Raw genomic sequence first — 114239 nt, 5'->3', positions numbered from 1 at the left:
GCGCGTGCTCGGTGGCTATGGCGTCGTCAGCGACAGGGTTCGCGAGCAGGTGCTTGCCGCGGCGACGGCACTCGAATATCGACCGAACGAACTCGCCCGAAGCATGACCACAGGCAAATCCGGCATCATCGGGGTTGTGGTCGGCGATATAGAGAATGCTTTCTTCAGCCTCGCCGTCAGAGGGATCAGCGATGTCGCACGCATGGCTGGTTTCAACGTCATCATCGCCAATTCCGGCGAGGAGATCGAGGCGGAGAAATCAGCGGTCGACCTGCTGATCGGCAAGCGTGTCGATGGATTGATCGTGACACCGGCACGATGCGATCGGATGGAGCATCTCCAGGATATACGCCGCGTCGGCGTGCCACTCGTTCTGTTTGACAGAACCATTCCGGAGCTAGGCGTCGATGCGGTCACCGGTGATGATTTTGACGCCGCCGCGAGCGCGACCCGCCATCTTATCGACATGGGGCATCGGCGGATCGCCTATATATCGGCGATGGATGCTGAGAGCGAATTCCTTGACGATATCAGCAGCATTTCCAATTCCGCGGTGCGCGAACGCGTGGAGGGGGCTCTGAGGGAGCAAGCCGACGCCGGCATAGAGGAGGCTCGGCATTACGTGCGTCTCGGCGCCACGGACCAGCCGAAAACGGATGGCGTCGTCAAGCGTCTGTTGCAAGACGTAGCCCCCCCAACCGCCCTCATCGCTTCGGACAGTCTCGTCGGCCTTAGAGTTTTCAAGTCTCTGCAGACCCTCGGATTATCGATACCGCGCGACATCTCGATGATTTCGTTTCTGGACGCCGATTGGACAACCGTCACGACACCGCCGATCACCGTCATCGACCAGCCTGTCTACGAGATGGGCAAGGAGGCGGCCGAACGGCTGATTTCGCGCCTGAGCGGCAAGGACATTCCTGTCGGACGCGCTACCATAAAAACAAGTCTGATCCCGCGCGGATCGGTCGCCTTGCTGTCTCGCAGCGACCATTAGCGCTGAGCTGACGCAACTCGACCAACTCGGCCCCCGCGCCGGTATTAATCATTGCGTGCTCCTTTCGTTATATTCCATGCTCGAAGGAACTTTTAGCTCGCCGATCGAGTTGCTTGGATCGGAGTTAGGAGGATCATCAGATATGGAAATACAACGGTCTTTCGAACGGCGCCGGCCGACAAGAGGCGTCCCCTATAGTCTGGCGGATTTCCAGAAGAAATACGGACTCGATGACGCGACGGCCGAAGACCTGTTCGTTCGGTTCGGCCCTTCTTCGATCGAGCTTGATCTGCTCATGGCGGCGAAGCGCAAAACACTTTCCTTCGATGACCTGACGAACGAGATGCCCTTACAATCGGCTTGTCCGAAGGAAACCAATCCGTCTTCAGGAACGATGAGAAATTTCAACGGCCGGCAACGAAGAACGAAATGACGAAAAGCACCGCGAGCGCGCCTGCAGGATTTGGGAGGAAGAGGGGAGGCCAGAGAGCTGCCATCTCGACCACTGGCAATGGCGAGGAACCGCACTGACCACGACCCTTAGTCTAATTGCGAGCGGGCTCCTTCTCCAAGGCAAGTAGCAAGCCGGAATCCGGCGGCCGCAATCATTGTCCTCCATACCGATAGCGCTCATCGCATCGACGCCGCGTTTGCGATCGATCCGCATGAGCTGGCATGTTTACTGACTACCCAGTGTAAGAGAGCACTGGCTAGCTGGAGGGACTATCGCTTTTACCGCGCGAACGTCGATAATGCCGCTGCGCCTTTGCACGGTTCCCGCAATCTCCCATCGAACACCAGCGCCTGTTCATCGCCCTGCTCTCGTCGACGAACAGCCATCCACAGCCGCGGTCATCCTGGCATTGGCGGATACGATGCGCTTTAGGACCGGTCATGAGGTTGGCCGCGGATATGATGATGGGTTTGAGCAGATCTGAATCGCTGGCTTCGTCGATACACCAGGCCAGTTCACCCGCCATCGACCCCAGCCTTATTCCATCCGCGTGGCGAACCAAAAGAGCGTTGAAATACTCGAGGGCCTCGATCGGCGGGGCGACGTCGGCGATGCGAGCGACGAGGAGTTCATAGATAGTTTCGCGCAGTGCAATCGCCGCCTCGTAGACTTTTGCGCCATCTTGTTGATGTGTGCGCCAGCGTGCACTGATCGGTGCCAACTGCTGTTCACTCCGAGCTAGGTTGGCTGCCAGCCACTGCAAGAATGCCTGGGCGTCAGGAAGCCGTTCCTCACGAGACGAGCGCAAACGCCAAGCTGCCGTATTCACAAACCGGATCGCCAATTCTTCTTTGGGGTCGCCGTCGGCGCTTGAATGTCGATATTCTTTGGAACTCATGATCTTGATCCTGGTTTTGTCTCTAACCCTATAAAAGGTTAGGACTAGCCATGATGCTTTCAAGGACGCATATCACGTTTGGCGCGGCCTTTGCCGCGATCTATATCATTTGGGGATCGACCTATCTTGCCTTAGCTTTGGGTCTGCAAACGCTGCCGCCCTTTCTTCTGATGGGCATACGCTGTTTGATCGGGGGCACTATTCTCTATGCCTATGCGAGGGTAAGGGGTTCCGAAGCTCCATCCGTTAGGATGTGGGGGATCGCGGCAGTTTGTGGCTTGCTGTTCTTCGTCGGATGCCACGGCGTTCTGGCATATGCGCAGCAACGCGTTCCATCCGGCGTGGCCGCTCTGCTCCTGGCAACGATCCCGTTCTGGATCGTGCTCCTGCAGGCTTTCATTCCCGGAGGTGAGCGGCCGACCGGGATAAGAGCGGCACTCCTCGTTCCCGGCATCGCAGGCGTAGCTCTCATCGCATGGCAGGAAATATCTTCCGGCGCGAGCGCGGTGCACCCCGTCGATTTGATTCTCCTGTTGGGGGCCTCCTTCTCATGGGCGGTCGGAACAGTCATATCGGAGCGCCATTCCGCAAAATTTGCCTCGGCGGGGCTCGCCGGGATCGAACTGCTCGCCGGCGGCGTTGCGTTGGCCGCAATCAGCGCGCTGTCGGGCGAGTTGGACGCTGTGCAGCCGACCCGGATCTCCGCCGTTTCGCTAGGTGGCTTGGCCTACCTGATTCTGTTCGGCACCGTGATAGCCTTTGCCGCATATACCTGGCTGCTACGGCGAATATCGCCTTCGTTGGTCGCTACTTACACATTCATAAATCCGATCATCGCCGTCGCCATTGGCTACACATTCCTTGGAGAAAGCGTAACGACGCCGATCCTCATTGGCGCAGCCATGATCATTGTTTCGGTTGCCGGGATGCTGCTGCTCCAATACAAATCGACCAGGAAGGACGGAACACCCCATTTTCGCGAGACTCCAGTATCTCAGCGGCGTCTCTGAAGGAGGTTCCCTGATTTCTCGCCTGTCGCCATCGGACTTTATCGACCCGAAGAAGTTCCACTACATCGTCGTGGTCGGCGGACTTCTGAACGCCGACATCACTATCGACCATCAGATCTGAAGAAGGCTGCGTCTGAGAAAATCCCGCTGATTGGGGTTTGCACCGGCACGTTCATTCTAGCGCGCCTCGGCTTGATGAAAACACACCAGACCTGCGTCAGCTGGCTGCATTATCAGGCCTACCGGGAGCAATTCCCCGAAAACCCCGTTCGCTCCGATCGCCTGTTCAATCTCGACCGGAGCCGCGGATCATGTGCTGGCGGAAGTAGCGCTGCCGATATGGCTGCCTTTCTCGTCAGACGGCACATCAGCCGGGATGCCGAACGAAACGCGCTTGAAGTGCTGCAGATCGAGCGCGCCCGATCCGGGCTGGATATTCAGCCGCGCAAGCCGCTGGCGATCGAATGCCAGGACCCACGCCTCAAGGCCGTGTTGATTACCATGGAGAGCCATATCGAGGATGTGGTGCCGACCGAAGATCTTGCCGCATCGGTCGGGCTGTCCCGGCGGCAGCTCGAACGTCTGTTCACCGAGGAAATGAAAACATCTCCTGGAGCAATTTACACGCGCATCCGCATGGAACGTGCAAGGCAACTGGTTCTCCAGACGAAGGCATCACTCATCGACATCGCTCTCGAGATCGGGTTTGACAGCGCTTCTCATTTTGCCAGGCTGTTTCGCAGGCAATTTGGGCAATCACCGACGGAGTTGCGCCGTTCACGTATCGCAAATGCAATGCCCGTGATTGTGGACGATTGTTCGGATGAAACTCAGCGAAGGTGATTCCGATGACAGGGTAACCCGCCGACAGGTAGCGGTGGTGTCGGCGACCGCAAGCGATATCCACTATCCGATTGGACCAGCGGTGAACCGGTGCATTAGTCAAATGACGCGTGAACTCTTAGTGGGTCTGTCACCGAAATCGGCATTCACCTCGCCTCTCTTGCCGCCTTAGCGATCAAATCCGCGACAAAATAAGGATGGGAGATCATAGACACGTGGCTCGACTTGATAGTCGCAGTCTTGGCACCGATGTGTTTAGCAATCCATTCCTGCACAGGGGTCGGCAGAGCATTGTCTCCCTGCGTCACCAGATACCAGGTGGGCTTGTCTAGCCACGCGGCGTGAGTGATGCTTTCGCCGAATGCTTTTGCGGCCATCGGCTGTTGGGTCGCAGCAAGGACCGCAGCGCGTTTGCTGGAAACATCCCCTGCCATGACGTGAGCAAATACGGCTGGATCATCGAGCCAAATGAGACCATTCGCGTCCGGCAGGAGACCTTCCATGGGCGCGTCGCGCTTCTTTAGTAATTCCGCGACGGATTCATTGCTATCCGGAGCGAGGGCCGAGAGATAAACGATACCCTTCACATTGGCAGCGTTCCCGGCTTCGGTCACGACCGCGCCTGCCCAAGAATGCCCCACCAGCAGAACATCGCCTTTCTGCCTTGCGAGAACCCGGCGCGTTGCCTCTACGTCGTCTGCCAGCGACGTCAAGGGATTCTGAACGGCCGTAACGTGGTAACCTCGAGCCTGCAGCAGTCGGATGACATCGGACCAGATCCCCCCATCGGCGAAGGCTCCATGCACGAGGACAATGCTCTTCACTCCCGGCGCCCTGTCAGCCGCCCATGCCGAAGTGGCAAGCAGCGTCGCGGTCGCGGTGAACGACAATGCCAAAAGCCGCGCGAGAACTGCAATTCGTCGCGATGGGAAGAAATTGAACATAGATAATACTCCGTAGCGATATCAATATTGAGGGGGAGTGCGCCTTCGAAGACGGAGCTAGGCCACCTGCGTTTTCATGTGCCGGCCAGCGTCATTGGCTCCGAGTCACGACCTCACGCCGCTTACAATGATGCCAATTCCAGGTGAGAGAACGTGCCGAAACCCTACCCTGTTTTCTGATGACCTTCGGGCGTGCTTGGACCATAATCAAAGCAGTCACTTTCATCTCCTGAATGAAGGCTCTATGTCCGTCTTGCCGCACGAATATTGTATTTCGATTGTTTTGTCCATATATGTACAAAACTAATAAGTGAGATCGAAAATTGGCACGACCAAGTAAGTTTGACCGCAATGAAGCTTTGGATATCGCCACGGAAATCATCCGACGAGGTGGCTACGAGCAAGCGTCCGTGAAGTCTCTATCCGAGCGACTGGGCATTCCGCGATCAAGTTTCTACAACGCCTTCGGTTCGCGCGATGAGCTGTTTGCTGAAATCATCTCCCGATATGCAGCCACTGCGCCGGATGCACCACTATATCAGGAGGTGGAAGGACCTATCCTCCCTCTCCTTCATCGTGTCCTGCGAAACATTTGCCGTATTCGTGCTGCTGATCCGGAGGGGAAAGGCTGCATCATCGTGAATTCGATTGCCGAGCTCTGCCCATCAGAGGAGGGACCGGCGCCAATGCTGACCAGCTTGGCTACGAATTCAACGAAGCGCATAGCAGAGCTATTGGCAATAGCGCGGGAACAAGGCGAAATTGACAGCCGTGCAGATGTTCAAGCTCTGGCGCTTGCTCTGCAAAATCTAATGGTCGGGCTCAATGTCCTCTCTAAAGTCGTGCGGGACGAAAGCGACCTGTGGTTGCTGACGGAGACCACATTGCGGGGTTTAGGCCTGATTAGGACGTAGCCGTCTAGCAAATAGCTCGACACAGTCGGCGGTTGGTGAAACTCGCCGGAAGAGCCCCGCCTGAGAGCCACCGGATATAGCATCAATCACCTTGCCAGTTTTGTTCATGATTGAGATGGACCGTCAGCATGTCCACGAAGGCGGTCACCTTCGGTGGGCGAAACCGAGCGGCTGGATAAACCGTATGAATGCCGCCCGATGGCAAAGACCACTCGGGCAAGATTTGGACGAGAGCGCCATCTTGCAGTGAGGCAGCCACTAGGAACTCAGGCAGTACCGAAAGTCCACCTCCGGCTGCGGTCGCCGCAAGCACGGCGGGTGTTGCATTAATGGTCATTGATGGTCGCATACGGACGGTGCGGCGATCGAAGCCGGCTCGCGAGAAATGCCAGACCAACGGCTCGCGCAGGGCGCCGTTGGCGATAAACGGCTGCTGGGCAAGATCCTCGGGGACATCGACCGAGAGCGTGCGAGCGAAGTTCGGCGAAGCAACGAGAAATTGTCGGAATGTGCCGATACGGCGCGCCTGCTGACTGGAATCCTCGAGCCAGCCGACCCGGATAGAAAGATCCATCTGGTGGGTGATTAGGTCGATCCTGGCGTCCGACAAGACGAGGTCGACTGCGCATGCTGGATAGGTCCGGCAGAACTTCGCCACCAGCGGCGCAATGGTCGATGTGCCGAAGTCGTTCGGCGCGGCGATCCGCAATTTCCCCAGAGGGGTTGCCGTGACCTCCGCGACTTCGCCGAAAGCATCCTCGGCTTCGCTCAAGATCAGGACGGCCCGCGCGTGCAGCAACCGCCCTGCTTCGGTCGGCTCAACTCGTCTGGTCGTCCGGAGCAGCAGACTGGTCCGCAAGTCTGCCTCCAGCCGAGCCACCTGTTGGCTGACAACGGTCTTGGTGATGCCCAGCCGCTCGGCGGCACGCGTGAAGGAGCCCGCGTCGACCACGGCGGCAAAATAGGCAAGTCGATTGAGATTGATCGTTCCCATGCTGCGGGCCGCTATTGTTAGCCTTTGGTGCACAGCCTGTATAATTAGTCGCTATATTCAGCGCAATCCCGATCGCGTATCTCTGTTGCCAGCCACCCACGGGAAAATGGATATGCAGATCACCTACCTGTACGACCCCCTCTGCGGCTGGTGCTATGGTGCCGGCCCGACGCTGGAGAAGCTGTCGCAACTCGACGGCCTGACGCTTACACTGGCACCGACCGGGCTGTTCGCCGGCGAGAGCTCGCGTCCGATGGACAAGCACTTTGCCGCCTATGCGTGGCAGAACGACCAGCGGATCGCCCAGTTGACCGGCCAACCTTTTTCAGACGCTTATCGCGAGCATGTGCTCGGCGCTGTTGGAAGTCTGTTCGACTCCGCGCCGGCCACACTCGGTCTAATTGCCGTTGGCATTACCGAGCCGGCGCGCGAGTTCGAAGCGCTGAAGGCCCTACAGCGCGTCCGCTATCAAGACGGCCGCAACAACGCCGACCTCAACGTCGTCGCTGAAACCTTAGCCGCGGCTGGCTTTATCGAGGCAGCCGAGCGGATTAAAGCTCCGGACGAAGCACTTCTTGCTTCCTACCGGAGCCGGATTTCGGCGGCGCGCGCCGAAATGGCACGCTTCGACGCCGACGGCGTCCCCGCCCTGATCGTCGACGGTGATGCGGGTCGGCGCCTGCTGCGCGCCAATGCGCTATTCGGTGCTTTCGACCTGCTGGCTGCGCAGTTGCGCGCTGCCTGACACGCGCAAAAGCGGCTCGGCCTTTATCAGCCCAACAGAGTGACACTCGCTTCGCCACAGAGGAGATCGAAATGACCACGAAGACCTCATCCAAACTGAGCTGGAAGCATTTCCCCGCAGGCCAGGCAGGTTTCTTCCGTGCCCCCGTGCTGATCACTGGCCCGACCGAAGCGCTGCTGATCGACGGCGGTTTCACCTATTCGGATGGCCGCGCGCTAGCCGACGCGATCAAAGCGACGGGCAAGACGCTGACCACGATCTATGTGAGCCAATCCGACCCGGACTACTATTTCAGCCTCAAGCCGGTGCGCGAAGCCTTCCCAAACGCCAAGGTGATCGCCGCCTCCGACACGATTGCCGGCATCAACGGCAACGTTGAGAAAAAACTCGCCGTCTGGGGGCCGCAGTTGAAGGAGAACGGCCCGCAGACGCTGGCTGACGTCGTGTTGCCCGAGGCCTTCGACGGTCCGGCATTAACAGTCGACGGAGAAACAGTTGAGGTCATCACCGCCGAAGGGCTGGCCAACCGGCGCTATCTGCACGTTGCCGCGCTCGACGCTGTGTTTGGCGGCGTGCTGATCTTTTCTGGCGTTCATGTCTGGACGGCCGACACGCAGACGAAGGAAGCCTTTGCCGCCTGGCTCGCCAACCTCGACAGGATCGCCGCGCTGAAGCCGTCGGTCGTCGTGCCCGGCCATCTCGATCCGCAGGCGGCGACCGACCTCTCCGCCGTCGCTTACACCCGAGCTTATCTCCTCGCCTTCGAAGAGGAACTGGCCAAAGCCGCCGATGCCAACGCGCTGAAGACCGCGATGGAAGCACGTTTCCCCGGACTAGGCATGGGGGTTGCACTCGATATCGGCTCAAAAGTGGCCAAGGGCGAGATGAAGTGGGGCTGACATGGTCAGCAATCTCGGCCTGATCCGCGCTATTGACGAAGGCTTCCCGAGCAGAACGGTCCCATCTCATGGCAGCCCTCCGGACGTGGAGTATATCGAGCCCGAGGATTTGGCACATGCAGGAACCTATGCTGGGGTCCATGCGCTTATGGCGACAGTGCCGCTATCTTCGGCGTCTAGTCCGGAACCTGCAAGGAAAGCCACAAGTCGATGAGTGCTCCTTCGCGGCATGTCTGCGAGGCCCAGAATAACAGCGTCCAGGGCAGGACCTAGTTTGTCGACGCCATTATGGTGCAGGAAGCCATTTCCTGAGAAAAGAAGAAACCGAGGGAGAAAGGTATGCTAAAGATGAAGATGATCGCCGTGGCAATATTGATATCCACGCTTGCGGTCTCCAGTGCAGTCGCCGGCAGCGCGAAGCTGGACAAGAAGGCAATCCTGCAGCAATACGAACTCTCCCAAATCAACAAGACGCTGGTCCTGAAGGCCTATCAGGAACTGTTCGGCGACCACGACCTGACGGCGCTTGATCGCTACTGGACGCCCAACTACATCCAACACAATCCGACGATGACCGACGGACGCGACTCCGTACGCCAGCTACTCGAGAAGATGGGGATCACCCATTGGCCGAAGCAGAAGGTAGAGTTCAAGCGCGTAATCGCCGAGGGCGCACTTGTCATGATCGAGGTCGTGCAGCCGAAGACCGAGGCTACGCCGGAGACCGCCATCGTCGACATGTTCCGCGTCGAGAACGGCAAGATTGCCGAACACTGGGACGTTATCCAGGCGGTTCCGGACAATGCGGTCAACAAGCGTTCGATGTACTAAAGCGATTGCGCTATCGGCCGGTCGACAATGCCCGATGGTAGTGCGTTAAAATTTCAACGACCATCGCTTCGTCGGGGATGATGATAAGACGACAATAGCGATGTCAGGCGACGACCGGACTGACAACCCGCCGTGCCAAACCTGGAGTAGGTACTGCCTTGACCCAAATTGGGAGATCGAAATGCCCTTCCTTTTATCGCGCCGCGCCGTATTCGGCGCCGGCATGGCTTCGGTGCTCGCCTTGACGCTTCGCCCTACCACCTCGATGGCCGCCATCGGCCAGCCCGTGGTCACGCTCCGCTCCGGTCGCATACGCGGAACGAGTATGGACGGCGTATCATCGTTCAAGCGAATTCCGTATGCCGCCAATCCGTTCCTGGCGGCGACCCGCTTTCAAGCACCGAGGCCGGTCGTGCCCTGGGATGGCATCCACGATGCTTCCGCCTTTGGCCCGCCGCCGCCGCAGCCGAGCCGCGATCCGAAGCCCGTGCTGTTTGGCGGTCTGGACGACCTGACGCTGAACATATGGACGCCGGACCCGAATGCCAAGAAGTTGCCGGTCATGGTGTGGATCCCCGGCGGCGCCTTCGTCCGCGCCGATGCCGGCGAACCTGTCTATGACGGCACGCGCTTTGCGAAAGATGGGATTGTCGTTGTAACGGTCAATTATCGCGTGGGCGTCGACGGCTTCATGGCGATAGAGGGCGCGCCGGCAAACCGAGGTCTTCTCGACCAGATAGCGGCACTAAACTGGGTGCGAGACAACATTGCGGCCTTTGGCGGCGATGCAGCCAACGTCACTTTGTTCGGCCAGTCGGCTGGCGCGGAAAGTGTTGCCATCCTTCTTGCCTCACCGAAGACCGAGGGACTTTTCAGCCGCGCTATTCTGCAGAGCCCGCCCATGCAGTCGATGACCGGCGACGATGCCGCGCGATTGGCTGAGGTCTTCGCCAAAGGGCTCGGCGTCGCACCCACGGTCGCCGGGCTCGCCGGAGTGCCATTTGACACACTGATCGCGGCTGGCCCCGGCCTGGAGGAGGAACTCAAGGACCGCGCCAAATGGGGTAGGTTGTCGCTCGGTGGCACTGCCTTTCTGCCCGTGATCGACGGAGACGTACTCAGCGCCTCGCCGATCGACATGCTGGCGCTTGGGCCGAAGCCGGATTGCCCTATCATCGTCGGCAGCACCGACGAGGAAGCTCGCATTTACATGGTCCCTGGCGGCGCCGTCGACCATATCACCCAAGAGGTGGTCGATCAGTTCGTGGCAGATCTGAATCTTCCTCCCAATACGATCGACGTCTACCGAGCTGCCTCGTCGAACCCCAGTCCGGGTGAAGTTTATACAGCCCTCCAATCTGACTATACCTTCCGGATGGCTGCACTTCGAATTGCCGAGCTGAGGAGTGGTAACCGAAAGACTTGGCACTATAATTTCTCTTGGAAGTCGCCTGGATTTGGTGGTCGTCTGGGTGCTGCGCATTTTGTCGATGTGCCATTCAGCTTCAACGCTCTCACCTCAGGTCAAGCCAAGACATTCATCGGTGATGCGCCACCCTTGTCTCTGGCTGAAGCGATGCATAGTGCATGGGTTTCTTTCGCCAAGACGGGTGATCCCGGCTGGCCGGTATACGACCTTACGACCAGGGAGACGAGGCGCTTTGACGCGACATCTTCTTTGGTTGCCGATCCGGAGAAAGCGACACGCACCCTGTGGAAGGATGTTGTGCTCTGACGTCAAGCTGTCGATCGGTCCGGAAGCAACGCTTCGTCAAGAGGCAACCCTATCAAGGCGATCGAAGTAAACGTCCCCGGGCTGATCGTCGGTCGGACGGCGTTGGAACCTTCGCATCCATTATCCGCTGGAACACCGAGCGAAAGCTTGCCGAATGGCTGGAAGCTGCCAGGGACAACCAGATCATTCGGCGGGAGCGTTGAAAGAGACCTCGACGTGCCAGAACCGGATGTTATGGCTTTAGTCCATCAACCGAGGTATGGAGCTCCAGGTTGTCCTCGCGCAAGGCTCCTTCGCCCTCTTGCCGGATACTTCGTAAGACTTCCAATGCTGCATCCCGCAGCTCGGGCGCGAAAAGGCGAAGAAATCGCGCCTCATGCGCGTCGATGATGGCATGTACCGTCTCCACCCTCTCCATACCGATCCTGGTGAGGCGAAGAGCCTGCGAGCGGCCACCTAGCGGAACCCGATCGACAAGCCCGGCTTTGGTCAGCCCGAACATCAAGGGAACCATGTTGGCGCGCTGAATGCCGAGACTACGTCCGAGATCGCTCTGGGTGCAGCCGGGATTGGCATCGATCAGCGTCAGAATGGAAGCTTCGACCGGCCTGAGTTCGATTGCCTGAAGCCTTGAGCCCAGGTCGGCCATCATCACATTGGACGCCCTCCTCAGCTGATAGCCAAGCAAGGTCTCTAACGGGTCGCTCAACTTCGATGTACGGGCGTCGATATCCATAATCCGGCTATAATGCTATTGCGCATAACAATCAAATGATGCTATGAGACATAACATTACCGGCGAGGAGGCCACATGCCGGTATTGGAGGAACTTCTTTTAGATATCTGCAGATACGCCGCGATCCGTCGATCAATGATCGCAACAGCTTTCTGCACATTCGCACCAGCCGGCGCAAAGCGCCTCATCTTGGATTTCACCGCGGCTCGCCAGGCTCTGGTGAGGCTTTACCCAATTCAACGCAGGTCACGACTTTGCGGCCGGTTCCCCTTTTGAGGTGCAGGCCCAAACGGCAAGAAGGACAACATAATGACAACAGAACATCCCGAAAAAGATACCGTCGCCTTTGTCGTTGAAGCCGGAATCGCCTGGGTCAGCTTCAACCGCCCGGAGAAACGCAATGCCATGAGCCCCACGCTCAATCGACGCATGATGGAGGTTCTGGACGAACTCGAGTTTCGGGCCGATGTCGGTGTGCTGGTTCTGTCCGGTGAGGGTACGGCCTGGTCAGCAGGTATGGATCTCAAGGAGTATTTCCGCGAGACCGAGGCTCACGGTCTACAGGGTACGCGAAAGGCACAGCGTGAGAGCTATGGCTGGTGGCGCCGGTTGCGCTGGTATCAAAAACCGACCATCGCCATGGTGAACGGCTGGTGCTTCGGCGGGGGTTATGGACCTCTTTTCGCCTGCGACATCGCCTTTGCCGCCGATGAAGCCAAATTCGGACTGAGCGAAATCAACTGGGGCATCCTGCCCGGCGGTGGCGCCGCCAAGGTGGCGACCGAACTCACATCCTTCCGCAACGCCATGTACCACGCGCTGACCGGCGAGAACATCGGCGGCAGAAAGGCGGCCGAATGGGGCTTCGTCAACGAGTCCCTGCCGCTTGCGCAGTTGAAGGCGCGCGTGACCGATGTCGCCAACATCCTGCTGCAGAAGAACCCGGTCGCGCTCAAAGCCACCAAGGATGCCATTCGCCGCGTGCGGGAGATGACTTACGACAATGCGGAGGATTACCTCGTCCGCGCCCAGGAAGCGGCCAACAGCTATGATAACGAGGGACGCAAGGAAGGTATCAAGCAGTTCATCGACGACAAGACCTACAAGCCTGGGCTTGGTGCCTATGACAAATCCAAGCACCAGGCCTGAGGAGCGCCCCACCATGACGGTCGAGACCACCAGTACACCCCCATCGGCTCTTCCCAGCGGTTCGATGGAACGGCTGCTGCGTCCGAGATCGGTGGCGATCGTCGGCGCCTCCGACAAGCCCGGCGCGCTTGGCGCTTCGGTATTGTCCAATCTCGACCGCAGCGGTTATGCCGGTGCCATTCATCTGATCAACCCCAAACGAACCGAGATCGGCGACCGGCCCTGTCTCGCCTCGATAGATGACTTGCCGGACGGGGTGGACGCGGCCGTTCTTGCAGTGCCGCGGGCTGCCGTGCTTCCCTCAATCGAGGCGCTTGCCCGCCGACGTGTCGGTGCGGCGGTGATCTTTTCGGCGGGCTTTGCCGAGGGCGGTGAGGAAGGATTGGCTGATCAACGTGAGATCACCCGCATAGCGACCGAAGTGGGAATGGTGATCGAGGGGCCGAACTGCCTCGGCATGGTCAACCATGTTGATCGCATCCCCCTCACCTTCATCGAAACCGCCTCAGAGGCACTAGGCGCCAGGGCGGGCATTGCGATCGTGTCGCAGAGTGGTGCCATGGCTGCCGTCCTCGGCGTCACCTTCGCCAGCCGCGATCTCGGCCTCTCCTATTCCATTTCGACCGGCAACGAAGCCGCAAGTGGCGTCGAAGACTATGTGGAGTTTCTGGTGGAGGATACCTCCACGAGGGTCATCGCGATGATCGTCGAGCAGTTTCGCAAGCCCGCCCGTTTCCTTGCCGCGGCGCACAAAGCACATGCGAAGGGAAAGCGTATCGTCCTTCTTCATCCCGGACGGAGCAGTGCGGCGCGTGAATCCGCCGCAACCCACACCGGCGCCATGGCCGGTGACTATCAGGTCATGCGCACCAAAGTCGCAAGTGCCGGCGTTATTCTGGTCGAGACGCTTGAGGAACTTGGTGACGTCGCCGAGATCGCTCTGCGATGCCCGGTACTCCCGGCCGGAGGCCCGGCAGTGCTTGGCGAATCCGGCGCGTTCAAGGCGCTGACGCTCGATCTGTGTGAGGAGCTTGGGCTGGATCTTCTTCCCATTAACGATCAGACCGCGCCAGCGCTGCGCACCGTCCTGCCGCCCTTCGTCGCCGTAAGCAATCCGCTGGATCTAACCGCACAGGGCCTCGTGGAGCCGGACCTTTACCACCGAACGCTCACCGCCCTCTTCGACGATACCCGTTTCGCCAGCATTGTCGCCTGCATTATCCAGACCGACCCTGTCACCTCGGCCATCAAGCTGCCGCCGATCCTGAAAGCAGTGCAAGAGCACAAGCCGGCGAAACCGCTGATCTTTGCCGGACTCGACGAGGGTGCCCCTATCCCGGCCGATTATATCGCGCAGTTGCGCGCGCTCGGCATCGTGTATTTCCCGTCGACCGAACGGGCCTTCCGGGCGCTGAAACGCATAGACGCATTCGCGGCTCGCGACATTGCCACCCGCACGGCAGCTCCGGTCGCGATTACCGGCCTCCCCTCGCAGGGAGGTCTCATTCCCGAATATCGAGCCAAGCAAATCCTGGCGCCACTCGGAATTCCCTTTCCTGAAGGCCGCCTGGTGACAACCCTTGAGCAAGCTCTCGCGGCAGCTGACGCGATCGGGTATCCGGTGGTGCTGAAGGCGCAATCCCCCGATCTCAGCCACAAGAGCGATGCGGGTGGCGTCGTTATCGGATTGGCGGACGCAACCAGCCTCAAGGAGGGCTGGGCCAAGCTGCATGCCGATGTCGCGCGCCATCGCCCGGGTCTCACTCTGGACGGCGTGCTAATCGAAGCCATGGGCAAACGCAGCATCGAGCTGATCATCGGCGCCCGCAACGATCCGGATTGGGGACCTGTGATCCTCGCGGGCTTCGGCGGCATTACGGCGGAGATTCTCGGGGACGTCCGCATTCTGACACCCGATCTGCCCGATGACGCTATCGTTCGGGAGCTATATCGGCTGAAGAATGCGCCGTTGCTGCGCGGATTTCGTGGCTCGCCGCCGCTCGACGTGAATGCCGCCGCCCGCATCATCGCCACACTCGGCGAGCTGTTGCTGGCCGAACCGACGATCCGGGAAATAGACCTCAATCCGGTCGTGATCTATCCCGACGGCGAAGGTGTTGTGGCGCTGGATGCCTTGATGCTGACGGCATTCAGGCCCACCCACGCCTCAGCTGCAGGGCCTGCCTGGCCGAAATCTCATCACGGCCAGTCCGAATAGCCCGACGAAAGCATGTCGCTGCGCGCGATTTCCGCCTTCCTGGCAAAATCGCGGTAGCTTGCGGGTGAAAATCCAGTCTTTCTCTTGAAGAAATGACTGAAATAGGTGGGGTCCCGAAATCCAAGACTGTCCGAAATCTCCTGGACGGTTCTGGCTGAGCGTTCCAGCCTCAGCTTCGCCTCCTGGACGACGCGTTCATGCAGGAGCTGTACGGGAGAGCGTGAGAGCGCATTGCTGCATATGGAATGCAAGCGATCGGTGGTGACGCCGAGCTCCTGCGCATAATCGCTGATCGGCCGGTGCTGCCGGAACCAGATCTCCACCAATTGCCGGTACCGCTGCAGGATCGAGGCGCCGCCGCCACGGCCGCGCTGCTCGGCCGCCTCACTGCCGCCGGTGCGCCACAGCGTCATGAGGATCAGCCGCAAATAGGCGGAGATGACCATCCAAGAGGCGCGAGAGGGATCGCCAAGCTCCCGCACGAAGCCGGCTACTAGCGGCTGCGTCTCTTCGACGGCATGCGGCTTCGGTTCGTCCGTCAGCCAGGGCCGCTCGCTGAAGGTCCGCAGCGCATAGGATTCCGCCTGGTCGCCGATCGCGTCCACCATGATCTGTGGCGACGCGCCGATCAGGAAGCCTGCGGCGCCCGCAGCCATTTGGAGCTCGCACCGTGCCTGCGGTGGCAGATAAGCGAGCGCCGGTCCTTGTAGTGATCGTTGCTCCTCCGGCTCGAACAACAAGGCAGCCCTTCCAGACTGCAGCAAAAACAGATGATGAAAATCGGCATAAATGCCTTTTTGGAAACGAATCGTCCGGTGCGACAGCGATGGCTCTCGCCACTCGCCGTGTGCATGGTGATGGATACCACCATCGGAAACCATGAAGCTCTCCTCCTGCCGGCATCGCGATATTGTCGCCGGGAATGCCAAATAATTACAACATTAACCCAGAAAAACACATTCCTTCCCAATTGCAATGGCGTAGTCTCATCTCATGAGCCTCTGGGAGGAGGACTCCACACAACAGATGCCGATTGCGAGGCTCTATCCTGGCCGCGCGTGTCTGTGCGCGCCTTCTCCCGTTGATGTGCTTGAGGGAAGACCGGTGAAGGACTGGACGATCGCGATGTTTATGGCAAAGCTTCTGATCAATGACGAGACCGTCGATGCGTCAGATGCATCCACCTTCGAATGCCTTGATCCGGCGACCGGAGATGTCGCGACCATCGCGCCGGCGGCTTCGGTATCGGACGCAGCGCGGGCGGCCAATGCCGCGGCTGCTGCCTTTCCCGCATGGTCGGAACTGAGACCGGGTGAACGCCGCGCCATGCTCAATCGGGCAGCAGACGTTCTACTTGCGCGATCGGCGGATTTCGTAGCGGCGATGATTGCAGAGACCGGGGCAACCGCCCTCTGGGCCAGGATCAATTGCGATCTTGCCGTCGACATATTGCGCGAGGCGGCCTCGATGACCACGCAGATCTCCGGTGAGATCATCCCCTCGGGCATTCCCGGCAACGTCTCCATGGCGATGCGCCAGCCCGCCGGCGTCTGCGTCGGCATCGCACCCTGGAACGCGCCGATCATTCTTGGCGTGCGGGCGATCGCCATGCCGCTTGCCTGCGGCAACACGGTCGTGCTCAAGGCTTCCGAACTCTGCCCGAAGACCCATTGCCTGATCGGCGAGGTCATGCGCGAGGCGGGCTTTCCGCCGGGTGTGATCAATGTCGTCACCAATGCTCCCAAGGATGCCGCCACCGTCGTCGAGGCCCTGATCGCCCATCCAGCGGTGCGGCGGATCAACTTCACCGGCTCGACGCGCGTCGGGCGGATCATTGCCGAGACATCGGCGAGATATCTGAAGCGCTGCCTGCTCGAGCTCGGCGGAAAGGCGCCCTTCATCGTGCTTGCCGATGCGGATATCGACGAGGCGGTCCGCGCCGCCGCGTTCGGCGCCTTCATGAACCAAGGCCAGATCTGCATGTCGACGGAACGCATCATCCTGCTCGAGGAGATCGCTGACGAATTCGTCGAGAAATTCAAGGCGAAGGCCGCAACGCTCGTGGCCGGAGATCCAAGTCAAGGAAACACGCCGCTTGGAACCATGATCAACGCCGAAGCGGTGCGGCGGATCAGGGCGCTCGTTGACGATGCCCTGCAGAAAGGAGCGGTCGTCGTCTGCGGTGGGCATGCGAACGGCATGCTGGTGGATGCGACCGTTGTCGATCACGTGACGCCCGCCATGCGTCTCTACCGGGAGGAAAGCTTTGGACCGCTGGCGGCGATCATCCGCGTCGACAGTGTCGAGGAGGCCATCACTATCGCCAACGACAACGAGTACGGACTGTCCTCGGCGGTGTTCGGCCGCGACATCAATCAGGCGCTGGCGGTTGCAAAACGTGTCGAGGCCGGCATCTGCCACATCAACGAGGCGACGGTTTCCGATGAGCCGCAAATGCCCTTCGGCGGAGTCAAGTCGAGCGGTTATGGCCGGTTCGGCGGCAAGGCGGCAATCGACGAATTCATGGAACTGCGCTGGATCACGCTTGCTTCGGGCAGGCGTGACTATCCGATCTGAGTTTTGGATCGGCAAAACACAAGGGAACACGGAGTTAAGAGGGCTCCGCAAAAGAGGGAGGGAATTGCATGACTGGTTTCAAGGGAAGGATTTCGGGCGCGGGACTGACACGGCGCGATTTTATGGCCGCCGCTGCGGCCGGGACGAGCGCATTGGCCTTCGGCGGACGCAAGGCTTTTGCCGCCGATGACACGCTGAAGGTCGGTTTCATCAGTCCGCGCACCGGGCCGCTCGGTGGCTTCGGCGAAACCGATGGCTATGTGCTCGATCTCGCGCGCAAGGCGCTGGCCAATGGATTGCAGGCCGGCGGCAAGACCTGGAAGGTCGAAATTCTCGACCGCGACACGCAGTCCGATCCGTCGCGCGCCGGCCAGTTGGCAAAGGACCTGATCAACAACCAGGCGGTCGACCTGATGCTGGCGGTCTCGACGCCTGAAACCATCAATCCTGTCGCCGATGCCTGCGAGGCGGCGGGCGTGCCGTGCCTGTCGACGGTCATGCCATGGGAGGCCTGGTATTTCGGGCGCGGTGCCAAGCCCGGCGCGCCTTCGCCGTTCAAATGGACCTATCACTTCGGCTTCGGTGTTGGCGAGTTCCTGAAGACCTATATCTCGCAATGGAATCTGATCGAGACCAACAAGAAGGTCGGGGTCATGTATCCGAACGATGCCGATGGCAATGCCATCCGCGCCAATCTCGCGCCGGCGCTTGCCAAGGCCGGCTTTACCATCGTCGATCCCGGCGCCTATGAGACGGGAACTACGGATTTCTCGTCCCAGATCGCGCTCTTCCGTCAGGAAGGCGTCGAGATCTTCAACAGCTTCCCGATTCCGCCGGATTTTGCCGCCTTCTGGCGTCAGGCGGCGCAGCAGGGCCTTATCCAGCAGATCAAGATCTGCCAGGTCGCCAAGACCGGGCTGTTTCCGTCCGATATCGAGGCGCTTGGCGACCTCGGCGTCAATATCGCCAGCGCCGCCTATTGGCACAAGGCCTTCCCTTACAAGTCGTCGCTGACGGGTATTTCCGGGATCGAGCTTGCTGATGGCTACGAGGCGGCAAGCGGCAAGCAATGGACGCAGCAGCTTGGCGCTAGCCTGGCGCTTATCGACGCGGGGTTCGATGCGCTCAAAGCCGCCCCGGATGCGAAGAGCAAGGAAGCCGTTGCCAAGGCGCTGAGCGCGCTGAAAACGACGACCATCGCCGGCAAGGTGGATTTTACCAGCGGTCCTGTCGCCAATGTCTCTCCAGGGCCAATCATCGGCACGCAATGGGTCAAGGCGCCGGCCGGATCGAAATTCGCGCTTGACTATGTCGTAACCGAACACGCCACCGATCCGAACGTGCCCGTTGCGGCCAAGCTCATCGCCTACAATGGGTAATGCTATCGTGCGGGGACAAGAAGGACATCGGCCGGGAGGCGAGTTTCTCTCGGCCAAGGGGATTCACAAGCGCTTCGGGGCGCTTGTGGTCCTCGAAAACCTCGATTTTTCCATGGGAGACGGCGACGCCGTCGGTATCGTCGGCCCGAACGGCGCCGGCAAGACAACCTTGCTGAGCGCGCTGGCAGGCGCCTTTCCGCTGAACGAGGGAACGATCACCTTCGATGGCCGGAATGTGACGGCTTTGACGGCGGCCGATCGTTGCCGGGCGGGTCTTGTCAGGACGCATCAGATTCCAAAACCGTTCAGCGGCATGACGACATTCGAGAATGTCTTTGTTGCCGCCGCGCACGGCAAGGCGTCGAGCCGCGAAGAGGCCTACGAGCGCGTTGTCGATTCTTTGCGGCTCTGTGGCATGCTCGGCGTCGCCAATCGCCGCGCCGACACTCTCGGCCTGCTCGATCGCAAGCGGCTTGAGCTGGCCCGCGCGCTTGCGACCGGTCCGCGCCTGCTGCTGCTCGACGAGATCGGTGGCGGGCTGACGGACGGCGAGGCAAGCGAACTCGTCGGCACCATTCTCGAACTGCGGCGGCGCGGCATCGGCATCGTCTGGATCGAGCATATCGTTCACATTCTCCTGCAGGTCGTCGAAAGGCTGATCTGCATGGATGCGGGCAAGATCATCGCCGACGGCGATCCGAAGGCGGTCATGAGCGATGCCGAAGTGGTGCGCGCCTATCTTGGAGGAACGCCCGCATGAGCATTCTTTCCATTCGCAATCTCGATGTCCGACATGGCCTTTTGCAGGCGGTGCGTGGCATCAGTTTCGATCTCGCCAAGGGCGAGGTGCTGGCGCTCGTCGGCGCCAATGGCGCGGGCAAGACGACGCTGCTGCGTTCCATCGCCGGTGCGCATCTACCCGATTCCGGCCAGATCCTGCTCGACGGCGAAGATGTCACGGCGGTTCCCTCGCACAAGCGCATCGCCAGGGGCATTGCGCTCGTTCCGGAAGGACGACGACTGTTCTCACAGATGACGGTCGAGGAAAATCTGTTGCTCGGCACCAGCGCCGGCCGTAAGGGTGAGTGGACGGTCGAGCGGGTCTTCGATGCCTTTCCGAACCTGAAGCCGCGGCGGCACGCCAAAACCAGCCATCTGTCGGGTGGTGAGCAGCAGGCAACGGCTATCGGGCGGGCGCTGATGAGCAATCCCGACATCCTGCTTCTCGACGAGGTCTCCCTCGGCCTGTCGCCGCTCGTCGTCGATCGGGTCTACCAGCAACTGCAAGGGCTATTGTCGTCGGGTACGACCATCGTGCTCGTCGAACAGGATTTGGCACGCGCTATGAGCGTCGCAACCCGTGTCATTTGCATGCTGGAGGGCGGTATCGTGCTCGACAGGCCGGCGAGTGGCGTAACGCGCGAGGAGGTGACCCGGGCCTATTTCGGCCTGCATCGGACGACAGCCGAGAGGAGCGTCTCGTGACCAACACCCTCATCCAAGGCATTCTGCTCGGCGGTTACTATGCCGTCATCGCCTGCGGCCTGTCCTTCATGTTCTCCGTCATGCGCATCATCAATCTCGCGCATGGCAGCCTTGCCGTTGCCGCCGCCTATGGCCTCTGGCTGCTGGCGGCGAAACTCGGCATTCCGCCCTTCGTCGGCCTGCTGATCGTGTTGCCTGTCATGGCAATCATCGGCTGGCTTCTGCAGCGCTTCGTGCTGGAGCGCAGCGCGCGCGGCGGAACATTGCTGCCGATCCTGACGACCTTCGGCCTGTCGATCGTTATCGATAATCTGCTGTTCGAACAATTCGGGGCGGATACGCGCTCGCTCGCGCCCTTCATCGGCAATCTCTCCTACGCGTCCTGGCAGCTGCCGGGTCACGTTTTCGTCGGCAAGCTTGCCGTCCTGATGATGGTGACAGCAATCGTGGTCATCGGCGGGCTGCAGTTCTTCTTGAGCCGCTTTGCACTCGGCCGTTCGATCCGCGCCACGGCGGAGGATCCAGATACAGCCGGCCTCGTCGGCATCGATGCGCGCCGCGTCAACGCTGTCGCGACTGCGATCACTATGGTCACGGTCGGTATTGCCGGTGCGTTTCTGGCCATGCGGGCGACCTTCAATCCCTATTCAGGCGGACCACAGCTGCTGTTTGCCTTCGAGGCAGCCGTTATCGGCGGCGCCGGTTCGCTCTGGGGAACTTTGCTAGGCGGCATCGTGCTTGGGCTGGCGCAGTCGATCGGTGCCCAGATCCATCCACAGGGCTTTCTGATCGGCGGCCATATCGCCTTCCTTCTCGTTCTTTTCGTGCGGCTGCACCAGTTCGGCCTCCTGAGCCTCGGTAAAATCCGCCCACGTCTTCGGAGTCAATCATGAGTACGATCGAGCCTGGAATTTCAGTCGAGCGCTGGACTGCGTCCTCGCGAATGACCCTGGCTGCCATGATGCTGGCAATCGGCCTTCTTGCCGCTGTGCCCACCATCGCCAGCGCTGGCGTCACCGATCGCATGACCGCCCTCTTCATTTACGTGATCCTGGCGGCCATGTGGAATGCGCTCGCAGGCTTCGGTGGCCTTGTCTCCGTTGGCCAGCAGGTCTTCTTCGGGCTTGGCGCCTATTTTACCATCCGTCTGGCAGATGCGGGGCTCGATCCGTTCGTTTCGCTCGTCGCCGCGGCAGTCGTCACCGGCGTCATATCGCTACCGCTCTCGTGGCTGATGTTGCGGCTGAAGGGCGGTGAGTTTGCCATCGGCATGTGGGTGCTTGCCGAGCTTGCGCATCTACTCGTCAATCTTGATCGGCTCATTCAGGGCGAAACCGGAACCTCGCTGATTTCCCTGAACGCCTATGACAGCAGCACACGGCGCGTAGCGATCTATTGGCTGGCGCTGACGGCCATGATCGCCCTCCTGGGCGCGCTCTTTGCTTTGATGCGGAGCAGAGCTGGGGCGGCCATGCAGGCGATCCGCGATAATGAGGATGCGGCAACCTCCGTGGGCGTTCGCGTCGCGGCAACAAAGCGCCTGCTCTTCGTTCTTGCCGCTTTCGGCATTGCTGTTGCCGGTGGCCTGTGGCTGGCAACGGCGGTCACCTTCCAGCCCAAGACCTATTTCAGCGTGCAGTGGACCGCCTACATGATTTTCATGGTGCTGGTCGGCGGCATCGGCAAGTTCGAGGGCGCGATCCTCGGCGCTATCCTCTTCTTCATCGTCGAGACCGTCTTCGGCGGAACGGGAGTTTGGTATCTGGTCGGCCTCGGCGCGACGGCGGTGCTCTTCTCCCTCTATTTACCGCGCGGCCTCTGGGGCGAAATCGAACGCCGCTTCGATCTGCAGCTTTTACCCGTAGGCTATCGACTGACGATTTCGGATCTCTTCAAGGCCAAACAATAGCGGCAGCATTCGCTGCATTTCATGGGAAAGGTAAAATCATGCTTTTCGGCAAGACCATCCTCATTACCGGCGTTGCCTCGGGCATCGGCGCGCGTGCTGCGGAGCTTGCGGGGCAGCTGGGGGCAGATGTCATCGGCGTGGATGTCCGGGAACCGTCATCGGGCATCAGCTCCTTCATCAAAGGGGATCTTTCGACCGCCGCTGGCGTCGAGGAAATAGTCAATCAACTGCCGAACCGCATCGATGCCTTGGCCAATGTCGCCGGCCTCTCCGGAAGCACCGGCGTCGCGGCGACACTGGCCGTCAACTTCTATGGTCTGCGCGCTCTTTCGGAAACTGTCGCACCTCGGCTGCGCGAGGGTGGAGCGATCGTCAACGTCGCGTCGATCGCCGGCTATGGCTGGCGCGCCAATCTGGAACGGGCAAAGACGTTGACTGCCATCCAGGGCTTTCCGGATGTGGCCTCTCTGGTCAGCGAGCATGGACTGAAGGACGAAGCGGGCTATCCGCTTTCCAAGGAACTGTTGCTGCTCTGGACGATGCGCGCAGCGCATCAGCCTCTCTTCAAGGCGCGCGGCATTCGCGTCAACGCCGTAAGCCCCGGTCCAGTGGAGACGCCGATTTTGAAACAGTTCCGCGCCGTGCTCGGCGATGCCCGCGTCGACAGCGATATCACCCGTGTCGGCCGCGCCGGCACATCGGCTGATATCGCGCCCGCCATTCTGTTCCTTTGCTCGGACGGCGCGCACTGGATCAACGGCGCCAACCTGCCGGTTGATGGCGGGTTGGAAGCCTCCATTAACGCCGAAGTGCTTGGTTTTTGAAATACCATCCTCATCAGGAGACAAGAGATGAACATTTCCCTTCTCATCAACGGCGTCGACAAGCCGGCCGCCAGTGGCCGCACCTACGACCGTCGTGATCCTTTCACCGGAGAGCTGGCAAGCACGGCGCCGGCGGCAGGACCCGAGGATGTCGCCGCCGCGATTGACGCTGCCTCCAGTGCCTTTTCCGCATGGTCGAGCACAGGCCCCGGACAGCGCCGCACGATCCTGGCCAAGGCTGCCGATATCATGGATGCCAAGGTCGGCGAGTTTACCAAGCTGATGATGGAGGAGACGGGCGCGACGGCGCCGTGGGCCGGTTTCAACGTCATGCTCGCGGCCAATATCCTGCGTGAGGCGGCCGCCATGACGACACAGATCGGCGGCGAGATCATTCCGTCCGATAAGCCCGGTACGCTCGCCATGGGCGTGCGTCAGGCCGCCGGCGTCTGCCTTGCCATCGCACCCTGGAATGCGCCTGTGATCCTGGCAACGCGCGCCATTGCGATGCCGATCGCCTGCGGCAACACCGTGATCCTCAAGGCCTCCGAGCAATGCCCCGGCACGCAGCGGCTGATCGCGACGGCGCTGACGGAGGCGGGTCTGCCTGCCGGCGTCATCAATGTCATCACCAATGCGCCGGAAGACGCGCCCGGTATCGTCGAGGCGCTGATTGCCCATCCCACCGTTCGCCGTGTCAATTTCACCGGCTCGACGAAGGTCGGCAAGATCATCGCCGAGCTGAGCGGCAAGCACCTGAAGCCCGCTCTTCTGGAACTCGGTGGCAAGGCACCTCTGGTCGTGCTTGAGGATGCAGATATCGACGGTGCCGTCAACGCGGCGATCTTCGGCGCCTTCATGCACCAGGGCCAGATTTGCATGTCGACCGAACGCATCATCGTGCATCAGGCGATCGCGGATGCTTTCGTCGCCAAGCTTGCGGCGCGTGCCGCCGTTCTGCCCGCCGGCGATCCGCGCGGCCACGTTGTCCTCGGCTCGCTGATCAGCTTGGACGCAGCCAAGAAGATGGAGGAGTTGATCGCCGATGCGCAGGCGAAGGGTGCCAAGCTGGTGGCCGGCGGCAAGCGTAACGGCACCGTGGTCGAAGCAACTTTGCTCGATTTTGTCACACCTGACATGCGGGTCTATTCGGAGGAATCCTTCGGTCCGGTAAAACCGATCATCCGCGTCGCAAACGAGGATGAGGCGGTGCGTGTTGCCAACGATACGGAATATGGCCTGTCGTCCGCCGTCTTCTGCCGCGACGTGCAGCGCGCGCTTGCGGTCGCGGGCCGCATCCAGTCCGGCATCTGCCACATCAATGGTCCGACCCTGCATGACGAAGCGCAAATGCCCTTCGGCGGCGTCAAAGGCAGCGGCTATGGCCGCTTCGGCGGCAGGGCGGCAATTGCCGAATTCACCGATCTCCGGTGGATTACCATCGAGGATCCGGCCCAGCATTATCCCTTCTGAGGGTCACGGCAGCTCTTCATGATCGCTGATATACGAGAGGAGTTTGACATCAGGCGGAGGCGGCGACACCAGCAGCCTCACGGATAGCGGCTGCAATCTCGTCTTCGCTGCGTCCCCCGTTGATGGCGATGCGTCCGCCGAAGACGAAGTGAGGAACTGACCCGACTCCGGCCGCCATCGACCGGGCCGCCTCCTGCTCGACACGTCTATGTTGTTCGGGATCGAGCGCTATCGCGCGGGCTTCTTCGCGTTCGAACCCATAGGCAACGGCGATATCCGCGAGGACATCGGCGTCCGAGATGTTCTTTGCTTCCAGAAAGTAAGCATCGGTGATCGCGACGGCGAGCTGATGCTGCGTGCCTCGCGCTGCAAGGATCAATCCGTGCGCTGCCTGTGTCCTGTAAGTCCAGGGCTGGCGGCTCAGGTCGAGGTCAAAGCCGGATATCCGCGCTTCGGCCTCCGGCCGACTGAATGCAGCCTTCGGATCCGTCACGCCATAGCGCGAGAGGAGAAGATCGGGGATGTAGAGGCCCTCCGCTGGCGCATCGGGAAGCAGAAGGACCGGGTGCTGACGGATATCCACGTCCAGCTCAGGGAAGCGTTCGGCCAGAACCTTATCGAGACGGTGGTGCCCGATGATGCACCACGGGCAGCTGATCTCGGTGTAAAGATCGATTTGCAGCATTATGTCATCCTTCTGATTGTTGAGCCGACGGTCTTGGATTTAGGCGACCTTCTCCAAGACCGTACGAACCTGGGCTTCGGCGGCTGCGATGGCGGCCTTGGCCGCTTCAGGGCCGAAGACGGTGCCTTCCACGCGGACGATTTCGACGTCGGTCAGGCCGATGAAGCCCAGGAGGTGGCGCAGATAGGCGGTCTGGAAATCAAAAGGGGCCCACTCGCCTTCCGCGAAGACGCCGCCTGCGGCAGCGACGAGATAGACCTTCTTGCCCCTCAGCAATCCCTGCGGCCTGCCGGCTTCGCTGTAACCAAAAGTCACGCCCGGCCAAGTGATATGATCGAACCAGGCCTTGAGCTGCGACGACAGGCCGAAATTGATCATGCCCGAACCCAAGACGATCACGTCAGCAGCCTTCACCTCGTCGACGAGCTCCTCGGCGAGGCCGACCGCCTTGACCTGCTCTGGCGTGCGCGTCTCGGGAGCCGCGACGCGGCCGTTAATATAGGCTTGCGCGATATGCGGCAGTGGGTTGGCCGCCAGATCGCGAGTCATAAGCGTGCCGCCCAAGCGAGCCTTTAAGCCTTCGGCGATTTCGGTCGCGAAACGGGTGGATAGGCCCTCGGCGCCACGAGGGCTCGAGGTAACGAGGAGGATGTTGGCCATGGTTGCTCCGACGTGAACAGGGTAGTAAACTCTTGTTACCGACACTATTAAGGTAACCGCCACATCCCTCGCAAGAAGGCACTCCTATGACACTTGGTGACATTGATTTTCCTACCCCGAGCGAAGGTGACGACTGCCGGATGGTTCGGGAAATCCTCGATCTCGTCGGCGACAAATGGACCCTGTACATCATCGCAACGCTCAAGGATGGACCAGTTCGCTTCAATGAACTGCGGCGTCGGATCGACGGCATCTCACAACGGATGCTGACGATTAACTTGCGCGGCCTCGAGCGCGACGGGTTGGTCAAGCGGACATTGTTTCCCACTATTCCGCCGCGCGTGGATTATGAATTGACGGATGTTGGACGCACACTTCTTGCGCCAGTCATGGGTCTCGTGACGTGGGCGAACACCAATCAGGAGAATATCCAGGACGCTCGCGTCCGATATGATGCGAGCTGAGGCGCGTGGGGACAGCTTTGAGCCAGTATCTTGCGGTGGCGAGATGGACCATGCCGAGAAAGCTGTTAGGTAATTGGTCGACTCACAGTCAACAAAACCGGATCCGTATGATGGGAAAGGTACGAATCGAGGACCGTCAACTTTCCAGTAGCTTAACAGGCTGAATATATACGATATATGTCATTTTCCATACATCGGAACTGGGTTGAATGAGCACAACCGCACGCCAACGTCAGCAATCTAGAGGAACGCGCTCGCGATCATCCGATCTGTATGCAAATCCCTTTGGCGCCATTGAGCAGCCGCCTCAAATGATAGCTGGCGAGCGGATCATCCGCATGTGCCCCAACTAGCGCAGCGAAGGCTGGCATGGCAGCGTCGTGATCTAGCTCGAGCTTTGTAAAGGCTTCCGTATACTGCGCCACGTCCAGGCCATCGAACTTCGCCACCGATAAAGGCTCGAAGGCGCGCAACGACTGGCTTCGTCCACGAAGCACAAGATCGCCAATCGGTCGTCCTCGGAAGTCCTCTGCCGCGTTCGCTACACTTTCACTGACGCAAATCCGCGTGCCCAGCGTCTTGTTCGCGGCCTCCAACCTCGCAGCCGTGTTGACCGTGTCGCCGTAGGCAGTGAAATCGAAAAATCGATCGCCGCCGAAATTCCCGACAAGCGCCGGGCCTGCATGAACACCGATGCGCGTCGCACCGAAATCGACGCCTTTCTGCTTCCAGCGCTTGCGAAACGCCTCAGCCCAGTGGTCGAGTGCTTGTGCGCAGGCGATCGCGCGGGTGGCGTAATCGGCCTGATCGCCCGGCGCATTGAACAGCACCTGAATGGCATCACCAATCACTTTAGCCACCGTTCCTTCATGCGCGAAGACGACATCCGTGAGACCACCGACATACTCATTGAGCAACTCGGCCAGCACCTCGGGAGCGGCCGTCTCGACGAGTGCGGTAAAGCTCGTGATGTCCGTAAAGATCACGGCGATGTCGCGCCAGCGTACCTGCATGTCATCATCATTCCCGCCTGTAGAGAGACGCTTGGCAAGTTCGGGCGAAAAATAACGGGATAACGACGCATGGGCGCGCTCCGCTTCCGCTTGGCGACGGCGTGCTTCGCGCAAGGTTTCGACGTGACGGATGGTCTTCAGGATGGTTGCTTCCAGATCGACGAAGTCGATTGGTTTAGTCAGAAAGTCGAACGCACCGCGATTCATTGCGGTTCGTATATTACTCATATCCCCATAGGCGGACACGATGATGGCCGACTTCCTGTCCTCCCGCTCCTGCAGTCTCGCCAGCAGTGAGAGACCATCCATGCGCGGCATGTTGATGTCCATGAGTACGAGATCGACATGGGGATGCTGCTCGATCGCCTGAAGTGCATCGACACCGTCATGCGCGAACACGAAACTGATGCGCCCGTCTCTGATTTGCCTCCGGAATTTCCGCAGAATAAGCGTCTCTAGGTCCGGCTCGTCGTCGACCACGAGAATGGTCGTGGTCATGGGGCCAGTCCAAATCTCGCCTCGCTGAATTGCTGTAACTTGCTGAAGTCGATCGGTTTCGTCACCAGACCCTCCGCACCCCCGATTCAGCACACCGCTCATCCCAGGCATGTCAATGTCGGAAGTCATGGCTTACTTCTCCTCGTCTCCAAAAAAATACTCCTCCGTGGCAACCGGACTATGAACTCGGTAAACGCGCCCGGTTCGGTCTCGACATCGATGCTGCCGCCGTGTTGTTTCACGATGATGTCGTGGCTCATGGAAAGCCCCAGACCAGTGCCTTCGCCGGGTGGTTTGGTCGTGAAGAATGGATTGAATATCTTCTCCCTGACATCTGCCGAGATGCCAATGCCGTTGTCGCGAATGCGGATTTCGACATGGTCTCCGCGGTTGTGCGTGCTGGCGCAGAGCTCGGCCTCAAAGCCCGGGACTTTTTTCCCGCTTCGCTCGGCAACGGCATCGAAGCCATTGGACATCAGGTTCAACAACACGCGCGCAATCTCCTGGGGGAATACTTCGGCAGAGCCGGCATCGCGATCGAACTTGCGCCTGAGCGTGACGTTGAACTGCGGCTTCTCGGCGCGCGCTCCGTGAAAAGCGAGGTTGAGACTGTCTTCGACCAATGCATTCACGTCCGTGAGCCGGTGTTCGCCGCCACCTCCCCGCGAGTGCAAGAGCATGTTCTTGACGATGGAATCGGCGCGCTTGCCGTGCAGCTCGATCTTTTGCAGATTGTCCTTCAACAGCCCGACCAATTCCTCGAGCTCATCGCGGACATTGTCGGAGAACGCGAGCGGCTCGATTGTATTGCTCAACTCATCCATCAGTTCGGCTGAGAGGGCGGCGAAATTATTGACGAAGTTGAGGGGGTTCTTGATCTCGTGCGCGATGCCGGCAGTAAGCTGACCAAGCGAGGCCAGTTTTTCGGTCTGCACAAGACGGTCCTGCGCGGCGCTGAGATCGTCGAGAGACTTAGCTAGCTGGCTCGTCCGCTCCTGCAGCTCTTCGAACAGCCGCGCGTTCTCGATCGCGATCACGGCCTGATCGGCAAACGTTTCGAGAAGATCGATCTGGCTGTCGCCGAATGTCCCAGGCTCGGCACGCGAAACGCCGATGGTGCCGATCGCGACGCCGTCGCAAAGCATCGGTACCACGATAATACTCCGGTATCCCCGAATGCGCGCCATATCCTTGACGGCCTGGGAGATGCCGGGTTCGGTTTCGATATCGGAGCGGAATGCCATGGCCGAGCTGAGTGCAACTCGGCTGTGAATCCCCGACGAAGTCAAGTGAGCCGGAAATGAAGATCGGATCTCGCCGTGGCTAGCCGGGCTTCCCGCCGTGCAGGCAGCCAGATGGAGCATGCCATCCATGACGCGCGTCACAAGCGCCGTTTGACCGCCAAGCAGCCGTCGCGAGCTCTCGGAAATAACGTCGAAAACCGGCTGTACGTCGGTTCGCGACATGGAAATGACATTGAGAATCTGCGCGGTAACCGCCTGGCGTTCCAGTGCAATTCCAAGCTCCGATCGTAGATCGGCGTTCTCGGCCGTCATAGAGCCTAGTTGCTGTTCAAGTTCGTCAATCCTGCGTCGAAGCTCGGCGTCCATGGCTAAGCCCTGCTGGACGAGAGCGGTCTGCTGATGGCTGGCGGTTCACCGCTGGCGACGGCCGTCACCCAGGACAGGCTCTCCGGCGGCATCGCCAATGAGAGGCCGTTCGTCTTGCAATGCCGATAGACGAGATCAATGACCTCATTTTTGGCGGACATCCTGCTCGCCGGGCTTGCCACGCAAAACTGCAGCTCAACCTCGATAGCCATTGCATCGATCGCTTTGAGCGCGACGGACGGCGGCGGAGTTTTAACGATACGCTCGCAGCTCCGCAGAACGCCCAGCATGAGGTCTTCAACGACAGACGGCGGCTGGGTGGCCGCAACGTGCATGGAAAGTGAAATCCAGTGCGTTTCGTCAGGACGGCTGAGATTGGTCATTCCCTGTTTCGCAAGCACGCTGTTGGGCAGAACGACGACATTGTGCCCGCCGGTCAAAAGATTGGTCGAGCGCCAGTTGGTTTCGGCGACGCGCCCTTCCGTCCCGTCGCCCAGCTGGATCCAGTCGCCGATGACGTAAGCACGACCGAGCGTGAGGGCGATCCCGGAAAAGACATCGGCAAGAGTGTTCTGCAGCGCCAGGCCGATGATGATGGCGACTACGCCGGAGGTGGCCACCAAAGGGCCGATCGGCGCTCCGAAGACGAAGCCGATGACTGCCAGAGCGACGCCGAGATAGACAACACCGACGATCAGATCCTGCAGCAGATGTGCTTCCCGCGGCTTGTGGTTGAGGGTGATATAGATCTGTACGAAACCAATCATCGTCCAAGCCAGATGGAGCCACCAGAGAACCCTTGCGGATTTGGCCAGCAGGATGCCGGCCTCCTGAAGCTCAAGATCGTCGAGGCGATAGGGCGAAATTCCACCCAGGCCGAGCACAAGACTCATGGTGCCGAAGAACAGGATTTGCACGATCAGGCGCCCGGTCGGACGGCTGCGTCCCTGGATATGCCAAATGACAATGCCAGCCAGCCCCAGCAGATTGATCAGGACGAGTGGCAGGAAATGATGTTCGCCAAACATGACGGGCTCACCGATGATGATTTTCTACAGGCGGTGCGGGCGAGTGCCGACGGCACCCGCCCCAATGCAGCTATTTCTTGATCGGGAAGGTCAGTTCCTTCTGGCTGCTGTCAACGACGAAGACGGCCAGCAGCTTCGCCGGCTTGGTCTTGCTGGCATTCTCGCTGACGCCATGGCGGTCGCCCGGCATTTCGGAGAAGTTCTCGCCGGCCTTGAAAACCTTGACGGGACCGTCATTGACCTGGCTTCGGATCGCCCCCTCCAGGACCGTCGCGTAGATGAAGGCCGAGGTAGGATGCGTGTGGCCTGGAGAGAAGCCGCCAGGGCCGTACTCGACCAGAATACCCTTGATGCTCTTGCCTGGAACATTCGGCAATTCATGTTCGTAGACGAGGGTAACCTTGGCATTTTTTTCGCCGGTCTCATTGGCGGCCGCGACCGTGGCAGACAAGAGAGCCGTCATGGCAAGGGTCAGGATTGATTTCATCATCTCGAATTTCCTTTCTTGAGAGCTAAGCAGTGCGCCGGCTGCTGCGGGACGTCGTCATCCGCTTATGTTTGTGGGCGTTCATTTCCGCGCGGAGGTTGCGAACCATTGTTCGAAGGTGATGTGACCGAGGCGGGGATTTTTGTCGGAGACAAGCGAGCCGTCCTCCAGCTTTGTGCCGAAATAGCGGGCTTCGGGGTCCCCTTCGACTTGGCGGGCATCGCCCATGGCCTTCAGATAGCGGGCGACGAGCTCATTTATCCGGACGCGTTCCGGACCCGAGATCTCGACAACGCCGTTGATGGGGGCCGCCAATGCAACGGCGGCCATGGCGTCGGCGACGTCATCGGAGGCGATCGGCTGCACGTAGGCCGTCGGCAGCCGCACAACGTTCCCGACTGTACCGGACTGGGCGATACCGCTTAAGAATTCCATGAACTGCGTCGAATGGACGATCGTATAGGGAATACCGGATTCGCGGATGATCTTTTCCTGGGCAACCTTGGCACGCATGTAGCCGCTTTCCGGCAGACGATCGACGCCGACGATGGAAAGAGCGATATGGTGCTTCACCCCGGCCTTCTTTTCCGCTGCCGCCAGATTGCGGCCTGCCGTCTCGAAGAATTCGAGCACGGCTTTGTCCTCGAAGGAGGGCGAGTTTGCGAGGTCCATGACGACGGAGGCGCCGGCAAGTGCCTCGGCCAATCCTTCACCGGTGATCGTATTGACGCCCGTATTGGGGGAGGCGGCGATGACTTCATGGCCCTGCTTGCGAAGGCGGTCGGCTGTCTTTGAACCGATGAGGCCGGTTCCGCCTATGATAACGATTTTCACGAGCTTCTCCTTTGCGGCCGCTTCGCGCACCGCATTGTTCATTCGTTTCTGAATGATTGGTCCGAGGATCGGGCCGGCCTTGCCGGTTCCGCAGATCCACTCGATTGAGCCGGGACGTGGCCTCAAAGGCCGCGTGCCGGCTCGGCTCCATTGCATTAGGCGGTCAGTAGTCCCAGAAGACCGGCACCCAGCGGAAGCGATCGCCGTCGGCTGCCACGTGGCCGACGGAGGGGAACGGCATATGAGTGGCCACCAGAAGCTCGCCGGTCTCCACCAACTCCCGCAGAAGACGAACGCGGACGCGGGCAGCTTCTTCTGGATCGTGTTCGAAGCCGTTGAACCAGTCGGGGTGATCGAAGCCGACGGCGAACACCGCATCGCCGGCAAACATCAGCCGGTCCTTGCCCGATGTCACGCGGACCACGCTATGGCCAGGTGTGTGGCCGCCGGTTCGAGAGACGACCACACCGGGCGCCACCTCGTGCTCATCATCGAACAATCTGAGGTGACTGTCGTATTCCTTCCTGAACTGCTTGGCGGCGGCCCGCAGCGCGTCCGGGAAGCCGGGCGGCATGGACACATGCGAGAAATCGGGCGCTTCCCAGAATTTGACCTCTGCCGTTGCCACATGGATCCGCAGGTCTCGACGCAACCGCTCCTTCACTCCGTCGACGAGCAGCCCGCCAACGTGGTCCATATGCATATGGGTCAGTACCACGTCGGTCACGGATCCAAGGTCGATGCCGGCAGCTTCCAGTCGCTTGATCAATTGTCCGGCCCGCGGCAGGTTCAATTCCGGATCCAGCCCCAAACCGGCGTCGATGAGGATCGTCTGCTTGCCGCTGCGCACCACGACCACGTTCAGCGCCCAGTCGAAAGCGTCGGGCGGCAGGAACATGTCGTTCAGCCAGGCCGCGCGATCGGCCGGGTCGGCATTGTATCCCAGCATCTTGGTCGGCAGCGGCAGCACGCCGTCGCTGATCACCAGCACCTCGATATCGCCGATCTGCACCGCGTAGCGCGACGGGACCAGTTCGTCGGCGCCTGTTCTCCCGACGCGTGAGTTGTTCTCCAAGCTCATGTTAGTCTCCTGTTGAGCAATCGTGTGAGGCTTTGTTTCTGTCTGCGACATGATGCGCTCCTGTTTTGCGTGATCTAAACGGTCACAAGCCACGGCCCGGATCTTATGTTGCGGGGCGTTTGGCGGTCGATCCGGCCAAGGGAGAGGAAAAGCCATACCGGAGGATAGGGCAGCCCATGCTCTCGGGGGGGCCGCGGCGGGACACTTGGCAGCAAAGAGGCTGACATGAATTCTGGCCGGCCGAACGATGTCCTGCCGCTCGGTCCTGCTCGTGGATGGCGCGTCACCTGTCAAAGGTTGTGGATTGGATATTGCCGGGCGGATGCATCCGCCCGACCCACTCGCATCTGGTCAGCGATCAGGCAGCACGCCTGTGATCCGCCGGATGCTGCAGCCGGAAGCCGATCGCCAGCCGGTTCCAGGCATTGATCATGGCGATGCCGATAGACAATGCCAGAAGTTCGTCCTCCGAAAAGACGCTATGTACAGTTTCATAGTCGGCATCCGGCGCATGGCTCTCGGCGACATTGGTCAGGGACTCGGCCCATGCCAGCGCCGCACGCTCGCGATCCGTGTAAAGCTGGGATTCATGCCAGGCATCCAGCAAGAGCATACGCTCTTCCGTCTCGCCCAGCTTGAGCGCATCCTGACGATGCATGTGCAGGCAATGGGCGCAGCCGTTGATCTGCGACACGCGCACCTTGACGAGCTCCATCAGTTTGGGATCGAAACTTTTGGCAATCCAGGCCTCGACGGCGACGAGGCCATCGATCCCGTCATTCTTCCTGGCCAATATGTTCAAACGCTTGGTCATCCTGTTCTCCGTTGATTGATTACGATCGGAACGCTGGGCTTGTCGCCCGGATCACCAGCTATCCCCGGCGCCGTGGATCAACCATCTGGCCGGAAGGTGCGTCTGGCTGCTCTCTGATGTAGCGGTGCCCCGCCGATCGATCAGATTTCTCGCCGGCTGCGCCACATCATCCTATCCCTTAGCATTGGATGGGTGCATCTCACGTAGAATGGTTTGCGGCCGCAAACCCACGCATTCTCCCGGCATAGGCAACCGCTACGTTAGGAGAAAGCAGATGCTCAAAATCATAAAGGTCTTGGCGCTTGGCGCCGCGATCGCCACGCTGACGGTCGCCAGCGCACAGTCCCAGGATCGCGATCTTAAACCGACAATCATTCTGGTTCATGGCGCCTTTGCTGAATCGTCGGGCTGGGATGCCGTGATTACCCGCCTGACGAAGGATGGCTATGTGGCGATCGCAGTGGCCAACCCGCTTCGCGGCGTTGCATCGGATGCCGCATCCGTCGCATCCGTTGTCCATTCGGTCCGCGGCCCGGTAATCCTGGTGGGCCATTCCTATGGCGGACCGGTCATCACCGAAGCCGCGAACGGCAGTCCGAACGTGAAAGCTCTCGTTTACGTTGCTGGTTTCATGCCGGATACCGGTGAATCCAGCGTCACCCTATCGGCAAAATTCCCAGGCAGCACACTTGCCGACACACTCGCGCCCGTGACGCTGCCTGATGGCAAGCAGGACCTCTATATCCAACCATCCAAGTTTCGTCTCCAGTTCGCTGCCGACGTTTCGGACGACAAGGCCGCGCTGATGGCTTTAACGCAGCGACCCGTCGCCCAAGCCGCGCTTGCCGAACCCTCCGGCGTCGCGTCATGGAAGCTGCTGCCCTCCTACATGATCTACGGGTCTTCCGACCGCAGCATTCCGCCAGCGGTCATGCAATTCATGGCCGAGCGGGCACATGCCGTGAAGACTGTCGTGATCAACGGAGCCTCGCACGCACTCATGGTCTCGCATCCCGGCGAGGTCACCGCTCTCATCGAAGAGGCGGCATCCGCCCAATGATTGGCCGCTACTCCACTTTAATCATCGGGAAAGATAGAAATATGCGGGACATTCCAAACCCATCGGCCGTTAGCCTCTCACGCCGCGACGCCCTGCTCGGCAGCCTCATTGCCGGTATCGCAGCCGGCTTGCCCGCGGTTGCCGCCGCAAAGACTCCGAAGCAGCCTCTCTCCGTCAGCAGCAACCACGGAAAACAAACAACGAGCACGCTCACCACCAAGGACGGCACGGAAATCTATTACAAGGACTGGGGAACCGGCCCGGTTGTCACCTTCTCCCACGGCTGGCCGCTGAATTCCGATGCTTGGGACGGTCAGATGCTCTTCCTCGCCCAACGCGGCTTCCGCGTCGTGGCGCACGATCGCCGCGGTCATGGACGCTCCAGTCAGCCGACGTCGGGCAACGACATGGACGGATACGCCGACGATCTGGCCGCCGTTATCGAGACGCTGGACCTGAGGGACGCAACGCTGGTCGGCCACTCTACCGGCGGCGGCGAGGTCGCGCGCTATATCGGCCGGCATGGCACGAAGCGCGTCGCCAAGGCCGTCCTTATCGGCGCCGTGCCGCCGATCATGGTCAAATCGGCGACCAATCCTGAAGGTCTGCCGATCGAGGCCTTCGATGCGATCCGCGCCGGTCTTGCCAAGGATCGTTCACAGTTCTACCGAGACTTCGCCCTGCCATTCTACGGTGCAAATCGATCGGGCTCGGGTGTCTCCCAAGGCACCCTCGATCAGTTCTGGCGCTTGAGTATGCAGGCCGGCCTGCTCAACGCCTATGAATGCGTCAAGGCATTCTCCGAAACCGACTTTACGGAAGACTTGCGGAAGTTCGACGTGCCAACACTCGTCCTGCATGGCGAAGACGACCAGATCGTTCCGATCCAGGATTCCGCCGTCAAATCCGCGCGGCTGATCAAGGGTGCCAAGGAGATCTACTATCCCGGCGCGCCCCACGGCCTCACCGCCACCCATCAAGACCAGGTCAACGCCGACCTGCTCGCCTTCCTCAAGGCTTGAGCTGGCACGGCTCGCGGGGCAAGCCGCCGTCCTCCGCGAGCCGTCCTGAACTGGCGCGGCTTTGCCGCGCCAGTTCTTCAATCCCTTTCCATCATCGTTCTCTCGGAGCTCGTCCAACACGCAGCAGACTTGGCCCATAACCACCTGCGGCTTTTGGCTGAGACAGGAAGCATCCGAGTGGATCCCGGATACCACTGAGGCTTGACAGTTTTCCACCAGCGCGGCGATGGCGCCGCCAATAGATGGATTTCCATAAGTTGCCGCCGCGTAATGGCGCGAATAGTGTACGAGTCTGGATCACTGATGCGGCTATCGAGACTGGCCATTCGATATGCTGGCGCAGCCCAAACTTTATGTTTCCTGCAGGAGCCGCCGATGACGCGCGTCTGGTCGTACCGCCCCCAACTCCTGCATCTAGGTCAATTTTTTGCGACCTACATTCTGGGATGCGGCTTCGCACAGACACTTGCAATCGTACCCGGAACAGGCATTTCCATATGGCCCCCGAGCGGGCTTTTCATCGCAATCCTTATGCTCGCGCCCAAGCGGAGTTGGCCGTGGTGGGTATCGGTCGGCTGCCTCGGGGAGCTATTTAGCAATATCCTGTGGTTCCACAGCCCGCTGCCCGCCGCCGTTCTGATTTATGCCGGCAACGCGCTCGAAGCCATGGTCGGCGCGTGGCTCGTAAACCGGGCTTTAGGTCGGCCGGTTCGACTGGAAACCCTGCGGGAAGTTCTTGTATTCGTCGCGTTAGGCGCTGGAGTTGCTCCCGTGGTGAGCGCGACGGTCGGAAGCGCGACGCTTGCTTGGTTCGGCATATTTTCACAAACCTTTTCAGGCGCCTGGCCGCTCTGGTGGATCGGAGATGCCACTGGGGTCCTGATCGTCGGACCGCTCGCGTTGGTCGTGATCCAGAACTGGAACAGCAAGGCAGAGCTATCAGTTGCGCGGTGGCTTGAAGCATGCGCGGTGGGACTGATCCTTCTCGGTGTCGCGGCCCTTTCGCTCGGCAGCTACCTGCCCTTCGCCTATATCATCATGCCGCCACTGCTTTGGGCCGCCGTGCGATTCGAATTCAAGGGCGCTGTCGTCACTCTCGCCCTTCTCGCGCTAATTACCGCGATCGTCACGATATCCGGTGCCAGCCAGTTTGCCGGAAATGCCGAGAGCCAGCGCCACAACCAGATCATGCTTCAACTCTTTCTGGCGATTTCGGCATTTTCAGCTCTGGTTGTGGCCGCCATATCCCGGCAGCATCAGCTCGCCTTACAGACATTGCGTCAGAGTGTGGACGCTTTGCGTGACCGAGAGCGGGAGCTCGAGCAGATCGTAAACATGGTTCCCGTCCAAATTAGGCGTCTCACTCCGGCAGGTGAGCCAACCTTCTTCAATAAACGGCTGCTCGACTATTTCGGCCTGGATGACGTCGGGCAGTTGGACAACCGGGATAGCAGTCGTTTGGTGACCGCGATGCGGACTTTTGTTCACCCGGACGATTCCGACAGGCTCTTGAACGCGGTTCGACGCTCGATCGCGACCGGCGAGCCCTACGCAATGAAATATCGCATGCGTCGCGCGGATGGCGTCTATCGCTGGTTCGACGGTCGATGGGAGCCATTGCTCGACGATGACGGCGGGATCGTTGAGTGGTTTGCAATCTCCATCGACATCGATGATGAAGTGCGCGCGCAGGCGGCCTTGCGCGATCGGGAGCGAGAGCTCTCGCAGCTTGTGGACGCTCTGCCGGTCCACATCTGGAGCTGGACGCCTGCTGGAGAGCTGGCCTATGTCAACAAGCGGTCTTTGGAAGATCTCGGCCTATCTGGGGCGAACTTCGAAGATAGCACCCGCGTGGCGCAAGAACTGGTTCATCCCGAAGATGCTCCCAAGGTGCTGCATGCGTCAGTCAAGTCCCTCAGATCCGGCGACCCCTTCATGATGCGGTATCGCCGGCGTTGGAAAGATGGCAGCTACCGATGGATGGAGGCGCGCGCGCAGCCTCTTCGTGATCGAGATGGAGCGATCGTGCAATGGTATCAGGTATCCATCGACATCGACGATCAGGTGCAGGCCGAAGAAGCGCTGAAAACCAGTAAGCGGCAATTGGAGCAGATGATCGACACCTTGCCAATCAATATCCTGAGCTTCGCTCCATCGCGCAGGATGACCTATACGAGCAGACGATATCTGGACAATGTCGGTGCACCAACACCCGACATCGAGAACTTCGATTCGCTGGCGCGAGATTTGGCTCACCCTGAAGACTTTCCGATCATGTTTCAGAGAGCAATGAATGGCTTCGCGACCGGCCAACCTTTCGTAAACCGGTTTCGTCGGCGTACCAGGGATGGAACCTATCGGTGGATCGAGGCCCGCGCGCAGCCGCTGCTGGATGCCGATGGTGCCATCGTACAATGGTATATCATCTCGATCGATATCGAAGATGAGATGCTCGCGCAGGAGGCGCTGCGGGAAAGAGAACGCTTTCTCTGGCAATTGGTGGAAACACTGCCCGCGATGATCGATTGCGCTGCGCCCAATGGCGAACCGGTCTATCGCAGCCAGCAGCTTCGGGAATTTCTTGGCTACGAACTGGAAGAATTGGACGGCACGAAGAAGTCACGGCTGAATGGCACGCTCGATGCCGGGGTGCACCCAGAGGATCTTGCCGGGGTCAAGGAACAGTACGCCCGTTGCCTGTCGACCGGCGAACCCTATGCACGCAGGCATCGCTTGCGCCGTTCCGATGGCGAATATCGCTGGGTCGAGACGCGAGCCGCGCCGATGCGCGACAGCGAAGGCGCCATAGTGCAATGGAATGTGATCTGCCTGGATATCGATGGTGAGGTTCGGATGCAGGAGGAGTTGCGCATGGCGCACGAGCGGCTGGCGCGCGCCAGCCAGGCGGCGAGCCTCGCCGAGCTTTCCGCCTCCATCGCACACGAGGTGAACCAGCCTCTGGCGGCGATCGTCGCCAATTCGCATGCATGCTACCGCTGGCTTTCAGCTGAGCCCGTCAATGTCGAACGAGCGAAGATTACAACTGAACGTGTCATTCGTGATGCCAATTCAGCGGCGGAAGTCGTCAGTCGCATCCGGGCGCTGTTCAAGCAATCCGTGGACAATAGGGTCAGCCTGTCGACCGCAGGCGTTATCGCCGAGGCATGTAGCCTGGTGGCTGGCGAGGCTTTGCGTCGCCGCATCCGAATCGACATCGATGTGGAAGACAAGCTTCTGCCTGTCGCGGTCGATCGCATCCAGATTCAACAGGTCCTGGTCAATCTTATCCGCAATGGCATGGAGGCAATGGACGTCGTTGCAGGGGAAAAAACTATCGACGTGCGCGCCCATCGCTTGGGTAGCGAAGTGCAGATCGAAATAGGCGACCGGGGAAACGGCATCGAGTTCCCGGATCAGATCTTCGAACCTTTCTTCACGACGAAAGAGAGCGGAATGGGCATGGGTCTCGCCATCTGCCGTTCGATCGTGGAAGCGCATGGCGGGCGTCTATGGGCCGAGAAAAATGAACCGCGTGGCGCGCGGTTCATTTTCACCTTACCAAGCGTGGGGAAAGCGGCGCCATGACACCGGACAACCATGTTGTTTTCATCGTCGACGATGACGAACGCATCAGGGAGGCACTCGGCGAGCTCCTGGAGACCCACGGCATGCGCGCCATCGCGTTCGGTTCGGCGGGTGACTATGTAGACGCCGAGAAACCGGATCTACCTGCTTGTCTGATACTCGACATTGAATTGCCCGATATCAACGGCCTCGAACTGCAGCGGCAGATCGCCGAGGGCGATCATCCGCCGATCGTCTTCATCACCGGTCATGGCGACATCCCTTCCTCGGTGCGGGCGATCAAGCACGGCGCGGTGGATTTTCTCACCAAACCATTCAGCGATGCGGACCTCATGGCCGCGGTTCATACGGCAATTTCCGAAGATCGGCGAAAGCGATCGGAACGGGCCGAACTAAGCTTGTTGAAGCGGCGTTATCTCGAACTGACGCCACGCGAACGCGACGTGCTGCCGCTCGTGGTTAGCGGCCTGCTCAACAAGCAGGCGGCATCGCAACTCGGAATCAGCGAAGTGACGCTGCAAGTCCATCGACGGAATGTGATGCAGAAGATGGCGGCGGCATCGCTCGCTGATCTCGTGCGCATAGCGGAACGATTGGGAATACAGATCATCCATTCGCGCCGCATGGGAGGAAATTGAGCATGGAGAAGACAAAACCGATCGTTGCGGTTGTCGATGACGATGCGAGGCTGCTCGAATCCCTGGACGAGCTGCTGGAATCCGCCGGCTATTCAGCCTGCTGTTTCCGGTCGGCTGAACATCTGCTTGCCTGCGGTCTGTCGGATCTGGATTTGTTGATCACCGACATCGGAATGCCAGGCACAAACGGCTTTGAACTTCGTGACATGGTCAACAAGGCGCGTCCGGAACTGCCGGTATTCCTGGTTACAGGCCGCCACGAGATTGCCGATCAGGGCCGCGCCAAAGGCGTGGATGGCTTTTTTCGAAAGCCATTCGACGCGCCTGCCCTACTCATTGCGATAGGGGAAGCTCTACAGAAATCGAGAAATGGAGGGTGACATGAAAATTGACCAGCCGCTCCGAAGAACGGCACCGCTATCGCGGCAGCAAAAGAATGACCTCAGCGAGCCCATCGTGATCATAGTTGATGACGATGCAGCTGTTCGCGAGGCCTTGTCGGAGCTAATCCTTTCGGCGGGCCTGCAGCCAATGAGCTTCGCCTCGACCCGAGAAGTGCTTGAGGCTGACATACTGGACAGCCCCGGCTGCCTGATCCTTGACGTCCGCATGCCGGGGGCGAGCGGCCTTCACCTGCAGCATCATCTGCTGGAAAGCGGTAATGCGAAGCCAATCATCTTTCTAACCGGGCATGGCGACATTCCGATGACCGTGCAGGCGATGAAAGCGGGTGCGGTCGACTTCCTGACCAAGCCAGTGCGCGACCAGACGCTGCTCGACGCCGTCATTGCCGGTATCGCGCTCGATGCGGCGCGACGGGCCAATGCTTTGGTCGTCAAGCGGAATATCGAGCGCCTGGTGACACTAACGCACCGCGAACGCGAAATCCTGCGCGAGGTAGCTCGCGGTCGGCTCAACAAGCAAATCGCCTTCGACCTCGGGATAAGTGCGGTCACGGTCAAATTGCACCGCGCCAATGCCATGCGCAAAATGGGGGCCGGCTCCATCGGCGAGTTGATCAGGGCCTGGGAGACGCTGCCCGCCGCTATGCGTGAGGCCGATGGCGCGACGTTCTAACAGGGGTCGATCCGGCCCAGGAGTGCCTTGTGCTCACATCGCCTCAATGGCCTTTGCCTCGCGTGCGATGAAGTCGCAGAACAGTTTGACACGCAATGGCACCGTGCGGCCGAAGGCGTGCAGCGCATTGAACGGCAGGCTCGGAAGCGCCTTCTCCGACGCGAGTGTTACAAGCGCACCAGTGTGCAGCTCCTTTGCCACCAGGCACCGTAGCAGATAGGCGGCACCCAGCCCCGCAAGCGCCGCCTGGATGAGCGCGGCACCTGAATCGCAATCAATACGACCGGCGGGAATAAAGCTGCTGCCATCAGTCAGGCGCACAGGCTGGACCATGCCGCCGAGCACGTAGCGAGCAAAGGGTAGGGTCGCCAGCTGTTCGACAGGTACCGGAGGATTGCTCGAAGCCTCCAGAAAAGCCGGAGATGCGACGATTGCCAGCGGCAGATCGGCCAGATGGCGGACCATGAGATCGCTCTGCGCCGGATTGCCGGCGCGCAGCACGACGTCATAGTCCTCACGGATGAGGTCAACGAATCGATCCGTTAGGCCAATATCGAGATGCAGGTCCGGATTGTCCGCAGCGAAGCCTGTAAACAGCCGCGGTAGCAGCAGAGGCGCCAATTCGGTCGGCATGCTGATACGCAGACGGCCGGAGAGCGCAGCATCGGACCTGATCACCTCATCACTGGAATCCAGATCCTGCAGAAGCGGTGCGACGCGCTCGAAGAAAATCTGGCCTTCCTGCGTCAACGTCAGGGCGCGGGTAGAGCGCAGGAAGAGCCGGACGCCGACCTTCTTTTCAAGTCTCGCCACGCTCTTTGACACCGCTGATGGCGTCGTATCGAGAGCGCGCGCCGTAGCGCTGAAAGAGCCGGCCTGTACCGTCCGCACGAAAGCCATCAATCCAGACGTCTCATTCAGTAGATTTGGCATTTGCGACTCCGCGGCACAAATCATGTGCCCATTCATGATCTAACAGCCAAGGATGCCCACGTTTATCTCAATCCCAGCTGAAGGGAGATAATCAATGCAGCATCTTAAAGACAAGGTCGCCGTTATTACTGGTGGCAATAGCGGTATCGGCAAGGCGACCGCCAAGCTTTTCGCCGAAGAAGGCGCGAGGGTCATAATCACCGGCCGGCGGCAGGATATCGTCGACGAAGCAGTGCGCGATATCGGTCATAATGTCATCGGCATCGTGGGCGACGTCGCCGATCTCGAACATCACCATAAGGTGGTGGACATGGTGGAGAATCATTTTGGTGGCGTCGACATCTATATGGCCAATGCCGGCGTCATCAATCTCGCCGCATCCCGCAATGTTACACCGGAAGACTATGATCGCCATTTCGCCATCAACACGCGCGGTGTATTTTTCGGTGTACAGGCGATCGCACCGCTGATCCGCGATGGCGGCAGCATCATTGTTACAAGTTCGCTCGCTGCGACAAAGGTGCTGCCGGACCACGCCGTCTATGCGGGATCGAAAGCCGCCGTCACCGCCTTTGCGAGAAACTGGGCAATCGAGCTTAAGTCCCGCCGCATCCGCGTCAACATCCTCAGTCCCGGGCCGGTCGAAACCGAAATCCTCGGTAAGCTCGGCGTATCGGATGCTGAGCGCCCGGCCTTCGAGGGGCAAATGGCATCGCTCATCCCGGCGGGCCGCATGGGACAGCCGGACGAACTGGCGCGCGCCGCGCTCTTCCTCGCCTCCGACATGAGCAGCTTTATCAATGGGATCGAGCTTCATGCCGATGGCGGCATGACCTTGGCTTGAAAGGACGCCGACGTCTGAGCGCGCGGCTGCCCACCCCACGGTACCGACATATCGTGCAATCCGTCCGCCCTCATGTCCCGAACGCCATAGGGAGCAATCCTTTGGGTTGCACCACCCCTACTTGCGCATAACTCGACCAGCAACACCCGCGAACCTAGAGTTCGCTACGTGGCCCGTGAATGCCACACCTTAAACTTACAACTGGAGTTTATCATGTCGAACGCAGAGGCAACATCTCGACCAGTGGATCAGCAAGCCAAACCCGGACCTGACGAATTGGTCCCGTCGCGCTACGCAGTGCAGGTCGGTGATATCGACGTCATGGTGATCAGCGACGGCATGCTGACGCCGCCGGCTGAATCGATGGCAACCAATGCTGACCCGGCGACCCGCGGGGCTTGGCTGGATAGTCAATTTCTTTCAAAAGAGGCCTTCGACTGGGCGCTCAATGCCGTCGTGGTCCGCACAGGAAAGCAGACGATGTTGATCGATAGCGGCCTCGGCGAGGAATATCCGGACTTTCCGCGCGCCGGGCAATTCGTGCATCGGCTGGAAGCCGCCGGTGTCGACCTCGGATCCGTTACGGATGTCGTGTTGACCCACATGCATTTCGACCATGTCGGTGGTCTTCTTGCCGAGGGTGTGAAGGAGAAGATGCGTCCCGATCTCCGCGTGCACGTCTGCTCCGCCGAAACCGAATTCTGGAAGTCGCCTGACTTCTCCCGCACTGCCATGCCGCCAACACTCGCTGCGCTGGCTCGCAAGGCGTCGCTCGATTTCATGAATGTCTACGGCCCCCACATTCGAACTTTCAAGGATGAGGCCGAAGTGGCTCCCGGCGTTTCCGTAACCCGTACAGGCGGTCACACGCCGGGGCACAGCGTCGTCAGGGTGAGGTCTGGCAAGGATCGCCTGATGTTCGCCGGCGATGCGATCTTCCCGGTGTCCTTCGATCACCCGGAATGGCACAACGGCTTCGAACACGATCCGGAAGAAGCGACGCGCGTTCGTCTCCGCCTCATGCAGGAGCTTGCTGATACGGGTTCCTGGCTGATCTCGACGCACATGCCCTTCCCGTCCGTAGGTCGCGTCGCGGTAGCCGGCGACCTCTTTCGCTGGGTACCGGCGTGGTGGGATTACTGAACATTACTCGGTAAGATCGACCAGTATTTGGAGATGGAAGCCTGGCGCATCACTTGATGCGCCGGTTCTTTGGTGACAACTGAGTCCTATGCCTTTCGTGGGATAAGGTTCTATTACGGAACATCCTTTGGTAAGCGAGAGGCAGCAATTCATCTGGCCTGGGTCGAGGACCCCGTCGTTCCGGGTTCAGGATTCCGCCGACGATCTGTAACCAACGCCACGAACACCGGACATCATTCCATGCGCGCCCGCCTGCTCAAACTTCTTGCGAAGTTTGCTCATGTGGCTGTCGACGGTGCGGTCAAGCGCATCGCCTTCGGGAAGGCAGGCATCGACGATCTCGCCGCGCTCGAAGGCCCTGTTCGGGAACCCAGCCATATATTCGAGGATGCGGAATTCGGTGCGCGTCAGGTTCAATGGCATGCGGCTTTCGCCGTCCTCTACGACGGCCATGTGGGCGATCGGATCGATTGCGAGCCTGCCGACCCGCAGCACCTTGTTCGCAGCACTTCCCGTCGCCCGTCGCAGAACCGCCCGCGCCCGGGCAACCACTTCGACCGGGTTGAACGGCTTGACCACATAGTCGTCGGCGCCGGAGCGCAGCCCATGCAGCTTGTCGAGATCGTCGGCAAGTGCGGTGACCATGATGACGGGCGTATCGCCTCTTTGGCGGATGGTGGCAAGCACGGTGTGACCGTCGAGTTTCGGCAGCTTGAGGTCGAGGACGACGAGATCGGGCCGCAGCCGCTGGTGATGGGAAAGTCCGATCTCGCCATCCGAGGCCGTCAGCACCCGAAACCCCTCGCGCTCAAAATAGCGTTCAAGAATATCGGAGATTTCCGGCTCGTCCTCGACGATCAATATCAGTGCATTTTCCATCCAAGGCTCCTTTACCGGATAGAAACGTCAGGCAGGGTCTGCGCGTCAACATTCCTCTGCCCTCCTCCATGAAACCTCCACAAAACGCCAACCGAAGACCAACAATCCCAATGTTTGCTTAGGCTCGGATGAAAGTGCCATTCGCGCCCGGCGTTGAATCGGCTCCTTTCGAATGGGTTCATGCCGTCGAGACGCGGAGCGACGATCTCCTCGCGTCCCGGTCAATTGGGAATACATCTATGCGATCTGCGATCGAACTGCCTTGCTGGAAGGCGATATTGGCGGCGATGGCGATGCTCGCGCTGATTTCTAGCCACGTGCGCGCCCAGGAGAGCAGCGAAATGCCCCCGCCCGCCGTCGGTATCCTGGAAATCAAGGCGCATCCGGTGCCCGTCATCAGCGAGCTTCCAGGGCGCATCGCCGCCACCAGGATCTCCGAAGTGCGTGCTCGGGTCTCAGGCATTCTCCAGGAGCGCGTCTTCGAACAGGGCAGCCTGGTGCATCAGGGCGACGTTCTCTACCGGATCGATCCGAAGCTGTTCCAGGTGCGGGTGGTGAGTGCCAGGGCGGCCTTGCAGAAAGCCAAAGCCGTCCAGGCCAATGCGAGGCAACAGCTGGAACGCCAGCGCTCGCTGCGAGAGCGCAATGTCTCGACCGCCGTCGACTATGATACAGCCGCCGTCAATCTCGCACAGGCCGACGCCGATGTCGCGGCTCAGCAAGCCTCGCTCGACGAAGCTGAGATCAATCTGGACTACACCGAGGTAAAAGCGCCCATCACCGGCATCATCGGTGGCGCTCTCGTGACCGAGGGAACGCTTGTAACCGCGGAAGGCGCGTCCAATCTCGCGCTCATCCAGCAGATCGATCCGGTCTATGCTGATTTCACGCAATCCGCGCAGGACCTCCTGGCGCTGAAGCGCGCCGTCAGCGAAGGCAAGCTGCAGAGCCTGGCACCCGGACAGGCAGCCGTCGAGCTCGTGTTCGACGGTGGAAAGACCTATTCCAAGCTGGGCAAACTCTTGTTTTCGAACGCGAATGTGGACCCGAGCACGGGACAGGTCACATTGCGTGCGGAATTTCCCAATCCCGATGGCGATCTCCTGCCAGGCATGTATGCGCGCGTACGCATCGAGCAGGCGGTCCAGAAGAGCGGCATCACCATTCCGCAAAGGGCGGTGACGAGGGACGCCGAAGGCAATCCTCAGATTTTCGTGCTCTCTGCCGATCAAACGGCGCAGGTGCGCACAATCGCTCTCGGCGCATCGCTGGGCACCGAGTGGATCGTTGTTTCCGGCCTGAAGGACGGCGAAACCATCGTTGCCGACGGGGTCCAGAAGGTCACGCACGGTGGCAAGGTTGTCGCCGAACCGTGGACGCCGCCAAGCGCCGAGCCGAACACCTCAGACCAGGCCGCAAAGTAATCAAATCATGGCACAGTTCTTTATCAGGCGACCCATCCTCGCATGGGTCTTTGCTTTCTTCATCATGATTGCGGGGATCATTGCGATCCCCCTATTGCCGGTCGCGCAATATCCCGCCGTCGCTCCTCCGCAGCTTTCCATTTCCGCCTCCTACCCCGGCGCCTCGCCGCAGGAAATCTATCAGGGCGTGACCCGGCTGATCGAGCAGGAGCTGAACGGCGTCCACGGCATCGCCTATTTCGAGTCGACATCGGATAATTCCGGCTCAGTGAGCATCAACGCCACCTTCGTCTCCGGAACCGATATCGGCAAGGCGACGGTCGACGTGCAAAATGCGGTGCGACGCATCGAGGCGCGGCTGCCGCAGACGGTCCGCACGCAAGGCATTCAGGTCGAAGAAGCCAGTGCCGGCTTCCTGCTGATCGCAGCCCTGACCTCAACCGACGGCAAGATGGATGAGATTGCGCTCGGCGACTACATCAACCGCAATATCCTAGGAGAGCTGCGCCGCCTTCCCGGCGTCGGCCGCGCGCAGGTCTTCGCCTCGCAGCGAGCACTGCGCGTCTGGATCGACCCGGACAAGATGGTCGGCCTCCATCTGACGGTGGCCGACATCGGCGCGGCAATCGCCGCCCAGAACGCGCAGGTCGCAGCCGGCCAGATCGGCGCGACGCCCAATCCGGTCAGCCAGGATCTGACCGCGACCGTGATCGTCGAGGGCCAGCTCAATAGCGCGAAGCAATTCGGCGACATCATCCTTCGCGCCAATCCCGACGGTTCGACCGTGCGCCTGCGCGACGTTGCCCGCGTCGAGGATGGTGCGGAAACCTATTCGACCGCAAGCCGGCTCAACGGCAATCCGAGCGCCGGCCTTGCCATCCAGCTTTCCTCGACCGGCAACGCCGTCGCCGTCTCGGGCGCCGTCAAGGCGAAGATGGACGAGCTGTCGAAGTTCTTCCCGAAAGGCGTCGAATACTCGATACCCTACGACACCAGTCCCTTCGTCAATGCCTCGATCGAGAAGGTCGTGCACACGCTGATCGAGGCGATCGTGCTTGTCTTCATCGTGATGTTCGTCTTCCTGCAGAACTTTCGCTGCACGGTCATCCCAACGCTCGTCGTGCCCGTTGCCCTGCTCGGAACCTGCGCCATCATGTATGCGACAGGATTCTCCATCAACGTGCTGACCATGTTTGCCATGGTGCTTGCGATCGGCATCCTGGTGGATGACGCCATCGTCGTGGTCGAGAATGTCGAGCGTATCATGGCCGAAGAGGGTTTACCGCCGAAAGCCGCGACGCAGAAGGCGATGAAGCAGATCACCGGCGCCATCCTCGGCATCACGCTGGTGCTGTCCTGCGTCTTCATTCCGATGGCATTCTTCCCGGGTGCCTCCGGCATCATCTACCGCCAATTTTCGCTGACCATGGTCGTCTCGATCATGTTCTCGGCTTTCCTGGCGCTATCGCTGACGCCGGCGCTCTGCGCCACCTTCCTGAAACCGATCGACGGAAATCATCATCAGAAGAAAGGTCTCGGCGGGTGGTTCAATCGCAAGTTCGACGGAATGACGGCGGGCTACACCAGGACGGCTGCCGGCCTTGCGCGCCGGTCGGGACGCGTGATGGCCGTCTATCTCGCACTTGCCGTTGGCCTCGGCCACCTCTTCGTCAACTTGCCCGGTTCCTTCGTGCCGGAGGAAGACCAGGGCATTCTGATCGTCGACGTCCAGGGGCCGCCGGAGGCGAGCGCCAACCGTACGATCGCGTCGCTGAAGCAGATCGAGGCGATTTTCAAGGCCGAACCTGCTGTCGAAAACGTCTTTGCCGTCCAGGGTTTCAGCTTCTCCGGAAACGGGCCGAACTCGGCCATCGCCTTCGTGACGCTCAAGGACTGGGCCGTACGGCCGGCCGGCAGTTCGGTGCCGGAAATCGCTGCGCGCGTCAACGCACAGCTCGCCGGATTGAAGGACGCCACCTCCTATGCCCTTTCGCCGCCGCCGATCGAGGGTTTCGGGACGACGAGCGGCTTCTCCTTCCGGCTCCAGGATCGCGCTGGGCGCGGGCAGAAGGCGCTCAAGCAAGCGGCGGAAGAGCTGATGGCAAAAGCGGCCAAGAGCAGTGTGGTGACGAACGTCCGCGTCGAGGGTATGCAGGAGGCGGCGCAGATCATGCTGGCGATCGACCGCGAGAAGGCGAACACCTTCGGCGTCGGCTTCACCGACATTAACGATGCGATCACCGCGAACCTCGGCTCTTCCTATATCAACGACTATCCGAACGCAGGCCGCATGCAGCAGGTCATCGTGCAGGCGGATGGCCGCAGCCGCATGCAGGTTGAAGACATGATGAAGCTGAACGTCCGCAACGCCAGCGGCGGAATGGTGCCGCTCTCGTCGTTCGCGACCGCCGACTGGCGCAAGGGCGATCCGCAGATTGTCGGCTACAATGGTTATCCGACGATCCGCATCACCGGCGAGGCAGCAACAGGCAAGTCTTCGGGTGCCGCCATTGCCGAGATGGAACGCCTCGCATCCGAACTTCCCGACGGTTTCGGCTATGAGTGGTCCGGTCAGTCGCGCGAGGAAATCGCCTCCGGCAGCCAGGCGCCGATCCTATTTGCCTTCAGCATCCTCTTCGTCTTCCTGCTGCTGGCGGGCCTCTATGAAAGCTGGTCGATCCCGCTGTCGGTCATGCTTGTCGTACCACTCGGCATCATTGGCTGCGTATTGGCGGCGATCCTCCGCGACATGCCGAACGACCTCTATTTCAAGGTCGGGCTCATTGCGATCATCGGCCTGTCGGCGAAGAACGCCATCCTGATCGTCGAGTTCGCAAGGGATTATTACGCGCAGGGCAAGTCCCTGCTGGATTCAGCGGCCGAGGCTGCTCGCGTCCGCTTCCGCCCGATCGTGATGACGTCGCTTGCCTTCACGCTTGGCGTCGTGCCGCTGGCGATCGCAACGGGTCCCAGTGCCGCCAGCCAGAACGCGATCGGCACGGGTGTCCTTGGCGGCATGATCTCCGCAACGGTCCTTGCCGTCTTCTTCGTCCCGGTCTTTTTCGTCTTTGTACTGTCCCTCCTCCGGACCAAGAGACCGACCGAAGAGAAGGGTGCGGGCGCCGACGTCCCGCCCGCACCCACCGTCGATCCCCTATCCCGATAAGAAGGAGAAGGATCTTCCAAAACAGCCTTATGCCGACCTCATCATGCCGGGTGATTTCGAGAACCTGCAGCTGATTGCCGCTTTTTCCGTCACCTATTCATGACGAAATGAATTGTTAGGCATCGGCTGCGGCAATCTCGGAGAACCGGCAAAGGCCGCTTTCTTCCGGGATTGGTTGGCCGCAGACTTATTCCAAATAAAACACAAAAGCTTAGCGGGCGAAATGCTGAGCACGGCTAACCAGGATTCCTTATGGCATCGGTATTGCATGCACGGTTATGCAGATCATGCCGTCAGGATTGTGCCCATGCCAAACGCATGTCATTACCGTTAGCCTGAAGGACAATTTCGTGACTCCAATGGCCGAGTATCGGTCGAAAGCCGCCGCCGTCGCTCCACGCCAAACCGCATCGCCACCGGAAGCATCGCTGAAATCTACTCATGAGCCCTTCTGCTAAAGAGACCCCGCAAACGAATTCGCCGTCTTCCAGCGCAATGATCGCGACACCGCATTGGCTGGCCAGCCAAGCTGGCGCGAAAGTGCTGAAGCGCGGCGGCAATGCAATCGAAGCGCTTGTTGCAGCCGGCGCTGCCTTGTCGGTTACCTATCCTCATTTCTGCGGTCTCGGCGGCGATGCCGTCTGGCTGGTGGCAGACGAGAAAGGCAATGCGCGGACGTTCCTCGGCATCGGACAGGCCGCGGCAGCCATGCCGCGGGGAGAGATACCTCTGCGGGGGTCGGCCTCTACGCTCACGACAGCATGCCTCGTCGACAGCTGGGAGAAGGCGCTGGCCTACTCCGCTGCCGAATGGGCAGGCACCGAACGATTGCCGACCCTTCTTGACGACGCCATCGCGCTCGCGGACGATGGTTTTCAAGTCAGTCAGTCGCAGGCTTTCTGGCACGAATTCCGGCGCAATGAGCTGAACGACTGGCCGGGCTTCACCGGGCTCTTCCGATTTGGCGGCCTCCAGCACCAGCCCGCTTTGGCCCGGACGCTCGAGGCCATAGCTCGTCATGGCGCCCGCGAATTCTATGAGGGCGCGCTAGCCCGGCGAATTGCGAGCGGGCTTGCCGAGGTCGGTTCTCCGCTCTCCGCCGCCGATCTCGCCGCCACGCGGACCGATATTGTCGCTCCCCTCCGGCAGGCATATCGCGACACGATACTTCTTGCTCCGCCACCGCCGACCCAAGGCATAACCACCCTCGGCATCATGGGTGTGCTCTGCCACCTGCCGATGGCAGATTTCCAGCCCGACAGCCCGGCCTATTATCATGCACTGGTCGAGGCAGTGAAACGGGCATTCCTCGATCGGCACGCCATCGCCGATCCTCGCTACGCCGCGGATGTCGCGAAACACCTTCTCGATCCGGATCGCCTCGTGGCCAAGGCTGCTTCGATCGATCCGGCATGGGCCTTGCCATGGCCGCAAGACTATCGACACGGCGATACGGCGCTGCTTGCCGCCGTAGATGCCAATGGACGATGCGCGTCGCTACTGCAAAGCCTCTATTTCGACTGGGGCAGCGGGGTGGTGATCGGCGACACCGGCCTCCTCTGGCAAAACAGGGGAGCAGCCTTCAGCACCGATCCGGCAAGCCCTAATCATATTCAGCCTGGAAAGCGGCCTTTCTATACCCTTAATCCGGGTCTTGCGCTGAAGAACGGGCATCCGCATCTGGTCTACGGCACGCAGGGCGCGGACGGCCAGCCGCAGACGCTGTCGCTGCTGCTCAGCCTGCTGATCGATCACGGCCTTGATCCCGCCGCAGCACTCGCGCGCCCGCGCTTTTTGCTCGGCCGCACATTCTCGGACAGCCGCGATAGCCTGAAGATCGAGGAGAATATTGGCGCCGAATTGGTGTCCGCCCTCGCCGCCATGGGACATGAGATCTCCACCATCGATGCGCTCAGTCCACTTGGGGGCCAAGCCGGCGTGATCCGCATCGGCGAAGACGGGGCGATCGACGGCGCACATGATCCACGCAGCGACGGAGGTGCAATCCTGCTGTGAACACCGTGGACCCGCCGCTCGATCTCATCGTCCGAAATGTCCGTGTCGCGGAAGGCGGCGATCTCGTCGACATCGCAGTTCGGGGCGACCGGATCGCGGCCATAGAACCCCGCATTCGGTGCGACGCGGTATCAGACGTCGACGGCGAGGGAAGCTTTGCCTTCGGTGGATTTGTCGATACCCATATCCATCTCGACAAGGCCTGCATTCTCGACCGCTGCGCAATTTGCGAGGGTACGTTGAGCGAGGCCGTGCAGGAAGTCGCCAAAGCCAAGGTGGGCTTTGAAGAGTCCGATGTTTATTCGCGTGCGGCACGCGTTGTCGAGAAGGCGATTTCCCACGGCACGACGAGGATGCGAACCTTCGTCGAGATCGATCCGCGCGCAGGCTTCCGTTCCTTTGAGGCAATCAAGCGCATCCGAAGGGACTATGCTTTCGGGGTCGATATCGAAATCTGCGCCTTCGCTCAGGACGGGCTCACGAACGAGCCGCAAACATACGACATGCTCGACGCAGCACTTGCCGATGGTGCGGATCTGGTGGGCGGCTGCCCTTATACGGACCCTTCCCCCCGCCGGCATGTGGACATGATTTTCGCCCTCGCATCAAAGCACGATGTCCCGGTCGACTTTCATCTCGATTTCAGTCTCGATCCCGATCGAACCGATCTGCCTGACGTGCTCGACGCGACGCTCCGTTATGGTTGGCAAGGTCGCGTATCGATCGGCCACGTCACCAATCTGTCTGCCATGCCGGTGGCACAGCTCCTTGCCATTGCAGATGATCTGGCAAAGGCCGGGATCGCCCTGTCGGTGCTGCCGGCAACCGATCTGTTTCTGATGGGCCGCGGACACGACCGGCTGATCCCGCGTGGTGTGGCGCCGGCCCATCTGCTCGCCAGAAGAGGGGTCGCCACGTCGATTGCGACCAACAATGTCCTTAATCCCTTCACACCCTATGGCGATGCTTCGCTCATTCGCATGGCTAATCTTTACGCCAACGTCGCCCAGCTTTCGCGTGACGAAGATATGGCCTTGGTTTTCGACATGGTGAGCGGAATGGCAGCGGGCCAATTCGATGGCGGCACGCGTCTGCAGGCCGGCGGCGAAGCGACGATCGTGCTCCTCGACAGCGACGACCCCGGTGCGGCCGTGCGCGAGATCGCCCGTGTGATTGCCGGCTGGAAAAAGGGGCGCAAGAGCTTCGACAACGGTCGCCCTATGCTCCACAAACCGATCTAGAGCGACCGCGCCATTCCATCGGGGACCGAAGTGGTCCACGATGGAAGAAGCGAGGCGGGCATCACAATTGACACGCCGTTAAGACCGAAAGATCAGTCATACCGCTCCAGGAACTCGGAGACCGTCTTTAGGCAAAGATCCTTCTCTTCGACATGCGGCATATGGCTCGAATTTTCAAAGAGCACCCACTCGCAGGCCCTGACGCGATCGACGTAAGGCTTGACCACTAGAGGCGTCGCCTCGTCGAATTTGCCTGAGATCAGCAAGGTTGGCGCCTCGATGAGCGGAAGTCTGTCTTCGATCGTCCAATCCTTCATCGTGCCGATGACGTGAAACTCGGTCGGGCCATTCATGTTGCGGTAAACGGAATTGTCCTCGTCCATGGTGGCGAAGGTGCGGGCAACCTCTTCCGGCCAGGGCACGACGCGGCAGACATGGCGATCATAGAAGACGCGGGAGGCGGCGATATATTCCGGATCGGTGATCGTGCCGGCGCGTTCGTGCTTCAATAACGTGTCCTGCACCTCCTGCGGCAACTCCTCGCGAAGGCGGTTTGCTTCTGCGACCCAGGTATGCATGTTGGCCGGCGAATTGGCAATCACCAGCGCCTTCAGACCCTTCGGCTGACGCACCGCATGTTCGGCACCCAGCATTCCGCCCCAGGACTGTCCGAGAAAGGCGTAGCGATCCTGAATGCCGAGGTGCCTCAACAGCGTGTCGAGCTCATCGAGGAAAAGCGCCGGCGTCCAGAAATCAGGACCCTTCTCCGGCAGGCGCGTCGACTTGCCGTTGCCGAGCTGATCGTAGTGGATGACGGCGCGGCCATCGATTTCGGCAATGTCTTTGAAACTATCGACATAGTCATGAGTGCAGCCAGGCCCGCCATGGGCGACGATGAGCGGCAGCCTGCCGGAATCGAGTGAACCGGTGACACGGTACCATGTCCGGTATTCGCGAAAGGGCAGAAAGGCTTCCTGCGTCGGGATTGCGGCCACGTGTCTCTCCATCTCCAGGCTTCGATGGACCAGACCATAACGCGACCGAAACGGCTGCGGCAGCTATCACAAGTTATAGGATGGCTGTGCGTCCAGCAGCCGATAATGCGTGGCGCGGACAACCGCCTGCGTGCGGTTCTTGGCACCGAGCTTCTTTGCCGCGGCATTCAAATGCATGACGACCGTCGGCACCGAACGATCGATGATGCGGGAAATCTCCTTGGCGGAATAGCCCTCGGCAGAATAGCGCAGGCATTCCCTCTCGCGCTCCGTGAGCCGGATCTTGCCGACACTCAGCGCTGCAGTGTCGAAGAGCGAATAGGCCGTCTCGTGGAAGACATGCGCAAGCAGGTTGAAATCGGCGATATAGCGCAGGGCATCGCGCTCGAACTCCTTGTTGGCACCGAAGCGAATTCCCGTGACCGTCGCGTAATCGCCGCGCGGCATATGCACCGGCACCGTGACACCCGTCGACATGTCGCGCTCGCTCAGGTAGCGCGCGACGGGAACCGTGTCCTCGCTCATGAAGCGCTTGATCAGCGTATCGGCGTCGGGATCATAATTCCAGAAGAAGGGCGCCGAAGTCCGTAGCGCCACCTGCTGCACCGGATCGATGCGGAAATAGCCGCGATCGAACCAGTATTCATACATGTCGTCGGAGATGTTCCGGAGCTTCAGAAGCGAAGGGATCATGATCTTGCCGTCGAGGTCGTAGGGAACCGGCGAATAATCGTAGATCAAAGCCTCGAAGCCGATTGCCTTCATACCCTCGAAGATATGGTCGATGCGGCCGTCCAGCGTCTGATGCGCCGTGAACTGGCGCCTGATGGTTCCGATTTGATCGAACATGCAGCGGTTCCCGTCTGTGCCTGCGACCTCCCAACCTATCACTTCTTATAGCTGGTGCCGAGCGCGGTTTAAGGTAAAAATTTAGCCATGCTCAAATATTGAGCAAGCAGAATCTTTCGCCGGAGTTGTCAATGTGGCGTGAAATTGAGCCTGAGGCGCGGCATGTCATCGAGGTCGATGGCTACAAGGTGGTCGCCTACAGCTTTGGCAGCGGCCCTGAGACGGTCTTCTGCCTGAACGGCGGCCCCGGCCTGCCCTGCGACTATCTGCGCGAGGCTCATTCCTGCCTGATCGACAAGGGGTACAGGGTCGTTGCCTTCGACCAGCTCGGCACCGGCGCCTCAGACCGCCCGACCGACAAGGGTCTATGGACCATCGGCCGTTACGTGGAGGAGACCGAGACCGTCCGCAAGGCGCTCGGCCTCGGCAAGGTCCATATGCTCGGCCACTCCTGGGGCGGCTGGCTGGCAATCGAGTATGCGCTGACCTATCCCGAGAACCTCAAGACGCTGATCCTCGAAGATACCGTCGCAGACATGCCGCATCTGATTTTGGAGCTGGAGCGGCTGCGCGCGGCGCTCGGCCCGGAAACCGTCGCGATGATGCAGAAGCACGAGGCGCAAGGCACCTATAATCACCCCGAATATCTCGCCGCCGTCACCATCCTCAACTATCGCCATGTCTGCCGCTTGCCAGAATGGCCGGCACCGGTTCGCCGTTCGCTCGACGATTGGAACATGGGTCCCTACGAGACGATGCAGGGGCCGAACGAATTTCTCTATATCGGCAATCTCAAGGACTGGAACCGCATTCCGGACCTTCCGCAACTTGCCATGCCGGTGCTGATCACGGCGGGCGAACATGACGAGTTGACGCCGGCCTGCGCACTCAGGATGAAGCTTGCCTTGAAGGATGCCGAACTCAAGATCTTTGCCAATGCCAGCCACATGCCCTTCTACGAGAACCCGTGGGATTACTATCCGGCGCTCCTCGATTTCCTGTCACGGCATAGGGAAAGCTGATGCAAGTTAAGGTGATCCAATCCCACCGACGACAAGGGGGCGATCGCCGCTATGCATCGCTATAGATTCGTACTGACACGGCCACTGCAATTCCTGCCTGTCCTCTTCGGCATCAGCGTCATCACCTTCATTCTGGTCCGCCTCATTCCCGGCGATCCCGCCCGCAATATCCTCGGTACGCGCGCCACGCCGGCCGCACTTGCCAGCATTCGCGCGCAATATGGCCTCGATCAGCCGATGTGGCTGCAATATTTCTATTTCATCAAAAACCTCGGCAATGGCGAGATGGGCAAATCGATCCTCTACAAGATCGACGTGCTGCCGCTGATTTCGACGCGGATCGAGCCGACGATCGCACTGGTCGTCTCGAGCGTCATCCTGTCGATCCTAATTGCCGTGCCGATGTCGGCGATCGCCGCGCGCAATGTCGGGCGCGCACCGGATCATATCGTGCGCGTCGTCTCGACCTTCGGCATCGGCTTTCCGCCCTTCTGGCTGGGGCTGATGCTGATCATCCTCTTCAGTGTCCAGCTCGGCGTCCTGCCGGTCTCGGGCTACGGCTCGACGATCGGCGGGAAGATCGCTCATCTCATCCTGCCGGCTCTGACAGTTGCGCTATCGCTTTCGACGGTGCTGACCCGCAGCCTGCGGACGGCGATGATCGAATCTCTGAAATCGGATGTGGCGACTGCGGCCCGTGCCCGCGGCATGCCGGAGGGCATCGTCTTCTGGCGGCATGTCGTGCCGAACTCGCTGGTACCATCAATCAACCTACTCGCCGTCAACATCGGCTGGCTGATCGGCGGCACGGTGGTCGTCGAAAGCGTCTTTGCCTTGCCCGGCATGGGGCAACTGCTGGTGCGTGCCATCTTCTCGCGCGACTACATGGTCGTTCAGGGAGTTGCGATGGTCTTTGCCTGCGCCACGGTGCTGGTCAACTTCCTCGCCGATATCGTCACGGTCGCCGTCGATCCGCGGGTGAAGCTATGAGCATCGAGGCAACAGCGACCGCCTCCCTCGGCTGGAGCAGGTTTTTGGGGAAGCACCTGACGCTGACGCTCGGCGGCGGCATCCTTCTGTTCTTTCTCCTTCTGGCGATTTCAGCGCCAATGGTGGCGCCCTATGACCCGATCTTTCAGAATGCCGATATGCGCCTGCAGGCGCCGTCGTTCCTGCATCCGTTCGGTACTGACAATTTCGGACGAGACATTCTTTCGCGCGTCATCTGGGGTACGCGCATCGATCTGCAGATCGCCATCATCGGCGTGCTCTTCCCGTTTCTGATCGGCACGACGGTCGGCACGATCGCTGGCTTTTTCGGCGGCATTGTTGACGCGATCTTCATGCGCATCGTCGATATCATCTTGGCCTTCCCCTTCCTGGTACTGATGCTGTCGATCATCGCCATTCTGGGACCAGGACTGAGCAGCTTCTATATCGCCATGGCCCTGGTCGGCTGGGTCTCCTATGCCCGCCTCATCCGCGCGCAGATGCTGGTGCTGAAGGGCAGCGACTATGCCGTTGCTGCCGTCAGCCTCGGCTTCAGCCGTCCCCGGATCATGTTCCGTCACCTGCTGCCGAACGCCATTGCCGGTTCGATCGTCTTTTCGATGTCGGATGCCGTGCTGGTGCTCCTGAGCGGTGCGGCCGTCAGCTATCTCGGCCTCGGCGTTCAGCCGCCGCTCGCCGAGTGGGGTGTCATGGTGGCGGAAGGCCAGAGCTTCATCACCACGGCCTGGTGGATCACGCTGTTTCCCGGCCTTTCCATCGTCTGCCTCGCCTTCGGCTTCAGCATGCTGGGCGACGCGCTTGGCGAACTGCTGGGGGTGCATGAATGAGCGACCCCCTACTCTCCGTTCGAGACCTCGTGGTCAAGGCAAGACTCGATGGTGGCACCCGCACGCTGATCGACGGCGTTTCGCTCGATCTCGGCAAGGGCGAGATTCTCGGTCTTGTCGGCGAGAGCGGCTCGGGCAAGAGCCTCTTGTGCCGCTCGCTGGTTCGGCTGCTACCCTCGTCGCTTCTGAAGATCGAAAGCGGCTCCATTCGCCTTGAAGGGCGGGAGCTCACGGAAATCGGCGATGCCGAGATGCTTGAGGTGCGTGGCGGCGAGATCGGCATGATCTTCCAGAATCCGACGAGCCATCTCGATCCCGTTATGCGCATCGGCGACCAGATCGCCGAAGGCATCCGCTACCATCAGGGGCTCAAAACGCGCGAGGCGCGCGCAGCCGCAACCGAGATCCTTGAGCAGGTCGGCTTTCCTGATCCCAAAAGACAGTATGACAGCTATCCGCACGAGTTTTCCGGCGGAATGCGGCAGCGTGCCATGATCGGCGTCGCGCTCTCCTGTAATCCTAAGATCCTCATCGCTGACGAGCCGACGACGGCCCTCGACGTCACCATCCAGGCGCAGATCCTGCGGCTGCTGATCGACATTCGCGACAAGCGCGGGCTTTCGATCATCCTCATCACCCACGATCTCGGCATCGTCGCCCAGACCTGCGACAGGATCGCCGTTATGCGCAGCGGCCGGCTGCTTGAACAGGGTCCCAAAAGGACGATCCTCAGCCAGCCTGAAAATCCCTATACGATCGATCTGATCAACAGCCACCCTTCTCTGCCCGACGAAGCGGCGATGACGCAGCCGGAACCCACAAGGCCGGAGAGGTCAGCCAGGCCGCTTCTCGAAATCGATGACCTGCGTGTCGACTTTAGGGTCGGCGGCGGTTTCTTAAAGGGCAGCGGCGCAAAGACGGTCAGCGCCGTTTCCGGCGTCAGCCTGCAGGTCATGCCGGGCGAAACCATCGGCATCGTCGGAGAATCCGGCAGCGGCAAGAGCACGCTTGCCCGTGCAATTCTCGGCCTTACCCCGATTTCCTCCGGCCATGTGACTTTCGACGGTGTCGATCTGACCCAGCAGAAGAGCGCCGGCCTCGCAAGGCTCCGGCGCGAAACGGCCATGGTCTTCCAAGACCCGTTCAACGCACTCAACCCGCGCTTGACGATCGGCCAGACGCTTGCCGAGGTGCTGAAAGTTCAGGGCAAGGTCGCAAAGGCTGAGATCCCCGTACGCATAGGTGAATTGCTCGACCTCGTCGGGCTGGAGCGCGAATTCGCCGATCGCAAGCCGCGCAGCATGAGCGGCGGCCAGTGCCAGCGGGCCGGCATTGCAAGGGCGCTTGCGGTCGACCCGAAGCTTATCATCGCCGACGAATGTGTGGCCGCCCTCGATGTCACCATCCAGGCGCAGATCATCGATCTCTTCCGTGAACTGACGCGCAGGATGAACCTGACCTTGATCTTCATCGCCCACGACCTCGCCATCGTGCGCAATCTCTGTGAGCGGACCGTCGTGATGTATCGCGGCGAGATCGTCGAGGAAGGCCGCTCGCAGGAGATCTTCTCCCACCCGAAACATGCCTATACCGCAGCGCTCATTGCAGCCATTCCCGATATCGATCCGGACAGGCCCTTGCATGGCGAACGCGACGCGGCACAGGCCGGGCAGACCCAATCAGCCAAACGCATGCGATAACAACGAAGGGAACGAATTCATGACCAACAAGTGGAAGACAATCGGGCTTGCCGCCATTCTCGCCGGCCTGACGCTGAGCGCAAGCTATGCAGAAGCGGCCGGCGTACTCACCATCGGCCGCCGCGAGGATTCGACGACGTTCGACCCGATCAAGACGGCGCAGAATATCGACAACTGGGTGTTCTCCAACGTCTATGACGTGCTGGTGCGCGTCGACAAGACAGGCACGAAGCTGGAGCCGGGTCTTGCGGAAAGCTGGACCGCCTCGGAGGACGGCCTCACCTATGTCTTCAAGATTCGCGACGCGAAATTTTCCGATGGCTCGCCGCTGACGGCTGATGACGCAGCCTTCAGCCTGCTGCGCATCCGAGATGATCCGGCGTCACTCTGGAGCGACTCCTATAAGGTGATCGATACCGCCGTCGCGACTGATCCACACACGCTGACGATCAAACTCAAGCACGCATCGGCACCCTTCCTGTCGACGCTTGCACTTCCGAATGCCTCAGTCATCTCGAAGGCGGGCATGCAATCCTTAGGCGCTGATGCCTATGCGGAAAAACCGATCGCCTCAGGCGCCTTCTCCGTCGAGGAATGGCGCCGCGGCGATCGCATCATCCTGAAGAAGAACCCGAATTTCTGGCAGGCCGACCGCGTCAAGCTCGACGGCGTTGAATGGATCTCGGTACCGGACGACAACACCCGGATGCTGAACGTGCAGGCCGGCCAGCTCGATACCGCCATTTTCGTGCCGTTCTCGCGCGTCGAAGAGCTGAAAAAGGACCCGAACCTCACTGTGCTGATCGATCCGTCCACGCGTGAGGATCACCTGTTGATCAATCACGCCCATGGCGACCTCGGCAAGAAAGAAGTCCGCCAGGCCCTCGACATGGCGATCGACAAGAAGGCGATCGTCGACGCCGTTACCTTCCATCAGGGTACGGTCGCCAATTCCTACATCCCGAAAGGCGCCTTGTATTACTATGCGGATAATCCGCAACGCCCCTACGATCCGGAGAAGGCCAAGCAGATGCTTTCGGCAGCAGGCGTCTCCAATCTCACTGTAAAGTACCTCATTCGCGCTGGCGATGAAGTGGATGAGCAGACGGCCGTCCTGGTGCAGCAGCAGCTTGCCAAGGCTGGCATTACCGCCAACCTGCAGAAGGTCGATCCGAGCCAGGAATGGGATATGACCATCGCTGGTGACTACGACATTTCGGTCAACTACTGGACCAACGATATCCTTGATCCGGATCAGAAAACGACATTCGTTCTCGGCCACGATTCAAACAATAACTATATGACCAACTATAAGAACGATGCGGTGAAGGATCTCGTCGCCAAGGCGCGGCTAGAGCTGGACCCGAAGAAGCGCGAGCAGATGTATATCGACCTGCAGAAGATGGCGAAGGACGATGTCAACTGGATCGACCTTTACTACAGCCCCTATATCAACGTTGCGCGCAAGAACGTCGACAATTTCCATCAAAATCCGCTCGGCCGCTTCTTCCTGGAAGATACGGTCAAAAATTGACATGGTCCCAGCTCCGCCGTCCACAGGGGCGGCGGAGCATTGCTTTGTAAGATGCCCCTTTCGCAAACCCGCGAAGCGGTTATTCTGTCATCTTGATGCAAGGCAAGGATCATTGGCGAATGCACGTGCCGCAAGGTGAATTTCGGGAGCGCATGACGATACTCGGCGATCTTAACGTAGCCTCGTTCGTCCCCTGGATCCGGCGTCACGCCAATAAGCTCGGGCTTTCGCAGACGTTTTTCCAGTCCGATGCAGACCGGATCGAACTTGAGGTCACCGGGCCTGTGGAACTGATCGACATGCTGGAAATGGGCTGCTCACTCGGTCCGATCGATGTCTGGGTGGAGGAAATCCAGCGCAGGGTCATAAATGAGCCGCAGCCATCGCATCTTAGAAATTCCTGATCTATTGCCTTTTATTTAATCATTGTTGCCAATGCGAATTATTTATGCAAAACCTTTGAGCGGTACGGGATGCAGGCATCGGCGCCTGCCTATGACCAGCGGCGCTAAGCCATTGGTGAAATTAAGAGAGTTAAGGCTATGCCATTTGATGGGATCGGATCCTGGGCGCCAGTCGCCCTTTCCTCTGATCTGCCGCCAGGAACCGTCATACCGGCCTGGACATCGGTTGGCCCGATCGCCCTGTGGCGCAGTCAGTCGGGCCGCGCAACTGCATCTTCCGATCGTTGTCCGCATCGCGGAATGAGGTTGTCGCATGGCTTCGTCCGCGGCGAAGCGCTGTCCTGCATCTATCACGGATGGAGCTATTCGCTGTCAGGCGGATGTATTCGCATTCCCGCCCATCCGGATCTGGTTCCCCCGGAAACCATCCGCGTCGCCGTCCAGCAGATCGAAGAAGCGGGCGGCATCTTATGGGCAGCCGTCGCACCGCCGGCAACACAGCCTCCACAGCTTGACGAGCTTGTCCCTTTACGCTCTCTGAGCGTGGAAGCGGATGTCGCGGCAATCGAGGCCGCAACAGGGGCGAAGGTCGACGCGAGGGGACTGATCCGCCTGCCGGAATTTCCCTGGATCGGGTTGCTGCTGGCGCTACAGGAAAAGCATACGCTCGTTCTTCTCATGGTCGACAGGGATCGCAGCCCGGCAGACCGCATTGCGGCATCCCGGACTGTCGAATCCATCCGCCGTGCGGCGGAAGAGCGCCATAGGGAGATCGCGGAATGAAAGGCGGCGCCATGATCGATGAATGGTATCCTGTCGGCCTCTTCAGCCAGCTCAGCGAGAAGGGAAGCAAGACCTGGCTAATGGGCGAGGCGATCGAGGTCGCGCGCGATCGGCATGGCAATGCGCAGGTGATAACTGCCGAGGGAAGAGCCCTCCCCATCCGCGTGCGGTATGGCCATATCTGGTCCTCCCTCGGGAACCCGGAGAAGGAGCTTTTCGCCATTCCGGAGGCCGATCAGCCCGGCCGGCGCTTCGTCGATGTCGGCGTGGTCCGTGTGCGCTGCTCGCCGCTTCGCGCCGTAGAGAACTTTCTCGACATCGCGCATTTTCCCTTCGTCCACACCGACATCCTCGGCGCGGAACCGCATACGGAAGTCGAAAACTACAAGGTCGAGATCCGCGAGGGTGTCGATGAAGTCTGGGCAACGCAAGTAAAATTCTACCAGCCGCAGGCTGCAAAATCCGCGACCGGCGGCATTACCACCAAATACATGTACCGCGTGCCAGCCCCGACCTGTTCCGTCCTCTACAAGACATGCCCTCCGCGCCCCAGCGAATGGGACGTCATAACCTTGTTCGTCCAGCCTCTTGCCGAAGACCTCTGCGACGTGTGGCCATGGATGGCGCTCTTCGATGATGAAACGCCGATGACGGACCTCATCCACTTTCAACAGACGATCTTCCTGCAGGACCGCTCGATCCTCGAAAACCAGATACCCGCGCTTCTTCCGCTCGATCCCGGCATGGAAATCCCGACAAGGGCCGACCTCACCTCGGTCGCCTACCGGCGATGGCTCAAGCGCCATAATTATACCTACGGCGCACAGTTGGTCGCACAATGAAGCTCTACGATTATGTTCTATCGCCGAGTTGCTACAAGGTACGGCTGATGGCCGCGATCCTGGGTATCAAGCTCGACATCCGGCCCGTCGACTTCCATCCCGGCGCGGAGCACCGCGGACCGGAGCTTATGGCGCTCAATCCGGCGGGCTCCATCCCGATCCTCGAAGATGGCGATCTCGTGCTCACCGAATCCTCCGCCATGCTTGCCTATCTCGCTGCCAATTCTGCGCCTGAATGGCTGGGGCAGGATTCGCCGCAGGAGACGGCGCGCGTACAGCAATGGCTCTCCTTCTCGCATCGCCTGACCGCCAATCTTGGTGGCGCACGGCTCCACGAAATGCTCCTGCGACCAGGAGATATCAAGGCATTGCAGGCGCAAGGGGTTGCGGCATTGCGCGAGCTCGAAGCTGGCCTCTTCGAGCAGGGCGAACGCGGTATGCAATTCCTCGCAGGAGGCCGGGCGACCATCGCCGATATCGCCTGCTTTCCCTATGTCGCGCTTGCGCCCGACGGCGGCATCTCGCTTGACCCCTACCCGTTGATCCGGCTCTGGATGCGCGCCATCCGCAGCCTGCCCGGTTTCATCGAAATGCCCGGCATTCACCGCCTGCACGAGCTGAAACCAGATCCGCACCCGGCGGCGGAGAGGTGATGAAATGACCGGCTACCTCCTGAAAAATTGTGCGGCTGTGATCGTCGATGAGGGCAAGGGACCGAGCGTACGCCGAAACGTCGACCTGCTTACCAACGGCCCGGCGATCCAGGCGATCGGCGAGAACCTGTCGCTGAATGCCCTGCCCGAGGGCACGATCGTCCAGGACGCATCCGGCTGGTTCGTCTATCCGGGGCTCGTCAACACCCATCACCACTTCTTTCAGTGCTTCGTGCGCAACCGGGCGGATCTCGACTGGACGAAGCTCTCCGTCATCGAATGGCTCGACCGCATCTATCCGATCTTCTCGCGACTGACAGAGGATTGCTTCTATCATTCCTCGGTCACCGCCATGGCCGAGATGATCAAGCACGGCTGCACCACCGCCTTTGATCATCAATATTGCTTTCCCCGCCATGCCGGAAAGCGTCTGATCGACCGCCAGTTCGAGGCAGCGGACCTTCTCGGCATGCGCTTTCATGCAGGCCGCGGCGGCAACACCCTGCCGAAATCCGAGGGGTCGACGATCCCGGACGCCATGCTCGAAACCACGGATGAATTCATCGCCGATTGCGCGCGGCTGATCGACAGCTATCACGATGCCGGCCCCTTCAGCATGCGCCAGGTGGTGGTCGCGCCTTGCCAGCCGGTCAATTGCTATCGCGAAACCTTCGTCGAGTCGGTTGCGCTGGCGCGCGATCGCGGCGTGCAGATGCACACGCATGTCGGCGAAGGCGAGAGCCCGGTCATCGAGGCGCGGCACGGCATGCGCACGGTCGATTACTGCACCGAATTGGGCTTTGCCGGCCCTGATGCCTTCTACGCCCATTGCTGGGAACTGACGCATGACGAGTTGCGCAAGATGGCGGCGAGCGGCACCGGCGTCTCCCATTGTCCGGAGCCGGTTTACCTCGTCGGCGCCGAAGTGACCGATATTCCGGCGATGCAGGCCTTCGGCTTGCGCATCGGCCTCGGCTGCGATGGAGCGGCATCGAACGACAACTCGAACCTCATGCACTGCATCCATTCCGCCTATATGCTGCAGTGCCTGACGGCCTCGACGCGTCAGCACCCCGTTCCAGCCCCGCTCGATTTTCTGCGCTATGCGACAAGCGGAGGCGCAAGCCTGCTGGGACGCACGGATATCGGGCGTCTCGCCCCGGGCATGGCAGCCGACCTCTTCGCGATCGATACGCGACGGATGGACTATGTCGGGACTCGGCATGACCCGCTGAGCCTGATTGCCAAGGTCGGGATCGGCATGCCCACCGATCTGACCATGATCAACGGACGCATTGTCTGGCAGGGCGGTGAATTTACCGGACTGGACGAGGCTGCGCTGTTTGCCGCGGCCGAGGCCGCACTTGCAACAGTAGAATTCTGAAAAACCAAAAGGGGAACTGGGATGCAGAAGAATCTGACCCGCAGAACATTGATGAAGAGCGCGGCTGTTGCAGGCCTCGCAACGGCCTTTACCGGCCGCTCTGCCTTTGCCGCAAACGAACCGCTGGGCATCACGCTCGTCGTGCCCTCGCCGATCGGCGATGTCGGCTGGGGCCATGCGCTGGCCGCGGGCCTTGATCCGATCAAGGCCGCCTATGGCGACAAGGTCAAGGTGACGGTCATCGAGAACATTGCCGAAGGTCCGGATGCGGACCGCATCATGAACAAGACGGTCGCCGATGGAAACCATTTCCTGATCGCCGGCTCGTTCGGCTATCAGAACGGTGCGCTTCAGGTTGCTCGCCGCAATCCGAAGGTCAGCGTCCTTCATGCCTCCGGCTTCCAGGTCGCGCCGAATTTTTCCCCCTTCGCCGCCAAGTATTTTCAAGGAACTTACCTGCTTGGCATGGCGGCAGCCGCCGTCTCCAAGACGGGCAAGCTCGGTTCGGTCTCCGCCTTCGCGATTCCCGAACTGATCACGTCGGTAAACGCCTTCACGCTCGGAGCGCAGGCGGTGAAGCCCGACATCGAGGTATCGGTCGTCTGGGTCAATTCCTGGTTCGATCCGGCCAAGGAACAGGAAGCGGCCAAGGCCTTGATCTCGCAGGGCTGCGACGTGATCTTCTCGAACGCGCAGGATACGCCTTCGGTCATTTCCGCCTGCGAGGAAGCCGGTGTCTACGCCTTCAACCTGAACTCCTCGATGAAGAAATATGCGCCGAAAACCTATCTCGGCTGCGTGTCCACAGATTGGTCGCCCTTCTTCAAGGCATCGGTCGATGCCCATCTCGCCGGCACGTTCAAAGGCGCCAACGCGTTTCTCGGCGTCGCGGAGAAGGTCGTCCAGGTCGTCGACTGGAGCACGGCAATCCCGGCCGATACCATGGCGAAGATCAAAGAAACCGAAGGCAAGATCGCAAGCGGCAGCTTCTCGCCGTTTACCGGCCCGATCACCAAGGCCGACGGCAGCGAGGGAGCTGCTTCGGGCGCGACATTGACGGATGCCCAGATCGTCGCGATGGACTGGCATGTCAAAGGTGTGAAGACGCCTTTGCCGAAGTAATCACGTCATGACCATTCCGCTGCTGTCGCTGCGCGGCATCTCTAAAAGCTACGGCCAGGTCCATGCTAACAAGCATATCGACCTGGACGTGGCCAAGGGCTCGATCCATGCCATCCTCGGAGAAAACGGCGCCGGCAAATCGACCCTGATGAAGCTGATCTACGGCGTCGAACAACCGGACGAAGGGACTATCGCCTGGCATGGGCAGCCTCTCAGCCTTGCCTCCCCAGCGGAGGCGAGGCGTACCGGCATCGGGATGGTCTTTCAGCACTTCTCATTGTTCGAGAACCTGACGGTCGTCGAGAACATTCGCTTGATCGTGGCCGGCCGCAGGGCCGAACTTGCGCAGCGCATCCGCAAATTGGGGGATGAATTCGGCCTCGAAGTCGATCCGCTCGCCCATGTGCACGAACTGTCAGTTGGCGAGCGGCAGCGGGTGGAAATCATCCGATGCCTGATGACCGATCCGAAGCTGCTGATCCTCGACGAGCCGACATCGGTGCTGCCGCCGCAGGCTGTCGGGAAGCTGTTCGAGACGCTGCGCCGCCTGCGTGACGGCGGTGTCTCGATTCTCTTCATCTCGCACAAGCTGGAGGAGATCCAGTCCCTGTGTGACCGCGCCACCATCCTGCGTGCCGGCCATGTGACCGGGCATGTGGATCCGCGCGAGCATGACGCCCATGATCTCGCCCGCATGATGATCGGCCGCGACATGCCGGAAGCAATCCCTGCATTGCCTATGGCCGAAGGCGAAAAGCGCCTGGAACTCATTGGCCTCGATTACCGACCCGACGATCCTTTTGGCATGCCGCTCTCCACCATCAGCCTGAGCGTGCGCAGCGGCGAGATTCTGGGCATTGCCGGCATTTCCGGCAATGGACAAAAGGAACTGGCCGCGCTGATTTCGGGGGAAACGACCCTGCCGCGGGACAAGCGCGACCAGATCTTCATGATGGGACACGACGTGGGTGGTCTCGATGCGGCGAGCCGCCGGAAGCTCGGCTTTGCCTTTGTCCCGGAAGACCGGCTGGGTAATGGCGCCGTCCCCGAAATGTCGCTGACCCTCAATGGTCTGCTAACGGCGCATCCGTTAGGGTTCGTGAGACATGGCCTCCTCGACAGCGGCAAGGCGGCCGACTTCGCAAACGAATGCATTCGAGATTATGACGTGCGCACGCCCGGCCCGGATGCGGAAGCGGGCTCGCTTTCCGGCGGAAACCTGCAGAAGTTCATTGTCGGGCGCGAAATCATGCTGGCGCCGAAACTGCTGTTCCTAGCTCAACCAACCTGGGGCGTCGACGTGGGCGCGGCCTCCGCTATTCGCAAGCGGCTGATCGAGCTGCGCAATCAGGGCATGGCCATTCTCGTCATATCGGAAGAACTCGAGGAGCTGTTCGAACTCAGCGATTTTATCCAGGTCCTTTATCACGGCAGGTTAAGCCCGCCGCTCGTCACGCGCGACACCCACCCGGAAGAGATCGGTCGATACATGATCGGCGTCCAGCCCCAACGCGAGAAAGCGCCCGCATGAGCAGTTCCTTCTCCGCCGCCCTGCCCACCCTGGTCCGACGGGAACGAGCCTCGCTGACTGCGAAATTGCTCGCGCCGCCGATTGCCCTCGTCGTGACCATCGCCCTCAATCTTGGCCTCTACATTGCGATGGGCCGCGACCCGGCAGCGGTGATCTACGCCATGCTGATCGAGCCGTTCGTCTCGTGGGCATCATTCTCGGAGGTACTGCTGAAGACCGGTCCGCTGCTTCTGATCGCACAGGGTCTGGCGATCGGCTTTCGGACGAAGGTCTTCAACATCGGCGCCGAGGGCCAGTTTATTCTCGGGGCAATCTTCGCGTCCTCCATACCCATCTGGATGCCGCAGGCAACGGGCCAATGGATGTGGCCGGCGATGCTGCTGCTCGGCACGCTCGGCGGCGCTCTATGGGCGTCTCTCACCGCCTTCTGGCGTGTCAGGCTCAATGCCAACGAGATCCTCGTCTCGCTGATGCTGAGCTTCGTCGCCGCGCAATTGCTCAATTATCTGCTTCTCGGGCCATGGAAAGATCCGAACGGCTTCAACTTCCCGCAGTCGGTCATGTTCCAATACGATGCCATGGTGCCTATCCTCTTTGAGGGAACGCGCGTCAATGTTTCATTCGTGTTTGCCCTTGCTCTGTCGATTGCCGCATGGATCTTCATGCAGAAGAGCTTCGCCGGCTATAAATTGCAGGTCGGCGGACTGGCGCCCCGGGCGGCAAGCTATGCCGGCTTCAAGGAGAGCTGGGCAATCTGGCTCTCGCTGATCATTGGCGGAGCAGCGGCCGGTCTTGCCGGTGCTGCCGAGGTCGCCGGCCCGCTTGGCCAGCTGCAGCGTTCGATCTCGACCGGATATGGCTACGCCGCAATCATCGTCGCTTACCTTGGCGGTCTCAATCCGATCGGCATCGTCATTTCCTCGATCGTCATGGCAGCTCTCTATATCGGCGGCGACAATGCCATGGTTTCCGCCAATTTGCCCATTGCTGCGGTCCGCGTATTCCAGGGCAGCCTGCTTCTCATCTATCTGATCGCCATGGCCTTCGTGCGCTATCGTATCGTATGGCGCCCCACATCCGTACGGAGCACATCATGAGCGCTGTCGAGTTCATTCTTGCGGGCATGCTGGCAGCTGCAACACCGTTTCTGCTGGCAGCCCTGGGCGAGCTTGTCGCGGAGCGCGCCGGCGTCCTCAACCTCGGTGTCGAAGGGCTGATGGCGCTTGGCGCCGCGATCGCCTTCATTGTCGTTTATCACGGCGGCGGCCATTTTCTCGCCTTCCTCGCCGCGGGCCTAGGAAGCGCTCTCCTTTCGATGATCTTTGCCGGGATCATCCTGGGTTTCAACGCGAACCAGGTTGCGGCCGGCCTTGCTCTTGGGATTTTCGGCCAAGGGCTCTCGGCGCTGTTCGGCAAGAGTTATGAGAGCCTGACCGTCACGACGCTGCCGAAGATCGCGATCCCCGGGCTGTCGGACATTCCGGGTATCGGCGGTCTCTTCAATCAAGATATCGTCGTCTGGATCTCGCTTGTCGTGACGATCGCCATATGGGTGCTATTTGCCTATGGCAAGGTTGGCCTGGTGCTGCGCGCGGTCGGTGAAAACCCGAAAGCCGCGCATGCGATCGGCTATCCCATTATTGCAATCCGTTTCGCCGCGGTTGCCTTCGGCGGCATGATGGCAGGCTTCGCCGGCGCTTACGCTTCCACGATCTATACACCGCTCTGGGCGGACGGCATGATAGCCGGGCGCGGCTGGATTGCTATTGCTCTCGTCGTATTCGGAACCTGGCTGACGGGGAGGATCTTCCTGGGCGCCTGCCTGTTTGGTGCGGTATCGCTTATGGGGCTTGCCGCCCAGGCGACCGGATTTGCGGTCCCCTCACAACTCTTGTCATGCCTACCTTATCTCGTGACGATTATCGTCCTCGGCATCATCTCGGCAGACCGTCGCCTGCTCAAGCTCAACGGTGTCGCCTCCCTCGGCGAGCCATTTGAGCGTTAACGAGATAGCTGCTTGCGGCTTTTGTCCGATGTTTATGTCTCAGGAGTTGCGTGGCAGGAGACATAGGTACATTGCAAAGCCAATCGAAACTTTATAGCCACAGAATTCGAAAGCCCCCGTTCCGCGACGAGGGCTTTCCAGAACATCTCCAGGAAAGATTTGTAGGCGCAATCAGGTGGTACGTTCCGGCGCACGCGGGCGCCACTTGATCAGACGCGCCTCGACGAAATCCAGGACGAGATCGATCAGCAGGACGAACACTGCCAGGATGAAGATCCCCGCAAAGACGCCGACGGCATCGAAGTTCCCTTCAGCCTGCGCGATGAGGTAACCCAGACCGGCCGATGCACCCAGATATTCACCGATGATGGCGCCAACAACCGCAAAACCGACGGATGTCCGAAGCGATGAAAGGATCCAGCTCGCCGCAGCCGGGAAATAGACATGGCGCAGCAGTTCGGATTTCTTCGCCCCAAGAATGCGGGCATTGGACAGCACCACGGGGTTGACTTCACGCACACCCTGCATCGCGTTGAAAAAGGTTACAAAGAACACGAGCGTGACGGCGAGAGCCACTTTGGACCACAGGCCCAGGCCGAGCCACAAGACAAAGATCGGGGCAAGGACCACACGCGGAATGGCGTTCAGGCCTTTGATGAACGGATCGAGGATTCGCGCTGCGGAGCGGGATAGTCCGAGCCATACGCCTGCAGCAACGCCAAGAGCCGTGCCGATGATGTAGCCGAGCACCGTTTCCGTGAGGGTAATGGTCACATGCTTGAAGAAGCCGGGATCGGTGACCCATGTGAATACCTGTTTCAGAATATCGACAGGCGAGGGAAAGAAGAAGACATCGATCACGCCCAGGTTTACGCCGATCTCCCATCCGCCGACAATGACCAGCAGCAATGCCAGTTGGGTAAGTCTCTCAGTCATGGCGTTCATAGCTTTTCTCCACTTCACCGCGCAGGGAAGCCCAGATATTGCGATAGAGTTCGGTAAAGCGGGGATCGAGCTTGATCTCCGCGACATCGCGAGGCCGCTCCAGATCGACAGGGAAACTGTCGATGACGCGCGACCGGGGACCCGAGGCCAGAACCACAACACGATCGCCCAGAGCAATCGCTTCTTCAAGATCATGCGTAATCAGAACCACGGCCCGCTGCTCTTCCTGCCATAGCCGAAGCAGTTCATTCTGCATCAAATGCCGGGTATGAATGTCGAGCGCGGAGAAAGGTTCGTCCATGAGGATAACCTTCGGCCCCGTTATCAGCGCCTGCGCCATTTGCACACGCTTACGCTGGCCGCCGGAAAGCTGATGGGGATAGCGATCCTCGAAGCCTTTAAGCCCGACCTTCGCCAGCCATTTGAGGGCTCGCTCCCGGCGCTCGCCCGCGCCGACGCCTTGGAACATCGGCCCCAGTTCCACATTTTCGATCGCGGTTTTCCACGGGAGCAGAGCATCCTGCTGAAACAGATAGCCGATATTATTCTGGATGCCGGAGACCACGCTGCCATCGATGGAGACCGAGCCCTTTGCCGGCTTCAAAAGACCTGCGATCGCATTCAGGATCGTACTTTTGCCACAGCCCGTCGGCCCGACGATAGCGACGAATTCGCCATCGGCCACTGCCAGATTCACATCCTGGACCGCTACGAAGGAGCCAAAGGCCATGGTGACATTTTCGATTGCCACCATCGCTTTGGGTGACGCCGCCGCATGCGGTGTCTGTGCTGCCGGCTTTAAGGCTGTCACGGACATCTTAACCTCCCTTAGTTCGATGCCGTCGCCGGCACCTTAGCTACAAATTCGTTGGTATAGGTCTTGGAAAGGTCGATCTTGGCAGCTTTGACCTTGTCGTTGAACGACGTCAGGACATCGAGAGGCGTCTTGATATCTTTTTCGTCCAGCAGCCCATCCGTGGAAAAGATCTGCCGCGCGTTTTCAACTGCCTTGATATACGTCTCCTTGTCGCCCGAAATGAATTCCGGCGGAAGCTTTTCGACGATCTCTGCGGCGCTGTGCGTCTTCATCCATTGAAGCGCTTTTACCGTTGCATTGGTGACCTTCTGAATGGTCACCGGATTTTTGGAAATGTAGTCCTGCGTGGCGTAGAGCACCGATGTCGGATAGATGCCGCCATAGATTTCCTTAGCACCATCGTCGTTGCGAGCATCGATCAGGATCTTTCCGACACCCTTCTCGACCACAAACGTTGCCGCAGGATCGTAATTTACGAGGAGATCGATCTTGCCCTGCTGAAGCGCTGCCACTGCCGCGGCGCCCGATCCGACGCCGATGATCGAAACGTCGTTCGCCGAGAGCTTATGCCGCTGAAGATAGTAGCGAATGAAGAAGTCCGAGGACGAGCCCGGAGCGGTAATTCCGATCTTGGCGCCCTTAATGGTCTCCGGATCTTTCGGATCGAATTTCGCGTCTTTGCCGCCGGCCAGCACCAGCCCGGAATTGCGCCCAAGCTCCACGAAGGCGACAACATGCTTGTTCTGCGACTGCATCTGAATCGTATGGTCGTAAAAGCCGACAGCAACATCCGTCGAGCCGGCAACCAGCGCCTGCAGGGTCTTCGATCCGCCCGACGCGAAGTTTTCGACGGTGACCTCCAGGCCCTCTTTCTCATAAAGACCCAGCCCCTGCGCGACCGGGAAAGGCAGGTTGTTGAGGTTGTAGGAACCAACGCTGATGCGGACAGGTTCCGCGAAAGCCGTTCCGGACAGCGCTACCGCCGCAGCGAGTGCGAGAATAAGCTTTTTCATTCGATCTCCTCCATTTTGGCACCCTCCCGGCACCATAGGTTGCTTGATTATGCTGCACAAACCAGCGTTTTGGCGGGCTTTGCAAAGACATGGCCTTCGAACAGCCTACGTGCCGTGCGAAGAATTCCGGCGACGAGCTTTCCATCTCGCAACTGCAGCTTCACGTCCAGATGGCCGCTCGGATGTTCAATGGAAAGCACGACGGGCGGTGTTTGAACGCCAATAAGGCGGGATGCCACAGTGTTTTCGCTCACACAGGCCGTTGCAATCCCGACAGCGCCCGTCGTCGCCAGTGACGGATGGCATTCATTCGGCATGAAGTAGCGAACGTTCAATGCGCCGCCGTGTCTGGCCTGAGAGATGAGAACCGGTTTCGGGGTGACTTGGCTGCGAACGTCACCCATCCCCATTTTCTCGCCCGCGAGAATGCGAAGATCTTCCAGCCGCTCGATCAGCGAATGATTGCCGTTCAGTTCAGCAGCGCTCTCGTATCCGGTCACGCCAAGCGAGGCCGCCTCAATCAGGAGCATCGGCATCGCGCAATCGATACAGGTCACATCGATGCCGGCGATCGTCTCTATCGATTTGCCACTTGGGAAGAGCTGGCCCGTTCGGGCACCTGCCGCATCCTTGAACGTGAGCGCGATCGGAGCAGCCTGACCGGGCACACCGTCAATCCGAGCGTCGCCGAGATAGGCTACCGCACCATTCGGTGTCGGAACCTCGGCTTCGATCATCTTGCCGGTATTGACGTTGAAGATTTTGACGAGGGTGGTCTCTCCGGCGACCGGCACAAGCCCCGCCTCTATCGCGAACGGCCCAACGGCCGCCAGCATGTTCCCGCAATTGGGTGAGGTATCGACGATCTGCCTGTCGACGCGAACCTGCGCGAACAGATAGTCCACGTCGGCACCAGGCACCGTTCCCGGGCCGCAAATGGCAACTTTACTGGTGACCGGATTTCCCCCTCCGATACCATCGATCTGAAGCGGGTGCCCGGAGCCCATCACGGACAAAAGCACTTGATCCCGCTCGGCAGGGTCCTGCGGCAGATCCGACGCCAGAAAGAACGGGCCCTTCGAGGTGCCGCCCCGCATCAGCACGCACGGTATGGAGAGCAAATCATTCATGCGTTTTTCTCGCCGTATAATGTGATTGGCGTATCAATCCGCCTTGTTATTGCTATTATGGAATTAATGATTGATATGTGAAATGCTAAAATCGAGGGCATTGATACGGAATGAACATCAATTGCGAAATCCTTGACCTTAGAGCCTTCCTTGCCGTGGTCGAACTGCAGGGCTTTCATCGCGCGGCCGATCAGCTGAACATGTCGCAACCGGCGCTGAGCCGGCGCATCCAAAAGCTGGAGCAGGCAATCGGCGCGCCGCTGCTGGAACGGACGACGCGCCATGTCGCAGCCACAGCTCTTGGAACCGAACTCGTGCCTCTGGTGCAGCGTATGCTCGAAGAGTTCGACGGTTCGCTGTTTTCGATGCGGGAACTGGGAACCAAGCGCGGAGGCCTGGTAACAATTGCATGTCTGCCGACGGCAGCCTTTTATTTCCTGCCTTCCGTCATTCGCCAGTTCAACCAGGAATATCCGAATATTCGGCTTCGGATTCTCGATCTGACCGCGACTGACGCACTGCAGGCCGTCGCACGCGGCGAGGTCGAATTCGGGATCAATATCATGGGAAGCTCTGACAGCGATCTTGTCTTCGAGAGGCTGGCCGAGGATCCATTTGTCCTGGCAGCCAAGCGCGACCATCCGCTAGCGGAAAAGAAAGAGGTCCGATGGCAGGATCTTGAACCCTACCCGCTGATCACAGTTCATCGCTCCAGCGCGAACAGGACGTTGCTTGACGCTGCTCTGGCCAGATCGAACATCAAGCTCAACTGGTTTTACGAAGTGACCCATCTTTCCACATCCCTCGGTCTTGTGGAGGCAGGGCTCGGGATTTCCGTGCTGCCGAAAATGGCGACCCCGCAGGGGGAGCACCCGTTCCTGGTCACACGCCCGATCCGAAATCCCGAAATCTCGCGCACCATCGGCGTTGTCCGCCGTCGGGGCGGAACGCTGTCGCCCGCTGCCGAACATTTCATGCGCATGCTGATCGGGGCGTGGACATAAAACTGATCGGCAGGCGCAGCCGACGACACGCTCCGGCAGGCAACGTCAGCTCGTTCGGAGCGCTCAATTAACTGAGCGGGCGAACCTGCGACGACAGCCAGCCTTTCGGCAAACCGCGATCAGCCACTCGATGCGGTGGTGAAAACCGCTAGCTGGGCGTCGAAAGCCCGCTGGAAGGCAGGCCGCGCTTCACCGCGCCTGACATAGGCGTGGAGATTCGGATATTCGTTCAGAATGCCCGATGCGTGCAGCCTGCGCAGCACCGATATCATCATCAGGTCGCCGGCACTGAATGCGCCCTCGAGCCAGTCGGCATCGCCAAGGCGAGCGGACAGGTCACCCAGTCGATCGCGGATGGCTTCTTCAACGAGCGGACGGCGCTGCTCGTACCAGGGCTCGTGGACGGCGCGGTTGATGATTGGCGGCTCCACCGTGTTAAGCGCGGCGAACATCCAGGCGATGGCGCGGGCACGGCCGTTTGCGTCGTCCGGCAGCAGGCCCTGGTGATGTTCTGCGATATGGAACACGATCGCCCCCGACTCGAAGAGAACGAGATCGCCTCGCTCATAGGTCGGGATTTGCCCGAAGGGCTGACGCGTGCGATGTGCGGGCTCCTTCATCGCTTTGAACGACACAAGGCGGACCTCGTAAGGCTCTCCCACTTCTTCAAGCGCCCAGCGAACCGGCATGTCCCGCGCCAGTCCCCGGCCGCGGTCGGGCGATCGTTCAAAGACAGTAATGATGGTTGGTATCTCGTTGCTCATCGTCCGCTCCATTTGTGGCGTGCTATCCCAGGGACGATTGAAGCCGGATCCGTCCGACACTGCGTCGAGGAAATTTTCCACCAGGGACGGGAGAAGAGGGTGTCCGGTATGCAAGAAACGGCCGCCTGCCCATAGGATCCAGCGACCGTTTACGCATTGAGAGCTAGCGCCGATATCAGGCGGCCTGAGCCGAAGCGAACCGCAACGCTATCCGTGCGACGCGCTCGCCGTAAGCGCGGGCGGTTTCCAGATCGCCGACCGACATTTCGCTCGGGGCTGCATCGGCGTCGGACTGCGCCATGGGCGCAATGTACGACCCCATCCTGTTGGCATCGTCGCGTTTCGATGCCTTCACGTTGGCCGGCTTCATACCCAGGCTGACCCAAAGACCGCCATGCTGCCCCGCCAGAAGAACGAAATATTCGAGGGTGTTGAGCTTGTCGCCGTTCAAGCTGGCGCTATTGGTGAATCCTCCGAAGACCTTGTCTTGCCATTTGTTGGCAAACCAGGCCTTCGAGGACGTGTCGGCAAACTTCTTAAACTGCCAGCTCGGACCACCCATGTAGGTCGGCGATCCGAAGATGATGGCGTCGGCGGCATCCAATGCGGCCCAGGCCTCATCTGAAAGGTTGCCGTCGGCGTCAATGGCGTAAAGCGTACCGCCCGCCCCTTCCGCGACGGCTTCCGCCATCCGCTGGGTGTGACCGTAACCGGAATGATAGACGACGGCTGTATTGGTTTTGCGATGTGACATGATGATCTGGCCTCCTTGGGGCCGTGGCTTTGCGCAGTCCGGAGGCGATTTCGCTCCGTACGGCGCCTTCTTTCAAAAGAGGTTGATGGGGAGCGTTCGCATGACGCCCCAACGTCTGGCTATGGAAAGCTTTAGCCAGCCAATTACGTGCAGGTTCTCAGGGTAATGGACTCATGTGCTACGCGAGTACTCAAACATGGCTGCCGACACCAACCAGTGTCAGCAACAGCAGGAACAGCACCGGCGGCGGGAGCTCTCGATAGTTCCGGATACGGACAATAGCCGCGATCGCAGCGAGCATGATACAGGTGCCCAAAGCGACGCCTATATATCGGCTGCTGGCTATAATCAGCAGCACTGCGGTTAGAAGTTCGAGCGCACCTGTGACCCAGCACCACCAGAATGGAAATCCAAGCTGCACGAAGCCCGCGCGGACTTTTGAGTGGCCACTCATGTTCACTATGGCCCCGACGAGAAACGCGGCTGCAGACAGCCAGACGAGGACGGTATTGAGCACCGTTGTGCCCGTGAAAATTTGAACTGAATCCATTGCTATCTCTTCTCCGATACGCCGCGTCGCGACCAGCTCTTATAGCGCCATCATATATTCTAGCGCCGCTAGTTTGTCAATCGACGTTCTTTTTGATAGCCTCAGGATCAGGGAATTCGTACGAATGAAGACGGGAGCCAAGGTGGGTATCAGCGAACGCAAGGCCCGGGAAAGGGAAGAACGAGGCCGCAGGATCGTTGTCGCTGCGAGGACGATCGCCGAACGAGACGGCTGGGCTTCGGTCACGATCCGGCGTCTCGCCGACGAGATCGAATACAGCCAGCCCGTTCTCTATTCGCATTTCCAAAACCGCGATGAAATCGTCGGCGCGGTCGCGCTCGAGGGATTCGGAGAGTTGGCCGTAATCCTCCGCGCCGCGATCCGGCCGTTGTCCACGCCCGAGGAAGCGGTAGAAAGCGTGGCGACCGCCTATCTCGATTTCGCCTTCGCCCGACCGGCGATGTACGAGGCGATGTTTATCCTACCCACCGGTCTACGCTTCGCCAGATCCGATACGCCAACGCAGCTCCGAGAGGGCTTCGGAGCCATGGCAACGGTGATCGCGCCCTTCGCCCAGGATGTAGATACCGCCACGGAAACTTTCTGGGCAGCGCTCCACGGATTGGCGGAGCTTGAGCGCCACGGCAGAATAAGGCCCGCTTTCCGGTCTCAGCGCATCACCCTCATCATGCGGATGGTGTCGGGTCAGCTCCAGCGATAAATCTTGCGAGTAATGGGATGTCGCGGCAGGGAAGTGGGGAACGAAGGGCCTCAATCTTCGGAATTTGCTCGCTGCTGACGGGAGCTCGGTTTACTGAAACTCGCGGAGTTCACCTTCAGTATATCGATATGCAAATCGGAGATTACCCCAACCCGATACCGAGCAACGTTACTAGGAGCCTAGATTTCCGGTGGCTCGGGATGGAAACTCGGTCTTGATTTGCGGGCATCAGATGTCCGATCGCCCTAAGCAGTCGCTGGGGATTTCATTATTCAGACCAAATGCTCCAGAAATGTCCGCTCGTAGCTTTTAAACGGTGGGTTTGTCCGATATCGCGAATTCGCTTCGATACCATCGGGATCTCTTCCGACCTCCTCCCGATATCGCAGATAACTCGCGTCGTCAGGAAATGTGAAACGCGCAACGGCGACAACGGACGTGTCCTCATGGCCAACTCCCGGAAAACTCATGGTGGCGCCAATAGGAGCCTGTCGAGAAATGAGATATCCGTCGTGCTTTCCGCCGTGACGCTCGATGAGCTCCTTCCAAGTCTGCGCGTAGATCTTGAATTCGTCCAGGCCGTCTCGATCGATGTGATAACGAACTTCACAAACCAAATATGCCTCAGCCATTGGAGCTCCCCTCGACTATCAATAAGCATGCTTCCGCTCGCGAACGATGATTTCAAACACGTTGGCTGCCAAGGGACAAAATGCATGAGCTTTTTTCCACTATATGGCGATCCTGGTTGGTCGTTACTGCGATTCCCTTGGTCTGATTAGCGTTGCCACGGCAATAACCGTGGCAATAATGCCGCCCGCCGCGCAAAGCCAAAAGGCGAGACGAACGCCGCTCGCGAGATCGCTGGCCGACACCTTGCCCCCTGCGAAACCGGCATAGGCATTGGCAAAACCAACGAGGACAGCAAGGCCAACGGCGTTGCCGATGTTCATCGTGGTCGACGCCATTCCTGATGCAACGCCCTGTTCGTGATCCGGCACTCCGGAACCGGCAATGATCCACATTGCGGTCCAAACGACGCCCTGACCGATCCCCGAGACGAGCAGACCCGGAACGATGGCCGCATAGCTGCTTTCGGGCCACGCCCCGGCCACCATGATGACTGTACCCGCCGCCCCTACTAGCATTCCCGCGATCAATGTCGATCGCGCCGAAAAGCGCGACGCATACCGCTCGCCGATTTGAGTACCGGCAGCAATGGCAAGCGAGGGAACGAGGAAGGCAAGACCTGTCTCCGAAGCCGTGAAGTGGTGGATATCCTGAAACAGCACCGTCAGGAAATAGGGCAGGGCTCCGAACGTACCCATGTAGAGAAAGGTGATGGCCATGCTCGTCACAAGCATGCGGTTGCCGAATAGTCTCAGAGGCATCAATGGATCGCGACTTTGCGATTCGATGATCATGAACGCCAGCAGTAGAAGCGCCGATAGACCGAAGGCCCAGAGAATAGGTGCGGCACCCCACCCGAACACCGGTCCCTGGACGAGTGCGAACACCAGCAGAGTGGCGCCTCCCGTAACCGTCAGCGCTCCCGACAAGTCGAAGGAGCGGCCATGAGACACACGAGGATCTCGCGGGATGACGAAAAGGGCTGCAACGATCGCGATCAAGGCGAGGAAGACATTGACGAAAAACACCGATGGCCAGCCAAAAGCGCTCGTTAGAAAGCCGCCGGCAAGCGATCCGATCGTAAGACCGCTGGCACCGGCGCCTCCCCAGACTGCCAGAGCACGGTTGCGCGCTGCCCCCTCCGCAAACAAGCGGTTGACGAGCGAAAGCGTGGCAGGAAAGAGAAAAGCGCCGCCGATGCCTTGGACGGCTCGCGCTGCGATGATGACTGCGGGCTCCCAGGCCAATCCCCCCACCAGTGAGGATATCGCATAGAGCCCGAGCGCCGTGATAAACAATCGGCGTTGGCCGATGAGGTCCGCCGCACGCCCGCCGAAGAGCAGAAAACCGCCGCAGAAGACCGTGTAGGCGCTGACGACCCATTGCAGGGTCTGACCGGAAAAGTTGAGACCCTCGCCGATTTTGGGCAAGGCGACGAAGACGATGTTGATATCGAGCGAGATGATCAACTGTGCAAATGCGAGGAGCGCCAACGCAGCCGCCCGGTTGAAATTCGCCGCGCCTGCCCCGACTGATGGTCTTTCTGCAATGTGGTCCATTTATCATCTCCATCAATTCTTTGTTGATCAACAAATAATGTTAGGCTTGCATAGCCGAGTCAAGGCTATTATTTGTTAAATGACAAAGATTGAGGTTAAGCATGGCAGGACGGCCGCGGGAATTTGATCGTGATGAGGCGTTGGCCAAAGCCCGCGACCTCTTCTGGGAGCGAGGCTACGAAGGCGTCTCGATGTCCGACCTCGTCGACGCCATGGGCATCGCGTCGGCGCGCATCTATGCCGCTTTCGAATCGAAAGAGGCGCTGTTCCAGGAAGCGGTCATGCTGTACGCCTCCGGCGAGGGCGGATTTGCCACCCGCGCCCTGGCTGAGGAATCGACTATTCTCGATGCCTTCGAGCGGCTTCTGCGGGATGCGATCCTGCTCTACACGCGTCCAAATCACCCGCACGGCTGCATGATCGTGATGGCGGCGACCAACTATACGATCAATAACCAGGCTGTCCGCACGCGGCTCGGCCGATACCGGCGGGACCGCGCTGCGTCCCTACACGAGCGTCTGAAAATGGCATCGGAGGCTGGCGAGTTGAAACCTGATGCCGACCCGCGCGCGCTGGCGGAATTCTACGCCGCCTTTCTTCACGGCCTATCGGTGCAGGCGGCAGACGGCGTACCAAGAGACATGCTTCTGTCTACATTGTCTCACGCGCTATTGCCGTTGAAGAGCGCGTTATTGGCCAAGGCTGACGATCTCTGAACCGATTGTCGCCGGTATTGCACATTGTCGATGGTCAGAGCGTCAATCCACAGGGAGCGAATTCGTTTCAGCTACGCTGCTATTGCGGAACTGGCTCGGTGGAGCACCGATAATACGCTTGAAGGCGCGGCTGAACGATGCTTCGGCGTCGTAGCCCAATCTCTGTGCGACCACGGACACGCGCATTCCATTGCGCAGCCATTGAAGAGCTTGATGCATGCGCACCCTCGCCACGTAGCGCGCCGGCGTTTCACCCACGACCTTCAGGAAGCGCTCGGCGAAACCCGACCGTGAGACGCCCATCAGGTTCGCAAGCGCCGCCAAGCTCCAGTCACGGTCCGGCTCGAGGTGAATTGCAGCCAGCACCCGGCCGATTTCAGGATTGCGCACCGCGGCAATCCAGCCGGTGGTATCGCCGCAGCCATGTTCGACCCACGTCCTAATCAATGTTGCGGTCAAGACATCGGCAAGCCTTGCCAGTATGCCTCCCGCGCCAACCCGATCCATCTGCACTTCACGCGTCATGGCGTCGAGCAAATGCGGAATCGCCGGCTCGTTCTTGGCCAGATCGCTGGTGAGCATGGTGTCGGGCATCAATCGCAGCAGCGGATGAAGGTTGTCGATATTGAAGCGCATCGCCGCGGTCAAAGCCACCGTTCCCCCACAGGCATCGGAGCACTGGAGATCGAAGACATCCCGGCAGACTTCCTTGCGGTCAAATTGCTCGAAAGGCACAGGCGGAATGCCTGGCTCGCTTGCAATCATATGCGCATTGCCACGCGGCAGAAGCGCAGCATCGCCGGCTCCCAACGGAAGCCAATCGCCTGAAGGCGCCTGAAGCCAGGCGGAGCCAGATGAAATGAAATGCAATCTCGCCGACGACTGCGGCGCAAAATAGGTCGCCCACGGTTCGGAGAGTCGACAGCGACTATATTCAACGCCATCAAGCCGCAAACCCCTCAGCATCTCGCTCAGGGCATCAGGAGTCTCGCCAGCATTATCTTTGGACGAATAGTCAAGCATCTCGGATTTCCTAGCATGGAAAGTACAGACTGTCACGACTACCTTTTCGCTCAATGGCATCAATGCGCGCCAAGACATCTTAATATAGGACCGCCCCCATGGCAGAGAGCAATTTCAAGCCCATTTCATCTCCTCACAATCAACCGACGGAGGAGACATCCAGCAGACCCAGATGGGATGCCGTCGTCGCCCTGGCGCTCGGCGTCTTCGGTCTCGTTACGGCGGAATTTCTGCCGGCCAGCCTGCTCACCCCGATCTCTTCCGATCTTGGTCTCTCTGCTGGGGAGACCGGCCAAACGGTGACTGTAACGGCTGTCGTCGCTGCATTTGCAGGCCCCGGTATCGTCATAGCCACGCGAAATTTCGATAGGCGCCGCGTGCTGTTTGGCCTGACTGCTCTTTTGATCCTTTCCTGCGCCCTGGCGGCAACCGCCAACAATTTGATTTCACTCCTCGTATCACGAGTTCTGCTGGGTGTCGGGCTCGGCGGTTTCTGGGCGATGGCCGGCGCGCTTGCAATGCGGCTGGTCCCGATCGAACATCTTCCACGGGCGATGGCGATGATCTTTACCGGCGTCTCCCTCGCCACCGTCACGGCAGCCCCGCTCGGCTCCTATGTGGGGTCGACTCTTGGATGGAGAGCTTCCTTCGTCCTGGCCGGAGCCGTCGGCGTGCTTGCATTGATTGCCCAGGCTGTCACCGTGCCATCGTTGCCACCAGCCGGTCACGCAGGCTTGTCAACGCTCGGCGCCGTTCTGACGCGGCCTAAGATCCGGGTGGGTCTGATCACGACACTTCTCATCGTTGCAGGCCATTTTGCCGGCTTCACTTATATTCGCCCGTATCTGGAAGGTATCGCCCACCTCAAGGTCGAGATGGTGTCGCTGGTGCTCCTCGCCTACGGCGTCAGTGGTTTCTTCGGCAATATTGTCGGTGGCATGATCGCGGAGCGCAGCGCTGCTGTTGGCACCGTCTTCTCATCGAGCCTGATCGCCGTTGCCGCCGCTATCTTCGTAACCGTGGGCGCATCCGAGCTCGCGGCGATTGTCGGAGTTGCCATTTGGGGTTTCGCCTTCGGCGCCTTCCCCGTCTCCATCCAGAGCTACATAACGCGGGCTGCTCCCGACGAAGCTGAAAGCGCAGGAGCATTGCTTCTGACAGCTTTCCAGGTCGCTATTTCGAGCGGAGCGGTCCTGGGCGGCGTACTGATCGATCTGCAGGGGCCGCTGGGCGTCATGTCGTTCCTTGGGGCGGCATGCCTTGCGGGAACCATCGTGATGGCAGCACGCGGCGGCAAACAGACCGCGCTCGCTCAAAGCTGACGAGTGAGATCACAGCGTCTGCTCCGATTATCGAGGGTAGCTTTCGAGCTGCAGATACGGCAGCGATCGGAAGCACCCTCGGTTTCCAAAGTAGGGAGCAATCGAAACATTCGCTCGCGCTGCAGCGATCGAGATAGCTCCAGTCTGTGGACCAACGGCCTTTCGCCCGGCGTTATGGGCGCTCAGCCAGACAGACACCGGGCCATGCTCCTGCCTTATGGCTCGGCAATAGGCCGTCATTCCATATAGGCCGCAAGCTCCTCAGGCGTTCCCCGAGGAAAAGCTTCCTTAAGATAGTCCAGAAATGCAGACACGCGGGCGCTGAGCAGCCGCCGCGTCGGGTATAGCGCCCAAAGGGCAGTCTGAAATCCTTCCACCTCACCCCAACTCACCAGCCTGCCAATGGCCAGATCCGGAATGGCGAGCGATAGGGGTAGGCGCGCCGCACCCGCGCCAGCGCGGACGGCATCGCGAACCATGATGAAGGAGGAGACGCTCAGAACCGGCCTTGCCACAAGGCTGAATTTTTCCGCTGAACTCGTCACCTCCCACGATTCGGCCTGGTTCATCGCTCCACGACTGACGGCGGGAACGGCATTGCGGCCTGCTGGACGCGGCAGGTCGGGACTTGCCACGACAACAAGCCGATCATGCAGGAAGACGCGGCCGACAAGACTTTCATCCGGCTCCGGATTCACGCGAATGACCACATCATAGGCTTCCTCGATCATGTCGACGGCCCGGTCTTCCGTCGTGATCTCAAGCTGAACTTCGGGATATTTCCGGACGAATCCTGCTGCAAGCTTTCCCAACGCCGTTTGCGAGAACAGCAAGGGCGCGCTGATCCTCAACCGGCCGCGGGGGCTATGTCCGCCCGATGCGATCGCCTTTGCCGTTTCGTCGAGCTCGGTCAGCAGCGCGCCCGTTCGCTCGAAGAGTGCACGCCCCTCCTCCGTCAGTTTCAGCATCCGTGCACCGCGCTCGAACAGGCGCAGGTCGAGACTTGCCTCCAGCTCGGCCACGCGCCGTGACAAGGTTGCCTTCGGACGACCGGCTGCGCGAGCGGCCCTTCCGAACCCGCCGTGGCGGGCGACCAGATTGAAATCGGCGAGAGCGAGCAGGTCCATGTGTTTCACCAGTGAGACAGTGGGTCCAAATAGAACGTCTATCGGGATCAATGTGGATCATTAAATTGATGACTGTCAATTGAACATCCCAACTGGAGTCACCACAATGACCATTCTCGTTACAGGCGCCACTGGCCGTGTCGGCCACCATGTCGTCGATCAACTCGTCAAGCGCGGCGCAAAGGTCCGCGTGTTGACCCGCGACCCCTCGAAGGCCAATGTCCCGGCCGGCGTCGAAGTTGCCCAAGGCGACCTGCTCGACATTGATGCCCTGCGCAGCGCCTTCCATGGCGTCAGCACGCTCTTCCTGCTGAATGCCGTTACCGGCGATGAATTCGCCCAGGCGATCATCACGCTCAACATCGCCCGCGAGGCAGGCGTCGAACGCGTCGTCTATCTCTCTGTGTTCGAAGCCGATCGCGCGGTGAACGTGCCGCATTTCGCCGTCAAGTTCGGCGCCGAGCGCATGCTCGTGCAGATGGGCTTCAGTGCCACCATCCTGCGCGCGACCTACTTCATCGACAATGAACTGATGATCAAGGACGTCATCCTCAATCACGGCGTCTATCCGATGCCGATCGGCAGCAAGGGTATTGCCATGGTGGACGCCCGCGATATCGCCGAGGTTGCCGCCATCGAGCTGATCCGCCGCGACGAGGCTCCCGGCAAGCTGCCGATCGAGACGATCAACCTCGTCGGCCCCGACACGCTGACCGGCCCGGATGTGGCCAAGATCTGGTCGGACCTGCTCGGCCGCCCGGTTGTCTACGGCGGCGATGATCCGAGCGGGTTCGAGCAGAACGTGGCGAGCTTCATGCCAAAGTGGACCGCCTATGAGATGCGCCTGATGGCGGAACGATATGTCAGCGACGGCATGATCCCCGAGATCGGCGACGTCGAGCGGCTGACCGCGATTTTGGGTCGTCCACTGCACAACTATCGCGACTTCGCAGCGGCGATTGCGAACGCAGCATAGCCCTAGCTGCTCATCTCAACTTCGCCTAGAAATCCGTCGTGATTTATTCAGCTACCGCTATGCTGGTGAAGCTCTCGGCAAAATCGTGCTGAAAGCAACGGCCCGGTAAGCCGCAATGACCGCTTTCAAACAATGGCATAAAATACGGCCGCCGCCGCGCCAAGATTGAAGCTCTTGGCGCGGCGGCATGAGATCAACTTACCTGGAGATCGTGCGCCGCCTATTGCTGTGCAGGCTCGGCTTTCTGGATCTTGTCCTGGACTTTCTTCACAAGCGCCGGATCACTCTTTGCGGCCGTCAGAATTGCGTTATATTCGTTCACCGACATGCCCGGCGAGGTCTGGACGGCTTGCACCATCTGCTTGCTTGCCTCGGTCTGGAGCTGTTGCTTCGCAGTTGGATCCTGCGTTGCGCCGATCTTGGCCGAATATTCCTGCCTGATCTTGTCCACCTGGAGATAAGCGACGGCAAAGGCCTCTATTTTCTGGTCGCTGACGGGTGCAGCAGCAGCATTGCTGTCGGGCTGCTGCGCTTGCGCAGGTGGCTGCCCTTGTGTTGCTTGCTGCGCAAAGGCCTGGTTGCCGAGAACCATCAAGCTCAAGACTGCGGCGGTCAGCGATACAGCGGGGATATGACGAACAATCATCTCAATTCCTCTTCAGTCGTGCGGGGGAACACCTCTTTGACGGCGTAAAGCTAGGGGTGACATATCGTTTTGATATCACCGCCAGTTAGGTTTCAGGAACGATCCGGCGGCAATGTGGCCCTCAAACGGTTTCTATGGGGTCATAGCGCGGCGACGTGTTGGCGATAGAACGGCAGCTTTATGGCAGCAGTTCCGCTTCGGCGCGGGTTTCTTGCCAAGGTGACAAGCATCGTTACGGGATGTGAAAGCCTGCGAAGTTCACGATGGCGACTGATCCTTGGCCGTAGTTGCCATAGTTATGGTGTGACCATCTCGCCGGTGAGGGCGACGGAATAACGATCGAACGGCCCGGAGCGTACTGTTCGCCCGGGGGATACAGCTCACTGAAATTCTGAATCGCTCTCTCTTTTCCCGCAATTACCAACGGAAAACCGCTGCGCACTTTTCCTGGAATTGCGCTATCGGTTTAAGCTGCCTTGGCCATCTCGATAATCTTGGCGAGTGCTGACAGCTCCTCCGGCGTCAGATCAGTCAATGGTGGCCGCACCGGGCCGGGATCTTTGCCGAGAACGTGCAAGCCGGCCTTGATAATCGAGACCGCATAGCCTTTCTTTCGATTGCGCAGGGCGACGAAGGGGAAGAAGAAGCCCGTGAGGATTTCGTCCACCGTTGCCTGGTCTGCGCGCCGCAACGCACTGTAAAAACGCTGGGCCAGCGCGGGGATGAAGTTGAAGACGGCGGAGGAATAGGTGGTGACACCGGCAGCGAAATAGGCTTGGGCATAGACTTCATGGGTCGGCATGCCGCCGACATAGACAAGACGGTCCTTGAGGGTCGTCGTGATCTCGATCACCTTATCGACATCGCCGACCCCATCCTTGCAGCCGATGAGATTGGGACACTCGTCGGCAAGCCGCGCGATGCTGTCGGCGCTGAGCACCGCATTGTCCCGATTATAGATGATGACCCCGATCCCCACGGATTGGCAGACCGCCTTGACATGGGCGATGAGACCCGCCTGTTCCGAAGACATGAGGTAGGGCGGCAAAAGCAGCACCCCATCGGCTCCGGCCTTCTCGGCCGACTTGGCGATCTCGACGGCAAGCGACGTGCCGTAGCCTGCTCCGGAGATGATCGGCGTATTGCCGGCGGATGCCTTCGCGGCGCGGACAACCTGCGGGATTTCGGCAGGATTGAGGGAGAAGAATTCACCTGTTCCGCCGGCCGCAAAAAGGGCTGCAGCATCATAGCCTGCCAGCCATTCGACATGGCGGCGGTATTTCGCCTCGTCGAATTTGAGATCGCTGTCGAAATGGGTGACCGGGAAGGACAGCAGACCGCTGCCAACCGCCTTTTTCAGTTCAATCGGGTCCATCTTGGAATCCTATCGTCGATTGGTATGACAACGATTCTCAGGCGCCTTCGAGCGACTGAATGAGGGCGGCGATGTAGCCGTAGCAGAAGGCGAAAGCGACGCCGGTCGGGTCCCGGCCACTGATGGTCGGCACATGATCGGGCATCAGCATGTATTGATAGCCGACCTCTTTGTAGACCTTCGCGGAACGAACCATGTCCATGTCGCCCTCATCCGGGAAAGTCTCCATGAAGGAGAGCTTGCCGCCGCGAATGTTGCGGAAATGGACGTTGAAGAGTTTGCCGCGCGTGCCGAACCAGCGAATGATGTCGTCGATCTCCTCCCTCGGATTGTCGAGCATCTCGCCGACCGATCCCTGGCAGAAGTTCAGTCCATGATAGGGGCTTTCGCGCGTCAGCACGAATTTCTTCAAGCCTTCGACGGAGCCAAGCACACGGGTGACGCCCCTATAGCCTGGCGGCGTATAGGGATCATGCGGGTGGCAGGCGAGACGGACGCGATTGCTCTCCGCCACGGGCACGACGCGCTCGAGGAAATAGTCGATGCGCTCCCAATTCTCGTCCTCCGACAGGACGCCGGCAAGGCCGGGGGCAGCGTGGTGGTCCGCCTTGTCCCAGCGGAAGCTCGCATTCAGCGAACCGCCGCGGCCGGGCTCTTCCGGCGTGCGTGGAATGCCGATGAGGTTGAGGTTGTATTTTGCTGCAGGAATTCCCGCGGCCGCCACATCTTCGATGAGCTTGCAGACCGCATCGATCTGGCGATCACGATCCGGTCCGGCAAGCAGAATATCGGGGTAGGTCGCCTTCTCGATCGGCTGAGACGGCAAGGGAAGCTGGATCATGTCCAGAATCAGCCCGAAACTCTCGACCTTGTCGCGCAGGCGCTCAAGATCGGAAAGAGTCCAGCTTTCCGGCTTTCCCGGCGGGTCCGCGCAAATATGTTTCACCCCCAATTGAGCGAAAACGCGATAGTCGTCATCATCCCGCGCCTCGACCTGCGTTCCTACATACACGGAGTGTCTCTCCCACGAGATTGGTCTATATCATATGACATAATATGAATTTGTGGAGGAGTCGAGCGCTATTGCTCGGTGCTACTGAACATCACATGCGCATGCAAATTATGGCTCAGCGCACGGCCGATGGGGATTCAGGCCAATCCAAAAGAGTTTAAAATGGCGCTAATCTCACTAACATCATAATATGACTTGTAGGGACCAAGGCCCCAACCGCTCCTTCGTGAGGAATGCCGCGCCGGGTGCCTTGACCTGCATAGACCCAAGCAAAAAAGCCGAAATGGGGAACGGTACAGTGATGTGCCGGATCAGGAAGCAACAGAAGATTATCCGCCCTGTGACGGATAGCCATCCGCCCTTGATGCCCTCTTCTCAGGCGCTCGCGCCCAGCATGCGGAGGAAATCTACGTCATCGCCGATAAGGGCATCGACCAACCGATCCCGAATGCAGCTGCGAATCATAGGAAGCGGATCGCGGCCGCCCTGCCAGAACATGGCAAGCTTTTCCGGCAACGGCAGGCTCAAACGCACAGCAATGCCGGCTTCTTGTAGCGCCTCGGCGTCGGTGCGATGAAAACGGTTCAGTTCCAGCGAAACGCCGTCAATGCCCCCTGCACGCATCGAGGCGACAATGTCTACCGGACGATGGTGGAGGATCGCTTCCGTCTGCAGGCGCGGCTCGAGCTCCTTCACGCGCAACAGGTCAAGATGGTCGAAGGACGATATGGCGACATGCTCAAAAACATCGAGCTCCCGCAGTGTCGCGATCATGAGATCGATGAGGCGATCGGCACGCTCCGGTTCCTTCATTTCGATTGCGAGACGAGTATCCGTTTGCTTGGCCCACAGCAGCGTATCGGCAAGCGTCGGCACACGGGTCCCGGCGAAACGCGGATCGAATTTCGCACCGGCATCGAGCGAAAGAATGTGCTGGAGATCATGATCGGCAACGAAGCCGAAGCCGTTCGTCGTGCGATTGAGCGTTCTGTCGTGGACCACGACGATCTGGTCGTCGCGGGTCAGCATGAGGTCGATTTCGCACTCGTTGGCACCTGCGTTCACACCCTCCTGGAAGGCGAGAATGGTGTTTTCCGGGAAGCGTCGGCTGAAGCCGCGGTGAGCGGCAATGCGGAGCGAACCATGACGAGCAGCGTGAAGGGGCAAAGGCAATGTAAGTCTCCTTGGGGTCGGTTCTCTACGGGAGCAACCTAGTGAAGTGTCGGGTCGAGAACGTCGCGCAGATAGTCGCCGATCAGGCTGATCGACAGCGACAGGATGAAGATCACGATGCCCGGCAGGATCGCGATCCACCATTCGGTCATCACATAATCGCGGCCTGCACCGACCATGCTGCCAAGGCTGACGAGCGGCGGCTGGATGCCGAGGCCAAGGAAGCTCAGGGCCGATTCCTGCAAAAGGATCTCCGGCAGGACGATCGTTAGGTTGACGAGGACGACGGAGAGGATATTGGGCAGCACGTGCAGGAAGGCGATGCGCCCCGTTCCTGCACCATTTCGTCTCAGCGCCGCGACATAGCCGCGCTCGAGTTCCAGCCCGGCCATGGTCCGAACCAATCGCGCGTAACGCTCCCAGCCGTACAGGCCGAGCAATGCCATGAACAGCCAGAGATTGTCGCCAAAGAAGGCGAGGACGGCGAGCGCGATGATGAGGAACGGCATCGATGCCTGAAAATCCACTGCAACGCGGATCAGCATATCGGCAAATCCTCGGCCGAACGCGGCAAGCAGCCCCAGCACCGTGCCGAGCGCCAGGCTGATCGCCGATGCGCCGAGCGCGATCAGCAGGCTAGTGCGCAAGCCGTAGAAGATGCGGCTCAGAATATCCCGGCCAAGCTCGTCCGTGCCGAGAATATGCTTGAAGGAGCCGCCAAACAGGATCGGCGGCGCCTTGCGGGCATGAAGATCGATCTGTGCAAAACCATGAGGCGCAAGCAGATTGGCAAAGACCGCAACTATAATGAAGGCCACAAGGATAATGGCGCATATGGCCGTCATCAGATCGAACCGAAGCCTGGGCCGAAAAGATCGCTCCGATCTGGTCTTCGGGGAAGCATCGGCGCCGGTCGCTGCATTAGCCATGGCTTTTACCTTTCGAGCGGCCAATCAGGCCGATGCGCGATGCCGCAGACGCGGATCGGCTAGAATGTAGAGACAATCGATGAGGAGATTGGCAGTCACCATCGTCGCGGTAATGAGCAGCACGATGGTCTGCACGATGTTCAGATCGCGCTGCGCAACGGAGGAGACGAGAAAGCGGCCGACACCCGGCCAGGCATAGACGCTCTCGACCACGGCCGCGCCACCGATCATGCCGCCGACGAGGAAGCCGAGCATGGTCAGAAGCGGCAAGGCCGCATTCGGCATGATATGCCGCCACAGAAGAGCACTTTCGCCGATGCGCTTGGCGCGCGCTGCCAATATGAAGCGCTGGCCCAGCACTTCCAGCACGCTCGAGCGGACGAAGCGGGCGATGATGCCGGCATTGTAAAGGCCAATGACCAGAACGGGCATGACGAGATGCGCCATCGTCGATCCGCCGCCGCTCGGCAATATCCGCAAGGAGACGGCGAAAAGCTGAATGAGGAGGATGGCGATCAGGAAATTCGGCAGCGAATGCATCAGCACCGCAAGCGCCATGACGAAGCGATCAACTAGGCCGCCGCGGTTGCGTGCAGCCAGGATGCCGAACGGCACGCCGGCGCCGAACGCCAATATCAGCGCGGCACCCATCAATTCCAGCGTTGCCGGGACTTTCGACAGAACCAGTGTCAGCGCGTCCTGCCCGTTCAGCAGCGACGTTCCGAAGTCGCCGCGCAGAAGGTGGCCGAGATAAGCGAAATACTGGATGTAGAGCGGCTGATCGAGACCCCATTGCTGGCGCATCAGCGCCACCACTTCCGGCGGCGTCTCGATGGGCAACAGGGAATGCAGCGGGTCGCCGCTGACGCGCAGGATGACGAAGGTGAAGGTCATCGCCAGGAACAGGGTCACAAGTGCTCGCAGAAACGCCCGCAGGATGGATTGAAGCATTGCCTGTTCCTTCAGAGCGTTTCGAGTATCGCCGCTGCCTGCCGCGCTCTGCTGCGCCGGCCGCGAGGAACGGCCGACAGGAGTTTTGCGGTATAGGGGTGGACCGGATTTGCGAAGACTTCCTCCGTGGGACCGGTTTCCACGATCTGCCCCGCCTCCATGATCGCGACGCGATGCGAGACATGCCGAACTACCCGCACGTCATGGCTGATGAAGAGCAGCGACAGGCCGCGTGCCCGCTGCAAGTCGAGCAGGAGGTTCAACACCTGCGCCTGCACGGAAACGTCGAGCGCCGAGACCGGCTCGTCGCAGAGCAGAATTTGCGGTTCGACCACGAGGGCACGGGCGATGGCGACGCGCTGGCGCTGACCGCCGGAGAGCTGATGCGGAAATTTCTGCAAGGCAGAGACCGGCAGGCTGACGGCCTTGAAAACTTCTGCCGCGCGATCGAGCCGGCTTGACGGATAGCCTATGCCGTGGATGGTGAGCGTTTCCACCATCTGATGACCGACGCTTCGGCGCGGATCGAGCGCGCCCATCGTATCCTGCGAAATGACCTGCAGATGTTTTGCCAGACCACGCCGGTTCGGCTTCATCAGGCTCTTGAAAGACTGGCCGAACAGCGTGATTTCGCCTGATGTGGGCATACGATCGCCGCAGAGCAACGAGGCAAGCGTGGACTTGCCGCAACCGGACTCGCCGACGAGGCCGAGGGTCTCGCCGGGCTTCAATTCCAGGCTCACATCCTTGATGGCATGAAATCCCCTGGCGCGTCCCGGCCAAAGGGAAAAACCCGGCGCATAGGAGAACTGCAGATCGCGGGCGGCAAGTGCCGCACCAGCAATCTGCGTATCGGGTGTCATCTGCTTGTCAGGCATTATGGGAGCTCCATGGATTGAAGCAGGCAAGTGCCGCCGCACCGGCAATCAACGGCGGGACCTTCGTCGCGCAATTCGGCTCGGCGCGCGGACAACGAGGCGCGAAGGCGCAGGCCTGCGGCAGATCATCGTGCAATTTCAACTCACCGGGAATATCCGCGAGCCTCTCCAGCGGCCGGCCGCGCCCGGGCATGGCCTCCAGCAGCAGCCGTGTGTAGGGATGGCGTGGATTGTCGTAGAGATCATCCGTGCGATTGATCTCGACCAGCGATCCCGCGTACATGACCGCGATACGGTCACAGACCTCGGACACGAGATCGAGATCGTGGCTGATGAAAATCATGGGGATGCCACGCTCGCGCACCGCCTTGACCAGGAGAGCGACGACCTGCGCCTGCACCGTCACGTCAAGCGCCGTCGTAGGTTCGTCGGCAATGATCAGTCGCGGCTGCATGGCAAGCGCCGTGGCAATCATCACGCGCTGGCACATGCCGCCGGAAAATTGCGCGGGATAGGCATTGTAACGCGTCTCGGGTTGCGGAATGGCGACTTCCGCCAGAAGCCGGAGCGCTTCTTCCTTGGCTTCCTTCGCGGACATGCCGGCGCTGACAGCCGCCTCGGCGATCTGTGAGCCGATCGTACGGACCGGATCGAGGCAGGAGACGGGCTCCTGAAAGATCAGCCCGATGGGCGGCAGCTTTACCCGCGACCGCGGGCCGAACTCAGCCGCGTCATACATCGCATCCTGGAAGGAGATATAGCCCGTGGCGCTGGCGCTCGGCCCGAGAAGACCGGCAAGCGCCAGGCAGGTGAGGCTCTTTCCCGATCCGCTCTCGCCGACGATACCGAGGATTTCGCCCTCGGCAAGGTCGAAAGACACGTTGTTGACCGGATGAAACCGGCCGGCGCCCGTCCTGAACGAGACACTCAAATTGTCGACCGAGAGAACGGGCGTGGTCATTACCAGCCGCTCAGCTCTTCTGCTCTTCGAAGGAAAGGCTGCCGGCGCCGAGATCCATCTGGAAGGCCGGCAGAGGCTGCCACTTGATGCCCTTGCGGATGCCGAAGAAAACGGCATTCTGATGCAGGACGGTCTCGCCCGGATCTTCCCACTCGATCAGATGCAGCATGTCGCGGAAGATCTTGGCGCGGTCGGCCGGATCGACCGCCTGCTCCATCTTGGCGCCGAGGGCATCGAAATCGGCATTCTGCCAGATCTTGAACGAGTTCAAGTTGCCGGCCGAGCTGAACTGCGTGAAGAACGAGATATAGGGGTCGGGGACCTGGCCGGTGCTCGACCAGTTGCCCGTCGCGCGGGTTGGCGAGTTCTCAAACAGCTTGCCGGATTCGACGAACTTCATCTTGGCATTGACGCCGACAGCCTGCCACATGGCGACAACGGCCTGCGTGACCGGGTTTTCCGCGGTGTAATAATTGTTCTGCGAACGGATCTCGATTTCCTCGCCATTGTAGCCGGCATCCTTCAGGAGCTGCATGGCCTGGTCCGGATCATATTTGTAGGCAGGATAATCCTTGAGATAGACCGGACCGTAGAGCTCGAACTGCAGGCCGTTCGGCACCTTCGTGCGACCGTTCCAGATCGTGTCGACGATCGCCTGGCGATCGATGGCGAGGATGAGTGCCTGGCGAACGCGCGGGTCCTTCAGCGCCGGATTGTTCTTGTCGAAGAACAGAATGCGATTGTTCGGCACCGGGCCGCCGACGATCTCGTGATCGGTGCTCGCTGTGACGACCGAGAGCTGATCCGGCGGCAGGTCTGTCGCAATGTCGTAGTCGCCGGCCAGCAGACCGGCAATGCGCGAGGAAACCTCGGGCACGATGCGCAAGGTTACGCGTTTGGCGGCCGGCTTGCCGCGATAGGCCTGATCGTGAGCGGCCAGCACGACGCTCTCATTAACCGTATAGCTTTCGACCTTGTAGGGGCCGGCGCCGACCGGCTTCTGCCGCCAGGTCGTCCAGTTGCCGCCGTTCTTCTGCCAGGCATCCTTGCTGATGACGACAGCCGCATAGGATGCGAGGCGTTGCAGGAAGATCGGATCCTGGAACTTGGTGACGAAGCGGACCGTCAGCGAATCCACAACTTCGACATGGTCGAGGCTGGTGAAATTGGTGCGATAGGTCGGATAGCCCGGCGCGTCCTTGTTCAAAAGTCGATCAGGCCCGAAGGAGAAGGCGACGTCATCAGCGGTCATTTCGCGGCCATCATGGAAGATCACGCCAGGGCGCAGCTTCATTTCGAGCACGGTCGGCGAAATCCAGGTCCAGGACGTCGCGAGATTAGGCTTCACCGAGAAGTCGCCGCGCATGTCGAGCGCAAGCACCGTCTCGTGGATGGAAAAGTTATTGCGGAAGGCGACGTTGCTGGCGGCATCGACGGGCTCCTGCGACACCGGATTCATCTGAACGGCGATGCGCAGTTCAGGCCTTTTGTCGGTGCTCTCATCAGCCGAGGCCGACAACGCCGGGACAAAAGCCGAGAGGCCGGCCGCGGCTCCCATCAGAAGGGTTGTGCGGCGGGTAACCGGCCTGTTGAAGCCGCTGGGCAGGTGATCGGACATCGGCACACTTTCCTGTTAAAGCAATTTATAAATCGCTGCACAAACGTTTGCGCATATGAAATACGACCACTTGCGTTCAAGATCGTCTTTTCTTTTACGCAAGGGAAAGTGGCCGCAAGCTAGGCGAGCTCGATGACGCACGTATGACAAGTTCGGGGGTAACGAACCGCATGGGACGCTTTGCAACGCGTGCGTCCATCGGAAGGTTTGAAAGCTCAACCAGAAGATCGAGCGAGGCTTCGCATAGCGCATCCGTCGGCTGCGCGACCGTCGTCAGCGGTGGAGCCCAATAGGCGGTGTCGGGCACGTTGTCATAGCCGACGACGGAGATATCTGCGGGGATCTGCAGGCCGAGATCGCGCACGAAGGCGACAACCTCGATGGCAAGCCCGTCACTGCCGCAGATCAGAGCCGTCGGGCGTTCCGACGATGCCAGGAGATTGGCAAGAAGCGTGCGGTCGTGCTCGCCCTTCTCAAAGGAGATGACATCACCGGCGATCAAGCCAGCACTGGCGGCAATCGCATCCTGGAAAATCGACATCCGATCGCGAAGCGCGCTGCGGCTGACGCGATAGACGAAGGAAATGCGGCGGTGGCCGAGCTCCACAAGGTGATCAAGCAGCAGTCTAATGCCAAGCCGATCATCGGTTAGAACCGCAGGAAGCGGACCCGTCAGCCCCGCACCGAGCGTCACATGCGCCTTACCTATGAGATCAAGGTGATCGCAGAGCGCCTGCTGGCCCGGAAGGTCGCTCACCATAATGACGCCATCGAAGAAATCCTGTTGAAACAAGCGCAGCTGGCCGGCGATTTCGCCGGCCTCCGTCTTGGCTTGCGCGACCAGCAGTTCCACGCCCCGACGCTGCGCCACAGCCTGAAGACGGCTTGTCAAATGCGGTTGATAATGACCCGACAGGCTGTTGACGATCGCTCCGAACACACCGGTCCTATGTGTTCTGAGCGATGTTGCGAGACGGTTGACAACGTAGCCGAGGCTGCTCGCCGCCTCCCTGACACGATCCTGCGTCTCCAGGCGGATGCGACTGTCGACCTGACCATTCAGGACACGCGATACGGTCGTAGCCGACACGCCGGCCAACCGGGCGACGTCCAGAATGCCGATTCTTTTGGGTGCTTTCATACAGTCTGCCGAATTTTTCGCGCCGCTCCGCACCGACGCAAGGGGGTCCCAGAAGTCTTGCCCCACTTGCTTCGAGACGCAAGATCACATTTCGACTTCGAGCGGAATTTTCATAGGCGACTATGGATCACGAATTTCACAGCTGTTCCAAAGACTGCTAAATCAGGATGGCATTGCGCCGTCCTTAAGATGCCCAGAGCAATTCATGAGATCGTCACGGCCGTGACGCAAAGTAGAATAGAGCCACTCAACTGGCCAGACCACTAGACGCGCCCAATTAAGGCTTCGCGGTCAGGTATCGGCGCAAATCCGCTACGCCTCAGTGAGACGAACAGAAGCAACCATCCAGGGAGAGGGATAATGAACATAAATCTGATCGTGCATCCCGGTGTCGATAGTGCTCTTATCGCCTGGCGCAGCGATTTCATCGACCAGTGCCGTGGCTTTGCCCTGCGGCGGAAGATCAAGCGGGCGGCCGGAAGCCCGCAAAGCCCGAATACGGTCTCCGATGTCGATGCCGAGGGTTTTCATGAGGAGATCGTTGCAAGCTGGGTCGGCTTTGCCGATGGGCCGGCCGTCGAGGAAGGCACGCGCAAGCCGACGACGGAATGGCCGATCCAGAAATATCTCTGGTCCGATTTCGCCGTCAATCCGGGCGACGTCGTCGCCTACAAGGTCTCCGCCATGATCGGACCCGAGACGGCATTGCAGGAATCGGCCGATCACGTATCGGACTGGAGCGATGCCATGCAGATCGGGGCCGAAACGAGCGGCCATGTCAGTTGCTATTTCAACCGAGGCATCGTCGCCAGCCAATGGCTTGCCCGCCTATTGCCCGAAGAGGCCCCCACCACCAAACTCAAGAAGGCAATTGCCAACCCGGAAGACCCAATCCGTCAATTCCTCGCAGGGCCGATCCGCGACAAGCTGGTCTCGCTCCTCAATGATATCAGGTCGAATGGCGGCCATATCTATGCCGCCCTGTTCGAGTTGGACGATCCTGAGCTCATTCCGCTGCTGCAGGGGTTCAAGAAACGCGCCCATATCGTGCTGGGCAATGGCAGCGTCAAGAAAAAGGGCGAGGACGAAAACGAAGACGCTCGGTCCGACCTGTCTTCCTGCGATGTCAGGGATCGCATGAGCGCGCCGCGGGCGCTGGCGCACAATAAATTCCTGGTCATCTGCGGCGCCGATAAATCGCCGCAGGCCGTATGGACCGGCAGCACGAACTGGACGATGACCGGCCTTTGCACCCAAGCCAACAACGCGCTCCTGGTCGATAACCCAGCCGTCGCGCAATTCTATCTCGACCAGTGGAAGACGCTTGCCGCCGACGGCAATGATTCGCCGCCCGCCCTCTATCAAAGCAATGCCGAGCCCAGAACAACGCCCAAGGCCAAGAATACGACGGTCTGGTTCACGCCCATGCGCGAAGGGCTTGATCTCGAACAGGCAAGCGAGCTGATCCGCAGTGCCCAGCAGGGCATCCTGTTTGCCATGTTCAATCCAGGTCCTCGCGGCACGCTTCTCAACGACATCATCGAGCTTGCCTCTCCCTCGAGCCCTTCGTTCAAACCCGATCTCTACATTCAAGGTGTGGTCAACCAGAATCCGGGCACAGCAAAGAACCCGGTCGTGCTGTTCAACAGAGGCGAACGGATCGATGCCAATGCGGACGTCGTGCTGCCCGCCGCTATCCCCGGCCGTTTTGCCTATTGGCATAAAGAAGTTCTGAAGCTGCCGACAGCCCATGCCATGGTCCACAGCAAGGTGGTCATCGTCGATCCATATGGTCCCAATCCCGTCGTCATGACCGGCTCCCACAATATGGGTCCGAAGGCGAGCGGCGTGAACGACGAGAACCTGGTAATCATCACCGGCAACGGCGATCTTGCCAGCCAATATGCCGGCAAGATCATGGAAATCTATGCCCAGTACCGTTGGCGGCAATCCGTCCAAAAGCAGGGCGGTGCGCCCAAGTGGACCGGTCTTGCCAATGACGACAACTGGCAGATCAAATCGCCGGATCAGCCCTATGACAAACGCCGCATACGCGAGCTCGACTTCTGGTTCGGCAAGAATGACACCGCCTGATGCCTGGCCTGACATCGCGTAGAGGCTGATCCGGGATCGCAACCGGATAGCTTCGAGATGAATGAGTTGCGATCCCCTTGCCCCTGTAGCTCGGTCCGGTCGAGCATTTGTAATGCCGACGCAATCTTCGACTTCTAGTGGCTTGCAACAATCTGGATTCCCAATGTTGCTCCGCTATGCTTTTCCCGTTCCTATTTTTATCGGCGCTTTGGCACTGACGGGGTGGGCTTTCCCTATTCTCGAAAGCCATACCATCCGGCCAGATGAGATGGCCACGCCATATCCCGGGGCGTTTGCCGCCATGCGTCATCTCACGTCCGAACGACAGGATCCTGCAGGGTATAAGATTGCCGGCGATGCCGTACCGACTGCTTCCGGCGGCGAGGCTCGTCAGGCTCCATCGTGTGGTCACAGTAACGCGCCTTCGCCAGCCGGCTATTTCGAACGGGCCAGGATGCTTCTATACCTTCTGCGGACGCGCCACCGGCGAAAATAGGCCGGCCATGAGCTACGCAAGCGAATACGAGGCATGAATGATCCCGCCGCCGCAGCATCAGTTGCCGGACCCTCCCCGCCCGCCGGAGCCTCCAGCCATCCATTCGGGCAGGTTAAATAAACCTCTGGTAGCTGATATGATATTCACTATCGGCTTGGATGCCACCCCCGAGCCGACTACCGCAGCGTCCGGCGAGATTGCATGCCCTCGCAGTGTCGTCGGACACTCTCCCCGAAAACCGCGCCCATTTCGACCGGCTTATGCCGCCCGCCCCGCATTGCGGCCGGAAAAGATGCATCCTCCCAAGAATGTGCCCTCCAACGCATTGTAGCCGTGATATCCGCCGCCGCCGAAGCCTGCGGCCTCGCCGCAGACATACAATCCCGGGATGAGTGAGCCGCTCCGCCCGAGCGCCTGGCTATTCAGATCGGTTTCGAGACCGCCAAGAGATTTCCGCGTCAGAATATGGAGGCGCACGGCGATCAATGGACCTGCCTTCGCATCCAATATGCGATGCGGAGGGGCCGTGCGCATGAAGCGATCGCCGAGATAGCCGCGCGCCTGTCGCAAGGCGACGATCTGGGCATCCTTGGCAAAGGGGTTATCCAATTCACGGTCGCGGGCTTCGATCTGCCTGCGCAGATGGGCAGGATCGAGCGGACGATCGCCGATACGGTTCATGCCGGCCACAAGCTCGTCCAGCGTTTCGGCAACGACGAAATCCTTGCCCTTCGCCTTGAAGGCTTCCACCGGCGGGGGAGCCGACCGCGCAAGGCGGCTGCGCAGAAGAAGCCCGATATCGCGTCCGGTAAGATCCGGGTTCTGTTCGGAGCCTGAAAGGGCAAACTCCTTCTTGACGATTTTCTGCGTAGTCACGAACCAGCTGTAGCTATGACCGAGCTTGCAGATGTGCTGCAGCGTCGAAAGGCTGTCGAAACCTGGCAGGCAAGGTGCGGGAATGCGATTGCCGTCTGCGTCGAACCACAGCGAGGACGGCCCCGGCAGGATGCGAATGCCGTGGCTGGGCCAGATCGGATCCCAATTGGCAATACCTTCGGTATAGTGCCACATACGGTCGCCGTTGATCGGCCGCGCACCGGCCGCCTCTGCATGACCGATCATCAGACCGTCCACATGATGGGGCACGCCGCTCAGCATCCGTTCAGGAGGTGAGCCGAAACGGTCGATCGGCCATGCACGGCGAACCAACTCCGAATTGCCGCCGATGCCGCCGCTCGCCACGATCACGGCGCCCTCGATGCGGAAGTCGCCGACAACATCACGGTTCGATTGCTGACCGCGGCGGATGTTGTCCTCCGCCAGGATCTCGCCCTCCACGCCGAAAATGCCGTCTTCATCACCGACCAATCGTGTCGCGCGGCGCCGGAACAAGAGCTCGATCTTGCCGTCCTTCTCCGCCGCCAGCACTCGCTTCACGAAAGGATCGAGTACGCCAGGACCCGTACCCCAGGTGACATGGAAACGCGGCACGGAATTGCCGTGCCCGTCGGCAAGGCCACCGCCACGTTCTGCCCAACCGACAACGGGAAACCAGCGCATGCCAAGCCCATGCAACCAGCTGCGCATCTCGCCGGCGGCAAAATTGAGATAGGCCTCCGCCCAGGCGCGAGGCCAGAAGTCCTCCGGTCGGTCGAAGGCCGCAGCACCCAACCAATCCTGGCGGGCGAGATCGAGACTATCGCGAATGCGCATCCGCCGTTGTTCCGGCGTATCGATCATGAACAGCCCGCCAAGCGACCAGAAGGCCTGTCCGCCGAGACTTGCCCGAGGCTCCTGATCGATAAGGATCACCCGTTTCCCGCGCTCTAGCAGCTCACAAGCCGCAACAAGGCCTGACAAGCCTGTTCCAACGATCACCACATCAGCATGACTGCTCATTCGTTTCCCCCTCCGCGAATAGCATATCAATTGGAGAGCTTAATGACGCTTACGTAAAAGTAAAGCGAATACCAGAGCTGACGACCATCCAGAATCGATCCACCAAGCCTGCATTCCGTCTCCACGAAATCTGCACGATGTTCATGTTGTCTTCCGACACTGACAGCGATCAATCGCCCTTTTTGTTGATGCGGTTGCCGCTGTCGACACGAAAGGAACCCTCAGCAGGCATGGGCTTCCGAGCGAACGGAGATAGTTGACGAGCGACATCGGCAGCCTCTCAAGGGAAACATCATGTACAAACAGAAGTCGCCCACGCTTATCGATTGGCTTTTCATGTTGGCGCGTCTGGCACCGATCATCATGGTTTACCTGTGGCCGACATTCCTTCGTTTCATTCTAGGCACTGTCTTTTTTGTCGCGCTTGCCGCGCTGATGTATCATTTGGTTGACGTGGAACCGAACTTTTCGGTGCATGACTCTTCTCCACAAGTGGCGCCCCTTACTCGCGAGCGGTAATCTTTACCTTGGGAGGTCGAAGCAAATGGCGCCCCTTCGGCATAACGAAAGCCTCGTCCCGCAATTGACTGGCGGAGGGAAATCACGACAGAGTAGATGCCCACACGGCCTTCTCCACCGCATCGGCTTGCCTGACATCGGAAAAGGCAATACCCGATTGCTTAACAGGAGAGGAGCAGCAGCCATGGGCAAGCTTCCCGACATGACGAAACACCGCGGCTTTCCTTCCGGCATGCCGGGTACAGGCGTACAATTCACCATTCGCCGCGCAAATCCCAAGGGCGTGACGCCGATCAAGAAACTGCCACGCCGCGCGCGGCCGGGAACGCAGGAACACCGGATCGACGCCGCGTTCCTACATGCGCTCTGGCACTATTTCGGAGCAGAACCTTTCGAGCGCGGCAATCTCGACGCTGCACGGCTTAACCTGCTCTTCGAGCGCGAGGTGCTGCCCGCAGACAAGGATTTCGATCCACTCTCCTATGAAGCCATGCTCGTCATCAACGAGAAAGTGGCGCGCGAAAGCTTCCCCGAAGCATTCGAAGATGTGATGGAGGTCTGACGCCGCGCGGAAGCGCGTAGAACTCCTGAACGGGCGGCAACGGGATGCTGCGCCGCGGAGCCATATCGATAAGGATGGCATGCGGCCCTATGCCCGGTTGCCTCCGGACTGGAGCGCGCTAACTTACGGTAGTCAATACTCTTCATTTGAGGCTGACATGCCCGACGATGTCTTGCTGACATTCAATGCCGGCTCCTCGACCTTGAAAATCGGGGTCTTCGAGCTGACGGCAAAGGAACCGAGAAATGTCGGCCGCGGCAAGATCGATTTCGATCAAAGCCCATTGATGCTCCGCTATTCCATAGGTCAGGATCGATACGAGAAGGCGATCTGGGGCGATAATGGCGGGCAGTTCGTCTCCGTCATATCCGAAACGCTGGATCATTTGCTGACCCACCTTCCCGGCAGGCTCCGGGCGGTTGCCCATCGTGTCGTCCACGGCGGCATGACGTTCCAGAAGGCTATCCTCTTGGATGACGCTGCGATCGAGCGGATCGAGAAGCTAGTACCCCTAGCGCCCCTGCACCAGCCTCAGGCCCTGCGTGCCATTCGGTCGATGAAAACGCTGCGTCCGGACGTTCTTCAGACCGCCTCCTTCGACACGGCCTTTCATTCGTCGCAAGCCGACGTCGTGCGACGGCTGGCGATACCGCGCGCCATGCATGACGATGGCGTACGCCGCTACGGCTTTCACGGGCTCTCCTACAAATACATCGCCGCGAAGCTTCGAGAGATCGATCCGGGAGCAGCGAAGGGCAAGGTCGTCGCCTGCCATCTCGGCAGCGGCGCCAGCCTGTGCGCGATGGAAAACGGCATCAGCCGCGATACGAGCATGGGGTTTTCGGCGCTCGACGGCATCCCCATGGCGACGCGTCCGGGCTGGCTGGATCCAGGCGCCCTGCTCTACCTCATGAGGACGGGAATGCCTCAACCCGAACGGATCGAGGATTTCCTTTACCATCAATGCGGCCTGCTCGGCGTCTCCGGTATCAGCGGCGACACACGGGTTCTGCTCGATGACAAGAGTCCTGAAGCGGCCGAGGCCATTGATCTGTTCTGCTTGCGCATATCAGGTGAGATCGGGCGGCTATGCGCGACGATCGGCGGTCTCGATGCCATCGTCTTCACCGCCGGCATCGGCGAGAATCAGCCGCAGATCAGGACCCGCGTCGCACAAAGGTTGCAGTGGTTGGGTATCGAGATCGATGAAGACGCGAGCATGCGCAATGCGATCGCAATCAACGCGGCGTCCAGCCGCGTGAAGCTGTTCGTGATTCCGACCGACGAGGAACGTGTGATCGCCGAGGAGGCCGTTGCCCTGATTGCTTGACGAAAACGAGGAGACGCAGATGAATGCCGTTGCCACACCGCTTTCGCCCGAAGAACTCTCCCTGATCGACCGTTACTGGAAAGCGGCCAATTATCTGTCGGTCGGTCAGATCTATCTGATGGACAATCCGCTGCTGCGCGAACCGCTCAAGCCTGAGCATATCAAGCCGAGACTGCTCGGCCACTGGGGCACGACGCCCGGATTAAATTTCATCTATGCCCACCTCAATCGCATCATCAAGGCGCGCGACCTCGATGTCATCTATATATGCGGCCCAGGGCACGGCGGTCCCGGCATGGTCGCCAACACCTATCTCGAGGGTACCTATAGCGAGATCTATCTGGACATTTCCGAGACCGCAGAAGGGATGCAAAGGCTGTTCAAGCAGTTTTCCTTCCCCGGCGGCATTCCGAGCCACGCCGCACCGGAGACGCCCGGCTCCATCCATGAGGGCGGCGAGCTCGGCTATGCGCTGGTGCATGCCTATGGCGCCGCTTTTGACAATCCCGATCTGATCGTTGCCTGCGTGGTCGGCGATGGCGAGGCCGAAACCGGACCTCTGGCGGCAAGCTGGCATTCCAACAAGTTCCTCAATCCGGCGCGCGACGGCGCAGTCCTGCCCATCCTCCATCTCAACGGTTACAAGATCGCCAATCCGACGATCCTCGGCCGGGCAAGCGATGACGATCTGCGCAAGCTGTTCTGGGGCTATGGCTATGAACCCTTCTTTGTCGAAGGCCATGAGCCGGGCGCCATGCATCAGGCCATGGCCGACGCATTCGACCGCGTCTTCGACCGCATCCGCGACATACAGAAAAACGCACGCGAAAAGACCTCGTTCGAAGCGATGCCGCGCTGGCCCATGATCGTGCTGCGAAGCCCGAAGGGTTGGACCGGCCCCAAGCAGGTCGATGGCAAGAAGGTCGAAGGCTTCTGGCGGGCACATCAGGTGCCGGTCGCCAATTGTCGAGGCGACGAGGGTCATCGAAAGATCCTGGAAGACTGGATGCGCAGCTATGATCCGGACGATCTCTTCGATCACAGCGGGCGACTGAAGGTCGAGCTGCAGGCGCTGGCGCCGCGCGGCGAAAGGCGCATGGGCGCCAATCCCCACGCCAATGGCGGCCTGCTGCGCCGGGAGCTTCTGGTTCCCTCCATCGAGGACTATGCCATTGAGATCGGCGCGCGCGGCAGCAAGCAGGTGCAGTCCACCGAAATCCTCGGTCACTATCTCCGCGACATGCTGAAGCTCAATGAGGCCAAGCAGAATTTCCGCATCTTCGGTCCCGACGAGACGGAATCGAACCGGCTCGGCAGCGTCTTTGATGCCACAAACCGGGTCTGGATGGAGGAGATCGAAGATTACGACGTCCATCTTTCCCGCGACGGACGGGTGATGGAAGTGCTCAGCGAACATCTATGCCAGGGCTGGCTGGAGGGATATTTGCTCACGGGTCGGCATGGGCTTTTCTCGTGCTACGAAGCCTTCATCCATATCGTCGATTCCATGTTCAACCAGCACGCCAAATGGCTGAAGGTTTCGCGCGAATTGCCGTGGCGCAAGCCGATCTCATCGCTGAACTATCTTTTGACCTCGCATGTCTGGCGGCAGGATCATAACGGCTTTTCCCACCAGGATCCGGGCTTTGTCGATCTCGTCGCCAACAAGAAGGCCGACATCGTGCGCATCTATCTGCCGCCGGACGCCAATACGCTGCTGTGGGTCGGCGATCACTGCCTCAGGACCTACGACCGGATCAACGTCATCGTTGCCGGCAAGCAGCCGGAATCGCAATGGCTCAGCATCGACGAGGCGGCCGCCCATTGTAAGGCCGGCGTCGGCATCTGGGATTGGGCGAGCTACGAAGACAACACGATCGCCGCCGACGTCGTGATGGCCTGCGCAGGTGATGTCCCGACTATGGAAACGCTCGCCGCCGTCATGCTACTGCACGAGGCGATCCCCGATCTCAAGATCCGCACGGTCAACGTGGTCGATCTTCTGGCCCTGCAGGACCCGCAACAGCATCCGCACGGCCTTGATCATGAGGTATTCGATCAGATCTTCACCACCGACAAGCCGGTGATCTTCGCCTATCACGGCTATCCCTACCTGATCCACCGCCTGACCTATCGTCGAAGCAACCACGACAACATCCATGTTCGCGGCTTTATCGAGGAGGGCACGACGACCACACCATTCGATATGACTGTGCTGAACGAGCTGGATCGCTATCACCTCGCCTTGGAGGCGATCAACCGTATCCCTGGCCTGTCGGAAAAAGTACCGGAGGTCGTGAATGGCCTGAAGGCAAAGCTCGTCAGGCATCACGACTACGTCCGGCGGCACGGCGAGGATATGCCGGAAATTCTCGACTGGCGGTGGAAACGATAGAATTGGCCTGACGTCGACAACAAGCCGGGAACACCGCCGTGCAGCGGCCAAACCTTACGATTTGGACGCGTGCTCCGGCTTACCCTTTTGCTTGGTGGAGGCCATGTCGTGAAGCTCCTTCTCGCTCATGGAGTCGACCATGCTCTTCGACGCACCCTTCAGTTCGCTCTTCTTCCTTTCGCCGCGTTTGGCGGCGAGCGCCGCACCGGCAGCCATCTGTTGTGATTTCGACTTTGCTGGCATGATGACATCTCCTTAGGTTGAAATTTGCCGCCGCCGATCGTGTCCGCTTGCAAGGCGGGACTTACGCTTGGTAGCTGCCGGTAAGGCTTGCTTCTGCAAGCGTGTGTTTCTTCACCTTCTGCCACATGGCTTCCGCGCCGGCGGCCTCGGGAAGGGTCACCCTCGGTACATCGAGGGCGGCAAGCCGGAAAATATACCGATGGGGTGGGTCGCCCGCCGGGGGCCGCGGACCATCGTAGCGGGCATTGCCGAAATCATTCTTGTAGAAACGCAGCGCCTGCTCCTGCATCGTGTCTACGCTTTCAATGAGGGCGCTCCATTGCGCAGGGATATTGGCGATGCCGCAGTGACGGAATGTTCCGCTGGGCGCATCCGGATCCTCGACGATCAGCGCGAAGCTTTGGGTTTTCTCCGGCGCGCCGCCCCAGGCAAGAGGCGGGAATATATTTTCCCCTTCCAGGGCATATTTGCGCGGTATGGGCGTACCCTCAGCAAAGGCCTTGCTGATCAATGTCAAAGTCATTCGATCCTCCTTTTATCATCGCAGATTCATGAGCCTGTGAACCTCTGAATCTAAGGTGGAACACATCAGAATCACTATTGTTCCCCCCAGGGGAACCATTGCTCGCCCCAGTTGTTCGGAGCATCTATGAAGGAGGAAAAGATGGCGGATGAACGGTTCGAGTGGATCAGCAGACGGGCCTATGCGATTTGGGAAGCAGCGGGACGTCCTTGGGGCTGCAGCCAGCATCATTGGGAGCAAGCAGCGAAGGAACGCGAGATCATGGAGAGAACGCGCGCATCGGCAGATGGCGAAGAAATACTCGCAAGATTCAGAAAAACCCCCGCGAAGCACCAGCCTGATGACGACGATCAGGAACCCAAGCAAAAAACGCAATCCGGCGCCCGGCGCGCCGGATAATAGACATCCTCTTTTTTGCTGGATAAGGCCAACAGGCAGATGCGCCAGGAGCTCACCTGGCGACCGACTCATTGATCCTGCGATTTCATCCGCAATTCAAAAGCCGCCTCTAATTCTGCGTTCCGTCACGGTTCGGCTGGGCCGGCGTGCTCTTGATGCCCTGCTGATTGTTTTCCGTGCGATCGGTCGGAGCTGGCTGGGCCGGTTGGCCGGCTGGTGGCGTGTTGTCTACCGTGCCCGCCTGCGGCTGTCCGCTGGAGGAGCTGATCGCCGGTGACGAATTCTGAGGTGCTCTTGGTTCGAGGTAGCGACCCCAGATTTCCACGCCAGCCCATACGATTGCCGCCAGAACCAGCGCTGTCACCAGCACGGTGAACAGATGTGTTCCGCGCACGCCCTGCCGGGCTTCAGTCGCGGATAGTGGTTTCGTCTGTTCCCGGGGCCTCTTCTGTTCGTCGAACGTCATAGCAAGCCTCCATCTATTACAAATTGCATATCGACCTAACCAAAAGACCGGACGATGGTTCCATTGAGGAGCGCCAAGGAATTGGGTCGAGGCGGAACAATGGGGAGAGCCCAGCGTTAGCCTTACGAGGTTGCAGATCGTGCCAAGCGGACGCGATGGTGCTGAAGAATATGGAGATTTTTCCGCTTTCTCTCCATAGCCAACGAAACGGCAGTCGAGCTTCCTATCCATCCGACCTGCAGCCCCTCCAACATTTGAGGAGGGTAAAAAGTGCTCACAAGTATCGTCAACGCCCGGAGGCCGAAGAAATTGTCGACCCCGGCATCGTCGTCTCGCCCGAGGCCTGATCGACTGCGTCATCGGAATGGTCGGAGCCTGACGAAAAGCGGCCGCGCGCTGTTGATTGCGACGATAACGGCTGCCATGTCCTGGAATTTTGCCTTCGCACAGCAATCGAATGATGATCGCTGCAAAGCGGAAGAAACCAACCGGCAGACTGACGGCCAGCAGGCGCAAGGCGAACAGACGCCAGCTACGAATAATCCCAGCCGGAAACTGTCCGATTGCGACGGTGTGCTGAAACCGCCGGCAGTCGGCGACAGCAAGATGGAAAAGCCTGCGCCGCAGGTCGGCAACACTCCCGTCATCAAGCCTGGCGACACACAACAGCAGAACAATCAACAGCAGGGCAAATGATGATGATCCGTCAGGGTTTGGGTTCGGGCTGCTCGATGGGGCCGTTCTTAACGGCCCCGCTATCTCGGCCGTCGCTTGACGTAAACGGCTTGATGACGAGAATCGCCAGAACGGACGCGACCATCAGGCCGAAGATGACGAGCAACAACATCCTCATCTGGGAGCCTTAAGCCCGCTGCGATTTGCGGACGGCAAGGTTGCTGTCGTGCCCGATAATGCCGCCCGCCTGCCGGGATATCGCTTCCGCACGCTGCTTGGCCTCGTGATTTTCAACGGATCCTTCAATAACGACGCGCCCGTGACTGACGGTCACGAAGATACTGGTCTCGTCGAGCAATTGATCGGCTTTCAGCCTGCTCTCGATTTCCGTTCGTATTTCGACGTCCGTTCTCTCCGGCGTCGATGCATAAGGGGTTTCGGGTCGCGTATCTCCGCTCGCCTCTTCTGATCCGGAAGCGGCCCTTACGTCCGAAATTTTGCCGGAAATGTCTTCGGCCATCTGCCTGCGCAATACATCGTATGTCGCCGAATCTTCGCAGCGCGCATCGTCGGTACCATTTTCGGGTCGTTGCTCTGTTGGCGAGGCTTCTCCTGCCCGCTGTTCGGACTCGATATCCCCGGAACCACCGGCTGCCTGGTCGAGTGCCTGCACGGTGCGCGTATCGCCACGATGCGGGGAACCCCTTGCGTTTGTTCTATCGCTGATTTTGGTCATGGTTTTCTCCCTGTTCGATGAGGGCTTAACCTTTGCCGCTCCGGAATGTTCCGGTCTCAGGGCTTGCGTCAGGCCCCTGTCGTCAGCATTTCGAAGGATACCACCTTGTAATGTTCCTCAAGGGACGCAAGCAGTTGCGCACCACCGCCATCCGGCCCCGCCTGCCGCCATCGCGCCTCGTAGGAAATATGCGTTGTCGCGTCGCTCGGCCCTGTCCTGCAGCCAATAAAGGAGAAAGCATATCCGAGCGGTTCCAGCGCCGCCTGCGCATCGGCGATCGCAACGCCTGCATCGCGAGGCAACTCGATCACGAGGCGCGCCTTCTGCTTGCGTGGCATCAGCCTGTCGAACTGTTTGAAAGGCGATAGCACGATGAAGGCGATAATGGCCCCGGCGGAACCCACGATCACTTGACCGCCGCCGATGCACAGGCCGACTGCCGTCATGATCCACAAGGTCGCCGCCGTCGTTACGCCGGTGACCAAGTCGCCCCGCTTGAGAATGGCGCCACCGCCGATGAAGCCGACGCCCGTCAGCACGCCGAGCGGAAAGCGCAGCACATCCATCGAGGCGAATGATTGCGACGTCTTGCCCAGAGTGGATAGAAGCAGATTGGCCTGGATCATCGACAGACATGCGGCGAGCCCGACCAGAATCGTCGTGCGAAACCCGGCGGCATGACCGCCCATTTCCCGATTAATCCCGATCAGCCCTCCGGCTGCGACGACCAGCAGCAGACGGAGGGCGATATCCAGCCAGTCCGCGTCTATTGGCATAGTGTCGGTCAGGTCAGGCACGATGTCCTCCCAAGGGAGCGTCACCAGCAAATTTCAGTGGGGGAACATCGCAAACGGCATTTCGTTCCACCTTCGATGGAAGGTGCGCGTGAAAAACATAATAGAAGCAGCACGACGCTCTACGGCTTCATTGTCGCCTCGGGAAAAGCGCCGGAGCCCATGGGCCGCCTGCCGGATTTCGCCGCGAGCCGCCTCCCACGCGTCAGGCCTTTGCTTTTCCCAACCGCATCGCGAAATATATCACATTGCCCGTGAGGACAGGCGAGCGGCCCGCTGTCTTCGGTTGGCATCCAGCGCCCGTCGAAAATCGAGGTCGGTTGTCGCATGGTGACGGAGGTCGTCGAGAAAACGAGAGATATCTTCGAGCGTATCGACGACGACATATCGCAGACCACCGCCGGCATCGATCAGATCGTGGCCGATGCTGACGCCGAAGCCGTTCGCTACCTTGCGAAACCATGCCGAGCGCCAGCGCTTGAAATCATCGGGGTCCGACTGAAACTCTGCGAGCAGCATCTTTTGCTGATCAAGCCGCGCAAGGAATGTCTCAACCACATCCTGTGAGCCGGCCTTCGGCCTTTCCGCCTTCCTTGCCAGCCATTTTTCAAGAAGCTGAGAGCTGGGCTGCGGCGCTATCGCTTCATCGCGCTCCATCAGAGCCGCGGAATCGATATCCAGGCGCTCCGCGCCGTCCTTATGCTGGGCCGCCTCCACGGACGAATCTGCTTGTGTCTCCTGCTGCAAAGCCAAGGTCTGCTTGAGGTCGGCGGCAAGCTCTCCCCAGATGGATCTCGATGATTCAGCCGATCTTGCTTTCATCCGGCGGGAGGTTTTGACTTCGATGATAAAGGGCTTTGTCTGTTTAACCATGATGCTTTGATATGTGCCCGATGATGGAGCGCAGTTGATGGACAATCACTATGAATAAGAGGTTGGCATTCTCTGGGAGCAACACCGCAGCATGGCGATCGTCCGCGAATATTGAAGGCCTAGGCCCTACACCAAACCGCTTGATGAAGCAATCTCCACCGCCGCCTCATCCCAAATGGGCATCAATGCATTGCGGCCTGATCTGCGTCACGGGCGTATGGCATAAGTCGGGACGATCACCGCGGAGGTCGCTTGACGGCACTCGTGTCTGCGAATCAACGATCGTGCAATCGGACCATCCGATACGCGCCACAACCACTGCAACGCCTTTACCGCAACAATACAATCTCAGTGCATTCAAAATGAAACAAACGAGGTCGTGGCAGTCCGTTTACACTGCATATGTCTTAGCAATCATTGCTAAATATGAAGATCTCGTAATATATTCGCTTAAAGCGGCTGCCGCCTTCTGGTAAGTTATCACTTGCGCGCGCACGCTCGATGAGATTGCGATCATTGATTGGCGTGCTCCGATGCGAGCGGACCAGTTCAAACTATACAATGCCCGGATTTTGCGCGGCCGGCTTGGGGAGGACGAGGCCATATGCCCGAGAACCGAGTGGATCGGTCGCAGCAAACTCTCTACGGGTCCGAATCCGATAATGGTTTAGAGGCGACAGTCTCGCTTTGGGATCTGGATTTCAAACTGCTTGATTGCTCGAAGCGATTCAAAGAGCATATCGGTCTTGCGCCACGGAGCGGGGTATCCTTGTGGGAGGCCTATCCCGCGCTTGCGAAACCGACGCTTGCCGAGCTTATTCATAAGGTCATAGACACAGGCGAACCTTGCACGATCCAGTTCGACGATCCGACGCAGGGAAAGCGCCGCTTGCTCGCCTCCCGTATCCGAGTGGGGCTTCTGATCGTCGAAACCAATGGAGCACATGAAAGCCCATCGTCCGAAGACAATGAAAAAGCACAGCTCATCCATCAGGCAACGCACGACGTCCTGACCGGACTGCCCAATCGCCGCCAATTCAGCGCGGCTCTGACGCAATTGCTTCCGGTTACCGGCAAGATCGGGCCGGCGCTGATGCAGCTCGACCTCGATGATTTCAAGCCCGTCAACGACACACTTGGCCACGGAGCCGGCGATATCGTACTGAAACTCGCTGCCGAGAGGATTACGAAAGCACTCGGACGCGGCGGAACGGCCTACCGTCTCGCTGGCGATGAATTCGCCATCATCCAGGTCGGTCCGCAGCGGGCCCTGGAGGCGGAACGGTTGGCAGACGCGCTGGTGACTGAATTCAAAAAGCCGTTCACGGTCAACGGCATCTCACTTTTCGTCGGCGTCAGCGTGGGGATCGCAATCGCGCCGCGCGACGGCAACGAGGGAGAACAGCTGATGAAGGCTGCCGATGTCGCCCTTTATGCCGCTAAGAAGGAAGGGCGTCGGCGGGCGCGGACGTTCGATCCGGCCATGCTGATCGTGGTCGAACAAAGAGAGCTGCTGCGGCGCAGCCTGCGCGTGGCACTGCAGCGCGATGAATTCTTCATCGAATATCAGCCGCTGGTGGAGCCTCCGTCCAATGTGGTCGGCTTCGAGGCACTCCTACGCTGGCGGCACCCGACCCTCGGGGTCATTCCACCGGCAGCTTTCATTCCCATGGCCGAAGCCGATGGTCTCATGCGTGAAATCGGCCAGTGGATGCTGGAGGAAGCCTGCCGCGAGGCCTTGGCATGGCCGGAGCACTATACGCTTGCCGTCAATCTTTCTCCGGCGGAGTTCCTGACGCCGGGCCTCACCGATCGCGTTTCTCAAACGCTGGATATCGTCGGATTTCCAGCCGAACGCCTGGAGCTGGAAATCACCGAAGGTGTGCTTCTGGAGCGGACCATCAACAATCTCGACACGCTGAACACGCTAAACGTGCTCGGCATTCAGATTTCCCTCGATGATTTCGGCACGGAATATTCCTCGCTCAGCTATCTCAAGAATTTCCCCTTCGATACGATCAAGATCGATCGCTATTTCATCAGGGACCTTTTGCAGGACGGCAAAAGCCAGGCCATTGTGCGTTCCGTCATCGGCCTTGCACATGGCCTGGGCATGCGGGTGACGGCAGAGGGTGTCGAGACGCGGCAACAGGCGGCCTGGCTCCAGCAGGAGGGCTGCGACCGCCTGCAAGGCTATAGTATCAGCCCTCCGCTGAGCGCCGACAAGCTTGATGATTTCATAAGGCAGGGTGCACGCGATCAGTCGGCCGCGACATTCGACGAGTTTCACGCAAGTCCGTGAGTTTTTGAAGCGCATTTCATTCGGGAATTTCTCGAGAGGATACCATGCGGGTGCAGGTGGACGCGGCTTTCGAGCCATTGCTTGAACTGGAAATGGAGATGGCGACCCTTGTGGCAGACTGGTCGAATTGCGATCAATGTGCCGCTTACGTGGCTCGCATGGTCAGCCACGATCGGCACGATCCCATCCGTCATGCAAACCTGCTTTCGGCGGCCCTGAACGAGCTTTTCGAAATGTCGTTCCACACCAGAGAAAGCGGCGGCACCCTTACCTTTCGCGTCTACCGGAATGGCTCGATCGAACGGATCGAACTGGCCTTTCCCTGCTCGGCCGAGCAGCGCAATTTGTATGAAACCATCGTCCAGCGCATTGGAAGCGGCCAGGCGCTCGCAAACTATCTCGATGTCATCACCGATGACACCGCGCGTGCCGAGCAGGCGATCCTTCTCGGCCTTGCCGTCAATTACGATGCCAACATCGAGCTGTCCGTTCGGGATAAGGGAACAACGACTTTCGTGGTGGACCTCGCGCTCGAAAGGCTACTCAATTGAACAACCGCTCCTCTGGCCGTTTCACAGCGCAATTCGATGCCAACAATCAAGAATTCTCCCTATCCGGAGTTCTGAGACCACATTCAGTTGCCGAGCTTGCCGATGATCTCGCCCTGCTGCGCAACGGCATCGAAACGGTGAACGGCGTCTGCTACGTCAATCTGAAACGCGTCATCCACATGAACAATACGGCGTTCCGTGCCCTGACGCGTGTCCTGCTCGATGCCACGCGATCGAGGCCGGACCTCAAACTGACGGTCGTAGCTTCCAGCGTCGTTGCATGGGCATCGCGACTGTTTCGCCATTTGAGCGATCTATCACCCAACATTATCGTCGAGATCTATGATTCCGCCTTCTATCCCGGGCAGACATTCGTGGAGAATCAGAGCTTCATCCCGATCCTGCGAACCCAGACGAAGATGACTTGGCGGCACGAGCGCGAGATATTGCCGCGGCACGGCCTTCGAGAGGGTTTGCATATCGCCGACATCTGCTGCGGCATCGGCGATTTCGCCATGCTGCTGCGGAAGGATTTCAAACCCGCGCGGATCGTTGCCCTCGACCATTCGATCCCCAGCCTGGAATATGCCCGCAAGGTGGCGGAGGACTTCGATGTCCACGACATCGAATATACCTACGGCGATGCATCCCAGATGCTGTTCGAGAGCGACCAGTTCGATTTCGTGACCTGCAGGCACTCGTTGCAGATCTTCGACCGCCCGGATGTTTTGCTTCGCGAACTCTATCGCATATGCAAGCCAGGCGGCAGGGTCTACATCACCAACGAGAAGAACTCCCATTGTCTTGGCGAGCCCAGAGCCGAAAGCATTCAATGGACCTATAACGAGGTCGCGAAACTGTTCGCGCATTTCGATATGGATGTCGAAATGGGTCCCAAAGGCCGCCGCATGCTACTGGATGCCGGCTTCAAGGATGTGCGCATGGAAAGCTTCATGGTCACGAATCTCGATGGCGATCCCCAGGATTTCGCTGACATCATCACGGCATGGCAGAATGTCTATGCCGATGAAATGGCGGTCAGAAGAGGGGATTCGGCCGCATTTATCGAGCGATTCAAGCAAGGTTTCGCCGATCATATTTTTGCCGCGCTCCACCCAAGAGGTTATGCCGGCTGGCCGATCTGGGCTTCTTCGGGACAGAAACCGCTATGACGGACGCGCCAATCGCCAAGCAACGGCTCGGACTGCGCTCATTTCGCGCCAAGTTTCTCCTCGTCGTCGGCGGAGCCGTTCTCTTCGACCTGCTCGTCAGCGGCGGCCTTGCCTTATGGAACGTCCAGCGCCTATCGCGCAACGCCACGACGGAAGTGGGACAAGGTCTCGAGAAAGCGAGCCAGGATTATATCGGCTCCTATGCGGATTCGACTGCCGCAGAGGTCGGTTTGCTGATCGACCAGGTCCATTCCGATGTGAAGGCGCTGGCAGGCGTGCTGCAGGGACAGATCGACAATCCGGCGCGGAGTGTCGATGTCGGTGCTGCCATGAGCAGAGCGTCTCCAGGCGCTGTAACAGTGACCTACGATCAAGCCGGCCAGTGGTCACAAAACCTGCCCGGCACACCCTCGGTCGTCAGCGTCTGGGGTTACCTGCTTGATAAGGATCACCATCCCCTGCCCCAGGTGCAGGCAGACATAGAATGGAGCGCGGTGCTCGATCTGGTTGCTCCTTCCCTGTTGCACAACGGCGCATCGAAGCTGCAGATGTATTATATCGGCCCGAGGGAGCGTCCGATTTTCCGGACTGCTCCCT

108 protein-coding genes and 2 pseudogenes (2 of these 110 cut by a window edge) are annotated in these 114239 nt (G+C 59.8%); 63 read left to right on the top strand and 47 right to left on the bottom strand.

What is annotated here, in order from left to right; genetic code table 11:
* The 3 genes from AC13QE_RS00795 to AC13QE_RS00785 form a co-directional block, all read left to right on the top strand.
* A protein-coding gene (locus AC13QE_RS00795) for a LacI family DNA-binding transcriptional regulator (RefSeq protein WP_488482168.1) crosses the window boundary here: on the top strand, positions 1–997 show its 3' portion. It extends 83 nt beyond the left edge of the window; only the last 997 of its 1080 coding nucleotides appear in the window; the start codon falls outside the window, past its left edge; the stop codon is at positions 995–997.
* A gap of 142 nt (positions 998–1139) precedes the next feature.
* A complete protein-coding gene (locus AC13QE_RS00790) occupies positions 1140–1430 on the top strand; it encodes a hypothetical protein (protein WP_488482855.1) in 291 nt (96 codons plus the stop codon).
* Positions 1399–1578 carry a DUF2934 domain-containing protein gene (locus AC13QE_RS00785; protein WP_488482854.1) on the top strand — a complete coding sequence of 60 codons (180 nt, stop codon included), beginning with the start codon at positions 1399–1401 and terminating at the stop codon, positions 1576–1578. Before AC13QE_RS00790 ends, AC13QE_RS00785 begins: the two co-directional genes overlap by 32 nt.
* 129 nt (positions 1579–1707) lie before the next feature.
* On the opposite strand, the gene AC13QE_RS00780 is transcribed toward AC13QE_RS00785, so the two are convergent.
* Positions 1708–2349 (bottom strand): CGNR zinc finger domain-containing protein, encoded by a 642-nt coding sequence (locus AC13QE_RS00780; protein WP_488482167.1) that lies wholly within the window; start codon positions 2347–2349, stop codon positions 1708–1710.
* Positions 2350–2399: 50 nt separating this feature from the next.
* Between AC13QE_RS00780 and AC13QE_RS00775 the strand changes: the two genes are divergently transcribed.
* Positions 2400–3359, top strand: coding sequence for an EamA family transporter (locus tag AC13QE_RS00775; RefSeq protein ID WP_488482166.1), 960 nt, complete (start codon positions 2400–2402; stop codon positions 3357–3359).
* Positions 3360–3390: 31 nt separating this feature from the next.
* Positions 3391–4202 (top strand): annotated as a pseudogene (locus AC13QE_RS00770) (GlxA family transcriptional regulator); the annotation flags it as partial.
* 146 nt (positions 4203–4348) lie between these two features.
* Here AC13QE_RS00770 and AC13QE_RS00765 read toward each other — a convergent pair.
* Positions 4349–5146: an alpha/beta fold hydrolase gene (locus AC13QE_RS00765; RefSeq protein WP_488482165.1), complete on the bottom strand. Its 798-nt coding sequence runs from the start codon at positions 5144–5146 to the stop codon at positions 4349–4351.
* Between the two features lie 323 nt (positions 5147–5469).
* Here AC13QE_RS00765 and AC13QE_RS00760 point away from each other — a divergent pair, with 323 nt between their 5' ends.
* Positions 5470–6060 (top strand): TetR/AcrR family transcriptional regulator, encoded by a 591-nt coding sequence (locus AC13QE_RS00760; protein ID WP_488482164.1) that lies wholly within the window; start codon positions 5470–5472, stop codon positions 6058–6060.
* Positions 6061–6142: 82 nt separating this feature from the next.
* On the opposite strand, the gene AC13QE_RS00755 is transcribed toward AC13QE_RS00760, so the two are convergent.
* On the bottom strand, positions 6143–7054 hold the full coding sequence (locus AC13QE_RS00755; RefSeq protein ID WP_488482163.1) for a LysR family transcriptional regulator: 912 nt from the start codon (positions 7052–7054) through the stop codon (positions 6143–6145).
* A gap of 112 nt (positions 7055–7166) precedes the next feature.
* Between AC13QE_RS00755 and AC13QE_RS00750 the strand changes: the two genes are divergently transcribed.
* The 4 genes from AC13QE_RS00750 to AC13QE_RS00735 all read left to right on the top strand — a co-directional run bounded on the left by AC13QE_RS00750 (position 7167) and on the right by AC13QE_RS00735 (position 11264).
* Entirely contained in the window at positions 7167–7799 is a 633-nt protein-coding gene (locus AC13QE_RS00750; protein ID WP_488482162.1) for a DsbA family protein, read from the top strand.
* Positions 7800–7864: 65 nt separating this feature from the next.
* A complete protein-coding gene (locus tag AC13QE_RS00745; protein WP_488482853.1) occupies positions 7865–8698 on the top strand; it encodes an MBL fold metallo-hydrolase in 834 nt (277 codons plus the stop codon).
* 339 nt (positions 8699–9037) lie between these two features.
* Positions 9038–9529: a nuclear transport factor 2 family protein gene (locus AC13QE_RS00740; RefSeq protein ID WP_488482161.1), complete on the top strand. Its 492-nt coding sequence runs from the start codon at positions 9038–9040 to the stop codon at positions 9527–9529.
* Between the two features lie 181 nt (positions 9530–9710).
* Positions 9711–11264 (top strand): carboxylesterase/lipase family protein, encoded by a 1554-nt coding sequence (locus AC13QE_RS00735; RefSeq protein ID WP_488482160.1) that lies wholly within the window; start codon positions 9711–9713, stop codon positions 11262–11264.
* A gap of 232 nt (positions 11265–11496) precedes the next feature.
* On the opposite strand, the gene AC13QE_RS00730 is transcribed toward AC13QE_RS00735, so the two are convergent.
* Positions 11497–11916: a MarR family winged helix-turn-helix transcriptional regulator gene (locus tag AC13QE_RS00730; protein WP_488482159.1), complete on the bottom strand. Its 420-nt coding sequence runs from the start codon at positions 11914–11916 to the stop codon at positions 11497–11499.
* A gap of 393 nt (positions 11917–12309) precedes the next feature.
* Between AC13QE_RS00730 and AC13QE_RS00725 the strand changes: the two genes are divergently transcribed.
* Positions 12310–13149 carry a p-hydroxycinnamoyl CoA hydratase/lyase gene (locus AC13QE_RS00725; protein WP_488482158.1) on the top strand — a complete coding sequence of 280 codons (840 nt, stop codon included), beginning with the start codon at positions 12310–12312 and terminating at the stop codon, positions 13147–13149.
* Positions 13150–13162: 13 nt separating this feature from the next.
* Positions 13163–15367, top strand: coding sequence for an acetate--CoA ligase family protein (locus AC13QE_RS00720; RefSeq protein ID WP_488482157.1), 2205 nt, complete (start codon positions 13163–13165; stop codon positions 15365–15367).
* On the opposite strand, the gene AC13QE_RS00715 is transcribed toward AC13QE_RS00720, so the two are convergent.
* On the bottom strand, positions 15349–16248 hold the full coding sequence (locus tag AC13QE_RS00715; protein ID WP_488482156.1) for a helix-turn-helix transcriptional regulator: 900 nt from the start codon (positions 16246–16248) through the stop codon (positions 15349–15351). The genes AC13QE_RS00720 and AC13QE_RS00715 overlap by 19 nt on opposite strands.
* Before the next feature lie 244 nt (positions 16249–16492).
* Between AC13QE_RS00715 and AC13QE_RS00710 the strand changes: the two genes are divergently transcribed.
* The 8 genes from AC13QE_RS00710 (at position 16493) to AC13QE_RS00675 (ending at position 25014) form a co-directional block, all read left to right on the top strand.
* Entirely contained in the window at positions 16493–17944 is a 1452-nt protein-coding gene (locus AC13QE_RS00710; RefSeq protein WP_488482852.1) for an aldehyde dehydrogenase, read from the top strand.
* Positions 17945–18012: 68 nt separating this feature from the next.
* A complete protein-coding gene (locus tag AC13QE_RS00705) occupies positions 18013–19323 on the top strand; it encodes an ABC transporter substrate-binding protein (RefSeq protein ID WP_488482155.1) in 1311 nt (436 codons plus the stop codon).
* Between the two features lie 7 nt (positions 19324–19330).
* Positions 19331–20083, top strand: coding sequence for an ABC transporter ATP-binding protein (locus tag AC13QE_RS00700; RefSeq protein WP_488482154.1), 753 nt, complete (start codon positions 19331–19333; stop codon positions 20081–20083).
* On the top strand, positions 20080–20808 hold the full coding sequence (locus AC13QE_RS00695) for an ABC transporter ATP-binding protein (RefSeq protein ID WP_132721618.1): 729 nt from the start codon (positions 20080–20082) through the stop codon (positions 20806–20808). Before AC13QE_RS00700 ends, AC13QE_RS00695 begins: the two co-directional genes overlap by 4 nt.
* A complete protein-coding gene (locus AC13QE_RS00690; protein ID WP_132721620.1) occupies positions 20805–21701 on the top strand; it encodes a branched-chain amino acid ABC transporter permease in 897 nt (298 codons plus the stop codon). Before AC13QE_RS00695 ends, AC13QE_RS00690 begins: the two co-directional genes overlap by 4 nt.
* Positions 21698–22717, top strand: coding sequence for a branched-chain amino acid ABC transporter permease (locus tag AC13QE_RS00685; protein ID WP_488482153.1), 1020 nt, complete (start codon positions 21698–21700; stop codon positions 22715–22717). Before AC13QE_RS00690 ends, AC13QE_RS00685 begins: the two co-directional genes overlap by 4 nt.
* Before the next feature lie 38 nt (positions 22718–22755).
* On the top strand, positions 22756–23541 hold the full coding sequence (locus tag AC13QE_RS00680; RefSeq protein ID WP_488482152.1) for a coniferyl-alcohol dehydrogenase: 786 nt from the start codon (positions 22756–22758) through the stop codon (positions 23539–23541).
* Positions 23542–23568: 27 nt separating this feature from the next.
* Entirely contained in the window at positions 23569–25014 is a 1446-nt protein-coding gene (locus AC13QE_RS00675; protein ID WP_488482151.1) for an aldehyde dehydrogenase, read from the top strand.
* Positions 25015–25063: 49 nt separating this feature from the next.
* Here AC13QE_RS00675 and AC13QE_RS00670 read toward each other — a convergent pair whose 3' ends face one another.
* Complete coding sequence (locus AC13QE_RS00670) at positions 25064–25699, bottom strand: DsbA family oxidoreductase (protein WP_488482150.1); 636 nt, start codon at positions 25697–25699, stop codon at positions 25064–25066.
* Between the two features lie 39 nt (positions 25700–25738).
* On the bottom strand, positions 25739–26359 hold the full coding sequence (locus tag AC13QE_RS00665; RefSeq protein ID WP_488482149.1) for an FMN-dependent NADH-azoreductase: 621 nt from the start codon (positions 26357–26359) through the stop codon (positions 25739–25741).
* 86 nt (positions 26360–26445) lie between these two features.
* Here AC13QE_RS00665 and AC13QE_RS00660 point away from each other — a divergent pair, with 86 nt between their 5' ends.
* Entirely contained in the window at positions 26446–26823 is a 378-nt protein-coding gene (locus AC13QE_RS00660; RefSeq protein ID WP_132721632.1) for a winged helix-turn-helix transcriptional regulator, read from the top strand.
* Positions 26824–27083: 260 nt separating this feature from the next.
* Here AC13QE_RS00660 and AC13QE_RS00655 read toward each other — a convergent pair whose 3' ends face one another.
* The 7 genes and pseudogenes from AC13QE_RS00655 to AC13QE_RS00625 all read right to left on the bottom strand — a co-directional run bounded on the left by AC13QE_RS00655 (position 27084) and on the right by AC13QE_RS00625 (position 34188).
* Entirely contained in the window at positions 27084–28334 is a 1251-nt protein-coding gene (locus AC13QE_RS00655) for an adenylate/guanylate cyclase domain-containing protein (protein ID WP_488482148.1), read from the bottom strand.
* Positions 28335–28459: 125 nt separating this feature from the next.
* Positions 28460–29881, bottom strand: a pseudogene (locus AC13QE_RS00650) (ATP-binding protein); the annotation flags it as partial.
* A gap of 65 nt (positions 29882–29946) precedes the next feature.
* The gene (locus tag AC13QE_RS00645) at positions 29947–30972 is read right to left on the bottom strand and encodes a mechanosensitive ion channel family protein (RefSeq protein ID WP_488482147.1); all 1026 of its coding nucleotides are present in this window, start codon (positions 30970–30972) and stop codon (positions 29947–29949) included.
* 70 nt (positions 30973–31042) lie between these two features.
* Positions 31043–31462, bottom strand: coding sequence for a cupin domain-containing protein (locus AC13QE_RS00640; protein WP_488482146.1), 420 nt, complete (start codon positions 31460–31462; stop codon positions 31043–31045).
* A gap of 78 nt (positions 31463–31540) precedes the next feature.
* Positions 31541–32293 (bottom strand): SDR family oxidoreductase, encoded by a 753-nt coding sequence (locus AC13QE_RS00635; RefSeq protein WP_488482145.1) that lies wholly within the window; start codon positions 32291–32293, stop codon positions 31541–31543.
* Between the two features lie 163 nt (positions 32294–32456).
* A complete protein-coding gene (locus tag AC13QE_RS00630; protein WP_132721644.1) occupies positions 32457–33425 on the bottom strand; it encodes an MBL fold metallo-hydrolase in 969 nt (322 codons plus the stop codon).
* Positions 33426–33732: 307 nt separating this feature from the next.
* Complete coding sequence (locus tag AC13QE_RS00625) at positions 33733–34188, bottom strand: carboxymuconolactone decarboxylase family protein (RefSeq protein WP_488482144.1); 456 nt, start codon at positions 34186–34188, stop codon at positions 33733–33735.
* A 274-nt stretch (positions 34189–34462) separates the two neighbouring features.
* Here AC13QE_RS00625 and AC13QE_RS00620 point away from each other — a divergent pair, with 274 nt between their 5' ends.
* The 6 genes from AC13QE_RS00620 (at position 34463) to AC13QE_RS00595 (ending at position 41570) form a co-directional block, all read left to right on the top strand.
* Positions 34463–35248: an alpha/beta fold hydrolase gene (locus tag AC13QE_RS00620; RefSeq protein ID WP_488482143.1), complete on the top strand. Its 786-nt coding sequence runs from the start codon at positions 34463–34465 to the stop codon at positions 35246–35248.
* A gap of 41 nt (positions 35249–35289) precedes the next feature.
* A complete protein-coding gene (locus tag AC13QE_RS00615; protein WP_488482142.1) occupies positions 35290–36270 on the top strand; it encodes an alpha/beta fold hydrolase in 981 nt (326 codons plus the stop codon).
* Positions 36271–36645: 375 nt separating this feature from the next.
* A complete protein-coding gene (locus AC13QE_RS00610) occupies positions 36646–39855 on the top strand; it encodes a PAS domain-containing protein (protein ID WP_488482141.1) in 3210 nt (1069 codons plus the stop codon).
* A complete protein-coding gene (locus AC13QE_RS00605) occupies positions 39852–40493 on the top strand; it encodes a response regulator transcription factor (protein WP_488482140.1) in 642 nt (213 codons plus the stop codon). The genes AC13QE_RS00610 and AC13QE_RS00605 overlap by 4 nt, the downstream gene beginning before the upstream one ends.
* 2 nt (positions 40494–40495) lie before the next feature.
* Positions 40496–40873, top strand: a complete 378-nt coding sequence (locus AC13QE_RS00600) for a response regulator (RefSeq protein WP_488482139.1) — start codon at positions 40496–40498, stop codon at positions 40871–40873.
* A 1-nt stretch (position 40874) separates the two neighbouring features.
* Positions 40875–41570 carry a response regulator transcription factor gene (locus AC13QE_RS00595; protein WP_488482138.1) on the top strand — a complete coding sequence of 232 codons (696 nt, stop codon included), beginning with the start codon at positions 40875–40877 and terminating at the stop codon, positions 41568–41570.
* Between the two features lie 33 nt (positions 41571–41603).
* Here the strand turns inward: AC13QE_RS00595 and AC13QE_RS00590 are convergent, their stop codons facing one another.
* Positions 41604–42539, bottom strand: coding sequence for a LysR family transcriptional regulator (locus AC13QE_RS00590; RefSeq protein ID WP_488482137.1), 936 nt, complete (start codon positions 42537–42539; stop codon positions 41604–41606).
* Between the two features lie 58 nt (positions 42540–42597).
* Between AC13QE_RS00590 and AC13QE_RS00585 the strand changes: the two genes are divergently transcribed.
* Positions 42598–43347 (top strand): SDR family NAD(P)-dependent oxidoreductase, encoded by a 750-nt coding sequence (locus AC13QE_RS00585; RefSeq protein ID WP_488482136.1) that lies wholly within the window; start codon positions 42598–42600, stop codon positions 43345–43347.
* A 213-nt stretch (positions 43348–43560) separates the two neighbouring features.
* A complete protein-coding gene (locus AC13QE_RS00580) occupies positions 43561–44490 on the top strand; it encodes an MBL fold metallo-hydrolase (RefSeq protein WP_132721664.1) in 930 nt (309 codons plus the stop codon).
* Positions 44491–44676: 186 nt separating this feature from the next.
* Here AC13QE_RS00580 and AC13QE_RS00575 read toward each other — a convergent pair whose 3' ends face one another.
* Positions 44677–45369: a response regulator gene (locus tag AC13QE_RS00575; RefSeq protein ID WP_488482135.1), complete on the bottom strand. Its 693-nt coding sequence runs from the start codon at positions 45367–45369 to the stop codon at positions 44677–44679.
* 287 nt (positions 45370–45656) lie between these two features.
* Between AC13QE_RS00575 and AC13QE_RS00570 the strand changes: the two genes are divergently transcribed.
* From AC13QE_RS00570 to AC13QE_RS00555, 4 genes are all read left to right on the top strand, one after another.
* On the top strand, positions 45657–46793 hold the full coding sequence (locus tag AC13QE_RS00570) for an efflux RND transporter periplasmic adaptor subunit (RefSeq protein WP_488482851.1): 1137 nt from the start codon (positions 45657–45659) through the stop codon (positions 46791–46793).
* A gap of 7 nt (positions 46794–46800) precedes the next feature.
* Positions 46801–49959 carry a multidrug efflux RND transporter permease subunit gene (locus tag AC13QE_RS00565; protein WP_488482134.1) on the top strand — a complete coding sequence of 1053 codons (3159 nt, stop codon included), beginning with the start codon at positions 46801–46803 and terminating at the stop codon, positions 49957–49959.
* 441 nt (positions 49960–50400) lie between these two features.
* Positions 50401–51975: a gamma-glutamyltransferase family protein gene (locus AC13QE_RS00560; RefSeq protein ID WP_488482133.1), complete on the top strand. Its 1575-nt coding sequence runs from the start codon at positions 50401–50403 to the stop codon at positions 51973–51975.
* Positions 51972–53216: an amidohydrolase family protein gene (locus AC13QE_RS00555; RefSeq protein ID WP_488482132.1), complete on the top strand. Its 1245-nt coding sequence runs from the start codon at positions 51972–51974 to the stop codon at positions 53214–53216. Before AC13QE_RS00560 ends, AC13QE_RS00555 begins: the two co-directional genes overlap by 4 nt.
* Before the next feature lie 92 nt (positions 53217–53308).
* On the opposite strand, the gene AC13QE_RS00550 is transcribed toward AC13QE_RS00555, so the two are convergent.
* Together AC13QE_RS00550 and AC13QE_RS00545 are read right to left on the bottom strand one after the other, a co-directional pair.
* Positions 53309–54223, bottom strand: a complete 915-nt coding sequence (locus AC13QE_RS00550; protein ID WP_488482131.1) for a proline iminopeptidase-family hydrolase — start codon at positions 54221–54223, stop codon at positions 53309–53311.
* Positions 54224–54277: 54 nt separating this feature from the next.
* Positions 54278–55060, bottom strand: a complete 783-nt coding sequence (locus AC13QE_RS00545; protein ID WP_132720426.1) for a LuxR family transcriptional regulator — start codon at positions 55058–55060, stop codon at positions 54278–54280.
* Between the two features lie 131 nt (positions 55061–55191).
* Between AC13QE_RS00545 and AC13QE_RS00540 the strand changes: the two genes are divergently transcribed.
* From AC13QE_RS00540 to AC13QE_RS00475, 14 genes are all read left to right on the top strand, one after another.
* Positions 55192–56082 carry a proline iminopeptidase-family hydrolase gene (locus tag AC13QE_RS00540; RefSeq protein WP_488482130.1) on the top strand — a complete coding sequence of 297 codons (891 nt, stop codon included), beginning with the start codon at positions 55192–55194 and terminating at the stop codon, positions 56080–56082.
* A gap of 51 nt (positions 56083–56133) precedes the next feature.
* Positions 56134–57072 (top strand): ABC transporter permease, encoded by a 939-nt coding sequence (locus tag AC13QE_RS00535; protein WP_488482129.1) that lies wholly within the window; start codon positions 56134–56136, stop codon positions 57070–57072.
* On the top strand, positions 57069–57920 hold the full coding sequence (locus tag AC13QE_RS00530) for an ABC transporter permease (RefSeq protein ID WP_488482128.1): 852 nt from the start codon (positions 57069–57071) through the stop codon (positions 57918–57920). The genes AC13QE_RS00535 and AC13QE_RS00530 overlap by 4 nt, the downstream gene beginning before the upstream one ends.
* Entirely contained in the window at positions 57917–59620 is a 1704-nt protein-coding gene (locus AC13QE_RS00525) for a dipeptide ABC transporter ATP-binding protein (RefSeq protein WP_488482127.1), read from the top strand. Before AC13QE_RS00530 ends, AC13QE_RS00525 begins: the two co-directional genes overlap by 4 nt.
* Before the next feature lie 19 nt (positions 59621–59639).
* On the top strand, positions 59640–61154 hold the full coding sequence (locus tag AC13QE_RS00520; RefSeq protein ID WP_488482126.1) for an ABC transporter substrate-binding protein: 1515 nt from the start codon (positions 59640–59642) through the stop codon (positions 61152–61154).
* A 119-nt stretch (positions 61155–61273) separates the two neighbouring features.
* Positions 61274–61558 carry an acylphosphatase gene (locus tag AC13QE_RS00515; protein ID WP_132720420.1) on the top strand — a complete coding sequence of 95 codons (285 nt, stop codon included), beginning with the start codon at positions 61274–61276 and terminating at the stop codon, positions 61556–61558.
* A 138-nt stretch (positions 61559–61696) separates the two neighbouring features.
* Positions 61697–62341 (top strand): Rieske 2Fe-2S domain-containing protein, encoded by a 645-nt coding sequence (locus tag AC13QE_RS00510; protein WP_488482125.1) that lies wholly within the window; start codon positions 61697–61699, stop codon positions 62339–62341.
* Positions 62338–63183: an aromatic ring-hydroxylating dioxygenase subunit alpha gene (locus tag AC13QE_RS00505; protein ID WP_488482124.1), complete on the top strand. Its 846-nt coding sequence runs from the start codon at positions 62338–62340 to the stop codon at positions 63181–63183. Before AC13QE_RS00510 ends, AC13QE_RS00505 begins: the two co-directional genes overlap by 4 nt.
* Positions 63180–63836 carry a glutathione S-transferase family protein gene (locus tag AC13QE_RS00500; protein WP_488482123.1) on the top strand — a complete coding sequence of 219 codons (657 nt, stop codon included), beginning with the start codon at positions 63180–63182 and terminating at the stop codon, positions 63834–63836. Before AC13QE_RS00505 ends, AC13QE_RS00500 begins: the two co-directional genes overlap by 4 nt.
* 4 nt (positions 63837–63840) lie before the next feature.
* Positions 63841–65220 (top strand): amidohydrolase, encoded by a 1380-nt coding sequence (locus AC13QE_RS00495; protein WP_488482122.1) that lies wholly within the window; start codon positions 63841–63843, stop codon positions 65218–65220.
* Positions 65221–65241: 21 nt separating this feature from the next.
* A complete protein-coding gene (locus AC13QE_RS00490) occupies positions 65242–66342 on the top strand; it encodes a BMP family ABC transporter substrate-binding protein (RefSeq protein WP_112338127.1) in 1101 nt (366 codons plus the stop codon).
* A 7-nt stretch (positions 66343–66349) separates the two neighbouring features.
* Entirely contained in the window at positions 66350–67873 is a 1524-nt protein-coding gene (locus tag AC13QE_RS00485; RefSeq protein ID WP_488482121.1) for an ABC transporter ATP-binding protein, read from the top strand.
* Complete coding sequence (locus AC13QE_RS00480; RefSeq protein ID WP_488482120.1) at positions 67870–68970, top strand: ABC transporter permease; 1101 nt, start codon at positions 67870–67872, stop codon at positions 68968–68970. Before AC13QE_RS00485 ends, AC13QE_RS00480 begins: the two co-directional genes overlap by 4 nt.
* Complete coding sequence (locus AC13QE_RS00475) at positions 68967–69878, top strand: ABC transporter permease (protein ID WP_488482119.1); 912 nt, start codon at positions 68967–68969, stop codon at positions 69876–69878. The genes AC13QE_RS00480 and AC13QE_RS00475 overlap by 4 nt, the downstream gene beginning before the upstream one ends.
* A 171-nt stretch (positions 69879–70049) precedes the next feature.
* Here the strand turns inward: AC13QE_RS00475 and AC13QE_RS00470 are convergent, their stop codons facing one another.
* The 4 genes from AC13QE_RS00470 to AC13QE_RS00455 are packed head-to-tail and all read right to left on the bottom strand — an operon-like array spanning position 70050 to position 73783.
* Positions 70050–70823 carry an ABC transporter permease gene (locus tag AC13QE_RS00470; protein WP_488482118.1) on the bottom strand — a complete coding sequence of 258 codons (774 nt, stop codon included), beginning with the start codon at positions 70821–70823 and terminating at the stop codon, positions 70050–70052.
* A complete protein-coding gene (locus AC13QE_RS00465) occupies positions 70807–71640 on the bottom strand; it encodes an ABC transporter ATP-binding protein (RefSeq protein WP_112338120.1) in 834 nt (277 codons plus the stop codon). The genes AC13QE_RS00470 and AC13QE_RS00465 overlap by 17 nt, the downstream gene beginning before the upstream one ends.
* 11 nt (positions 71641–71651) lie before the next feature.
* A complete protein-coding gene (locus tag AC13QE_RS00460) occupies positions 71652–72653 on the bottom strand; it encodes an ABC transporter substrate-binding protein (RefSeq protein WP_488482117.1) in 1002 nt (333 codons plus the stop codon).
* A gap of 47 nt (positions 72654–72700) precedes the next feature.
* On the bottom strand, positions 72701–73783 hold the full coding sequence (locus tag AC13QE_RS00455) for a 4-oxalomesaconate tautomerase (RefSeq protein WP_132720408.1): 1083 nt from the start codon (positions 73781–73783) through the stop codon (positions 72701–72703).
* Between the two features lie 110 nt (positions 73784–73893).
* Here AC13QE_RS00455 and AC13QE_RS00450 point away from each other — a divergent pair, with 110 nt between their 5' ends.
* Positions 73894–74787, top strand: a complete 894-nt coding sequence (locus AC13QE_RS00450; protein WP_488482116.1) for a LysR family transcriptional regulator — start codon at positions 73894–73896, stop codon at positions 74785–74787.
* A 119-nt stretch (positions 74788–74906) separates the two neighbouring features.
* Here the strand turns inward: AC13QE_RS00450 and AC13QE_RS00445 are convergent, their stop codons facing one another.
* The 3 genes from AC13QE_RS00445 to AC13QE_RS00435 all read right to left on the bottom strand — a co-directional run bounded on the left by AC13QE_RS00445 (position 74907) and on the right by AC13QE_RS00435 (position 76855).
* Complete coding sequence (locus AC13QE_RS00445) at positions 74907–75551, bottom strand: glutathione S-transferase family protein (protein ID WP_488482115.1); 645 nt, start codon at positions 75549–75551, stop codon at positions 74907–74909.
* Positions 75552–75726: 175 nt separating this feature from the next.
* Positions 75727–76305, bottom strand: a complete 579-nt coding sequence (locus AC13QE_RS00440; protein ID WP_488482114.1) for a flavodoxin family protein — start codon at positions 76303–76305, stop codon at positions 75727–75729.
* A 190-nt stretch (positions 76306–76495) separates the two neighbouring features.
* On the bottom strand, positions 76496–76855 hold the full coding sequence (locus AC13QE_RS00435; RefSeq protein ID WP_488482113.1) for a DoxX family protein: 360 nt from the start codon (positions 76853–76855) through the stop codon (positions 76496–76498).
* A 142-nt stretch (positions 76856–76997) separates the two neighbouring features.
* Between AC13QE_RS00435 and AC13QE_RS00430 the strand changes: the two genes are divergently transcribed.
* Positions 76998–77576 carry a TetR/AcrR family transcriptional regulator gene (locus tag AC13QE_RS00430; protein ID WP_488482850.1) on the top strand — a complete coding sequence of 193 codons (579 nt, stop codon included), beginning with the start codon at positions 76998–77000 and terminating at the stop codon, positions 77574–77576.
* 272 nt (positions 77577–77848) lie between these two features.
* Here the strand turns inward: AC13QE_RS00430 and AC13QE_RS00425 are convergent, their stop codons facing one another.
* Both AC13QE_RS00425 and AC13QE_RS00420 read right to left on the bottom strand, forming a co-directional pair.
* Entirely contained in the window at positions 77849–78208 is a 360-nt protein-coding gene (locus AC13QE_RS00425; protein ID WP_488482112.1) for a hypothetical protein, read from the bottom strand.
* 123 nt (positions 78209–78331) lie between these two features.
* Complete coding sequence (locus AC13QE_RS00420) at positions 78332–79765, bottom strand: MFS transporter (protein WP_488482111.1); 1434 nt, start codon at positions 79763–79765, stop codon at positions 78332–78334.
* A 101-nt stretch (positions 79766–79866) separates the two neighbouring features.
* On the opposite strand from AC13QE_RS00420, the gene AC13QE_RS00415 reads away from it, so the two are divergent.
* Entirely contained in the window at positions 79867–80481 is a 615-nt protein-coding gene (locus AC13QE_RS00415; protein ID WP_488482110.1) for a TetR/AcrR family transcriptional regulator, read from the top strand.
* A gap of 42 nt (positions 80482–80523) precedes the next feature.
* Here AC13QE_RS00415 and AC13QE_RS00410 read toward each other — a convergent pair whose 3' ends face one another.
* Positions 80524–81504 carry an AraC family transcriptional regulator gene (locus tag AC13QE_RS00410; RefSeq protein WP_488482109.1) on the bottom strand — a complete coding sequence of 327 codons (981 nt, stop codon included), beginning with the start codon at positions 81502–81504 and terminating at the stop codon, positions 80524–80526.
* 98 nt (positions 81505–81602) lie between these two features.
* Here AC13QE_RS00410 and AC13QE_RS00405 point away from each other — a divergent pair, with 98 nt between their 5' ends.
* On the top strand, positions 81603–82826 hold the full coding sequence (locus AC13QE_RS00405; RefSeq protein WP_488482108.1) for an MFS transporter: 1224 nt from the start codon (positions 81603–81605) through the stop codon (positions 82824–82826).
* A 236-nt stretch (positions 82827–83062) separates the two neighbouring features.
* Here the strand turns inward: AC13QE_RS00405 and AC13QE_RS00400 are convergent, their stop codons facing one another.
* Complete coding sequence (locus tag AC13QE_RS00400; protein WP_488482107.1) at positions 83063–83953, bottom strand: LysR family transcriptional regulator; 891 nt, start codon at positions 83951–83953, stop codon at positions 83063–83065.
* 106 nt (positions 83954–84059) lie between these two features.
* Between AC13QE_RS00400 and AC13QE_RS00395 the strand changes: the two genes are divergently transcribed.
* Positions 84060–84929, top strand: coding sequence for an SDR family oxidoreductase (locus AC13QE_RS00395; RefSeq protein WP_488482106.1), 870 nt, complete (start codon positions 84060–84062; stop codon positions 84927–84929).
* Between the two features lie 220 nt (positions 84930–85149).
* On the opposite strand, the gene AC13QE_RS00390 is transcribed toward AC13QE_RS00395, so the two are convergent.
* From AC13QE_RS00390 to AC13QE_RS00345, 10 genes are all read right to left on the bottom strand, one after another.
* Positions 85150–85575 (bottom strand): DUF4168 domain-containing protein, encoded by a 426-nt coding sequence (locus AC13QE_RS00390; protein ID WP_132720400.1) that lies wholly within the window; start codon positions 85573–85575, stop codon positions 85150–85152.
* 466 nt (positions 85576–86041) lie between these two features.
* Positions 86042–86950, bottom strand: a complete 909-nt coding sequence (kdgD, locus tag AC13QE_RS00385) for a 5-dehydro-4-deoxyglucarate dehydratase (RefSeq protein WP_488482105.1) — start codon at positions 86948–86950, stop codon at positions 86042–86044.
* A gap of 37 nt (positions 86951–86987) precedes the next feature.
* Positions 86988–87962: a mannonate dehydratase gene (locus tag AC13QE_RS00380; RefSeq protein WP_488482104.1), complete on the bottom strand. Its 975-nt coding sequence runs from the start codon at positions 87960–87962 to the stop codon at positions 86988–86990.
* Positions 87963–88337: 375 nt separating this feature from the next.
* Positions 88338–89135, bottom strand: a complete 798-nt coding sequence (locus tag AC13QE_RS00375; RefSeq protein WP_488482103.1) for a glycerophosphodiester phosphodiesterase — start codon at positions 89133–89135, stop codon at positions 88338–88340.
* Positions 89136–89173: 38 nt separating this feature from the next.
* On the bottom strand, positions 89174–90064 hold the full coding sequence (locus tag AC13QE_RS00370) for an ABC transporter permease (RefSeq protein WP_488482102.1): 891 nt from the start codon (positions 90062–90064) through the stop codon (positions 89174–89176).
* 24 nt (positions 90065–90088) lie between these two features.
* Complete coding sequence (locus tag AC13QE_RS00365) at positions 90089–91015, bottom strand: ABC transporter permease (RefSeq protein WP_488482101.1); 927 nt, start codon at positions 91013–91015, stop codon at positions 90089–90091.
* A gap of 11 nt (positions 91016–91026) precedes the next feature.
* Positions 91027–91893 carry an ABC transporter ATP-binding protein gene (locus tag AC13QE_RS00360; RefSeq protein WP_488482100.1) on the bottom strand — a complete coding sequence of 289 codons (867 nt, stop codon included), beginning with the start codon at positions 91891–91893 and terminating at the stop codon, positions 91027–91029.
* Complete coding sequence (locus AC13QE_RS00355) at positions 91886–92854, bottom strand: ABC transporter ATP-binding protein (protein WP_488482099.1); 969 nt, start codon at positions 92852–92854, stop codon at positions 91886–91888. Before AC13QE_RS00355 ends, AC13QE_RS00360 begins: the two co-directional genes overlap by 8 nt.
* A 10-nt stretch (positions 92855–92864) precedes the next feature.
* Positions 92865–94472: an ABC transporter substrate-binding protein gene (locus tag AC13QE_RS00350; protein WP_488482098.1), complete on the bottom strand. Its 1608-nt coding sequence runs from the start codon at positions 94470–94472 to the stop codon at positions 92865–92867.
* Between the two features lie 94 nt (positions 94473–94566).
* A complete protein-coding gene (locus AC13QE_RS00345) occupies positions 94567–95613 on the bottom strand; it encodes a LacI family DNA-binding transcriptional regulator (protein ID WP_488482097.1) in 1047 nt (348 codons plus the stop codon).
* 360 nt (positions 95614–95973) lie between these two features.
* Here AC13QE_RS00345 and AC13QE_RS00340 point away from each other — a divergent pair, with 360 nt between their 5' ends.
* Positions 95974–97707 (top strand): phospholipase D-like domain-containing protein, encoded by a 1734-nt coding sequence (locus tag AC13QE_RS00340; protein ID WP_488482096.1) that lies wholly within the window; start codon positions 95974–95976, stop codon positions 97705–97707.
* Between the two features lie 754 nt (positions 97708–98461).
* Here the strand turns inward: AC13QE_RS00340 and AC13QE_RS00335 are convergent.
* Complete coding sequence (locus AC13QE_RS00335; RefSeq protein WP_488482095.1) at positions 98462–100102, bottom strand: FAD-binding dehydrogenase; 1641 nt, start codon at positions 100100–100102, stop codon at positions 98462–98464.
* 294 nt (positions 100103–100396) lie between these two features.
* Between AC13QE_RS00335 and AC13QE_RS00330 the strand changes: the two genes are divergently transcribed.
* The 4 genes from AC13QE_RS00330 to AC13QE_RS00315 all read left to right on the top strand — a co-directional run bounded on the left by AC13QE_RS00330 (position 100397) and on the right by AC13QE_RS00315 (position 104908).
* Complete coding sequence (locus tag AC13QE_RS00330) at positions 100397–100621, top strand: hypothetical protein (RefSeq protein WP_015343778.1); 225 nt, start codon at positions 100397–100399, stop codon at positions 100619–100621.
* A gap of 184 nt (positions 100622–100805) precedes the next feature.
* Positions 100806–101183 (top strand): hypothetical protein, encoded by a 378-nt coding sequence (locus AC13QE_RS00325; RefSeq protein WP_132720389.1) that lies wholly within the window; start codon positions 100806–100808, stop codon positions 101181–101183.
* 157 nt (positions 101184–101340) lie between these two features.
* Complete coding sequence (locus tag AC13QE_RS00320) at positions 101341–102513, top strand: acetate/propionate family kinase (protein ID WP_488482094.1); 1173 nt, start codon at positions 101341–101343, stop codon at positions 102511–102513.
* A gap of 19 nt (positions 102514–102532) precedes the next feature.
* Complete coding sequence (locus AC13QE_RS00315; protein WP_488482093.1) at positions 102533–104908, top strand: phosphoketolase family protein; 2376 nt, start codon at positions 102533–102535, stop codon at positions 104906–104908.
* A gap of 54 nt (positions 104909–104962) precedes the next feature.
* On the opposite strand, the gene AC13QE_RS00310 is transcribed toward AC13QE_RS00315, so the two are convergent.
* The gene (locus tag AC13QE_RS00310) at positions 104963–105151 is read right to left on the bottom strand and encodes a DUF3008 family protein (protein WP_488482092.1); all 189 of its coding nucleotides are present in this window, start codon (positions 105149–105151) and stop codon (positions 104963–104965) included.
* A 61-nt stretch (positions 105152–105212) separates the two neighbouring features.
* Complete coding sequence (locus AC13QE_RS00305; protein WP_132720387.1) at positions 105213–105674, bottom strand: YbhB/YbcL family Raf kinase inhibitor-like protein; 462 nt, start codon at positions 105672–105674, stop codon at positions 105213–105215.
* Positions 105675–105815: 141 nt separating this feature from the next.
* On the opposite strand from AC13QE_RS00305, the gene AC13QE_RS00300 reads away from it, so the two are divergent.
* A complete protein-coding gene (locus tag AC13QE_RS00300; protein ID WP_488482849.1) occupies positions 105816–106073 on the top strand; it encodes a DUF2934 domain-containing protein in 258 nt (85 codons plus the stop codon).
* Positions 106074–106182: 109 nt separating this feature from the next.
* Here the strand turns inward: AC13QE_RS00300 and AC13QE_RS00295 are convergent, their stop codons facing one another.
* On the bottom strand, positions 106183–106539 hold the full coding sequence (locus AC13QE_RS00295) for a hypothetical protein (protein ID WP_488482091.1): 357 nt from the start codon (positions 106537–106539) through the stop codon (positions 106183–106185).
* Between the two features lie 423 nt (positions 106540–106962).
* On the opposite strand from AC13QE_RS00295, the gene AC13QE_RS00290 reads away from it, so the two are divergent.
* Entirely contained in the window at positions 106963–107235 is a 273-nt protein-coding gene (locus AC13QE_RS00290) for a hypothetical protein (RefSeq protein WP_488482090.1), read from the top strand.
* A 10-nt stretch (positions 107236–107245) separates the two neighbouring features.
* Here the strand turns inward: AC13QE_RS00290 and AC13QE_RS00285 are convergent, their stop codons facing one another.
* The 4 genes from AC13QE_RS00285 to AC13QE_RS00270 all read right to left on the bottom strand — a co-directional run bounded on the left by AC13QE_RS00285 (position 107246) and on the right by AC13QE_RS00270 (position 109617).
* Complete coding sequence (locus AC13QE_RS00285; RefSeq protein ID WP_165915298.1) at positions 107246–107392, bottom strand: hypothetical protein; 147 nt, start codon at positions 107390–107392, stop codon at positions 107246–107248.
* A gap of 9 nt (positions 107393–107401) precedes the next feature.
* Entirely contained in the window at positions 107402–107887 is a 486-nt protein-coding gene (locus AC13QE_RS00280) for a BON domain-containing protein (RefSeq protein ID WP_488482089.1), read from the bottom strand.
* Positions 107888–108018: 131 nt separating this feature from the next.
* Complete coding sequence (locus AC13QE_RS00275; RefSeq protein ID WP_132720383.1) at positions 108019–108747, bottom strand: MgtC/SapB family protein; 729 nt, start codon at positions 108745–108747, stop codon at positions 108019–108021.
* A 240-nt stretch (positions 108748–108987) separates the two neighbouring features.
* Positions 108988–109617 carry a hypothetical protein gene (locus tag AC13QE_RS00270; RefSeq protein WP_488482088.1) on the bottom strand — a complete coding sequence of 210 codons (630 nt, stop codon included), beginning with the start codon at positions 109615–109617 and terminating at the stop codon, positions 108988–108990.
* A 604-nt stretch (positions 109618–110221) separates the two neighbouring features.
* Here AC13QE_RS00270 and AC13QE_RS00265 point away from each other — a divergent pair.
* The 4 genes in view from AC13QE_RS00265 to AC13QE_RS00250 are tightly spaced (at most 44 nt apart) and all read left to right on the top strand, a layout consistent with a single transcriptional unit that may run on beyond the window.
* Positions 110222–111919: an EAL domain-containing protein gene (locus tag AC13QE_RS00265; protein ID WP_488482087.1), complete on the top strand. Its 1698-nt coding sequence runs from the start codon at positions 110222–110224 to the stop codon at positions 111917–111919.
* Between the two features lie 44 nt (positions 111920–111963).
* Positions 111964–112470 (top strand): ubiquinone biosynthesis methyltransferase UbiE, encoded by a 507-nt coding sequence (locus AC13QE_RS00260; protein WP_488482086.1) that lies wholly within the window; start codon positions 111964–111966, stop codon positions 112468–112470.
* The gene (locus AC13QE_RS00255; RefSeq protein ID WP_488482085.1) at positions 112467–113642 is read left to right on the top strand and encodes a methyltransferase domain-containing protein; all 1176 of its coding nucleotides are present in this window, start codon (positions 112467–112469) and stop codon (positions 113640–113642) included. Before AC13QE_RS00260 ends, AC13QE_RS00255 begins: the two co-directional genes overlap by 4 nt.
* Positions 113639–114239: the start of a SpoIIE family protein phosphatase gene (locus AC13QE_RS00250; RefSeq protein ID WP_488482084.1), read on the top strand. Its footprint extends 1760 nt past the window's final position; the window shows 601 of its 2361 coding nt (coding positions 1–601); its start codon is at positions 113639–113641; the stop codon falls past the right edge of the window. Before AC13QE_RS00255 ends, AC13QE_RS00250 begins: the two co-directional genes overlap by 4 nt.

Source organism: Martinezella sp. CNPSo 3957 (assembly GCF_057784395.1).
Note: the sequence above shows the minus strand (reverse complement) of the source record. Positions and strands in the feature narration are given on the sequence as shown.

Coding starts and splice junctions, on each gene's coding strand:
- AC13QE_RS00790 (WP_488482855.1), top strand. CDS start 1,140: ATGGAAATACAACGGTCTTTCGAACGGCGCCGGCCGACAAGAGGCGTC.
- AC13QE_RS00780 (WP_488482167.1), bottom strand. CDS start 2,349: ATGAGTTCCAAAGAATATCGACATTCAAGCGCCGACGGCGACCCCAAA.
- AC13QE_RS00775 (WP_488482166.1), top strand. CDS start 2,400: ATGATGCTTTCAAGGACGCATATCACGTTTGGCGCGGCCTTTGCCGCG.
- AC13QE_RS00765 (WP_488482165.1), bottom strand. CDS start 5,146: ATGTTCAATTTCTTCCCATCGCGACGAATTGCAGTTCTCGCGCGGCTT.
- AC13QE_RS00755 (WP_488482163.1), bottom strand. CDS start 7,054: ATGGGAACGATCAATCTCAATCGACTTGCCTATTTTGCCGCCGTGGTC.
- AC13QE_RS00750 (WP_488482162.1), top strand. CDS start 7,167: ATGCAGATCACCTACCTGTACGACCCCCTCTGCGGCTGGTGCTATGGT.
- AC13QE_RS00740 (WP_488482161.1), top strand. CDS start 9,038: ATGCTAAAGATGAAGATGATCGCCGTGGCAATATTGATATCCACGCTT.
- AC13QE_RS00735 (WP_488482160.1), top strand. CDS start 9,711: ATGCCCTTCCTTTTATCGCGCCGCGCCGTATTCGGCGCCGGCATGGCT.
- AC13QE_RS00730 (WP_488482159.1), bottom strand. CDS start 11,916: ATGATGGCCGACCTGGGCTCAAGGCTTCAGGCAATCGAACTCAGGCCG.
- AC13QE_RS00725 (WP_488482158.1), top strand. CDS start 12,310: ATGACAACAGAACATCCCGAAAAAGATACCGTCGCCTTTGTCGTTGAA.
- AC13QE_RS00720 (WP_488482157.1), top strand. CDS start 13,163: ATGACGGTCGAGACCACCAGTACACCCCCATCGGCTCTTCCCAGCGGT.
- AC13QE_RS00715 (WP_488482156.1), bottom strand. CDS start 16,248: ATGGTTTCCGATGGTGGTATCCATCACCATGCACACGGCGAGTGGCGA.
- AC13QE_RS00710 (WP_488482852.1), top strand. CDS start 16,493: ATGTTTATGGCAAAGCTTCTGATCAATGACGAGACCGTCGATGCGTCA.
- AC13QE_RS00705 (WP_488482155.1), top strand. CDS start 18,013: ATGACTGGTTTCAAGGGAAGGATTTCGGGCGCGGGACTGACACGGCGC.
- AC13QE_RS00695 (WP_132721618.1), top strand. CDS start 20,080: ATGAGCATTCTTTCCATTCGCAATCTCGATGTCCGACATGGCCTTTTG.
- AC13QE_RS00685 (WP_488482153.1), top strand. CDS start 21,698: ATGAGTACGATCGAGCCTGGAATTTCAGTCGAGCGCTGGACTGCGTCC.
- AC13QE_RS00680 (WP_488482152.1), top strand. CDS start 22,756: ATGCTTTTCGGCAAGACCATCCTCATTACCGGCGTTGCCTCGGGCATC.
- AC13QE_RS00675 (WP_488482151.1), top strand. CDS start 23,569: ATGAACATTTCCCTTCTCATCAACGGCGTCGACAAGCCGGCCGCCAGT.
- AC13QE_RS00670 (WP_488482150.1), bottom strand. CDS start 25,699: ATGCTGCAAATCGATCTTTACACCGAGATCAGCTGCCCGTGGTGCATC.
- AC13QE_RS00665 (WP_488482149.1), bottom strand. CDS start 26,359: ATGGCCAACATCCTCCTCGTTACCTCGAGCCCTCGTGGCGCCGAGGGC.
- AC13QE_RS00660 (WP_132721632.1), top strand. CDS start 26,446: ATGACACTTGGTGACATTGATTTTCCTACCCCGAGCGAAGGTGACGAC.
- AC13QE_RS00655 (WP_488482148.1), bottom strand. CDS start 28,334: ATGACCACGACCATTCTCGTGGTCGACGACGAGCCGGACCTAGAGACG.
- AC13QE_RS00645 (WP_488482147.1), bottom strand. CDS start 30,972: ATGTTTGGCGAACATCATTTCCTGCCACTCGTCCTGATCAATCTGCTG.
- AC13QE_RS00640 (WP_488482146.1), bottom strand. CDS start 31,462: ATGATGAAATCAATCCTGACCCTTGCCATGACGGCTCTCTTGTCTGCC.
- AC13QE_RS00630 (WP_132721644.1), bottom strand. CDS start 33,425: ATGTCGCAGACAGAAACAAAGCCTCACACGATTGCTCAACAGGAGACT.
- AC13QE_RS00625 (WP_488482144.1), bottom strand. CDS start 34,188: ATGACCAAGCGTTTGAACATATTGGCCAGGAAGAATGACGGGATCGAT.
- AC13QE_RS00620 (WP_488482143.1), top strand. CDS start 34,463: ATGCTCAAAATCATAAAGGTCTTGGCGCTTGGCGCCGCGATCGCCACG.
- AC13QE_RS00615 (WP_488482142.1), top strand. CDS start 35,290: ATGCGGGACATTCCAAACCCATCGGCCGTTAGCCTCTCACGCCGCGAC.
- AC13QE_RS00610 (WP_488482141.1), top strand. CDS start 36,646: ATGACGCGCGTCTGGTCGTACCGCCCCCAACTCCTGCATCTAGGTCAA.
- AC13QE_RS00605 (WP_488482140.1), top strand. CDS start 39,852: ATGACACCGGACAACCATGTTGTTTTCATCGTCGACGATGACGAACGC.
- AC13QE_RS00600 (WP_488482139.1), top strand. CDS start 40,496: ATGGAGAAGACAAAACCGATCGTTGCGGTTGTCGATGACGATGCGAGG.
- AC13QE_RS00595 (WP_488482138.1), top strand. CDS start 40,875: ATGAAAATTGACCAGCCGCTCCGAAGAACGGCACCGCTATCGCGGCAG.
- AC13QE_RS00590 (WP_488482137.1), bottom strand. CDS start 42,539: ATGAATGGGCACATGATTTGTGCCGCGGAGTCGCAAATGCCAAATCTA.
- AC13QE_RS00585 (WP_488482136.1), top strand. CDS start 42,598: ATGCAGCATCTTAAAGACAAGGTCGCCGTTATTACTGGTGGCAATAGC.
- AC13QE_RS00580 (WP_132721664.1), top strand. CDS start 43,561: ATGTCGAACGCAGAGGCAACATCTCGACCAGTGGATCAGCAAGCCAAA.
- AC13QE_RS00575 (WP_488482135.1), bottom strand. CDS start 45,369: ATGGAAAATGCACTGATATTGATCGTCGAGGACGAGCCGGAAATCTCC.
- AC13QE_RS00570 (WP_488482851.1), top strand. CDS start 45,657: ATGGCGATGCTCGCGCTGATTTCTAGCCACGTGCGCGCCCAGGAGAGC.
- AC13QE_RS00565 (WP_488482134.1), top strand. CDS start 46,801: ATGGCACAGTTCTTTATCAGGCGACCCATCCTCGCATGGGTCTTTGCT.
- AC13QE_RS00560 (WP_488482133.1), top strand. CDS start 50,401: ATGAGCCCTTCTGCTAAAGAGACCCCGCAAACGAATTCGCCGTCTTCC.
- AC13QE_RS00550 (WP_488482131.1), bottom strand. CDS start 54,223: ATGGAGAGACACGTGGCCGCAATCCCGACGCAGGAAGCCTTTCTGCCC.
- AC13QE_RS00545 (WP_132720426.1), bottom strand. CDS start 55,060: ATGTTCGATCAAATCGGAACCATCAGGCGCCAGTTCACGGCGCATCAG.
- AC13QE_RS00540 (WP_488482130.1), top strand. CDS start 55,192: ATGTGGCGTGAAATTGAGCCTGAGGCGCGGCATGTCATCGAGGTCGAT.
- AC13QE_RS00535 (WP_488482129.1), top strand. CDS start 56,134: ATGCATCGCTATAGATTCGTACTGACACGGCCACTGCAATTCCTGCCT.
- AC13QE_RS00530 (WP_488482128.1), top strand. CDS start 57,069: ATGAGCATCGAGGCAACAGCGACCGCCTCCCTCGGCTGGAGCAGGTTT.
- AC13QE_RS00525 (WP_488482127.1), top strand. CDS start 57,917: ATGAGCGACCCCCTACTCTCCGTTCGAGACCTCGTGGTCAAGGCAAGA.
- AC13QE_RS00520 (WP_488482126.1), top strand. CDS start 59,640: ATGACCAACAAGTGGAAGACAATCGGGCTTGCCGCCATTCTCGCCGGC.
- AC13QE_RS00515 (WP_132720420.1), top strand. CDS start 61,274: ATGCACGTGCCGCAAGGTGAATTTCGGGAGCGCATGACGATACTCGGC.
- AC13QE_RS00510 (WP_488482125.1), top strand. CDS start 61,697: ATGCCATTTGATGGGATCGGATCCTGGGCGCCAGTCGCCCTTTCCTCT.
- AC13QE_RS00505 (WP_488482124.1), top strand. CDS start 62,338: ATGAAAGGCGGCGCCATGATCGATGAATGGTATCCTGTCGGCCTCTTC.
- AC13QE_RS00500 (WP_488482123.1), top strand. CDS start 63,180: ATGAAGCTCTACGATTATGTTCTATCGCCGAGTTGCTACAAGGTACGG.
- AC13QE_RS00495 (WP_488482122.1), top strand. CDS start 63,841: ATGACCGGCTACCTCCTGAAAAATTGTGCGGCTGTGATCGTCGATGAG.
- AC13QE_RS00490 (WP_112338127.1), top strand. CDS start 65,242: ATGCAGAAGAATCTGACCCGCAGAACATTGATGAAGAGCGCGGCTGTT.
- AC13QE_RS00485 (WP_488482121.1), top strand. CDS start 66,350: ATGACCATTCCGCTGCTGTCGCTGCGCGGCATCTCTAAAAGCTACGGC.
- AC13QE_RS00480 (WP_488482120.1), top strand. CDS start 67,870: ATGAGCAGTTCCTTCTCCGCCGCCCTGCCCACCCTGGTCCGACGGGAA.
- AC13QE_RS00475 (WP_488482119.1), top strand. CDS start 68,967: ATGAGCGCTGTCGAGTTCATTCTTGCGGGCATGCTGGCAGCTGCAACA.
- AC13QE_RS00470 (WP_488482118.1), bottom strand. CDS start 70,823: ATGAACGCCATGACTGAGAGACTTACCCAACTGGCATTGCTGCTGGTC.
- AC13QE_RS00465 (WP_112338120.1), bottom strand. CDS start 71,640: ATGTCCGTGACAGCCTTAAAGCCGGCAGCACAGACACCGCATGCGGCG.
- AC13QE_RS00460 (WP_488482117.1), bottom strand. CDS start 72,653: ATGAAAAAGCTTATTCTCGCACTCGCTGCGGCGGTAGCGCTGTCCGGA.
- AC13QE_RS00455 (WP_132720408.1), bottom strand. CDS start 73,783: ATGAATGATTTGCTCTCCATACCGTGCGTGCTGATGCGGGGCGGCACC.
- AC13QE_RS00450 (WP_488482116.1), top strand. CDS start 73,894: ATGAACATCAATTGCGAAATCCTTGACCTTAGAGCCTTCCTTGCCGTG.
- AC13QE_RS00445 (WP_488482115.1), bottom strand. CDS start 75,551: ATGAGCAACGAGATACCAACCATCATTACTGTCTTTGAACGATCGCCC.
- AC13QE_RS00440 (WP_488482114.1), bottom strand. CDS start 76,305: ATGTCACATCGCAAAACCAATACAGCCGTCGTCTATCATTCCGGTTAC.
- AC13QE_RS00435 (WP_488482113.1), bottom strand. CDS start 76,855: ATGGATTCAGTTCAAATTTTCACGGGCACAACGGTGCTCAATACCGTC.
- AC13QE_RS00425 (WP_488482112.1), bottom strand. CDS start 78,208: ATGGCTGAGGCATATTTGGTTTGTGAAGTTCGTTATCACATCGATCGA.
- AC13QE_RS00420 (WP_488482111.1), bottom strand. CDS start 79,765: ATGGACCACATTGCAGAAAGACCATCAGTCGGGGCAGGCGCGGCGAAT.
- AC13QE_RS00415 (WP_488482110.1), top strand. CDS start 79,867: ATGGCAGGACGGCCGCGGGAATTTGATCGTGATGAGGCGTTGGCCAAA.
- AC13QE_RS00410 (WP_488482109.1), bottom strand. CDS start 81,504: ATGCTTGACTATTCGTCCAAAGATAATGCTGGCGAGACTCCTGATGCC.
- AC13QE_RS00405 (WP_488482108.1), top strand. CDS start 81,603: ATGGCAGAGAGCAATTTCAAGCCCATTTCATCTCCTCACAATCAACCG.
- AC13QE_RS00400 (WP_488482107.1), bottom strand. CDS start 83,953: ATGGACCTGCTCGCTCTCGCCGATTTCAATCTGGTCGCCCGCCACGGC.
- AC13QE_RS00395 (WP_488482106.1), top strand. CDS start 84,060: ATGACCATTCTCGTTACAGGCGCCACTGGCCGTGTCGGCCACCATGTC.
- AC13QE_RS00390 (WP_132720400.1), bottom strand. CDS start 85,575: ATGATTGTTCGTCATATCCCCGCTGTATCGCTGACCGCCGCAGTCTTG.
- kdgD (WP_488482105.1), bottom strand. CDS start 86,950: ATGGACCCGATTGAACTGAAAAAGGCGGTTGGCAGCGGTCTGCTGTCC.
- AC13QE_RS00370 (WP_488482102.1), bottom strand. CDS start 90,064: ATGGCTAATGCAGCGACCGGCGCCGATGCTTCCCCGAAGACCAGATCG.
- AC13QE_RS00365 (WP_488482101.1), bottom strand. CDS start 91,015: ATGCTTCAATCCATCCTGCGGGCGTTTCTGCGAGCACTTGTGACCCTG.
- AC13QE_RS00360 (WP_488482100.1), bottom strand. CDS start 91,893: ATGCCTGACAAGCAGATGACACCCGATACGCAGATTGCTGGTGCGGCA.
- AC13QE_RS00355 (WP_488482099.1), bottom strand. CDS start 92,854: ATGACCACGCCCGTTCTCTCGGTCGACAATTTGAGTGTCTCGTTCAGG.
- AC13QE_RS00350 (WP_488482098.1), bottom strand. CDS start 94,472: ATGTCCGATCACCTGCCCAGCGGCTTCAACAGGCCGGTTACCCGCCGC.
- AC13QE_RS00345 (WP_488482097.1), bottom strand. CDS start 95,613: ATGAAAGCACCCAAAAGAATCGGCATTCTGGACGTCGCCCGGTTGGCC.
- AC13QE_RS00340 (WP_488482096.1), top strand. CDS start 95,974: ATGAACATAAATCTGATCGTGCATCCCGGTGTCGATAGTGCTCTTATC.
- AC13QE_RS00335 (WP_488482095.1), bottom strand. CDS start 100,102: ATGAGCAGTCATGCTGATGTGGTGATCGTTGGAACAGGCTTGTCAGGC.
- AC13QE_RS00330 (WP_015343778.1), top strand. CDS start 100,397: ATGTACAAACAGAAGTCGCCCACGCTTATCGATTGGCTTTTCATGTTG.
- AC13QE_RS00325 (WP_132720389.1), top strand. CDS start 100,806: ATGGGCAAGCTTCCCGACATGACGAAACACCGCGGCTTTCCTTCCGGC.
- AC13QE_RS00320 (WP_488482094.1), top strand. CDS start 101,341: ATGCCCGACGATGTCTTGCTGACATTCAATGCCGGCTCCTCGACCTTG.
- AC13QE_RS00315 (WP_488482093.1), top strand. CDS start 102,533: ATGAATGCCGTTGCCACACCGCTTTCGCCCGAAGAACTCTCCCTGATC.
- AC13QE_RS00310 (WP_488482092.1), bottom strand. CDS start 105,151: ATGCCAGCAAAGTCGAAATCACAACAGATGGCTGCCGGTGCGGCGCTC.
- AC13QE_RS00305 (WP_132720387.1), bottom strand. CDS start 105,674: ATGACTTTGACATTGATCAGCAAGGCCTTTGCTGAGGGTACGCCCATA.
- AC13QE_RS00300 (WP_488482849.1), top strand. CDS start 105,816: ATGGCGGATGAACGGTTCGAGTGGATCAGCAGACGGGCCTATGCGATT.
- AC13QE_RS00295 (WP_488482091.1), bottom strand. CDS start 106,539: ATGACGTTCGACGAACAGAAGAGGCCCCGGGAACAGACGAAACCACTA.
- AC13QE_RS00290 (WP_488482090.1), top strand. CDS start 106,963: ATGTCCTGGAATTTTGCCTTCGCACAGCAATCGAATGATGATCGCTGC.
- AC13QE_RS00285 (WP_165915298.1), bottom strand. CDS start 107,392: ATGAGGATGTTGTTGCTCGTCATCTTCGGCCTGATGGTCGCGTCCGTT.
- AC13QE_RS00270 (WP_488482088.1), bottom strand. CDS start 109,617: ATGGTTAAACAGACAAAGCCCTTTATCATCGAAGTCAAAACCTCCCGC.
- AC13QE_RS00265 (WP_488482087.1), top strand. CDS start 110,222: ATGCCCGAGAACCGAGTGGATCGGTCGCAGCAAACTCTCTACGGGTCC.
- AC13QE_RS00260 (WP_488482086.1), top strand. CDS start 111,964: ATGCGGGTGCAGGTGGACGCGGCTTTCGAGCCATTGCTTGAACTGGAA.